119 protein-coding genes, 1 pseudogene and 4 riboswitches (1 of these 124 cut by a window edge) are annotated in these 115,343 nt (G+C 42.2%); of the genes and pseudogenes, 32 read left to right on the top strand and 88 right to left on the bottom strand.

The window, feature by feature from the left end:
• Both FB592_RS08585 and def read left to right on the top strand, forming a co-directional pair.
• A protein-coding gene (locus tag FB592_RS08585) for a YjcZ family sporulation protein (protein ID WP_014476697.1) crosses the window boundary here: on the top strand, positions 1-141 show its 3' portion. Its footprint begins 18 nt before the window's first position; 141 of the gene's 159 nt are visible here — the last part of the coding sequence; its start codon lies beyond the left edge, outside the window; it ends in the stop codon at positions 139-141.
• A 109-nt stretch (positions 142-250) separates the two neighbouring features.
• Positions 251-805 carry a peptide deformylase gene (gene def / locus FB592_RS08580; RefSeq protein WP_003245474.1) on the top strand — a complete coding sequence of 185 codons (555 nt, stop codon included), beginning with the start codon at positions 251-253 and terminating at the stop codon, positions 803-805.
• A 35-nt stretch (positions 806-840) separates the two neighbouring features.
• Here the strand turns inward: def and FB592_RS08575 are convergent, their stop codons facing one another.
• Positions 841-1,614 (bottom strand): Cof-type HAD-IIB family hydrolase, encoded by a 774-nt coding sequence (locus FB592_RS08575; RefSeq protein WP_015252170.1) that lies wholly within the window; start codon positions 1,612-1,614, stop codon positions 841-843.
• 385 nt (positions 1,615-1,999) lie between these two features.
• Between FB592_RS08575 and rnpZA the strand changes: the two genes are divergently transcribed.
• Positions 2,000-2,209, top strand: a complete 210-nt coding sequence (gene rnpZA / locus FB592_RS08570) for an RNA polymerase subunit omega 1 (protein WP_003222303.1) — start codon at positions 2,000-2,002, stop codon at positions 2,207-2,209.
• 5 nt (positions 2,210-2,214) lie between these two features.
• Positions 2,215-3,882: a ribonuclease J1 gene (rnjA, locus tag FB592_RS08565; RefSeq protein ID WP_003245660.1), complete on the top strand. Its 1,668-nt coding sequence runs from the start codon at positions 2,215-2,217 to the stop codon at positions 3,880-3,882.
• A 33-nt stretch (positions 3,883-3,915) separates the two neighbouring features.
• Here rnjA and ade read toward each other — a convergent pair whose 3' ends face one another.
• From ade to abhA, 5 genes are all read right to left on the bottom strand, one after another.
• Positions 3,916-5,649: an adenine deaminase gene (ade, locus tag FB592_RS08560; protein ID WP_103803448.1), complete on the bottom strand. Its 1,734-nt coding sequence runs from the start codon at positions 5,647-5,649 to the stop codon at positions 3,916-3,918.
• A 155-nt stretch (positions 5,650-5,804) separates the two neighbouring features.
• Positions 5,805-6,470, bottom strand: a complete 666-nt coding sequence (ktrC, locus tag FB592_RS08555) for a Ktr system potassium transporter KtrC (protein WP_003222311.1) — start codon at positions 6,468-6,470, stop codon at positions 5,805-5,807.
• Between the two features lie 62 nt (positions 6,471-6,532).
• Positions 6,533-7,360: a gamma-glutamylcyclotransferase family protein gene (locus tag FB592_RS08550; RefSeq protein ID WP_038829604.1), complete on the bottom strand. Its 828-nt coding sequence runs from the start codon at positions 7,358-7,360 to the stop codon at positions 6,533-6,535.
• 15 nt (positions 7,361-7,375) lie between these two features.
• Complete coding sequence (kinC, locus tag FB592_RS08545) at positions 7,376-8,662, bottom strand: two-component sensor histidine kinase KinC (protein WP_003232333.1); 1,287 nt, start codon at positions 8,660-8,662, stop codon at positions 7,376-7,378.
• Between the two features lie 189 nt (positions 8,663-8,851).
• The gene (abhA, locus tag FB592_RS08540) at positions 8,852-9,130 is read right to left on the bottom strand and encodes a transcriptional regulator AbhA (protein WP_003244728.1); all 279 of its coding nucleotides are present in this window, start codon (positions 9,128-9,130) and stop codon (positions 8,852-8,854) included.
• Positions 9,131-9,413: 283 nt separating this feature from the next.
• On the opposite strand from abhA, the gene mreBH reads away from it, so the two are divergent.
• The 3 genes from mreBH (at position 9,414) to FB592_RS08525 (ending at position 11,997) form a co-directional block, all read left to right on the top strand.
• Positions 9,414-10,421: a cell shape-determining protein MreBH gene (mreBH, locus tag FB592_RS08535; RefSeq protein ID WP_003245743.1), complete on the top strand. Its 1,008-nt coding sequence runs from the start codon at positions 9,414-9,416 to the stop codon at positions 10,419-10,421.
• Positions 10,422-10,521: 100 nt separating this feature from the next.
• Positions 10,522-10,656, top strand: a complete 135-nt coding sequence (locus FB592_RS08530; protein ID WP_003238865.1) for a protein YkpC — start codon at positions 10,522-10,524, stop codon at positions 10,654-10,656.
• A 108-nt stretch (positions 10,657-10,764) separates the two neighbouring features.
• Entirely contained in the window at positions 10,765-11,997 is a 1,233-nt protein-coding gene (locus FB592_RS08525; RefSeq protein ID WP_003232341.1) for an aminopeptidase, read from the top strand.
• Positions 11,998-12,030: 33 nt separating this feature from the next.
• Here FB592_RS08525 and FB592_RS08520 read toward each other — a convergent pair whose 3' ends face one another.
• Together FB592_RS08520 and FB592_RS08515 are read right to left on the bottom strand one after the other, a co-directional pair.
• The gene (locus FB592_RS08520) at positions 12,031-12,942 is read right to left on the bottom strand and encodes a ketopantoate reductase family protein (protein WP_103803558.1); all 912 of its coding nucleotides are present in this window, start codon (positions 12,940-12,942) and stop codon (positions 12,031-12,033) included.
• A 57-nt stretch (positions 12,943-12,999) separates the two neighbouring features.
• Positions 13,000-14,622 carry an ABC-F family ATP-binding cassette domain-containing protein gene (locus FB592_RS08515; protein ID WP_003232344.1) on the bottom strand — a complete coding sequence of 541 codons (1,623 nt, stop codon included), beginning with the start codon at positions 14,620-14,622 and terminating at the stop codon, positions 13,000-13,002.
• 180 nt (positions 14,623-14,802) lie between these two features.
• On the opposite strand from FB592_RS08515, the gene FB592_RS08510 reads away from it, so the two are divergent.
• Positions 14,803-15,072: a hypothetical protein gene (locus FB592_RS08510; protein ID WP_003232345.1), complete on the top strand. Its 270-nt coding sequence runs from the start codon at positions 14,803-14,805 to the stop codon at positions 15,070-15,072.
• Positions 15,073-15,105: 33 nt separating this feature from the next.
• On the opposite strand, the gene sipT is transcribed toward FB592_RS08510, so the two are convergent.
• The 16 genes from sipT to FB592_RS08430 form a co-directional block, all read right to left on the bottom strand.
• Positions 15,106-15,687 carry a signal peptidase I sipT gene (gene sipT, locus FB592_RS08505; protein ID WP_003232348.1) on the bottom strand — a complete coding sequence of 194 codons (582 nt, stop codon included), beginning with the start codon at positions 15,685-15,687 and terminating at the stop codon, positions 15,106-15,108.
• 144 nt (positions 15,688-15,831) lie between these two features.
• Positions 15,832-17,739 (bottom strand): PTS fructose transporter subunit IIABC, encoded by a 1,908-nt coding sequence (locus FB592_RS08500; RefSeq protein WP_038829599.1) that lies wholly within the window; start codon positions 17,737-17,739, stop codon positions 15,832-15,834.
• A 14-nt stretch (positions 17,740-17,753) separates the two neighbouring features.
• The gene (pfkB, locus tag FB592_RS08495; protein WP_003244923.1) at positions 17,754-18,665 is read right to left on the bottom strand and encodes a 1-phosphofructokinase; all 912 of its coding nucleotides are present in this window, start codon (positions 18,663-18,665) and stop codon (positions 17,754-17,756) included.
• On the bottom strand, positions 18,662-19,417 hold the full coding sequence (locus FB592_RS08490) for a DeoR/GlpR family DNA-binding transcription regulator (protein WP_014476685.1): 756 nt from the start codon (positions 19,415-19,417) through the stop codon (positions 18,662-18,664). The genes pfkB and FB592_RS08490 overlap by 4 nt, the downstream gene beginning before the upstream one ends.
• A 279-nt stretch (positions 19,418-19,696) precedes the next feature.
• Positions 19,697-20,890: a sporulation-delaying-protein transporter subunit SkiZ gene (gene skiZ / locus FB592_RS08485; RefSeq protein ID WP_015252177.1), complete on the bottom strand. Its 1,194-nt coding sequence runs from the start codon at positions 20,888-20,890 to the stop codon at positions 19,697-19,699.
• A complete protein-coding gene (yknY, locus tag FB592_RS08480) occupies positions 20,887-21,579 on the bottom strand; it encodes an ABC transporter ATP-binding protein YknY (protein WP_103803559.1) in 693 nt (230 codons plus the stop codon). The genes skiZ and yknY overlap by 4 nt, the downstream gene beginning before the upstream one ends.
• Positions 21,580-22,713, bottom strand: coding sequence for an efflux RND transporter periplasmic adaptor subunit (locus FB592_RS08475; RefSeq protein WP_085186124.1), 1,134 nt, complete (start codon positions 22,711-22,713; stop codon positions 21,580-21,582).
• Positions 22,714-22,717: 4 nt separating this feature from the next.
• Positions 22,718-23,413 carry a YknW family membrane protein gene (gene yknW / locus FB592_RS08470; RefSeq protein ID WP_038829596.1) on the bottom strand — a complete coding sequence of 232 codons (696 nt, stop codon included), beginning with the start codon at positions 23,411-23,413 and terminating at the stop codon, positions 22,718-22,720.
• A gap of 109 nt (positions 23,414-23,522) precedes the next feature.
• Positions 23,523-25,337: an ABC transporter ATP-binding protein gene (locus FB592_RS08465; protein WP_103803560.1), complete on the bottom strand. Its 1,815-nt coding sequence runs from the start codon at positions 25,335-25,337 to the stop codon at positions 23,523-23,525.
• Between the two features lie 11 nt (positions 25,338-25,348).
• Positions 25,349-27,106 carry an ABC transporter ATP-binding protein gene (locus FB592_RS08460; protein WP_103803561.1) on the bottom strand — a complete coding sequence of 586 codons (1,758 nt, stop codon included), beginning with the start codon at positions 27,104-27,106 and terminating at the stop codon, positions 25,349-25,351.
• 223 nt (positions 27,107-27,329) lie between these two features.
• On the bottom strand, positions 27,330-27,563 hold the full coding sequence (moaD, locus tag FB592_RS08455) for a molybdopterin converting factor subunit 1 (protein ID WP_014476678.1): 234 nt from the start codon (positions 27,561-27,563) through the stop codon (positions 27,330-27,332).
• Positions 27,556-28,029: a molybdenum cofactor biosynthesis protein MoaE gene (locus tag FB592_RS08450; protein WP_103803795.1), complete on the bottom strand. Its 474-nt coding sequence runs from the start codon at positions 28,027-28,029 to the stop codon at positions 27,556-27,558. Before FB592_RS08450 ends, moaD begins: the two co-directional genes overlap by 8 nt.
• Positions 28,029-28,550, bottom strand: coding sequence for a molybdopterin-guanine dinucleotide biosynthesis protein B (gene mobB, locus FB592_RS08445; RefSeq protein ID WP_049139878.1), 522 nt, complete (start codon positions 28,548-28,550; stop codon positions 28,029-28,031). Before mobB ends, FB592_RS08450 begins: the two co-directional genes overlap by 1 nt.
• On the bottom strand, positions 28,511-29,803 hold the full coding sequence (locus tag FB592_RS08440) for a molybdopterin molybdotransferase MoeA (protein ID WP_103803796.1): 1,293 nt from the start codon (positions 29,801-29,803) through the stop codon (positions 28,511-28,513). Before FB592_RS08440 ends, mobB begins: the two co-directional genes overlap by 40 nt.
• Before the next feature lie 17 nt (positions 29,804-29,820).
• Positions 29,821-30,840, bottom strand: a complete 1,020-nt coding sequence (locus tag FB592_RS08435; RefSeq protein WP_014479671.1) for a molybdopterin-synthase adenylyltransferase MoeB — start codon at positions 30,838-30,840, stop codon at positions 29,821-29,823.
• Positions 30,841-30,890: 50 nt separating this feature from the next.
• Positions 30,891-31,490: a molybdenum cofactor guanylyltransferase gene (locus tag FB592_RS08430; protein WP_038829588.1), complete on the bottom strand. Its 600-nt coding sequence runs from the start codon at positions 31,488-31,490 to the stop codon at positions 30,891-30,893.
• A 136-nt stretch (positions 31,491-31,626) separates the two neighbouring features.
• On the opposite strand from FB592_RS08430, the gene cse15 reads away from it, so the two are divergent.
• Positions 31,627-32,592, top strand: coding sequence for a spore protein Cse15 (gene cse15 / locus FB592_RS08425; RefSeq protein ID WP_021479381.1), 966 nt, complete (start codon positions 31,627-31,629; stop codon positions 32,590-32,592).
• Between the two features lie 40 nt (positions 32,593-32,632).
• On the opposite strand, the gene rok is transcribed toward cse15, so the two are convergent.
• From rok to ahpA, 3 genes are all read right to left on the bottom strand, one after another.
• Positions 32,633-33,217 carry a transcriptional regulator Rok gene (gene rok / locus FB592_RS08420; RefSeq protein ID WP_014113628.1) on the bottom strand — a complete coding sequence of 195 codons (585 nt, stop codon included), beginning with the start codon at positions 33,215-33,217 and terminating at the stop codon, positions 32,633-32,635.
• A 465-nt stretch (positions 33,218-33,682) separates the two neighbouring features.
• On the bottom strand, positions 33,683-34,129 hold the full coding sequence (gene ykuV / locus FB592_RS08415) for a thiol-disulfide oxidoreductase YkuV (protein ID WP_032725606.1): 447 nt from the start codon (positions 34,127-34,129) through the stop codon (positions 33,683-33,685).
• A gap of 70 nt (positions 34,130-34,199) precedes the next feature.
• Positions 34,200-34,742, bottom strand: coding sequence for a biofilm-specific peroxidase AhpA (gene ahpA / locus FB592_RS08410; protein WP_003245371.1), 543 nt, complete (start codon positions 34,740-34,742; stop codon positions 34,200-34,202).
• Positions 34,743-34,978: 236 nt separating this feature from the next.
• Between ahpA and mscT the strand changes: the two genes are divergently transcribed.
• Positions 34,979-35,782 carry a small-conductance mechanosensitive channel protein MscT gene (gene mscT, locus FB592_RS08405; protein WP_003244994.1) on the top strand — a complete coding sequence of 268 codons (804 nt, stop codon included), beginning with the start codon at positions 34,979-34,981 and terminating at the stop codon, positions 35,780-35,782.
• A gap of 36 nt (positions 35,783-35,818) precedes the next feature.
• Here the strand turns inward: mscT and FB592_RS08400 are convergent, their stop codons facing one another.
• The 13 genes from FB592_RS08400 to fadH form a co-directional block, all read right to left on the bottom strand.
• Positions 35,819-36,064, bottom strand: a complete 246-nt coding sequence (locus tag FB592_RS08400) for a YkuS family protein (protein WP_003232382.1) — start codon at positions 36,062-36,064, stop codon at positions 35,819-35,821.
• A gap of 61 nt (positions 36,065-36,125) precedes the next feature.
• On the bottom strand, positions 36,126-37,250 hold the full coding sequence (locus FB592_RS08395) for an N-acetyldiaminopimelate deacetylase (protein WP_014476668.1): 1,125 nt from the start codon (positions 37,248-37,250) through the stop codon (positions 36,126-36,128).
• Between the two features lie 69 nt (positions 37,251-37,319).
• Positions 37,320-38,030, bottom strand: a complete 711-nt coding sequence (gene dapD, locus FB592_RS08390; protein ID WP_003218680.1) for a 2,3,4,5-tetrahydropyridine-2,6-dicarboxylate N-acetyltransferase — start codon at positions 38,028-38,030, stop codon at positions 37,320-37,322.
• Positions 38,031-38,134: 104 nt separating this feature from the next.
• On the bottom strand, positions 38,135-38,590 hold the full coding sequence (locus FB592_RS08385) for a flavodoxin (protein ID WP_032721472.1): 456 nt from the start codon (positions 38,588-38,590) through the stop codon (positions 38,135-38,137).
• Between the two features lie 15 nt (positions 38,591-38,605).
• A complete protein-coding gene (locus tag FB592_RS08380) occupies positions 38,606-39,499 on the bottom strand; it encodes a WD40/YVTN/BNR-like repeat-containing protein (RefSeq protein WP_141949441.1) in 894 nt (297 codons plus the stop codon).
• Positions 39,489-39,965 (bottom strand): flavodoxin, encoded by a 477-nt coding sequence (locus FB592_RS08375; RefSeq protein WP_041850883.1) that lies wholly within the window; start codon positions 39,963-39,965, stop codon positions 39,489-39,491. Before FB592_RS08375 ends, FB592_RS08380 begins: the two co-directional genes overlap by 11 nt.
• Positions 39,966-40,075: 110 nt before the next feature.
• Positions 40,076-40,957 (bottom strand): transcriptional regulator CcpC, encoded by an 882-nt coding sequence (gene ccpC, locus FB592_RS08370; protein WP_003232387.1) that lies wholly within the window; start codon positions 40,955-40,957, stop codon positions 40,076-40,078.
• Between the two features lie 146 nt (positions 40,958-41,103).
• A complete protein-coding gene (gene cbpB / locus FB592_RS08365) occupies positions 41,104-41,547 on the bottom strand; it encodes a cyclic-di-AMP-binding protein CbpB (protein ID WP_003218674.1) in 444 nt (147 codons plus the stop codon).
• Positions 41,548-41,684: 137 nt separating this feature from the next.
• Entirely contained in the window at positions 41,685-41,882 is a 198-nt protein-coding gene (abbA, locus tag FB592_RS08360; protein WP_010886502.1) for an AbrB antirepressor AbbA, read from the bottom strand.
• Between the two features lie 133 nt (positions 41,883-42,015).
• Positions 42,016-42,534 carry a ribonuclease H-like YkuK family protein gene (locus FB592_RS08355; protein ID WP_003232389.1) on the bottom strand — a complete coding sequence of 173 codons (519 nt, stop codon included), beginning with the start codon at positions 42,532-42,534 and terminating at the stop codon, positions 42,016-42,018.
• Positions 42,535-42,643: 109 nt separating this feature from the next.
• Entirely contained in the window at positions 42,644-42,883 is a 240-nt protein-coding gene (locus FB592_RS08350) for a YkuJ family protein (RefSeq protein ID WP_003218671.1), read from the bottom strand.
• 616 nt (positions 42,884-43,499) lie between these two features.
• Entirely contained in the window at positions 43,500-44,723 is a 1,224-nt protein-coding gene (locus FB592_RS08345) for an EAL domain-containing protein (RefSeq protein ID WP_021479390.1), read from the bottom strand.
• A 63-nt stretch (positions 44,724-44,786) separates the two neighbouring features.
• Positions 44,787-45,551 carry a 2,4-dienoyl-CoA reductase gene (gene fadH, locus FB592_RS08340; protein WP_015383534.1) on the bottom strand — a complete coding sequence of 255 codons (765 nt, stop codon included), beginning with the start codon at positions 45,549-45,551 and terminating at the stop codon, positions 44,787-44,789.
• A gap of 142 nt (positions 45,552-45,693) precedes the next feature.
• Here fadH and FB592_RS08335 point away from each other — a divergent pair, with 142 nt between their 5' ends.
• The 4 genes from FB592_RS08335 to FB592_RS08320 all read left to right on the top strand — a co-directional run bounded on the left by FB592_RS08335 (position 45,694) and on the right by FB592_RS08320 (position 49,063).
• Complete coding sequence (locus tag FB592_RS08335; protein WP_003232400.1) at positions 45,694-46,554, top strand: metallophosphoesterase; 861 nt, start codon at positions 45,694-45,696, stop codon at positions 46,552-46,554.
• Positions 46,555-46,610: 56 nt separating this feature from the next.
• On the top strand, positions 46,611-47,105 hold the full coding sequence (locus FB592_RS08330; RefSeq protein WP_010886500.1) for a L,D-transpeptidase family protein: 495 nt from the start codon (positions 46,611-46,613) through the stop codon (positions 47,103-47,105).
• 75 nt (positions 47,106-47,180) lie between these two features.
• The gene (locus tag FB592_RS08325; protein ID WP_014479656.1) at positions 47,181-48,473 is read left to right on the top strand and encodes an MFS transporter; all 1,293 of its coding nucleotides are present in this window, start codon (positions 47,181-47,183) and stop codon (positions 48,471-48,473) included.
• A gap of 125 nt (positions 48,474-48,598) precedes the next feature.
• Entirely contained in the window at positions 48,599-49,063 is a 465-nt protein-coding gene (locus FB592_RS08320) for a YkyB family protein (protein ID WP_003232406.1), read from the top strand.
• A 43-nt stretch (positions 49,064-49,106) separates the two neighbouring features.
• Here FB592_RS08320 and cheV read toward each other — a convergent pair whose 3' ends face one another.
• Positions 49,107-50,018 carry a chemotaxis protein CheV gene (gene cheV, locus FB592_RS08315; RefSeq protein WP_014476655.1) on the bottom strand — a complete coding sequence of 304 codons (912 nt, stop codon included), beginning with the start codon at positions 50,016-50,018 and terminating at the stop codon, positions 49,107-49,109.
• Positions 50,019-50,221: 203 nt separating this feature from the next.
• Here cheV and FB592_RS08310 point away from each other — a divergent pair, with 203 nt between their 5' ends.
• The gene (locus FB592_RS08310) at positions 50,222-50,383 is read left to right on the top strand and encodes a hypothetical protein (protein ID WP_014476654.1); all 162 of its coding nucleotides are present in this window, start codon (positions 50,222-50,224) and stop codon (positions 50,381-50,383) included.
• Positions 50,384-50,584: 201 nt separating this feature from the next.
• Positions 50,585-51,766, top strand: a complete 1,182-nt coding sequence (locus FB592_RS08305) for an aminotransferase A (protein WP_049139858.1) — start codon at positions 50,585-50,587, stop codon at positions 51,764-51,766.
• A gap of 9 nt (positions 51,767-51,775) precedes the next feature.
• Here the strand turns inward: FB592_RS08305 and kinA are convergent, their stop codons facing one another.
• Both kinA and FB592_RS08295 read right to left on the bottom strand, forming a co-directional pair.
• Positions 51,776-53,596 carry a sporulation histidine kinase KinA gene (gene kinA / locus FB592_RS08300; RefSeq protein ID WP_015252197.1) on the bottom strand — a complete coding sequence of 607 codons (1,821 nt, stop codon included), beginning with the start codon at positions 53,594-53,596 and terminating at the stop codon, positions 51,776-51,778.
• Positions 53,597-53,759: 163 nt separating this feature from the next.
• Positions 53,760-55,880: a peptidoglycan D,D-transpeptidase FtsI family protein gene (locus FB592_RS08295; protein ID WP_141949440.1), complete on the bottom strand. Its 2,121-nt coding sequence runs from the start codon at positions 55,878-55,880 to the stop codon at positions 53,760-53,762.
• A gap of 336 nt (positions 55,881-56,216) precedes the next feature.
• Between FB592_RS08295 and FB592_RS08290 the strand changes: the two genes are divergently transcribed.
• Positions 56,217-56,990 (top strand): CAP domain-containing protein, encoded by a 774-nt coding sequence (locus tag FB592_RS08290; RefSeq protein WP_041850889.1) that lies wholly within the window; start codon positions 56,217-56,219, stop codon positions 56,988-56,990.
• A 336-nt stretch (positions 56,991-57,326) separates the two neighbouring features.
• Here FB592_RS08290 and FB592_RS08285 read toward each other — a convergent pair.
• The 3 genes and pseudogenes from FB592_RS08285 to mcpC form a co-directional block, all read right to left on the bottom strand.
• A pseudogene (locus FB592_RS08285) lies at positions 57,327-58,218 on the bottom strand (Vgb family protein).
• A 393-nt stretch (positions 58,219-58,611) separates the two neighbouring features.
• Positions 58,612-59,478, bottom strand: coding sequence for an NAD(P)-dependent oxidoreductase (locus FB592_RS08280; RefSeq protein ID WP_015715802.1), 867 nt, complete (start codon positions 59,476-59,478; stop codon positions 58,612-58,614).
• A 137-nt stretch (positions 59,479-59,615) separates the two neighbouring features.
• Positions 59,616-61,583 carry a methyl-accepting chemotaxis protein McpC gene (gene mcpC / locus FB592_RS08275; protein WP_014479648.1) on the bottom strand — a complete coding sequence of 656 codons (1,968 nt, stop codon included), beginning with the start codon at positions 61,581-61,583 and terminating at the stop codon, positions 59,616-59,618.
• Positions 61,584-61,717: 134 nt separating this feature from the next.
• On the opposite strand from mcpC, the gene FB592_RS08270 reads away from it, so the two are divergent.
• Positions 61,718-62,419: a GNAT family N-acetyltransferase gene (locus FB592_RS08270; protein WP_046160338.1), complete on the top strand. Its 702-nt coding sequence runs from the start codon at positions 61,718-61,720 to the stop codon at positions 62,417-62,419.
• Here the strand turns inward: FB592_RS08270 and splB are convergent.
• The 8 genes from splB to papB all read right to left on the bottom strand — a co-directional run bounded on the left by splB (position 62,412) and on the right by papB (position 71,523).
• Positions 62,412-63,440 (bottom strand): spore photoproduct lyase, encoded by a 1,029-nt coding sequence (splB, locus tag FB592_RS08265; RefSeq protein WP_003232425.1) that lies wholly within the window; start codon positions 63,438-63,440, stop codon positions 62,412-62,414. The genes FB592_RS08270 and splB overlap by 8 nt on opposite strands.
• Positions 63,441-63,517: 77 nt before the next feature.
• A complete protein-coding gene (splA, locus tag FB592_RS08260; RefSeq protein WP_072174297.1) occupies positions 63,518-63,757 on the bottom strand; it encodes a splAB operon transcriptional regulator SplA in 240 nt (79 codons plus the stop codon).
• Between the two features lie 90 nt (positions 63,758-63,847).
• A complete protein-coding gene (gene ptsP, locus FB592_RS08255) occupies positions 63,848-65,560 on the bottom strand; it encodes a phosphoenolpyruvate--protein phosphotransferase (protein WP_003218638.1) in 1,713 nt (570 codons plus the stop codon).
• Positions 65,560-65,826: a phosphocarrier protein HPr gene (locus tag FB592_RS08250; protein WP_003154654.1), complete on the bottom strand. Its 267-nt coding sequence runs from the start codon at positions 65,824-65,826 to the stop codon at positions 65,560-65,562. The genes ptsP and FB592_RS08250 overlap by 1 nt, the downstream gene beginning before the upstream one ends.
• 97 nt (positions 65,827-65,923) lie before the next feature.
• Entirely contained in the window at positions 65,924-68,023 is a 2,100-nt protein-coding gene (ptsG, locus tag FB592_RS08245) for a PTS glucose transporter subunit IIABC (RefSeq protein ID WP_003244661.1), read from the bottom strand.
• Positions 68,024-68,251: 228 nt separating this feature from the next.
• On the bottom strand, positions 68,252-69,118 hold the full coding sequence (gene glcT / locus FB592_RS08240; RefSeq protein ID WP_003218635.1) for a glucose PTS transporter transcription antiterminator GlcT: 867 nt from the start codon (positions 69,116-69,118) through the stop codon (positions 68,252-68,254).
• Positions 69,119-69,180: 62 nt separating this feature from the next.
• Complete coding sequence (locus FB592_RS08235) at positions 69,181-70,146, bottom strand: LacI family DNA-binding transcriptional regulator (protein WP_141949439.1); 966 nt, start codon at positions 70,144-70,146, stop codon at positions 69,181-69,183.
• A gap of 282 nt (positions 70,147-70,428) precedes the next feature.
• Positions 70,429-71,523, bottom strand: a complete 1,095-nt coding sequence (gene papB / locus FB592_RS08230; RefSeq protein ID WP_015252203.1) for a di/tri-peptidase — start codon at positions 71,521-71,523, stop codon at positions 70,429-70,431.
• Between the two features lie 165 nt (positions 71,524-71,688).
• On the opposite strand from papB, the gene FB592_RS08225 reads away from it, so the two are divergent.
• A complete protein-coding gene (locus tag FB592_RS08225; RefSeq protein ID WP_014476643.1) occupies positions 71,689-71,892 on the top strand; it encodes a hypothetical protein in 204 nt (67 codons plus the stop codon).
• 38 nt (positions 71,893-71,930) lie between these two features.
• Here the strand turns inward: FB592_RS08225 and pfeT are convergent, their stop codons facing one another.
• From pfeT to FB592_RS08200, 5 genes are all read right to left on the bottom strand, one after another.
• The gene (gene pfeT, locus FB592_RS08220) at positions 71,931-73,844 is read right to left on the bottom strand and encodes a metal-transporting ATPase PfeT (protein ID WP_141949438.1); all 1,914 of its coding nucleotides are present in this window, start codon (positions 73,842-73,844) and stop codon (positions 71,931-71,933) included.
• Between the two features lie 235 nt (positions 73,845-74,079).
• On the bottom strand, positions 74,080-74,577 hold the full coding sequence (gene stoA / locus FB592_RS08215) for a sporulation thiol-disulfide oxidoreductase StoA (RefSeq protein WP_141949437.1): 498 nt from the start codon (positions 74,575-74,577) through the stop codon (positions 74,080-74,082).
• 50 nt (positions 74,578-74,627) lie between these two features.
• A complete protein-coding gene (gene ykvU / locus FB592_RS08210) occupies positions 74,628-75,965 on the bottom strand; it encodes a sporulation protein YkvU (protein WP_014476640.1) in 1,338 nt (445 codons plus the stop codon).
• Positions 75,966-76,082: 117 nt separating this feature from the next.
• Positions 76,083-76,709 (bottom strand): cell wall hydrolase, encoded by a 627-nt coding sequence (locus FB592_RS08205; RefSeq protein WP_003232442.1) that lies wholly within the window; start codon positions 76,707-76,709, stop codon positions 76,083-76,085.
• Between the two features lie 298 nt (positions 76,710-77,007).
• The gene (locus tag FB592_RS08200; protein WP_003218622.1) at positions 77,008-77,202 is read right to left on the bottom strand and encodes a hypothetical protein; all 195 of its coding nucleotides are present in this window, start codon (positions 77,200-77,202) and stop codon (positions 77,008-77,010) included.
• 165 nt (positions 77,203-77,367) lie between these two features.
• Here FB592_RS08200 and FB592_RS08195 point away from each other — a divergent pair, with 165 nt between their 5' ends.
• The gene (locus tag FB592_RS08195) at positions 77,368-77,553 is read left to right on the top strand and encodes a YkvS family protein (protein WP_003232446.1); all 186 of its coding nucleotides are present in this window, start codon (positions 77,368-77,370) and stop codon (positions 77,551-77,553) included.
• A gap of 119 nt (positions 77,554-77,672) precedes the next feature.
• Here FB592_RS08195 and FB592_RS08190 read toward each other — a convergent pair whose 3' ends face one another.
• From FB592_RS08190 to FB592_RS08170, 5 genes are all read right to left on the bottom strand, one after another.
• Entirely contained in the window at positions 77,673-77,963 is a 291-nt protein-coding gene (locus FB592_RS08190; protein ID WP_069703526.1) for a YkvR family protein, read from the bottom strand.
• A gap of 725 nt (positions 77,964-78,688) precedes the next feature.
• Positions 78,689-79,624, bottom strand: a complete 936-nt coding sequence (locus FB592_RS08185; protein WP_049139829.1) for a glycosyl hydrolase family 18 protein — start codon at positions 79,622-79,624, stop codon at positions 78,689-78,691.
• 96 nt (positions 79,625-79,720) lie between these two features.
• Positions 79,721-79,948, bottom strand: coding sequence for a LysM peptidoglycan-binding domain-containing protein (locus tag FB592_RS08180; RefSeq protein ID WP_017695061.1), 228 nt, complete (start codon positions 79,946-79,948; stop codon positions 79,721-79,723).
• Between the two features lie 15 nt (positions 79,949-79,963).
• Positions 79,964-81,163, bottom strand: coding sequence for a spore protein YkvP (ykvP, locus tag FB592_RS08175; protein ID WP_141949436.1), 1,200 nt, complete (start codon positions 81,161-81,163; stop codon positions 79,964-79,966).
• Between the two features lie 479 nt (positions 81,164-81,642).
• Positions 81,643-82,389, bottom strand: a complete 747-nt coding sequence (locus tag FB592_RS08170; RefSeq protein ID WP_003245309.1) for an SDR family NAD(P)-dependent oxidoreductase — start codon at positions 82,387-82,389, stop codon at positions 81,643-81,645.
• A gap of 168 nt (positions 82,390-82,557) precedes the next feature.
• Here FB592_RS08170 and FB592_RS08165 point away from each other — a divergent pair, with 168 nt between their 5' ends.
• Positions 82,558-82,917, top strand: a complete 360-nt coding sequence (locus FB592_RS08165; RefSeq protein ID WP_038829004.1) for a winged helix-turn-helix transcriptional regulator — start codon at positions 82,558-82,560, stop codon at positions 82,915-82,917.
• Between the two features lie 479 nt (positions 82,918-83,396).
• Here FB592_RS08165 and queF read toward each other — a convergent pair whose 3' ends face one another.
• The 5 genes from queF to FB592_RS08140 form a co-directional block, all read right to left on the bottom strand.
• Positions 83,397-83,894, bottom strand: coding sequence for a preQ(1) synthase (gene queF / locus FB592_RS08160; protein ID WP_003218613.1), 498 nt, complete (start codon positions 83,892-83,894; stop codon positions 83,397-83,399).
• A gap of 17 nt (positions 83,895-83,911) precedes the next feature.
• On the bottom strand, positions 83,912-84,643 hold the full coding sequence (gene queE, locus FB592_RS08155) for a 7-carboxy-7-deazaguanine synthase QueE (protein WP_003232460.1): 732 nt from the start codon (positions 84,641-84,643) through the stop codon (positions 83,912-83,914).
• Positions 84,636-85,085, bottom strand: coding sequence for a 6-carboxytetrahydropterin synthase QueD (gene queD, locus FB592_RS08150; protein WP_128740296.1), 450 nt, complete (start codon positions 85,083-85,085; stop codon positions 84,636-84,638). The genes queE and queD overlap by 8 nt, the downstream gene beginning before the upstream one ends.
• On the bottom strand, positions 85,078-85,737 hold the full coding sequence (gene queC / locus FB592_RS08145) for a 7-cyano-7-deazaguanine synthase QueC (protein ID WP_141949435.1): 660 nt from the start codon (positions 85,735-85,737) through the stop codon (positions 85,078-85,080). Before queC ends, queD begins: the two co-directional genes overlap by 8 nt.
• 129 nt (positions 85,738-85,866) lie before the next feature.
• Positions 85,867-85,911, bottom strand: a riboswitch (PreQ1 riboswitch).
• 136 nt (positions 85,912-86,047) lie between these two features.
• The gene (locus FB592_RS08140) at positions 86,048-87,091 is read right to left on the bottom strand and encodes a YkvI family membrane protein (protein ID WP_024572589.1); all 1,044 of its coding nucleotides are present in this window, start codon (positions 87,089-87,091) and stop codon (positions 86,048-86,050) included.
• Between the two features lie 365 nt (positions 87,092-87,456).
• Between FB592_RS08140 and clpE the strand changes: the two genes are divergently transcribed.
• The 3 genes from clpE (at position 87,457) to motB (ending at position 91,506) form a co-directional block, all read left to right on the top strand.
• Positions 87,457-89,556 carry an ATP-dependent protease ATP-binding subunit ClpE gene (clpE, locus tag FB592_RS08135; RefSeq protein WP_029317717.1) on the top strand — a complete coding sequence of 700 codons (2,100 nt, stop codon included), beginning with the start codon at positions 87,457-87,459 and terminating at the stop codon, positions 89,554-89,556.
• Positions 89,557-89,936: 380 nt separating this feature from the next.
• The gene (gene motA / locus FB592_RS08130; RefSeq protein WP_003244739.1) at positions 89,937-90,749 is read left to right on the top strand and encodes a flagellar motor stator protein MotA; all 813 of its coding nucleotides are present in this window, start codon (positions 89,937-89,939) and stop codon (positions 90,747-90,749) included.
• Positions 90,721-91,506, top strand: coding sequence for a flagellar motor protein MotB (motB, locus tag FB592_RS08125; RefSeq protein ID WP_003232473.1), 786 nt, complete (start codon positions 90,721-90,723; stop codon positions 91,504-91,506). Before motA ends, motB begins: the two co-directional genes overlap by 29 nt.
• Before the next feature lie 39 nt (positions 91,507-91,545).
• Here motB and mhqR read toward each other — a convergent pair whose 3' ends face one another.
• Positions 91,546-91,983: a MarR family transcriptional regulator MhqR gene (mhqR, locus tag FB592_RS08120; RefSeq protein ID WP_003232475.1), complete on the bottom strand. Its 438-nt coding sequence runs from the start codon at positions 91,981-91,983 to the stop codon at positions 91,546-91,548.
• A 192-nt stretch (positions 91,984-92,175) separates the two neighbouring features.
• Here mhqR and FB592_RS08115 point away from each other — a divergent pair, with 192 nt between their 5' ends.
• Entirely contained in the window at positions 92,176-93,696 is a 1,521-nt protein-coding gene (locus FB592_RS08115; RefSeq protein WP_072557174.1) for a sporulation kinase KinD, read from the top strand.
• A gap of 27 nt (positions 93,697-93,723) precedes the next feature.
• On the opposite strand, the gene FB592_RS08110 is transcribed toward FB592_RS08115, so the two are convergent.
• A complete protein-coding gene (locus FB592_RS08110; protein WP_003245685.1) occupies positions 93,724-94,155 on the bottom strand; it encodes a hypothetical protein in 432 nt (143 codons plus the stop codon).
• Positions 94,156-94,240: 85 nt separating this feature from the next.
• Complete coding sequence (gene spo0E, locus FB592_RS08105) at positions 94,241-94,498, bottom strand: aspartyl-phosphate phosphatase Spo0E (protein ID WP_003218598.1); 258 nt, start codon at positions 94,496-94,498, stop codon at positions 94,241-94,243.
• Between the two features lie 202 nt (positions 94,499-94,700).
• Here spo0E and FB592_RS08100 point away from each other — a divergent pair, with 202 nt between their 5' ends.
• Positions 94,701-95,021: a YkvA family protein gene (locus FB592_RS08100; protein ID WP_003232481.1), complete on the top strand. Its 321-nt coding sequence runs from the start codon at positions 94,701-94,703 to the stop codon at positions 95,019-95,021.
• A 40-nt stretch (positions 95,022-95,061) separates the two neighbouring features.
• Here FB592_RS08100 and mtnD read toward each other — a convergent pair whose 3' ends face one another.
• The 5 genes from mtnD to mtnE all read right to left on the bottom strand — a co-directional run bounded on the left by mtnD (position 95,062) and on the right by mtnE (position 99,541).
• Entirely contained in the window at positions 95,062-95,598 is a 537-nt protein-coding gene (gene mtnD / locus FB592_RS08095) for an acireductone dioxygenase (RefSeq protein ID WP_003232483.1), read from the bottom strand.
• Between the two features lie 14 nt (positions 95,599-95,612).
• Positions 95,613-96,242, bottom strand: a complete 630-nt coding sequence (locus FB592_RS08090; RefSeq protein WP_032725591.1) for a methylthioribulose 1-phosphate dehydratase — start codon at positions 96,240-96,242, stop codon at positions 95,613-95,615.
• A complete protein-coding gene (mtnX, locus tag FB592_RS08085) occupies positions 96,200-96,907 on the bottom strand; it encodes a 2-hydroxy-3-keto-5-methylthiopentenyl-1-phosphate phosphatase (protein ID WP_103803699.1) in 708 nt (235 codons plus the stop codon). The genes FB592_RS08090 and mtnX overlap by 43 nt, the downstream gene beginning before the upstream one ends.
• Positions 96,904-98,121 (bottom strand): 2,3-diketo-5-methylthiopentyl-1-phosphate enolase, encoded by a 1,218-nt coding sequence (gene mtnW / locus FB592_RS08080; protein WP_015483161.1) that lies wholly within the window; start codon positions 98,119-98,121, stop codon positions 96,904-96,906. Before mtnW ends, mtnX begins: the two co-directional genes overlap by 4 nt.
• Positions 98,122-98,205: 84 nt before the next feature.
• Positions 98,206-98,306: riboswitch (SAM riboswitch) on the bottom strand.
• Between the two features lie 38 nt (positions 98,307-98,344).
• A complete protein-coding gene (mtnE, locus tag FB592_RS08075; protein ID WP_003244774.1) occupies positions 98,345-99,541 on the bottom strand; it encodes a methionine-glutamine aminotransferase in 1,197 nt (398 codons plus the stop codon).
• A gap of 94 nt (positions 99,542-99,635) precedes the next feature.
• Here mtnE and FB592_RS08070 point away from each other — a divergent pair, with 94 nt between their 5' ends.
• From FB592_RS08070 to mtnA, 3 genes are all read left to right on the top strand, one after another.
• Positions 99,636-100,415 (top strand): carbon-nitrogen family hydrolase, encoded by a 780-nt coding sequence (locus FB592_RS08070; RefSeq protein ID WP_141949434.1) that lies wholly within the window; start codon positions 99,636-99,638, stop codon positions 100,413-100,415.
• An 83-nt stretch (positions 100,416-100,498) separates the two neighbouring features.
• A riboswitch (SAM riboswitch) is annotated at positions 100,499-100,655 on the top strand.
• Between the two features lie 92 nt (positions 100,656-100,747).
• The gene (mtnK, locus tag FB592_RS08065) at positions 100,748-101,941 is read left to right on the top strand and encodes an S-methyl-5-thioribose kinase (RefSeq protein WP_128740294.1); all 1,194 of its coding nucleotides are present in this window, start codon (positions 100,748-100,750) and stop codon (positions 101,939-101,941) included.
• Positions 101,942-101,948: 7 nt separating this feature from the next.
• On the top strand, positions 101,949-103,010 hold the full coding sequence (gene mtnA / locus FB592_RS08060; RefSeq protein ID WP_070548879.1) for an S-methyl-5-thioribose-1-phosphate isomerase: 1,062 nt from the start codon (positions 101,949-101,951) through the stop codon (positions 103,008-103,010).
• A gap of 33 nt (positions 103,011-103,043) precedes the next feature.
• On the opposite strand, the gene FB592_RS08055 is transcribed toward mtnA, so the two are convergent.
• The 3 genes from FB592_RS08055 to kinE form a co-directional block, all read right to left on the bottom strand.
• Positions 103,044-103,169 carry a hypothetical protein gene (locus tag FB592_RS08055; RefSeq protein ID WP_003232500.1) on the bottom strand — a complete coding sequence of 42 codons (126 nt, stop codon included), beginning with the start codon at positions 103,167-103,169 and terminating at the stop codon, positions 103,044-103,046.
• An 89-nt stretch (positions 103,170-103,258) separates the two neighbouring features.
• Positions 103,259-103,756, bottom strand: a complete 498-nt coding sequence (gene ogt / locus FB592_RS08050; RefSeq protein WP_070548878.1) for a methylated-DNA--protein-cysteine methyltransferase — start codon at positions 103,754-103,756, stop codon at positions 103,259-103,261.
• Positions 103,753-105,969 (bottom strand): sporulation two-component system sensor histidine kinase KinE, encoded by a 2,217-nt coding sequence (gene kinE / locus FB592_RS08045; protein ID WP_003232504.1) that lies wholly within the window; start codon positions 105,967-105,969, stop codon positions 103,753-103,755. The genes ogt and kinE overlap by 4 nt, the downstream gene beginning before the upstream one ends.
• Before the next feature lie 252 nt (positions 105,970-106,221).
• Here kinE and FB592_RS08040 point away from each other — a divergent pair, with 252 nt between their 5' ends.
• Positions 106,222-107,244 (top strand): acyltransferase family protein, encoded by a 1,023-nt coding sequence (locus tag FB592_RS08040; RefSeq protein ID WP_141949433.1) that lies wholly within the window; start codon positions 106,222-106,224, stop codon positions 107,242-107,244.
• 41 nt (positions 107,245-107,285) lie between these two features.
• Here FB592_RS08040 and FB592_RS08035 read toward each other — a convergent pair whose 3' ends face one another.
• From FB592_RS08035 to htpX, 4 genes are all read right to left on the bottom strand, one after another.
• The gene (locus tag FB592_RS08035; protein WP_015715779.1) at positions 107,286-107,468 is read right to left on the bottom strand and encodes a hypothetical protein; all 183 of its coding nucleotides are present in this window, start codon (positions 107,466-107,468) and stop codon (positions 107,286-107,288) included.
• Between the two features lie 2 nt (positions 107,469-107,470).
• Complete coding sequence (locus FB592_RS08030) at positions 107,471-107,626, bottom strand: hypothetical protein (protein WP_003232510.1); 156 nt, start codon at positions 107,624-107,626, stop codon at positions 107,471-107,473.
• Between the two features lie 144 nt (positions 107,627-107,770).
• Positions 107,771-109,120 (bottom strand): Ktr system potassium transporter KtrD, encoded by a 1,350-nt coding sequence (ktrD, locus tag FB592_RS08025; protein WP_032725587.1) that lies wholly within the window; start codon positions 109,118-109,120, stop codon positions 107,771-107,773.
• A gap of 173 nt (positions 109,121-109,293) precedes the next feature.
• Positions 109,294-110,190 (bottom strand): protease HtpX, encoded by an 897-nt coding sequence (gene htpX / locus FB592_RS08020; protein ID WP_003232513.1) that lies wholly within the window; start codon positions 110,188-110,190, stop codon positions 109,294-109,296.
• Positions 110,191-110,360: 170 nt separating this feature from the next.
• Between htpX and htpK the strand changes: the two genes are divergently transcribed.
• A complete protein-coding gene (htpK, locus tag FB592_RS08015) occupies positions 110,361-111,062 on the top strand; it encodes a transcriptional regulator HtpK (RefSeq protein ID WP_021479421.1) in 702 nt (233 codons plus the stop codon).
• A 130-nt stretch (positions 111,063-111,192) separates the two neighbouring features.
• Positions 111,193-111,387 (top strand): acid-soluble spore protein SspD, encoded by a 195-nt coding sequence (gene sspD, locus FB592_RS08010; protein WP_003218568.1) that lies wholly within the window; start codon positions 111,193-111,195, stop codon positions 111,385-111,387.
• A 10-nt stretch (positions 111,388-111,397) separates the two neighbouring features.
• Here sspD and rsgI read toward each other — a convergent pair whose 3' ends face one another.
• From rsgI to FB592_RS07990, 4 genes are all read right to left on the bottom strand, one after another.
• Positions 111,398-112,543, bottom strand: a complete 1,146-nt coding sequence (rsgI, locus tag FB592_RS08005) for an anti-sigma-I factor RsgI (RefSeq protein WP_077670677.1) — start codon at positions 112,541-112,543, stop codon at positions 111,398-111,400.
• Positions 112,540-113,295, bottom strand: coding sequence for an RNA polymerase sigma factor SigI (gene sigI / locus FB592_RS08000; protein ID WP_003245855.1), 756 nt, complete (start codon positions 113,293-113,295; stop codon positions 112,540-112,542). Before sigI ends, rsgI begins: the two co-directional genes overlap by 4 nt.
• A 263-nt stretch (positions 113,296-113,558) precedes the next feature.
• On the bottom strand, positions 113,559-114,353 hold the full coding sequence (locus tag FB592_RS07995; RefSeq protein WP_003245669.1) for a TerC family protein: 795 nt from the start codon (positions 114,351-114,353) through the stop codon (positions 113,559-113,561).
• 105 nt (positions 114,354-114,458) lie between these two features.
• Positions 114,459-114,562, bottom strand: a riboswitch (yybP-ykoY riboswitch).
• Between the two features lie 47 nt (positions 114,563-114,609).
• Positions 114,610-115,275 (bottom strand): DedA family protein, encoded by a 666-nt coding sequence (locus tag FB592_RS07990; RefSeq protein WP_026113618.1) that lies wholly within the window; start codon positions 115,273-115,275, stop codon positions 114,610-114,612.
• Positions 115,276-115,343: the final 68 nt, after the last annotated feature.

Here is a 115,343-nt window from a genome sequence, read left to right as displayed (position 1 = left end):
GGCGGAGGCTGCTGCAGTTATGGTGGTTACGGATATGGTGGCTACGGATATGGCTACGGCCGCACCTTTGCGCTAATCGTTGTTTTATTCATTCTGTTAATCATTGTCGGAGCTGCTTATTTAGGCGGAGGCTGTTGCTAACCACACAGCATGAAATTGACCAGCCATATACGGCTGGTCATTCGTTTCGTTGCACCTTTGTGAAGAAATCCGATATAATTTACATATTAAGCTTTAGGAGTGAAGTTTCTTGATTACTATGGAAAACATCGTACGTGACGGCCATCCAGCCCTCAGAGAGACTGCCGAACCTGTTGAGCTGCCTCCAACTGATGCAGAAAAACAGCAGCTGGCCGACATGATCGAATTTGTTAAAAACAGCCAAAATCCGGAATTAGCCGAAAAATACAAGCTGCGCCCTGGCGTAGGGCTCGCAGCTCCTCAAATTAATATCAAAAAACGAATGATCGCCGTTCATGCGGAAGATGCTTCCGGTAAATTATACAGCTATGCTCTGTTTAATCCTAAAATCGTCAGCCATTCAGTTGAAAAAAGCTACTTAACAAGCGGCGAGGGCTGCCTCTCTGTAGATGAAGCGATTCCCGGTTATGTTCCCCGCTATGCTCGCATCAGAGTAAAAGGAACAACACTAGAAGGCGAAAATATTGATATTCGTTTAAAAGGATTTCCGGCTATTGTGTTTCAGCATGAGATCGATCATTTGAACGGCGTTATGTTCTATGATCATATTGATAAGGAAAATCCTTTCAAAGAACCTGAAAATGCAATCGCAATTGAGCGCTAAAAGAAAAAACGGCTGGCACAATGCCAGCCGTTTCTTTATTTTAAAAGGCCCAATTCTTTGACAGCGTATGCAATTCCATCTTCGTCCACCGGCTTTGTTACAAAGTCCGCGATTTCTTTCAGTTCGGGAACAGCATTTCCCATAGCAACGCCTGTCCCTACATATTCAATCATTTGCAGATCATTTAATCCGTCGCCGAAAGCATATGTATCGCCGATATCAAACGGAAGACGCTCAATCACTTTTTTGATTCCTTCTGCCTTCGAACCTCCGTGCGGCAGAACATCAGTCGATAGCTCATGCCAGCGAACTAGATCAAACTCAGGAAAAGCGGCATAAGCTTTTTCTTCTTCATCCTGACAAAATAAAAGAAGCTGAAAAATTTCTTTTCCTTCATAAAAAAGGTCATCGGTCTCTGGGTAATCGGTTTTAAGGCTGCCGATTCCCTCGAGAACATGAGGGTGATCCGCAACAGTCGCTTTCATCGTGTCCTCGGCCATAAACACAACAGGATGCTTGCCTTCATCCGCCTGCTTTAATAATCGTCTGATTGCATCTTCAGGCAGCGGATTTTTATAAATCACTTGATTTTCAAAGACAACAAACTGTCCATTGTAGGAAATAAATGAGTGGATGCCCAGCTCCTCCAAAATCGGCTTAACCAAAAATGGAGACCGGCCGCTGGCAATAAACACATGATGCCCTTGGCGTTGCAGCTCCGCCACGGTTTTTCTTGTACTTTCCGGTATATTCTTATCATGATCATATATTGTGCCGTCAATATCAAAAAAGATTAATTTAGAATCCATCGCAACTTCCCCTTTATCGTCTTGGTCTGCAATTCCCACCCTCATCATACAAAAAGATTGTCATTCAGCAAACAATTTCGTTCAAAAATCATATTAAATTCCATTAATAACCACGAAAAGTCTTCCTCAATCTCCGTATACTATTTGTATAAAAGAACTCTGGGACAAATTTTTCATTAAAGGAGGGACTGGCTAATGCTGCGTAAATTAAGAAAGAAACTCAGAAGACAATGGAACGGAATGCTCCGTAAGAAAGCAATTGCCTGACAAGGGATCTTTCACTTTTTGAGAGATCCTTATTTTGCTCAAGGCTTTCCTTATATTCTGTTTTCGAATATAATAGAATGAGCGAGTCTAACATACGGCATTTAAGGAGAGATTTGGAATGATTTATAAGGTATTTTATCAAGAGAAGGCTGACGAAGTACCTGTTCGGGAAAAGACAGATTCACTTTATATTGAAGGCGTATCTGAGCGTGACGTCAGAACAAAGCTGAAAGAAAAGAAATTTAATATTGAGTTTATTACACCTGTTGATGGTGCATTCTTAGAATATGAACAACAGAGCGAAAATTTTAAAGTATTGGAGTTATGAGCGGTATGAAATTTGTAAAAAATGATCAGACTGCTGTTTTCGCCCTCGGAGGTTTGGGCGAAATCGGTAAAAATACGTACGCGGTGCAATTCCAGGATGAAATTGTGCTGATTGATGCGGGGATCAAGTTTCCCGAGGACGAACTGCTCGGAATTGACTACGTCATCCCTGATTATACGTATTTAGTCAAAAACGAAGATAAAATTAAAGGGCTTTTTATCACCCACGGGCACGAAGACCACATCGGCGGTATTCCATACCTGCTCAGACAAGTGAATATTCCTGTATACGGCGGAAAACTCGCGATCGGCTTACTTCGGAATAAACTTGAAGAGCATGGATTATTAAGACAGACGAAACTGAACATTATCGGCGAGGATGATATTGTAAAGTTCCGCAAAACGGCTGTGTCATTCTTCAGAACAACACACAGTATTCCGGATTCCTACGGCATTGTTGTAAAAACGCCGCCCGGAAACATCGTACATACTGGGGATTTTAAATTCGACTTTACTCCAGTCGGCGAGCCGGCAAACTTAACGAAAATGGCCGAAATCGGTAAAGAAGGCGTTTTGTGCCTTCTTTCAGACAGCACAAACAGTGAAAATCCGGAGTTTACCATGTCTGAGCGCCGTGTAGGAGAAAGCATTCATGACATTTTCCGCAAGGTGGACGGCCGAATTATCTTCGCTACATTTGCGTCGAATATTCACCGCTTGCAGCAGGTAATTGAAGCTGCTGTACAAAATGGAAGAAAAGTTGCCGTATTTGGACGCAGTATGGAATCGGCTATCGAAATAGGACAGACACTCGGTTATATTAACTGTCCTAAAAATACGTTTATTGAGCATAACGAAATCAATCGTATGCCTGCTAATAAAGTAACAATTTTATGTACAGGAAGCCAAGGGGAACCAATGGCGGCGTTATCAAGAATTGCAAACGGCACACACCGCCAAATTTCAATCAATCCTGGGGATACAGTCGTATTTTCTTCATCCCCTATCCCAGGCAACACAATCAGCGTGAGTCGAACAATCAACCAGCTGTATCGTGCGGGTGCTGAGGTTATTCACGGCCCTCTTAACGATATCCATACATCCGGTCACGGCGGACAGGAAGAACAGAAGCTGATGCTTCGTTTAATCAAGCCTAAATTCTTCATGCCGATTCACGGTGAGTACAGAATGCAAAAGATGCATGTCAAACTTGCAACAGATTGTGGCATCCCAGAGGAAAACTGCTTTATCATGGATAATGGTGAAGTATTAGCGCTTAAAGGCGACGAGGCTTCAGTTGCAGGAAAAATCCCGTCCGGTTCAGTGTACATTGACGGAAGCGGTATCGGTGATATTGGCAATATCGTACTTCGTGATCGCAGAATTCTCTCTGAAGAAGGACTTGTCATCGTTGTTGTCAGCATTGACATGGACGACTTCAAGATTTCAGCGGGCCCAGATTTGATTTCCAGAGGATTTGTGTACATGAGAGAATCTGGCGACTTGATCAACGACGCTCAAGAGCTCATTTCAAATCACTTACAAAAAGTAATGGAACGAAAAACGACTCAATGGTCTGAAATCAAAAACGAGATTACAGACACGCTTGCACCTTTCTTGTACGAAAAAACAAAGCGCCGTCCAATGATCCTGCCGATCATTATGGAGGTTTAAAAAAAGAGGCACTCCCTAAGGGAGTGCCTCTTTTTATTGCAGTGATATGTGTTGAAATGATTTTACATCGAATAAGCCCGTAGTCGTCATTTTAATATCAGGAATGACAGGCAACGCTAAAAACGACAATGTCAAAAATGGATTAAATCCGCCTGTGAAACCGATTAACGGCAATTTATCATGCAGCGTCAGCAAGCTTTGATTCACTTGCTCCGCAGAATGCTCGGATAATAACCCTGCAATCGGCAGCGGTACTGAATGGAGCTCTTCCCCATTTTTTATAATCGTTAATCCTCCGCCAATTTCCTGCAGCTTATTAACTGCCGCCGCGATATCCTCATCATTCGTTCCGACAGCAATAATATTATGGGAGTCGTGTGAAATGGTTGTGGCAATCGCTCCGCTCTTGAATCCAAAACCTTTCACAACACCAAGTCCGGTTTCTTTTAATCCTTTATGCCGCTCAACAACTGCAATCTTTAACAAATCAAGCTCAGTGTCAGGCTCAAATTCGCGGGCAACAGGAGCCGGAACTTGTACTAATCTTGTTTCAAGCTGATTTGGTATGATTTGAATGACATTGATCTGCTGCTCTGAATCGATTGGCATATGAAAATCCTGTTTGTTAAGAGGATCAGCAAGCTTAACAGAATCAAGCAGTGCCTGATCTGGTGCTGCAGTTGAAGCATAATCATGATAGACCGCTTTGCTGTCTTCAGCAACAGTCTGCCCTTTTACCATCGTCATTGTGACAGTGACATTTTCCAGATCAGATACAAAGAGCAAATCAGCGTCAAAACCCGGGGCAATCGCTCCCTTTGTATCTAATCCGTAGCATTCGGCCGCATTGAGGCTTCCTAATTGATAGGCTAAAAACGGATCAAGTCCGGCTTGAATCGCCATTTTCACCTGATGGTTTACACTTCCCTCTGACAATAAATCATCCACATGCTTATCATCCGTACAAAAAAAGAACCGGCGTGCGTTCTTTTCATTCACCGCCGGCAGCACATTGAGCGTGTTTTTGGCGACTGATCCTTCACGCATCATGACATACATGCCCCTTCTGATACGATCAAGGGCTTCTTCCTTCGATGTTACTTCATGGTCATTTAAGACAAATGCGGTTCTGTAAATGTTAATGAGGTCTGTTGATAAACCAGCTAAATGACCGTCTATCCGTTTTCCTGCAACACGGGCATCGAGCAGTTTCTGAACCATGTCTTCTTCAGCCTGCTGAACCGACACATAATCCATAACTTCAGCCAGTCCTAATACTTCTTCTTCTTCATAAAAAGGCTTGAGATCTGCAGCTTTAAGAATTGCGCCTGATCGCTCAAAACTTGCGGCAGGCACACTGGAAGGAAGCATAAAATGGATATTCAGCGGTGTATGCCGAGCTTGTTCAAGCATAAACACAATCCCTTTTTCACCAGACACATTCGCGATCTCATGCGGATCTGTAACAACCGTCGTCACGCCATGAGGCAACACTGCTTTAGCGAACTCAATCGGTGTAACCATTGACGACTCAATATGTACATGTCCATCAATAAAACCCGGAACAATCATTTGTCCCTCTGCATCAATGGTATTTTCACCTTCATACTCACCGAGGCCTACAATAACTCCATCTGTAATCGCAATATCTTCATATATCCATTCTTGATTATATACGTCCATGATTTTTCCGTTCTTAATGACGATATCAGCTTTTTGTCTTTGGGCTGAAGCATTCAGCCTATTGACTAGCGCTTCTTTATTCAAATAGGCCCCTCCTCTTTTTTATTATATGGTACAATATGCTATCGGAACGCCTGTGCTTAGTCAATGAAATTTTAAGAAATTGGCGCTCAGTTCATTAAAGTTGTTATATTCTGATAATACGAAAAACCGCCCTTTGAGGACGGCTTATTTGACTGCTATTTAGTATGAAGAACTCTTTTTTCAAAACGGGAGATGTCTGTAACTGATCCAATAACAATGAGTATATCTTCTTGGTGGATGACTTCGGTTGCAAGCGGTGATACGATGACTTCCTTGCCCCTTTTTATGGCTACGATATTAATACCGTATTTTGCGCGAATATCTAAATCGAGAAGTGTATTTCCAGCCAGGCGGCTGTTAGCTACGATTTCAACAAGACTATGCTCTTCAGACAGCTCCAAATAGTCAAGTACATTGTTGGACACGATATTATGCGCAATTCGTTTTGCCATATCGCGTTCTGGGTGGACGATGTGATCCGCGCCAATTTTAGACAGCACTTTTTCGTGATAATCGTTCTGCGCTTTAACTGTAATCGTATGGACGCCAAGTTCTTTCAGAATGAGTGTCGTTAAAATACTCGCTTGAATATTTTCCCCGATTGCTACAATAACGTGGTCAAAATTTCGCAGGCCTAAATTTTTCAGGACAGATTCGTCTGTCGAATCACCGATAACTGCGTGAGATGCAATCTTGGCATACTCGTTGACTTTATCTTCATCGATATCCATTGCCATAACCTCGACGCCTTCTTCGCTTAATGCTTTGCAAATACTGCCACCAAAACGGCCCAGCCCAATTACCGCAAATTCTTTTTTCATCGTGGTGCTCCTTTATATGACATGATATTGATCAAATTTTATCATATTCTTTTGTTACAGTGTTATCCTTTTGGCAGCGAATTCATATGCCGCTTGAGCTTTTCAGTAAACTCAGGCGACAAATACAGCTCCGCTCCGCGTTCGATTTCAATCTGATAGTGCCGAGGCGGGGCAATTTCCGCTTCTTTTTGGAGGACGAGAAAGGTTAAGCAGTCTTTGTAGTGCCTTCCGCCAGCTTCAACGTCTACAAATGCTGGCCGATACGTAAGAGATTCGACGCCCTCCCTTTTAAATAGATAGGAGAGAGCAGAATAAGGGATACGGTATAAAACGCCTTCTGTTGTTCCTCCGTCTTCCAACATGTCCGCTCTTGAACCGTCTTCCCTTTTTAGCGTGAAGCGGGTTGTGTATCCTTTTAAAACAGCTCTTCCTACTGGATCTTGAAAATAGTGATCGACTCCCGCTTTTTGAAAGCGGGCATTATCCATGCATGATCCATAGGCAAAATAATAAATGGGATTTTTCGATTTGCTGATCATCTGATGTTCTTTCCAGTCGCCGCTGCTTATTTTCGTAAAACCTGCACACCCTTCTTTGTTCATAAAATAAATAAGCGCATTTTTAATCCCGACATCCGTTTCTACAAACACCGTTTGTTTATGATATCCTTGAAAAAATTGATCGAGCTTATGTATACACAATTCATCTGCTTCATATACTTCGCCGTATATATAGCCTTCACCATTTAAAACAGCTGTGGGCCCCTCTTTTGCAGCAAACAAACTTCCCTTTGTTCTCGCCTGCTCATTAATACATGCCGATTGTGCCAGCAAATGATGGTTTTTTTCATGCTTTCTTAATGTCCCGTATACAAACAGAAGCGAGTTCACTTTATTTTTCTCCTCTCAGCTGTCTGATTTTAAAGGCAAAACCACTTGAAAGACGCTGCCTTTTCCAGCTTCACTTTCGATTTTCAATTCCCCGTCATGTTCCTTCAGGATTCTCAAACAAATGGGAAGTCCCAGTCCAGTGCCCTTTTCTTTTGTTGAATAAAAAGGTTTGCCAATCTGCTTCAGCTTTTCCTGCGGCATGCCGTTTCCTTCATCCTTTACGCTTATCACTGCATGAGAGGCGGTTTTAGCAGTTGAAATGGTTACGACACCGCCCTTTGGCATTGCCTCAATTCCGTTTTTAATGATGTTGATAAAGACCTGCTTCAGCTGATTTTCGTCTCCATTAATCATACAGCCATCTGTCTCTTTAAAATTTTTCTCTATGACGATATTGGACAGAATTGCATTGGTATCAAGCAATGTCGTGACTTGTTTCAAGATCTCATTAAGCTGGTGTGTTTTAAATGTGATTGCCTGCGGTTTTGCAAGCAGCAGCAGCTCGCTGAGCACTAAATCAATTCTTTTAATCTCTGAAAAGATGATGTCAAAATAGTCTTTTCTGTCCGGATATTGTGTTTTCATAATCTGGAGGAAACCGCTGACAGATGTTAAAGGGTTTCTGACCTCATGAGCAATACCTGCGGCAAGTTCACTTGTGATTGATAGTTTCTGGGATTCTCTCGCCAGCCGTTCATTAATCTCAATGAGCTCATCTTCAGCCTCTTTCCGCTCAGTGATATCTGACATTGTACCCAGGCTGCCTGTAAATTGGTCATCCCGGTCATAGTAAAGTTTATAATGAACTTCTCCCCAAAAAATCGTGCCGTTTTTTGTCACGTATTTTGCCGTAAACATGCCAGAAGACGCTTTGTTTTGAATTTGGGTGTTAATGTGGTCGGCTACGTGCTTTTCTTTTATGAAGTAATCATTATACATCGTTCCCATACATTCACTGATTGAAAAGCCGGTTATTGATGCCCACGCTTGGTTTAAATATGTAATTTCGCCTTTTGCATTCGTTTGAAATACGATTTCCTGCAAATTATCCATGATGCGGTTTTTTTCTTCTGAAAGCTGTTTATACTTCCATTCGTTATCCTTCATTTTCTTAACCAGCTGCTGTTTCTCATCAATATAATAAGCCAGCATCCAGACACTTACCAGCGTGACTGCAGTATACACAATATCAACAGGCCAATTAATCGGGTTTTTGCCTATAAAATAAAATAAATAATCCCAAAACATTATAAAAATCATTGCCAAAATGATGGAAATGATACGCGCTTGATATTTTCTCATATGACCACCTGCCGCTTGTGTTTCTCTACTTATTGTACCATTCTTCGACAAATAATTGAGTAAAATATGTAAAGTATCCCAAATCATTCATTACCAAATATCTTGATGTCTTATCTTAGGCGGCGGTAATCAAAAATTGGCACGCAAAAAAGGCGGAGATGATATCACTCCGCCTTTTTTAGCATAATTTTATTCTTTTAAAGCGGCTTGAATTTCTTCGAGAAGCAGCTGTGCACCCTCAGGGCTTAGCGTAATTTTACCGTTGCCGTATTCTTTATTTTCTGAAGTGATTTCTCCAGTCATTAAACAAACGCCATGAGGTTTGTACTTTTTCAAGATAATTTTATCTCCGTCAACAAAAAACTCAATGCTGTCTTTTATGGCAATATCCAATGCCCGTCTCAACTCAATCGGCATGACAATGCGGCCTAATTCATCTACTTTTCTCACAACACCTATTGATTTCATAAAAACCCTTCTTCCTTTAAATGTTTCTTTTCTCATGTAATGTTTTAAGGATGTACCTCAATATATCGTAGACGAATGAAACTTTGAAAAAGTTTCCCGCTTTCTATAAGAATTACAAGATATTTTTTCCATAAAACCGAAAAATGTATTACTTCTGTTACACAGTTCCTTGATTTTTTACAAAAACATTTCTTTACCGACGCACACCCCCAAAAATCGCAGTATTTCTGAGAAACTTTAAATGTAGAATCATATTAAATTAGGATAGAGATTGGGTGAAAACATGTTTCAATCAACTGAAATCGGGATTGACTTAGGAACAGCTAATATACTTGTTTACAGCAAAAATAAAGGGATTATCCTAAATGAACCATCTGTTGTCGCAGTGGATACGACGACAAAAGCAGTGCTTGCAATCGGAGCTGATGCGAAAAACATGATCGGTAAAACACCGGGAAAAATTGTCGCTGTCAGACCGATGAAAGATGGCGTGATCGCAGACTATGATATGACAACTGACCTGCTAAAGCACATTATGAAAAAAGCCGCAAAAAGCATCGGCATGTCGTTCAGAAAACCGAACGTAGTCGTTTGCACACCATCAGGCTCAACAGCAGTAGAACGCCGCGCCATCAGTGATGCGGTGAAAAATTGCGGCGCGAAAAACGTTCATTTAATCGAAGAGCCAGTTGCAGCCGCCATCGGAGCGGATTTACCAGTTGATGAGCCGGTTGCCAATGTGGTAGTAGATATCGGCGGAGGGACGACAGAGGTCGCTATTATTTCCTTCGGTGGCGTTGTTTCCTGCCATTCTATCAGGATCGGCGGAGACCAGCTTGATGAGGATATCGTTTCTTTCGTCCGTAAAAAATACAATTTGCTGATCGGCGAACGCACAGCTGAGCAGGTAAAAATGGAAATTGGCCATGCTCTGATTGAACATATACCAGAGGCAATGGAAATTCGGGGACGCGACCTCGTGACAGGTCTTCCAAAAACCATTATGCTTCAATCCAACGAAATTCAAGATGCAATGCGTGAATCCCTCCTGCATATTCTTGAAGCCATCAGAGCGACACTTGAGGACTGTCCGCCTGAATTGAGCGGAGATATTGTTGATCGCGGCGTTATTTTAACAGGCGGCGGCGCGCTCCTTAATGGAATTAAAGAATGGCTCACAGAAGAGATTGTCGTGCCTGTACACGTGGCGCAAAACCCGCTTGAATCTGTAGCAATCGGCACAGGCCGTTCTTTAGAAGTGATTGATAAGCTGCAAAAGGCAATTAAATAGTCTTTACCCGCAAAATTCTCACACGCGGCAAATTTCTTGCTTCTTTTTTCCTCACTTCCTTCATATTGTGGGAAATGGAGAAACGTTAAGGAGGAAACAGATGCTAAGAGATTTAGGAAGAAGAGTAGCGATCGCAGCCATTTTAAGCGGAATTATTCTTGGAGGCATGAGCATTTCTTTGGCAAATATGCCTCATTCGCCTGCAGGCGGCACTGTAAAACTGAATCATCCATAATATTGAAAAACCCAAGACGTGTCGTTTTGGGTTTTTCACTTTGGGCTCCTTCTTTCCTTTATAGGATCATATTTGATATGATGAGAAAAAAGCTTGGAGGAATGATTCATGGATTCATTTTCACAGAAATTAAATACATATGCACAGCTGGCGGTAGAAGTCGGCGTTAATGTTCAAAAAGGCCAGTATGTAGTCGTAAATGCTTCAACAGACGTTCGGGATTTTGTCCGTTTAATTGTAAAACACGCATATGAAAAGGGCGCAAAAAACGTCACCGTGAATTGGCAGGATGACGAAGTCGCCAAATTAAAATACGAACTTGCGCCGTTTGAAGCATTTGAAGAATATCCTGAATGGGAAGCAAAAGGCAGAGAAGAGCTTGCCAAAAATGGAGCTGCTTTCATTTCTGTTGTGTCGTCAAACCCAGACTTGCTAAAAGGTATAGATTCCAAACGGATTGCGGCATTCCAAAAAGCAGCAGGCAAAGCATTACATACATACAGACAATATATTCAATCAGACAAAGTCAGCTGGACTGTCGTAGGTGCGGCATCAGCAGGCTGGGCTCACAAGGTGTTTCCTGGCAAATCAGAGGAGGAAGCGATCCACCTTCTGTGGGAAGAAATTTTTAAAGCGACGCGCGTAAATGAAGACAACCCGGTTCAGGCGTGGATCAATCATGACCAAAATCTTCATGAAAAAGTTGACCATTTGAACGAGAGACATTACGCTGCCTTACATTATCAAGCTGAAGGAACTGATTTAACAATTAAGCTGCCTAGGAAGCATGTTTGGGCAGGTGCGGGAAGCGTGAATGAAAGCGGCCATGAGTTTATGGCCAATATGCCGACAGAAGAAGTGTTCACGCTGCCGCAAAAAGACGGGGTTGACGGTGTGGTATCAAGCACAAAACCATTAAGCTACGGCGGAAATATTATTGAAAATTTCACCCTGACGTTTGAAAATGGCCGTATAGTCGACATTAAAGCTGAAAAAGGTGAGGATATTTTAAAAGAACTGGTGGAAACAGATGAAGGTTCTCACTATTTAGGTGAAGTGGCACTTGTTCCTTACGATTCGCCTATATCACAATCAAACATTCTTTTCTATAACACGCTGTTTGATGAAAACGCGTCAAATCATTTGGCGATCGGAAGCGCCTATGCCTTTAATATTGAAGGCGGAAAGCAGATGTCTCGTGAAGAGCTTGTCAAAGAAGGCCTAAATGAGAGCATTACACACGTGGACTTTATGATCGGTTCTAAGGATATGAATATTGACGGAATTACGGCAGACGGGAAAAGAGAGCCTATCTTCAGAAACGGAAATTGGGCTTTTTAAGTAAATAAAAGGAGGCTTTTCCGCCTCCTTTTTTTATTTTTCTGCTTCATACATTTGCAGATTCGCATAAACTGTTTCTAATACTGGTGCAGCGAGAGATAAACGTTTAGCTTTTTCAAGCAAAAATCCATGCAGGTGGTCGCCTTCTGTCGTTTGGCCGTTTTCCATATCCCGAAGCATGGAGGACTTCATATGATAAGACATGCTGGTCATCGTACGAAAGCTCTCTTCCTCAAGATCCGGATCAGCCGGAACACCTTCTTTTCGTAAAACAGCGCAAATTTCCCCAATAAGAGTTTGGGCCGTGTGACGTCCGGCTTCTGTGGCGAGGATTGGGCCAAGCGGTCGTTGAAATAACGTTGTGATCCCCGCTTGCGCTGCAATAAAGAGATACTTTTTCCAAATGTCCTTCTCGATATGCCCGCTAATGATGACTTCAGCCTTCACACCTGAAAATGCCTCTTCAAGCGCTCTTATCCGCTCCGTACGCTCGCCGTTCCATTCTCCAAATACAAAACGATGCGATGTGCTCGTATGATGAATTTCTCCTTTGTTGTCTAAAGCACTTTCTATAAAACACAGGCCGCCCAGCACCTGTTCTTTTGAAAATGCCGCAAATAGCTGCTCATAGTGGCGGTACCCATTTAAAAAAGGGATAATGACAGATTCCTGATGGATAAATGGTTTGACATCGTCTATCACTTGGCCAAGCGAGTATGCTTTAGAAGCAATGATAACGACATCAAATTGCCCTGTTTCTCCGGCACTGATTAGTTCGGGCTGAAATGATACATTCCCTTTTTCACTATGGATGACAAGCCCGGTTTTTTTCAGCTGCTCAGCTCGTTTTTGGCGCACGAGAAATGTCACATCATTTCCTTTCTCCGAAAGCCGTCCGCCAATATACCCACCTACTCCACCTGCTCCGACAACTAAAAATTTCATGTTGTGATCTCCTTTCATATTTAGGTATCAAAAAAAGCAGAGAAATCTCTGCTTTTTTTATTCCGCGTATAGTTCAGTCAATTTTTTCTGCACATCAGCATTTTCAAGGAACTCGTCATAGCTCATTTGCTTATCGACGATGCCGTTAGGTGTAATTTCTATAATTCTGTTGGCAATGGTCTGCACAAACTGATGGTCATGGGAAGTAAACAGCATAGCGCCTTTAAAGCTGATTAAGCCGTTATTGAGCGCTGTAATGGACTCTAGGTCTAAATGGTTAGTTGGCTCATCCAAAATTAAAATATTGGCGCCAGAAAGCATCGCTTTCGACAGCATACAGCGGACCTTTTCTCCCCCGGAGAGTACGTTTGCTTTTTTGTGGACTTCCTCTCCAGAGAACAGCATGCGTCCTAAGAAGCCGCGTAAAAAGCTCTCACTTTGGTCGTGCGGAGAATATTGGCGAAGCCAGTCTACAAGGTTCAGATCACTGCCTTCGAAATATTCGCTGTTGTCTTTTGGAAAATACGCCTGAGATGTGGTAACACCCCATTTAAACGTTCCGCTGTCAGCTTCCATTTCCCCGGAAATGATTTTAAACAGCGTAGTAACAGCAAGTTCGTTTCGGCCAGTGAAAGCAATTTTATCTTCTCGATTCATAATAAAGCTGACATTGTCAAGCACCTTTACGCCATCAATTGTTTTTGTTAAGCCTTCCACGCGAAGAACATCATTTCCGATTTCCCGTTCCGGCGTGAAGTTAACATAAGGATAGCGGCGGGAAGACGGTTTAATATCATCCAGCGTGATTTTTTCGAGAAGTTTCTTTCTTGATGTAGCCTGCTTAGATTTAGACGCATTGGCGCTGAATCTAGCGACAAACTCTTGAAGCTGTTTAATCTGCTCTTCTTTTTTCTTGTTCGCTTCTTGAGAAAGCTTTAACGCCAGTTGGCTTGACTCGTACCAGAAATCATAGTTTCCGACATAGATTTGAATTTTGTTAAAATCAAGGTCGGCAATGTGCGTGCATACTTTATTTAAGAAGTGGCGGTCATGGGATACGACAATAACTGTGTTTTCAAAGTTAATCAGAAACTCTTCAAGCCACTGGATTGCCTGAAGGTCCAAGTGGTTCGTCGGCTCATCGAGGAGCAGAACATCCGGCTTGCCGAATAATGCCTGTGCCAAGAGAACTTTTACCTTCTCCGAACCGCCGAGGTCTGCCATCTTTTTTGTGTGCAGATCTTCTGAGATACCAAGGCCTTTTAACAGGATCGCAGCTTCACTTTCCGCTTCCCAACCGTTCAGTTCCGCAAATTCACCTTCTAGCTCAGCAGCACGAATCCCATCCTCATCTGAGAAATCAGGCTTCATGTAAATAGCGTCTTTCTCCTGCATGACTTCATACAGGCGTTTGTGGCCCATAATGACCACTTTCAGCACTTCATACTCTTCGTACTCAAAATGGTTCTGCTTCAAGACGGCAAGACGCTCGCCAGGACTCATATGCACGTCGCCTGTCTGAGGCTCGATTTCGCCTGACAGCACCTTTAGAAACGTTGATTTACCGGCACCGTTTGCACCAATTAACCCATAGCAGTTGCCTGGGGTAAATTTAATATTAACATCTTCAAATAACTTGCGATCCGCAAACCGCAAGCTTACATTATTTACAGCAATCATTTATTATCCTCCATCATGTCTATCATCAATAAAAGTATACCATGAATGCAGGGCAAGAGAAATGATTCCCTGATAAAACAGAGAGAAAACACTTATACACCCAAACCAGCCAGCTGTGTTACAATTAAAGAGAGAGAATGCATCCGCTCGGAAAATTACACACTCTCATGGAGGAACACGTTGAGGCTTTTAACACTTACTGAATATTGCTTACTGATCTTTTTTACGGGCTTTTACCTTGCCGTAACAGGCTTTACCGCCAAAGATATCGGCTTATATATAGGCATAGCCCTTATTTACATATTTTCACACATTTTTTCTAAACGGCTTTTAGAAAAGCGCGGAAAAGAGAACAAACAGGTTCACCTTTTCTTCAGTGTGCTAGCTATTATCGGTTCAGTGTTCATCACGGTTTTATGCATTGCATTGGTCGCTTCTTTTTCAAAATAAAAACGCCTGCTGTCCTAGGCCAGCAAGGCGTTTTTATTTTGTTTGACGCATTTCGTTAAACGGGAAAAAGACAAACTTCGATGTGCCGACAATTCGATCTTCCGCGATCAGTCCCAGCCCGTTTCGGCTGTCCATAGAATTCAGCCGGTTATCTCCCATGACAAAGTATTTGCCTTTCGGAACCTTAACCGGTCCAAAGTCTCCTGTCAGACTGACACCAAGTTTTTCTGCTTCCTTCTTGTTTTTAGACAAGTAAGGCTCGGCTACTTTTTTACCGTTTATATAAAGCGTGTCATCCTTCATTTGAACGGTTTCTCCAGGCTTTCCGATCAATCTTTTTACATAATGGATTTTAGAAGTTTCACCGTTGATAATAACGATATCTCCGCGCTTCAGCTCGCCGATATAGTTGACTGTTTTATTCACAAACAGCCTTTCTCCGTCATGTAATGTGGGATACATAGATGAACCTTCAACTAAATACGGTTCAAACAAAAAGTGACGGATCAGGAGAGCCAGCAGAACAGCGATGACAATCGCTTTACCCCATTCCAGGTACGTATTGGTTTTTTTCTTCGCCGTTTTCTCAGTATTCGTATTTTTTTCCTCGGTCAAAGTGTTTCCTCCTAGACAATTGCTATGTCAGTTGTTTCTCTTCTTTTACTTTATCATAAAAAAGAATAAAATACATAACTTAACCGCGCTCCCTGCCGGCCGGATAAGAAAAAGCGTCCTTTCGAACCAAGGACGCTTTTTTTCTTATTTTTCTGTAACAGGTTTTTTGACGATACCGAGGATAATTGCCATCACGACAGCACCGATCACGATACTTAAAAGGTAAAGCATCGGATGGTTTGTAATGAAAGCTACGAATACTCCTCCATGAGGCGCCGGAAGCGTTACTCGGAAGAATTCAGTTAATCCGCCGGCAACAGCTGCACCGACTACAGCAGCTGGTATGACGCGAAGCGGATCAGCCGCAGCAAATGGGATCGCTCCCTCTGTTACAAAAGCAGCTCCCATGAAATAGCATGTAATACCAGCTTCACGGTCACGCTGAGTGAATTTGTTTCTGAAAATGGTTGTTGCAAGTGCGATACCAAGCGGAGGAACCATACCGCCGGCCATGATTGCTGCATGAGGCGCATAGTTGCCTGCATCGATCATGGCGATACCGAACGTAAAGGCTGCTTTATTAAGCGGGCCACCCATATCGATCGCCATCATGCCGCCCAAGATAATACCCATTAACACAAGGTTTCCAGTACCAAGGCTTTCAAGCCAGTTTGTTAAGAAATTCATAAATGCCGCTACAGGTGTATTGACGACAAATTGCATTAATACGCCAGTGATAAAAATACCGAACAGCGGGTAAATCAAAACAGGTTTTAATCCATCAAGTGACTGAGGGATAAACGTAAATACTTTTTTCAGTAAAATCACAACATAACCGGCAAGGAATCCGGCAATTAAGCCGCCTAAGAATCCAGCATTCGCTTGAGTAGCCATAAAACCGCCGACCATACCAGGCGCAAAACCAGGACGATCTGCAATACTCATCGCAATGAAACCGGCCAGAACTGCAACAATCAGTTTTAATGCATTGTCGCCGCCGATAAAGTTTAATGCTGCTGCAAACGTGTTGTAGCTAGGATCATTCGGATCAGCAGAGTGAATTCCCCAGAAGAATGAAATCGCAACGAGAATACCGCCGCCGACTACGAACGGAAGCATGTTGCTGACACCGCTCATCAGGTGCTTATAAAACGCGTTTCCGATACCGCTTCCAGACTTGCCTCTCGCTTCTTCATCGTCGTTTGAAGCTGCTGAACCGCCGCCGCTGCCTTGATAAATCGGCGCATCTTGATTCATCGCTTTTTCGATAAGCTCTTGCGGACGTCTGATACCCGCCGTTACAGGAACTTGAAGTACGCGCTTGCCTTTAAAACGTTCCATTTCAACCTGCTTGTCCGCTGCGACAATGATTGCAGGGGCATCTTCGATTTCTTGGGCAGTGAGCTTGTGCTTAATGCCGCTTGACCCATTTGTTTCGACCTTAATTTCCACTCCAAGCTCTTTCGCTTTTTCTTTAAGGGCATCCGCAGCCATGAATGTATGGGCAATACCTGTCGGACATGCAGTAACCGCTAAAATTTTTCCTTTTCCGGCAGGTGCTGGTGCCGCTTCTTCTTCTTCTTCCTCTTCGTCATCATCTTTATCGTGCTGATTAATAATGTCGATGATGGCATCTTCAGACTCAGCTTCAAGGAGCTGCTTACGGATTTCTTCACGCATTAACAGCGTTGAAAGTCTTGACAATGCTTCAAGGTGAGTGTTGTTTGCGCCTTCAGTCGCCGCGATCATGAACACTAAGTGAGCCGGCTGGCCGTCTAATGATTCATAATCGACGCCGTCTTTTGAACGTCCGAACGCGATCGCCGGGTTGATAACGCTTGCCGTTTTCGCATGGGGGATAGCGATTCCTTCACCGATACCCGTGGAGCTTTGGCTTTCGCGATTTAAAATGGCTTCTTTATAGGCTTGTCGGTCATTTAACTTTCCAGCCTTATCAAGAACAGTGACCATTTCGTCAATAACATTTTCTTTTTCTTTGCTCTCAATATTAAGCTTTATCGTATGCTTCGTTAAAAGCTCAGTTATTTTCACTTGTGTTTCCTCCTCTATAGACGTGTGACCTTAACTTCAGGAAGAAGCTGCTGGACAAATTCTTCTGTTCCAAGTTCTTCAGAGAACGCGGTAGCACTGCCTGAAGTAACTCCTAAGCGGAATGCTTCTTCAAGCGGCAGCTGTTTGGAAATTCCGGCAAGGAAACCTGCAACAACGGAATCCCCTGCTCCGACTGAGTTTACCAATTTCCCCTTTGGCACGTTAGCAAAATAAACAGCTTCGTTCGTAAACAGAAGCGCTCCGTCTCCGGCCATTGATACAATTACATGTTCAGCGCCTTGTTCTACAAGCTTTTTCCCATAAGGAACAGCTTCCTCAACAGATGTAATGGCCGTGCCGAACATTTCTCCAAGCTCATGATGATTTGGCTTCATCAAAAATGGTTTCATTTCTGTTGCTTTCAAAAGAGCCTCGCCTGAGATATCCAGAACAACTCGTGCGTTCTGCTGTTTGCAGGCCTCTGCGATTTTTTCATAAGTATCGTGAGGGAGTGAAGATGGAATGCTTCCTGCAAGAACGACGATATCTCCCTCTTGCAAAGATTGGAACTGTTCTAAAAAGGCTTTGAAATCTTCATCCGAAATTGTCGGTCCCTGCCCGTTAATTTCAGTTTCATCACCAGTTTTCAGCTTTACATTGATACGGGTATCCCCTTTTACTTCAGAAAAAGCTGTTTCCAGGTTTTCTTCCCGTAAAAATGTTTTGATATATTCTCCGGTAAATCCGCCGACGAATCCGAGCGCTTTAGACGCCACATGGTGTCTTTTCAGCAGTCTCGATACGTTGATGCCTTTGCCCCCTGGATACTTGGTATCATACGAAGAACGGTTCAGGCCTCCTACAGTAAAATCTTCAACGTGAACAATATAATCGACAGATGGATTAAGTGTTACAGTGTAAATCATGGTTTCACTACCTTTACGACAGTTTTTTCTTGGTAATTATCGAATGTAAGCTCTTCAGCGTCAGTCGTAATGATTGTTGCGTCGCCTATTCCGGCGAATGCCGAAAATGAAATTTCTCCGAACTTCGAAGGGTCTGCTAAGACGTAAGCGTGTTTTGCCTGTTTGATCGCTTTCTGTTTTAAAAGGGCCTCATCAGGGTCCGGCGTTGTAAATCCAGCCTCTGTATGGACACCGTTTGTCCCCAGAAAACTCTTGTCAAATCTGTACTGGTCCATGGCAATCAGTGAAGCGCCTCCAATAATCGCGCCCGTTCTGTGCTTTACGTATCCTCCAAGCAGATAAAAAGAAATTTCTTTCCTTATTAATGCATCGATATGCATCACCCCGTTTGTGACAACGACAATATCTTTGGTTTTATCCATAAAATCAATCATGTGCAATGTCGTCGTGCCTGCATCAAGGTAAATGCAATCCCCTTCTTCTAAAAGAGAAGCTGCTTTTTCAGCAATTTTCAATTTATCGTGAAGGTTTTTGGATGATTTTTCAAGCATATCGGGTTCAAGTCTGATATCGGAAAGCTTGGCCGCTCCACCATGAACGCGCTTTAAAAAACCGCGTTCTTCAAGGGTCGATAAATCTCTTCTGATTGTTGATTCAGAAGCATTAGTCAGATTTATAAGCTCTTGAATCTTTACCACATCATGCTTTTCTATTTGATCAATAATCAATTGATGCCGTTCAGGAGTTAGCATGCTTCACCTCCTAATGAAAACGTATTCATTTTGAATACAATTTCATTGTAAACGCTATTTTCGGTTTAGGCAACTAAAATCATTCAAATTCATTCAATAACTATCAAAATCTTTCACGTTTCTCCATATTAACGTATGTCTATAGGGTTTGTAAACTGTAAATTCGACAAAAATAAGGACAATTGTACGACATTTTCTTCTTATTTTAATGAAAAAAGTCTTTTATATTCATAGTAGAAATCACTAAACATAAAAAAACCTCATGCATGTTGCATGAGGCTACTCATAACGCAGCGCTTCAATGGGATCAAGCTTTGCAGCTTTATTTGCAGGAAGCATGCCGAAAATAACACCAATGAGCATACTGAACAGCACGCCCCCGCATACAACCTGCCAGGATATGAGTGACGGCCAGCCCGCAATGGCTGAAACAAGCGCGGCCCCTCCGTATCCAATACCAATCCCGACCAGACCGCCAATCAGCGTCAATACGACTGACTCAATTAAAAACTGAGTCAGAATCTGTCCCCTCGTCGCACCGAGGGATTTTCTGATTCCAATTTCCCGTGTCCGTTCTGTGACTGATACGAGCATGATATTCATGACACCGATTCCGCCGACCAAAAGGGAAATACCTGCAATTGAGCCGATAATCGTCGTCATAATTGCCGTTACCTTGCCAATTCCGGCCGCAATCTCCTCCATGTTCATCACTTGATACGAATCCTCTGTGCCATGATTGTCGTTTACCAGCTGTGCTGCTTCTTTTCCTGCCGATTTTATGTCGTCTGCTGATTCGACCTGCAATGATACGTTACTGAAATCACTTGTGCCAAAAGAGGATTTCATCATATTAAATGGCACATACATTTCACTTAAACCGAAAGAAAGCAAGCCTGTTTCTTTTTTCAGCACACCGATAATTTCAACGGGCTGTCCGTTTATCCAGACAACTTCACCTAAAGGGGAGGTTTTATCGAACAGTTCTTCAGCCATCTTTTGAGAGATGATTCCGGCTCTATTCCCCGCGAGAAAGTCATTGTCGGTAAATGTTCTGCCGCTTTCGATTTCTAAAGAATTGACATTCATGTATCCATCATTTATTCCGTTAACCGTAGCATCGGTTTCTTCTTCGTGATAACGCGCTTTCATACTTTCAGAAGTCGAAGCAACGACTTGTTTAATGCCTTCTATTCCTTTTAAACCTTTAATATCGTTTTCTGTAAACGTAGATTCAGCTGCGGCGTTCGGGTTGCTTGCCAGCTCCTCGTCGCTAGGCATATAGTACAGCTCCACAGTATTTCCCGGGCCGCTGATCGACTGCTTCAGCATTTGCTCGCCGCCCTGTCCTACCGCAACGACAACAATGACAGAGCCTACACCAATGATAATGCCGAGCATCGTTAAGATCGAACGCATTTTATGGGCAAGGACAGAGCTTAGAGCCATTCTGATGTTTTCTAACAGGCTCATTCTCCCACACTCCTTTGTCCGGAGCTGGCAGGAACAATGTTTCCGTCACGCACCATGACGATCCGATTCGTGCAATCTGCTACTTCAGGCTCGTGAGTAACCAGAACGATTGTCGTTCCCTCGACATTTAATGCTGTAAACTGATCCATAATCGCCTCGCTTGTTTTCGTATCCAGCGCGCCGGTCGGTTCATCAGCTAAAATCAATTTCGGCTCATTCACGATCGCCCTCGCAATCGCCACCCGCTGCTTCTGCCCGCCCGACAGCTCGTTGGGCATGTGGAGCATTCGATCTGCTAACCCGACCTTTTCCAATGCTCTCTCAGCCCGCTCTTGACGTTCCTTTTTGCCTATCCCGGAATAAATCATCGGCAGCTCGACATTTTTTTTTGCGTTCAGCCGCGGAAGAAGCTGAAATTGCTGAAATACAAAACCGATGGACCGGTTACGGACTGCCGCCAGTTCTTTATCTTTATATGAAGAAATGTCTTCGCCGTCCAATTGATATGTACCGGAAGTCGGCCGATCAAGACAGCCGATAATATTCATGATCGTCGATTTTCCTGATCCTGACGGTCCCATAATCGAGACATATTCACCTTGATGAATGTCCAAATCAATAGAATGGAGAACATCAAACGTTTCCTTTCCGATCTGGTAGCTTTTTCGCACATTAGAAAGCTGAATCATTTAAGATTTCACTTCCATTCCGTCAGTCACCTGATCAGATGGATTCAAAATGACTTGATCATCTTGGGTAAGCCCCTCTTTAATTTCTGTCAGGTCATCTGTCACTTCGCCGATTTTGACATCAACTCGCTTTGCTTTTCCGTCTTTTACTGTATACACATAATATTGGTCATCTTCTTTTTTGACTGCCTTTGAAGGAAGCGTATTTGCTTTCCGTTTATCTGTTTCAATATTCATGATAAATTTAAAGCCTGGCTTTCCTTCTGGAAGATTTCCTTTTATTTTCACTTGAAGCGGGTATTGGACCGCCTGTTCTGTTCCTTGTGCCGCAGCGGTCTCCTGCTGATCCGGAACAAGCCCGACTGCGGAAACCGTACCTTTCCATGTTTTACCCTGTATTACATCTGAAGTGAGTGTGACCTTCTGGCCTTTTTTGACTTTCAATGTATCGTATTCAGACAATTTCCCTGAGACGACAAGGTCTTTTGGGTTGCCGATATGTATGACAGGCTCTTGAATATCTGACTTTTTGGATGCCGCTTCTTGGTTGACAGAAATAACGGTGCCTTCAATTTCGCTTTTCACTTCTAAATCTGACACCCGGTTGGCAAGTGACTGCCGCTGAAGCTCGGTTTGTTTTAATTCGATCTCCGCTGTTTTTTTCTGCATTTGAAGCTCTGTCCGTTCAGATTCGATTTGTTTTTCTGCTTCTTTCTTTCCTACCTGTTTTTCCAGTTCTCTTTCTTTGCTGTCTAAGGCTTTTAACTTTTCTTGAATTTGGTCAATTTGAAGCCGGTTGGATTCAGACGTTAACTGGTTCTGTTCTTTTTCCAGGCTCAGCTGCTCATTTGTATAGGTGACTAAAGGCGTGCCCTTTTTAACTTTATCGCCTTCCTTAACTTTAATGTCTTCTAATGTCCCTTTATCCGCTTCATAAAAGACATACTGTTCATTTGAAAATTTTAGCGTGCCAGGAACCATAACCGTTGATGAGATTTCATTTTCTTCAACGCTCCCCGTCTGTATCTCCTTGCCGGCGCTGCCGCTTGTTGGAGCGGCAGACCGGTATATATTGATTCCAACAAAAAGAGCGACTATAACTGCGATTCCAATTCCGATCCAGACTTTTTTCATGAGCTTATGCACCCGCCACAGAATTGATTAAACCTGAAAAGAATGAAAATACAACTAAAATTCCGAATAGAATGATTGCTGAAATCCACCCGGCTTTTTTGGAGATGCCTCCCGTTTTGTGAAGTCCGATTGCTAATAATACAAAGCTCCAGATGCTGAAAATTTCAAAGGTATTTAACACGCTGGCAAGAGCCCCGTCAGATGGGATAATCCCTGCCAGTGACGTCGTGCTGTAAAGAGGATTCACGTCAGTCGTAAAAGCAACGATTCCATTAACCAATAATCCGAGACTGCTAATCAAAGAGACAAACAGGCCGAGAGAAAGCATTTTTTTATATGTCGTAACACCGCCTGATACTTTTACACAGAGCCAATAAATAAGAGGGGCAATAAATAATGCTGCGATACCGCCGATAATAGCGCCTACCATTCCGCCAACTTTGGTTATTGTTGCGACAGTTTCCATTTGTTCAGCAGATAGCCCTTGCGTATCCTGGCTTTTCAAAAGCTCACTATAATCCGTACCGAGTGATTGCAGCACGGCACCGACGATGATAATTGCTGCAACAATCAAAAGCGGTCCCCACACAGCCGGCCTTTCTCTTATTCTTTCAAATTGAACGGACGGACTTGTGATTACTCCTAAAAGTGAAGGCTTTTCAGTCGCCGTTCCGCTGTTTTTTTCTACATTCGTTTCCATTTCAAAACCTCCTTGAGAATATCTAACAAATAGTACGGGAAGGATATCAAAAAGTTTCATGTTTTTCTAATAAATTTCCAAAAGCCTTCAATATTGAAGGCTTTTCATATTATTCTATCGCTGTGCTGTATTGCGCTTTCACAAGCCCGGCATAAATGCCTCCTTTAGCAAGCAGCTGATCATGGTTCCCTTCTTCTATTTTCCTGCCGTGATCAAGAACAATGATGCGGTCGGCGTCGCGGATCGTAGACAATCTGTGAGCGATCATCACTGCTGTACGCCCTTTCAGAAGCGTTTTTAACGCTTGCTGAACTTTTACTTCTGTCTCTGTATCAATGCTTGCCGTTGCTTCGTCAAGGATGATAATAGCCGGATCGGCGAGCAATGCTCTTGCAAAGGAAATGAGCTGACGCTGACCGGCAGACAGTACGCTGCCCCTTTCCTCCACCTCTGTTGCGTATCCTTCCGCTAAATCGGAAATAAACTCATCCGCTCCGACCGCTTGGGACGCTTTCATCACCTCTTCATCCGAAGCATTTGGCCTTCCAAAACGAATATTTTCCATGATGGTCCCAGAGAAAATAAATGTATCTTGCAGGACAATGCTGATTTGAGAGCGCAGACTGGCAAGGGAAAGATCCTTAATCGGTATACCGTCTATTTTAATGGTGCCTCCGGTCGCATCATAAAAACGGCTGATTAAATTGGCAATCGTCGTCTTCCCGCTCCCTGTATGCCCGACAAGCGCAAGCGTTGAGCCCGCCGGAATAGAGAAAGAAACGGCGTGAAGGGCTTTTCGTTTTTCATCATACGAAAATTCAACCTCTTCAAAACTGATCTCCCCATTTATCTTTTCATTATGAATGGCATTCGGCTTCTCCTTGACATTTGGCTTTTCGTCCAGAAACTCAAAAATCCGTTCTGATGATGCCATCCCCATTAACAGCTGATTATAGACCTGACCCAGTCTCGAAATAGGTTCCCAAAACATTCCCAGATAGAAAGCAAAAGAAACGAAGACGCCAATCGTAATGGTTTCATTCATGATGAGTGTGGCTCCATACCAAATCAAGACAGCCGTCCCAATCGCATTCGTCATTTCTACAAGCGGACGGAACATGGCATTTTTTCTAGTTGCTTCCCGCCATGATTCGTAGTTCTCCTGATTGACACCATCAAAATACGCCATGTTTTCTTCTTCCTGCGTAAATGCCTGTGTGACCCGGATGCCCTGAATGCTTTCGTTTAGATGAGAGTTGAGCTTCGATTGCTTTAGCCGTACCGTTTGCCAGGATCGGCGTATTTTTTTTCTGAGACTTGTTGAAATAAAAAACATAATCGGCAATGTCACCATGATGGCAATAGTCAGCTCAGGGCTCAGCGTAAACAAAATGATAATCACGCCGGCCAGAAGCAGCAAGTCGGTCAACAAATTGATGACTCCGCTTGTAAAGAGCTCCTGAAGAGAGTTAATATCATTCATGATCCTGACTAAGATCGATCCCGCCGACCGCTGATCAAAAAATCGATGGGATAAGCGCTGCACATGGGTAAATAAATGCTGTCGCAAATCGTAAATGACATGCTGGCCAAGCTGATTCATCCACCTGATTCTTAACACATTGGCGGCGTAATTGAGGACATATAAACCGCTAATAATAAAAATGAGCTGAATCAGCAGCTCCGAGTTTCTTCCTGTAATCGCTTGATCAAGAACATAAACGCCGATCAAAATGGGGATCACAAGCTTCACAGCAGTGCCAATTAATACGGTGAGAAAAGAAAGCGGCAAAATTGTTTTTCGATATGGTTTGACATAGCTCAGCAGCCGCCACATTTGAGCCCAGTTAAACGGCTTTTCAATGATTTCATCTGAAGAGTAATAGAAACGCTCTAAAATCCCCTGTTTTTTCGCTTGTTTCATTTGGCCCCTCCCTATCCGACCTCATGCGGCTCATTAATCATTTTGACATCACGGTATTGCAAATCGTAAATCTTTTTATAGTAGCCGCCTTTTTCAAGAAGCTCATGATGTGTTCCCCTTTCACGAATGCGTCCTTTATTAAAAACGAGAATTTCATCGGCGTGTTTCAGTGAAGAAATGCGGTGAGCGACGATAAAGGTTGTGCGGTTTTTCATGACTTCTTTTAAGGCAAGCTGTATGCTGTGCTCCGTTTGCATATCTACTGCACTTGTGGCATCATCCAATATTAAAATGCTCGGGTTCAAGCAGATGGCTCTCGCAATGGCAATACGCTGTTTCTGCCCGCCGGAAAGCCCCATTCCCCTCTCTCCCAGCATGGTGTCATACCCATCAGGAAGCTCCATAATAAAGCTATGAGCCTGCGCCCTTTTTGCCGCTTCGATGACGTCTTCCATTGAGGCATCCGGCCGCCCATACGAAATATTTGATCTAATCGTAGATGAAAACAGGAAGGATTCTTGAAGTACGACACCGATATTGGAGCGAAGGGTTTTTAACGAATAATCTGTGATTGGTTTGTGATCAATGGTAATCATTCCGCCAACAGGACTGTAAAATCTGGTGAGAAGCTGTGTCACTGAGCTTTTGCCTGAACCTGTCGGGCCCAACAGTCCGATTACCTTCCCGCTGTTTGCCTCAAAGCTTACATTGCACAGCGCGTTTGTTTGTTCTTTCCCGTATGCAAGAGAAACATTTTTGAAATGGACATCTCCGGTTAATTTTTGTTTATACAAAGCATGAGGATGATCTGTAATGTCTTCTTCTTTTTCCAGAATGTCGAGCAGGCGTTCCCCTGACGCTTTTGCTTGAGAGAACATATTGATGACAAAACCTAAGTTCATAATCGGCCACATCATATAATTGACAAGGCTGAAGAAAGCAACAAGCTCGCCGGGATTGAGCTGATTTTGCATAACCAAGTAACCGCCGTATGAGAGGAGAGCTACAATACAAATGTTACCAATGAACTCCATTAAAGGGAAATACGCAGACCAGATGGATGATGTTTGTAAATACTGCGCCCTGTATTCTGCATTGGCTTTATTGAAAGTGCTGATCTGAAAATCTTCCCTTGAAAGAGATTTAACCGTATTAATGCCGCTGATATTTTCCTGGACTTTTGTATTGAGTTTCGCAAACGATTTGCGGATGCCTCTGAAGGCGGGATGGACTCTTTTGTCAAACCGGTATACCGCAACCGCGAGAAATGGCAGAACAGCTATTGTCACAAGCGTGAGAGGAACAGAATAGTAAAACATAACCGACAGGCTGATGGCTACCAGCAGGCCGAATCGAATGAGCTCAGCGAGACCGTATGATAAGAAAAAACGAAGCCCTTCAACATCAGCAGTCAGCCTGGACATCAAATCTCCTGTTTTCGCGTTATCATAGTAAGAAAAAGAAAGCCGCTGCAGTTTTTCATACAGACCATTTCTCAGCCGATAAACGGATTTGATCCCGAACATATCACCTAAATACTGATGAAAAAAGGTAGCCATTCCTTTCAAAACCATTACCGCAATAAATCCTAAGCTGACCCACGCCGCAAGCTGATACTGCCGTCCCAGTACGATCTCATCAATCGTAATTTGCAGGATAATCGGATAAACGACAGTAATTGCTGTCATCAAAAGCATGGCTAGAAGCGACCACGTAAACACTTTTCTGTACGGCCAATAATACATTTTTAATCTTTTAAATGTCTCCATATCCAGCACCTTTCCAACATTTATCATCTTCACTATATCGATACCCGAAATAAATTTCTATTATTTTTCAAAATTTCAGTCTAATTATGGAGTGAGTCTCTTACTTTATAGGGAGTAACATATGTAGAATAAACGCTTACAGAAAATCATTGTATGCTGAGGATACTTGGGGATATGCCAATGAAATACAGAAAAACCGGACGGCTGAAATGCCGTCCGGTTTTCATCCCCCGCTGACCGGCGGTATGATGGCTACCGTGTCACCCGAAGATACAGAGGTATTTTCTTTTACATAGCTTTCGTTAACGGCAATCATAGCCGTATCAATAGATTCGAGACCGTATTGTTCTTTTAGACTCGCTTTTATTTCATCTGTGGTTGCTTGTTCCACATCTATTTCTATTGCTTGTGTACCGGCCTGTTCAGCCAGTCCTGCAAATAAAAGAATTTTAATCATGCTGCTCTCCCTCGCTTAGGTCTGGTTTTCCGTTCGGATAAGCTGTTGTTTCTAGCTGGTTGCCGATCCATTGCTCACCGTCTTCCCAAATTTCTTTTTTCCAAATCGGCACAATCTGTTTAATGCGTTCAATCGCATACTCATTGGCTTCATATGAGGCTTTTCGATGGGGAGAAGATACAGCAATCACTACCGCTGCTTCACCGATATCGAGCACACCTATACGGTGCGTGATCGCAGCTGAGGCACCTTCCCATTTTTCTTCGATTTCAGCGCCGATTTGAGCAAGCATTTGCACGGCCATCGGTTCATATGCCTCATATTCAAGCCGAACCGTTCTTTTTCCGTTTGTCCATTCCCGAACCGTACCGATAAATGTCGTAATTGCCCCTGCTTCCCGTTTCTCCACTTTTTTAATGATGTCTTCAGTATTAATGGGTGTTTTCGTAATCTCAAACCGTTCCATTATGCAGATTCCCCCTTCAGCTGTGAAAGCACAAAATCCACGGCAACCGGATCATCCGCATGAAAAACGGGTAATCCCTGATGCTCTGTCATTTGCTCTTTTTTTCTATAGATGATGGCGATTATATTTACTGCTTGCAGCGCTTCCAGATCTTCCTTTTCACTTAGGATAACCACTTTAGGATAAGGGGCTTTTTTAAAGCCTTCAATCAGAAGACAGTCTGTTTCGAGAAATTGGTATAACTCAATCAGCCGTGCCAAATCCCAATTGCGGCGGGCAGTCAGCTGTAACACACCAGCACCTTCTACCGCTGTTACATCAGCACCTGCCGCCTTGTAACGGTCCGTGTCTTTTCCTTCCGTGAGCGTTTGCGGTTCACCGCCGTGACCATGATGCTTCAGGCAGCCCAAATGGACTCCCTGTTCAGAGGCTTTTTCAAGAATGCGCTCAATAAACGTTGTTTTCCCGCTGTTTTGAAATCCTACAACTTGGACGATCGGGAAAGGACGGACCAAGGCCATTCACTTCCATTCTCTTCTCTGATGAGCAGTACTTGAACCGTTCTGCCAGATTCGTAGCCTCGCGTGCCGCCCGGCAGGATAATAAATGCATTGGCATCTGCAAGTGATGTGACAGAGCTCGACTTATCTAAGCCAACGGGTGTCGCCAACAGCTTCCCTTCCTGATGGTGCACGAGCGCACGAACAAATCGGGTAAATGGGTTCGGCTTCGGAAAATCCTTGGTCAAAACAGCTTCCGCACAAATTGAATGCGGTGTTTCATTGAGCAGCCATGTCTGGATTATCGGTTTGACAAACAGTTCAAAACCAACATAGCATGCCGACGGATTACCTGAAAGGCCAAACAGCAGCATATCGTTTGCATGCGCCACCGTTGTCACGCTGCCCGGGCGCATGGCAACTTTATTAAACAGCACGTCCGCTCCGAGTTTTTCATAGATCGCAGGCAAAAAGTCAAAGTCACCGACTGACACACCGCCAGTTGTGATCAGGAAGTCCACCTTTTTCATCGCTTCTTTAACTGCAGCAAAGCTTTTATCCAGTTCATCAGAGATTTTCCCTAAATAAAGCGGTGTTGCGCCTGCTTCTATCGCTTGCGCATATACCATACTCGCATTGCTGTTGCGGATTTTTCCCGGTTCCAGCGGATCACTGACATTCAGCAATTCGGTACCGGTTGCGATAATCCCGACTACAGGCTTTCTCACGACAGGCACAGATGAGTATCCGAATGTTGCCAAAAGAGCCGTCACTCCTGGTGTCACCCGGGTACCCTTTCTCAGTAAAACACTCCCTTTTTGAGCGTCCTCACCTGTTTTTGAAATATTATCCCCCGTCTGAAAGCGGCGTTTTAAAGACATAAATGACTTCCCATTCTCCTCAAAGGTTTGAGTCAGTTCAATCATGACGACTGCATCTGCCCCTTCAGGGATTTGCGCGCCAGTCATAATCCGCACAGCCTGAAACGGGCCAAGTTCTTTTTCAGATACTGCTCCCGCTCCAATATGGTCAATAACTTCAAACCGAACTGGGTTTTCACGTGAAGCTTCTGCCGTATCGCACGCTCTGACAGCAAAACCATCGTATGGCGAACGATCAAATGCAGGTACGTGGTGATCCGCAGTTATATCTTCGGCTAAAAACCGATGAAGGCTGTCTTCAAGCGCCACCCATTCTGTTTCACCTTGTTTTTGAAAATGGCAGACACGCCGAACTGCCTTGTCTACCGGTATCGCTGTTCTTTTCTCCAGCATTCTGACCCCTCCTGTTGTTACAGTCCAATCACTCTTGCCAACACGGAGTTGGCTTCTTTCACATCATTTGTTCCATGCACCAGTGCCCGTCCGTCACTGAAAATGACAATTCTGAAATCCTCGTAAAAAATATGCAGCAAAAACGCATTAGCCTCGACCTTGCCGATTGTTTTCAGCCGCTTAATGAGCTCCTGTTTCGGGATTCTTTTTAATGATTCTGACCTTACCTGCACTGTGTCACGGCCGCATAGTACAGCAGCTTTTGGTGTGTTCCAATCCTGAAGATAAGGATATACCGCATTTGCTCCGCAAGATGGGCATTCCTCACGGCGTACATGATTAACGTTAATCTTCATATGCGAATTGTTCCAGACATCAAATGTCACAAAACCCCGCTGTATTGCTTCTTTTTGGCCGGTTAACAGCTTTAATGCCTCAGCCTGCTGATATGCTGAAACGATATGCACAGCAGGCGGAATAATGCCGGCAGTATCACACGTCGCCCCGCCGACAGGAATTTGCTCAAACAAACAAGACAGACAAGGGGTTTCTCCGGGAATGACAGTCATGAACATTCCCTGGCTGCTTACACAGGCGCCATAGACCCAAGGTGTCTTTGTTTTCTGGGCAAGATCGTTTATCAGCATGCGGGTTTCAAAATTATCTGTCGCGTCGATCACGACATCTGCTTTTTCAATCAGCGGCTCAAGCGTTTCGGCTGTTCCTTCGGTAACATACGCCTCAATATGTATCTCACTGTTAATCGCTGATAGATGCTCTTTGGCAGCCATGGCTTTCGGCATGCGGAGTTTGGCATCGCTTTCTGTATAAAGCTGCTGCCTTTGAAGATTGCTCCACTCCACATAGTCACGGTCAATAATGGTAATAGTACCGACTCCCGCTCTCGAAAGCCCTTCAGCTCCTGCAGTGCCGAGCGCTCCCGCTCCGACAATCAGCACATGGCTGTCTGCCAGTCTTTTCTGGCCCTCTTCCCCAATTTGCTTAAATCTGATTTGCCGTGAATAACGTTCCTCCATCAAACCTGTTCTCCTTATCTTTTATGTCATCTTATCATGTTATTGCCCCGTCAGTCCCGCTTGAGGGAGTTCGATTTTTCTTCCAAACAGCTAAAATCATCACGTGTATTAATGTTGATAAACTCTGCCGGGTTTGCTCCGATATTTTCAGCCTGTACGTAACAAACCGAAATTCTGCCTAATAAATCTGATATTCTCAACCTCTTCTCAGAAAGCTGATCGTATAGAACTGGCATGATACGTTTGTGGTAAATCGCAATCAATGGCTGCACTTGTCCGTCTGAAATTGGGACTGCCGCGTCCGAACCGGCAGTCATCAGACGTTTGAGCTCCAGTATCGTCCTTCTTTGTATCAGCGGTGTGTCACAGGAAAGAACAGTATAAAGATCACCGTCTGTCTTTTTAAAAGCGGTATATATACCAGCCAATGGCCCCATGCCTTGAAATGGCTCAGCATCTTGATACACTTCATTTTCACCATTTTCTTGAAATCTATCAATAAATTCGGGACGGCTGATGATAACCGTTTGTTCTCCAAGTGCCTCTTTAGCGCATTCGTAAAGCATCCTGCCCTTCCATTTGACAAACGCCTTCGGTTCTCCAAATCGCCGCGAGGCTCCCCCTGCCAGCAGTACGTTTACATGCTTCATATCATCTCACCTCTAGTTTCGTTAAAAGCATAGCAAAAGCAAAGGCTCAACGCTACTGCTTGTCTGTTTATTAAAGAGGAATAGCTGTTCAGTATTTGCATATTGTAGTGTTAACATCATGAGGGAGATGGTTCGAATGAAAAGATCAGGTCCTTTTTTCCACGACGTGTCTCAGGAGAACCTTTATTTAAAATCCGAGCTTTCAAGGTGCCATAAGCTGATTTCTGAACTTGAAGCAAGCTACTTTCATCAGAAAAATAACAAATTGCTCAAAGAAAATACCGATATGAAAGAAAAACTCCAGCAGCTGTCTGCCGAATTAACACATATGTCAACAAAAGAAAAACATGCCTCCCACACCAGCCAAACCCTGCACCAAATAAGAGCTGAACTGCTTGATAAAATCGTTGTTTTGCAGGAGCTTCTATCTGCTGAAACCTATAAACGCAGAGCCGAAATCGAAGAAAAACATAAACTTCATATTGCTAAAGTCAAAATCGAAGAAGAAAATAAAAATCTTCATAAACGGATCAGCGAACTTCAAGCCTCAATTGAGCAAGAACAAAATGCACTGCTTCAGGCAAAACAGCAAGCCGAATTGATAAAAGCCGAAAATGGGCGTCTAAAAGAGCAAATGGTAGAAAAAGAATATCAGCTAAAACATATTAAAATAGAAGTTGATCATATGAAAGATCGAATCATAGAAACGAAAGAAAGACTGCTAGACATAGAAAAAACGAAAGAAAAATTATTTCACGAAACTATTATATCGTATAAACGGCAGCTTGATGAAAGCGATGCCTGGATTGCTTCTCATTTTGCCGATATTGATGGCGGCACAAAACAAAAAGAAAAAACGGAAGAAGAAGCTCCAGCGGCCTACGCGCAGCCATATCATGTAGAGACCATCCTTGAAGATGTCACCAAACAGATACATGTGCTCCAAAAACAGCTTGCCCGCGCCCAATCATCAGACCAGGCCAAGAGCCATACAATCGAAGAGCTGAAAAACAGAGCCGCTGAAGAAAAGCCTTATCAAAAGTGGGTGTATAAGCTTAATCTTGAAAAAGAAAACAAACCTTCACAGAAAAAACCTCAATAAAAAAACTGCTTGAGCGATGCCAAGCAGTTTTTCTTTATATTTATTCATTAGCTGATTCAGCTGATTCTGCAGATTCGATTTCACCCTCTAAAATGTACTGCCCGCGATATGGTTTTTTCACTTCCGGGTACATTTTAATTAAGCTTTGCATAAACGTTGTCATATTAGGGATTTCAAGACCGCTTTCTTTTTCAATCTCTTTTTGAAGCTCGGAGCTCTTAATCGCCGCGTTGTGGCGTTTTAATGTTTTAATAGCAGCTTCACGCAGCTTCGCTGCTTTTGATCCCGGTCTTGCCGTTCCTCTTCTTCTTCGTGTTGTTCCGTCTGGTATACCGGCAGGAAGAGAGGAAATAGATTGAAGCTGAGGCTGGACAGACTGCTGCTGTGATTGCGGCTGATAGCTTCTGATTTCCTGAGCCGCAAGCTCAGCGAGAACCGGCAGAGAGTCAGGTTTTTTTTCAGAACGGAAATCCTTTTTGATTTCGGAAGGGCTTCCATTTCTGTCCAGCTCTCTTAATTTTGCGTATATTTTATCACGTTCAATTTGATATTCACGAATGACTTTCACTTCAGCTTCATTTAATTGTTCTAACCGCAAGCGCAAAGCTTCTCTTTCATTAAACATTCCTCAATGTACCCCCTATCAAAATTAACATCTTTAATTAAGATATTAGATTACAAAAGTAATTTTATCAACTATTATTTTAGCATTTTACTATTATATTTACTCTATGAAAAATTCCTTATTTTCTGAAAATGTTTTATTTTTCAAAAGAGTCCTTTATTCTCAAGGGATTAAGGGGCTTTCTAGTTTATTTGGTATAATGTTGAAAATATATATTTTACTTACTTCTTTAAAGAAATTTAGTGTAATATCTACAATTTTCGAGTTATGAGATATGAGATTTATCTAAAATTGAGGAAAAACATCAAAAATTAGCTGTGTTTTCTAGCGTATCAATCAAACAAACCATCAATTCCTATACCCAAATTTGGAAAAATAAGCTTCTTACTCTTCTTCCATTGCTTTTTGCACAAATAAAAAACCTGATGTGATCAGGTTTTTAGGAAATACTATTTAGTCAGATACCTATTCCGTTTCAGTTAGAACGCGGTTCACACGTTTTTCAAGCATTTTCATACCGCTCCCGCCGGCTTGGAAGTGACGGAGCTGTCCTGTTTTATCAAACACATAATACGCAGGTACGTATTCATTTTCAAATGCATCGGTTAAAGCATGGTCACTGTCAACAAAAATCGGCTGAGTGATATCGTGTTCAGCAGCTGTTTCTTTAATTTTACCAAGGTCAAGATCATCTTCGGAACGGGGCATATGCACAGCTACAACATTCAGCTGATCTTTATATTTATCACGAAATTCATTCACTTGCGGCATCGCTTCTTTGCACAAGTGGCAGCTGATGGACCAGAAATGAATAAGCGTCGGCTTTTCCCCAATCAATTGCTCTCTCGTCACTTCACCATTTAACCAAGCTTTTTCTCCCGTCAATTCCGGCATGGGCTGACGTAATTTCATTGCTTTTTCCCTCCTATTTAACATAGTGGCCTAACGAATATGCTAGACCGCTTTTCGTTCTTGGAAAGAATTAAAGTGTTTTTTGGCCTGGTTTCCAGTTAGCCGGACAAAGTCCGCCAGTTTGCAGCGCCTGGAGAACACGAAGCGTTTCATCAACATCACGCCCAATATTGTTATGGAAAACAGTTTGATATTGAAGCTCCCCTTCAGGATTAATAATAAACAATCCGCGCAAAGCCACACCTTCTTCTTCGATTAAAACGCCATATTCCCGGGATACCTCATGGTTTGTATCAGCAGCAAGCGGGTATTTCAGCTGGCCAAGACCGTTTTCTTTGCGGTCTGTATTGATCCAAGCTAAATGAGTATGGATGGTATCAGTTGAAACCCCGATGACTTCTGCATCAAGATCTTCGAACTCGTCATAGCGGTCAGACATTGCTGTAATTTCTGTCGGACAAACAAAAGTGAAATCCATTGGATAGAAGAACAGCACTGTCCATTTGTCGTTTTTCATGTTTTCCTCAAGACTTACTTTACCGAATTCTTTGCTTGCAAGGACTGCTTCCATTTCAAAACGAGGAGCTTGTTTACCTACCATACGTTCTGCCATATGTATCCCTCCAATTTATTGTTTGGCTTAAAGGTCAAAATCGCATGAAAATAAAGGGTGATTAACCATTTTTAGTTATATTGCAATGCCATTATATAAAAGCAGATTTCCCGAGTCAATTTTTAACAAATCATGTATGTCTTTGGCTTCGACATTTTTGAATAAAACGTTTAACATGGTCATGTACAGGGTAACTAGTCTCAATGTGCAGCAATCAATTAGAAAAGGAGCTCAACATGGACTTTATTAAACAATATGATTGGGCGGGACTGATTACAAATGCCGGTGTTCTGCTCATTAAACTCGCCATTATGATATTGCTCTATTTTATCGTTCGATCATTAGGCATGAAAATCATTAAACATCTGTTTGCAAAATTCGAGGAGCAGAATAGCTTGTCTATCGGACGTGCACATACGCTCCGAAGCCTGACTCTTAACATATTTGCTTATACATTGATTTTCATATTTTTCGTCATGGTTCTAGATTTGTTTCATTATGATCCAAGCGCTCTTTTAGCGGGGGCAGGAATCGTCGGCCTGGCTGTCGGATTTGGCGCCCAAGGGCTTGTCAGTGATATCGTGACAGGTTTTTTTATTTTGCTTGAGAAACAATTGGATGTCGGAGATTATATTACCGTTTCCACCTTTGACGGAATTGTCGAGCAGGTTGGCTTAAGAACAACTCAAATCCGCAGCTTTGACGGAACACTGCATTACATCCCCAACAGAAACATCACAAACGTGAGCAATCATTCTCGTGGTACCATGCAGGCTCTTGTTGACATTAAAGTGCCGGCTGAAAGAAATATTGATGAAATGATTCATATTTTACAGCAGGTTTGTGATGAAACGGCAGCGGCTCTTCCACAAATAAAAGAAGGCCCAAATGTCATCGGGATTCAAGAACTGGGGACTTCTGAAATTGTAATCAGGGTCATTGCCAAAACAGAAAATATGGAACAGTGGCGAGTCGAACGAGTGTTGAGAAAAGAAATAAAGAACGCGTTCGACCGCGCTTTCCCTAAAGAAACAGAATAAATAAAAGAACCGAAGCTTTTTGCTTCGGTTTTTTTATTACTGAATTCTGCTCTCAACTTCGCTACAAATTTCTTCAGCCGTCATCCCGGAAGCTGTAATGACAGGTGCTTGTGTTACCGTATCGGCTATCCCTTGCACATTATTATCAAGACCTGTTACGACACAGCAGTCACAGCCTTGAGCATCAGCAGGGCTTTTCATCATTACAACGTCATATCCTTTTTCTTTTAAAGCAGCTTCTACATCTGATAACGATTGTTCAATTCCAATTTTTTTAGCCATTTTTGAACACCTCCGTTTACTAGAGTGCTCATTTTATGGAATTTTATTCTTTCATTTGTACTTAATTGGCATAAACAGAAAAATAACCTGTCATGACATTAACCGCTGTTTCTATCGCATTTTCATCGGGATTCAGCTTAGCATGATGAAGCCCATGTTCAGAATCAGCGCCGAGCCAGAACATGAAGCCGGGATATTTTTTCAGCATGTAGCCAAAATCCTCCCCAGTCATTGCTTCTTTTGCTTCAATTACTGTCGCCAGTTGATGTTCAGCAACAAAAGACATAAATTCTTCTGTTAATCCGCTCGTATTGTAAACTTGGTGATATACAGACGGATATGTCACTTTTCCTTTGCAGCGGAATCCGATTTCGATTCCTTTCACTACATCTTCAATCCGTTCCTTTACCTGTTTCATCGATTCTTCAGAAAGCGTGCGGATCGTGCCTTCCAGGTGGGCCGTTTCCGCAATGATATTTTGTGCCGAGCCTCCGGTAATGGTACCAACTGTAATAACAGCACTGTCTAGCGGATCTGTGTTTCTAGAGATAATCGTTTGCAGCTGGGTGACAAGTGTACTTGCTGCTACAACCATATCCTCAGCCAAATGCGGATATGCCGCATGTCCCCCTTTGCCTTCCAGATCGATGACTAGCTCTGATGTATTCGCAAATAGAAGGCCGCTTTTTGTCGCAATGGTGCCTACCGGAAGCTCTGGAGCAATATGAAGCGCAGTGATGAAATCAGGCTGCCACTTTTTTAATACATCGCTCTCAAGCATTGGTTCCGCACCACCAGGCCCTTCCTCTGCCGGCTGAAACAGAAAAAGCAAATCATGTTTGACTGGGTGGTGAACAAAATGATCAATAATGCCGAGTGCAATCGTCATATGCAAATCGTGACCGCAGGCGTGCATGTTGCCGTGATGCTCTGATGCGAAAGGAAGACCAGTTTGCTCTTCTATAGAAAGCGCATCGATATCCGCTCTGTACGCCAGCATTTTTTCCGGCGCCGTCCCGTTCACTTTTACAAAAAGCCCTGTTCGCCATTTTTCAATTTCAATTCTGTCTTGCGGATATTGTTCCAAGACATGTAATAAATACTGCTGGGTTTTGAACTCCTGAAATCCAAGCTCCGGTATACGATGCAGATCTCTGCGAATTGCGATGAGCTCCTCTTTCTTCATTTCTATTCCTCCTGCCTATACGAATAAGGCGTGGATATATTATCCACGCCTTTTTTATCAAACTTTTCCTTACAGCTGGCGTAATTCCTGCTTGATTTCAGTTTTGCCTTTTGTTTTTTCATCAATGTCTTTGATTTTTTTAGCTGGTGTGCCTGCAACGACAGTGTATGGCTCAACGTCGTTTACCACGATCGCTCCCGCAGCAACAACAGCTCCTTTACCTACTGTTACACCTTCAAGCACAACAGCATTTGCGCCGATTACGACGTCGTCTTCAATCACAACCGGTTTAGCGGATGGCGGCTCAATAACGCCCGCAAGTACAGAACCCGCGCCGATATGGCAGTTTTTTCCGACAGTAGCTCGTCCGCCAAGCACAACATTCATATCAATCATTGTGCCTTCGCCGATGACTGAACCGATATTAATAGAAGCACCCATCATGATGACTGCGTTATCACCGATTTCAACTTGGTCGCGGATGATCGCGCCCGGCTCGATACGCGCTTTGATGTTTTTAAGATCAAGCATTGGGATCGCAGAATTGCGGCGGTCATTTTCAACCACATAGTCTTCGATTTTGCTTTGGTTTTCTTCGATTGCTGTTTGGATTTCGCTCCACTCACCGAAAACGACACCAGTGTTTCCATTGATAAAAGCTTTCGCAGATTCGCCGAAATTGATTCCTTCCAGCTCACCTTTCACGTAAACCTTTACAGGTGTTGATTTTGTACTATTTTGAATAAATGAAATAATTTCATTTGCATCCATCATTTTCATATGTATAGTCCTCCTCCTGATTTTCTACCTCATTACTGTATCAAAGGAAAGATACAAAGACAAGAAAAAAAGGAACAGCCGTTTTAGCAGTTCCCAGTGAGTGATCAGACAGCGCATCCGCTTTTCTTTGCGAATTGTCTCCCAAAGTTTATTAATTCTTCCTCTTCTTCACCTTCTGGATTATTTTCGATTTTTACCGAAGGCAGCACAATGTCTCCACCGCGTTCTTTTATTTTTGCCTCTAGCGTATCAACCGCTCCGCAGAAAAATTCATATGCTGTATCACCGGAACCGAATACAGCGCATGTTTTGCCGGAAAAATCAATCTCATCCATGTCTTCAGCCAGATCTAAAAATTCATCAGGCAGATCTCCGTCTCCCCATGTATAGGTTCCCATTATGATATGGTCATAATCGGTAAACAGCTGGGCATCATCAATATCCATTGCTTCGAAACGGTCTACTTCTGCTTCCGCCTCCTGAAGCCCCTTTTCAATCAAATCTGCCATAGCTTCAGTGTTGCCTGACATTGTTGCATAAACGAGCAAAATCTTCGCCAATTCCTTGTTCCTCCTCTAATGAATCATTGCTGAAACTTCGTACGGCTGGACAAATTTACATTCATACAAGCCTGCGCAAAAGAAATTCTCTTTCTGATTGGCCACTCTCCATCCATGTCCCTTAATGGTATCGAACCATTTTAACGACCGGGCTTCGAGATCAGCCTGGTAAATTCTCGAAAAACCGTTTTCATCTTGTGTTGTAGTGACATATATAATGCCATCATCCTCTGAAAGATCAAGAAATGACTCTTCTTTTCTGATCATACTGGATTGAATGATGAATTCTTCACCATTCAAAAGATTCCGTACAGTGACAGCACCGTGCTTTCCTTTCACAGAACCCATCGCCGCCACCAGCCAATTTTCATTGAACACGAGCATGGATGCCGTCATCCGGTTTTTTTCTTTTTTGACAACTTGGACAGTGTCACGCTTAATGTCGTAAGCCCAAATGCCGCCAAAATATTCGTGTATTTGCGTGCCGATAAAAAGATTGCCCCCGTGAAGGCATAGCGACCGGATAACAGGGGGATTATGAAATTCGGCAAAAGGTTTGGCTACGCGCCATGAGACACCAAAATCATCCGATACATAAATACAATGCTTACCGTGGGCGCAGACAAACCCGTTGTTTCTGCCGGTAATCGCCCACACTGTTGCATTTGTCGGATAGCTCGACATCGTCCAGGTTTTCCCTTCATCAGCCGAACGAATGACTGTTCCCTTTTCACCAACGCCAAATAAGTAAGGCCCTATGTAGCTGATACAGTGTATCTTACTTTTCAAACGAAAAAGCTTTCTCCAGCCCTGCTCCAAAGAATAATGAAAAATGCCTTCTCTTTGTACCGCCACAAAATATCCAGAAAACGCCGATGCCGTAACAGCAGTTGCTCCTTTATGAAACATGGCTTTTTTCCTTGTTCATATAATCTGCCCATGCAAGAAAACCTCTCGCAAACGCTCGGCAGCTTTCCACATCTTCATCTGTTTCAGGCGCTAATTCAATTTTTAGTGTTTCCTGGTAAACAGCAGCTCCCGCCTCTTGCAGCATGACATTGAACAAATTCACCGCTTCGCAAAACTTTGGATAAGAATAATCGCCAGACCCGAAGCAGGCTGTTTTTAAACCATTAAGCTGAAGCTGTTTGACCTCTTCGAAAAAATCCTCCGCTTCGTAGGGCAAATCGCCGTCCCCCCATGTATAGGTGCCAATCAGTACATAATCATAGGAGGTTAAACAAGACACATCCACATCATCTATCTCGACACAATCGATATCCAACTCATATTCCTGAAGCGTATCTTTTATTATGAAGGCAATGTCTTCTGTATTTCCTGACATGCTGGCATATGTAATCAAGGCTTTAGCCATGTTATCACCCCATTAATTGATAATGATTTTCAATATCATATGTATCACTTTAAATGATAATGATTTTCATTGTCAACATATAAATAAAAAAAGACAGCACCTCGCTGTCTTTAAAATGGATTTTCCTGATCCAGCATATCCTTTATCACTTGTACAAAAGCTTGGACTTGTTTCAGTTCAAAGGCAGGCTCATAGCCTAATAACCATGTATCCCGACCGATCGGATGCCCTTTCATGTCTAAAAGAGGCATTTTATTCACTTTATCTTCATTTTGAAGGGTAACAGACGGCAAAATGGCATACCCGATTCCGTGCAGCGCCATCTGTTTGCACGTTTCAATCTGATCAACCAATATCGTCTGTTTCGGTGACGTTTTAAATTTTTGATGCCACCAGTGCTGAATTTCCTGAAAATAAGTGCTGTCACTTTTAAACTGAATAAACGGCCGTTCTGTATGGGCAATATCTTCGATGCAGGAAATTTCAGTATCCACTAAATACAGATGATCTGTCATTAAGTAATCTTTGCGCCCCTTCCACTCAGGGTTGCCTCTTATAATGCCGATATGAACCTGATCCTCATACAAGCTTTTCAGCATTTCGCTGCTCCACCCGGTTATGAGCGAGATCTTTGCATTCGGATACTTTTCCACATACGTCTTCAGGACTTTAGGGAGCCAATGCTGACCGATTATGGAGGCGACGGCAAGCTTCAATGTGCCGTGAATTTCACCTTCAAGCTCGTCAATATTTTCTCTTATTCTTTCCTGCTCTAATGTCACATCATTCGCAAACTGAATGATTTTCTCACCGGCGGGCGTTACCGTTAATCCTTTTTGGGATCTTAAAAAGATTTTTGTTCCCCACGCCTTTTCAATGGTTTGTAAGCGCTGAGATAAAGCCGGCTGAGATACAAAAAGCCGTTCTGCCGCCTTTCTCATATTTAATTCCTCAGCTAAAACTACGAGCATATGAAGCTCTTGAAGCTGCATGTCGTCCTCCTTTTTGTTATCAATAAGTTTTTCTTATCTCCCATTCTAATAAAATCTTAGTTTCTTATTCAAGCCCTATTCTCATTTAAATTATGTATGCGCTTTCTTTTTCACTCTGGCTATATAATAAAAATAGGCCGTACAGCCTACTTATTCAACGAGCGTATATGCTTATTCAATTCCTTTAAAACGACTCTTCTCGTAAAAATCCCTTCAAATACCTGCTCGTCATTTTCAACACAGACAAATCCGTTATTAATGACCATGCCGAATCCCTTCATAATCGGATCATTGATATGAAGGCGCGGAATGTCGGTCAGCATGACTTCCTCAACAGTGATTTGGTCAAGCTTTTCAAACTCAATTCGCTCAAGTCCAAAAATACTGTTCATGATCATATTTGTCCCGATTAAGCCATGTAAACGGTAGGAAGGATCCAGAACCGGGATGGCTGTGTATCCGGTTTTTGTCAATACTAATAATGCGTGCTCAAGGTTATTTCCGACTTGCACGTGCGCTACTTTGTCCGCCTCAATCATAAATTGTCCGACTGTTGCCTCAAGAAGTTGATCTGATTGTAAGCTTATCATGTTTTCGACCCCTTTTCATTTTCATCATCAATACATTCCCTATATTGCAATAATATAAACTTTATCAGTATTTGTCGAAAAGTTTCCTTTCAATAAAAAAGATACTCTTTGTGGAGTATCAATTATAGGGTGTCCCATTAATTTTCAAATCGAAATCGGTCGTATAGCGTTACAAGTTTTTTGTAGGTGGTTCCATCAACGTTTTTGGTCCCTGTCTCTATATCGTTGATCTCACTGCTTAATAGCTCGATGGCATACTCATGGTTGATCAGGATATTCAGCAGAAGTTTTTGTTCTTCTTCTGTAAATCGTTCACCGATAAGACTCATTCGCAATCAGGCCCCCTGTTTTATACTGAATACCTCTGAAAGCAAGACAACTTACTTTCAGCTCTACCGCTAGAATAAGTAATCAGATAACAAACGTCAACCGCATAATTCGACATTTACCTTGGCTTTTTCAGTCAAATTATTTTGTGAAACGATTTGCATAGCTGAAGGCAGTGTATGAATCCGGCTTTATTTTGGCCTCAATCCCCATGGAGGTAATACGTCCAGTCATTTCTTGGATCAGATCTTTTGTAAGCCCTTTTTTCCCAATATCCAAGTGAACTTCAAAGGTAAGATCCGCCCCCTCACCGGTAAAGGGCAGGAGCAGATCGGTAATATCCATTAAGTGTCCATCAAGAATATGAGCGGCCGTTTCTTGGCTGTACGCCGTTTCTAACGAAATCTTCTCCCGAAGGCTATGTATGGGTCTGTCGACTGTATGATTTTTCAAGCAGCCCCAAGCTCCCTTGCCTGTACGATGCAAATGCAATGCGGTAATAAACTTTGTGTAATCGCGGTAAACCTGTGAATCGGTTCCGATCGATAACACATAAGAAGAACGGGGGTCCTTTTGAACAAAGGCTTTAAGCCGTTCCATCACATCTTGAAAGGTCATCTGTGCTTCTGAAAGATTATAAAACAGAAAAGAATCAGCCATCACGACACTCCTTTTCAAGGATTTACAACCATGAAACAAGTATGTTCCTTACCGTTTATTTCGATTACTTTTGCAAAGGCGGAAGCTTGTTCCCCCTATTTCAGGAATCTTACTGAAGAAGTTCAAAGATTTCGATGGAAACCATGTCGATATTATCAAACGGATATGTGTTAGGTTTTTCACCTTTTTGGAAAACCGTCAGTTCAAACGTTTGATTTTTTTCGAAATATTTAACACTGCATATTTTCTCACCATTCACTTCGAAATAACGCTGCATTGGCTCGTTAGCCGCTTCCGCTGTTTCTTGCAGACTTTGCAGCCGTGTGATGATACCCATTAATTGTGACATTCTAAAAAAAGACTCCTTTCAAAAAGCAACTTCAAATCAACAAGTATTTATTATAATACAAGTTCTATTGAGCATCATACCATAAAGTCGGACAGGATGGCATTTTCACTGCTGAATTTAAGCAAAGAAAAAAAGTGAAAAAAACTATTTTTCTTTAGTTTGAGGCTTTTTTTGAATGTCATGCACACAATTATAATTTTTTTCGAATCTTTGGCAGCATTAAGAATGCCTTTTTGCAACTTTGTCAAAACCTTCTTTTGAATGTTATGGTGAAGTTCCGCGTGGCCATAATCAATGGGAGTCATGCTGGATAGAGGTAAACAACGGAACTGAACACCCGTGCAGCAGTGTCAGGGGTGTTCGGCACTCAATGTTTCTCCCTGTGTTAAACGTTTACCACTAGTTAGGTTTATTGTTTCATTGGATTGTCCTATGCTTTGACAAATAAAAAACTTGGCGGGGGTAGCGCCAAGTTTTTTCGGATCTTGATCTGATAGAGGGGTTGGGGAACAGAGAGTAGCTTCTCTCTATAATTAAATGATAATGATTCTCAGTATCAATGTCAATCGTTTTTTGATATTTTTTTCATTTCATAAAAAAAACGGCCTTTCAGCCGTTAAATCAGTCCGTCCTGCTCATATAAATAAGAATAAGGCAAGTCTATAAATAAATACATTTGATCATCCATCGGATATGAAAACGTTCTGATCATTTCACCTGTTTCCAAATCACTGTACAGATCACTGAAAAAACCTTTTCTGAGATTTCTCATTCGCATAATGTTCTCCAGAAAATAAGGACGCCAGCTCCAGTTCTTTTCCGCATATTCCGGCTGATAAATCCATTCCCCATCCTGCTTAAACACATTTCCCGTCAGCTGATCGCCTTCTTCATCACACATGTAAATCCTGAAGCTGCAATCTGTCAGCTCTTCCGCCAGCTTTTTAATAAAGTCATCATCAGAAGACAGATTGTTTTTTCTCAAAGAGGTCACAGCCTGATGCACTCGTTTGTAAAACTGTTCAGAGTGCTCATAGACGGTTTCCAGTTTCTTTTTCTCATGTGTGATAAATTGGTGAAATTCAGTTTTTAGTCTATGTTTCAATACATCTCTCTCTAGAAACGTTTCAGATGGAGACACTAAGTAATAGCCCTGAAAATAGCGGCCTCCGTTTCTCCAGGCGTACTGAAGCTGGAAGTTCGCCTCAATGTCTTCATACAGCAGCGCCGCACCGATTTTTCTTGCTAATAAAGATATGCTGTACAGCACATGCTCATATGACGGTGACGGCTGTGACACTTTCAGCGCCTGCAAATCGATTTTTAACAGATCTGGTGAGAGCAGCGCGATTCTGTCCAAGTTGCTGCTTTCTTTTCCGATGTTGTCAACTGCGATTTTAATTCCGTATGTACGATAGTATGCAAGCATATGGTAGAGCTGCTCAATATCCCCTTCAAAATTGTGCTCTGTAATTTCAAGCACAAAACGGTGGAGTTCGATTCCCTTCGCTTCATATTCTTTCAGAAGCTCCAGAAAGCTTTCACCATGATCCAGCATCAGCAGATTGGCATCCTGATTCATAAAAATCAGCAGATCAGAATCCGCCTCTAAAAAGCGGTCAAGAGCCTGGCGGATAATTCTGTTATCAACCTCTAATTTATATTCTTCGGGTATCCCCGCATCTAAAAAGAAGGGCCCGAGACTTTGGATTTCTGAATCTGCCAAAATTCGTCCAAGCACCTCATATCCGACAACCTTCTGTTCCTCGGCACTGAAAATCGCCTGGTAATATGGAAGGACATCATCAATGTTCGTTAAAATATCAAGTGGATCCAACATGTTATCACCTGCTTCTCTATCTTTGTCTGATTATACCACATTGAATCCAAAGATTAATATTCTTTAAAACGGATAAGGATTCAGCCATTGCCCTCCGTCCATTGTGATACAATCCCCGTTTATATAGGATGCTTCATCAGAAAGCAAAAACGCTGCCAAAGCGGCGATTTCCTCCGGTGTGCCCAATCGGCCGAGCGGCACACTGTTCATCGTGCGGGCCATCGCTTTTTCCGATTCAAATAGCTTCTCCGCACCGCCTGTTCGTTCAATCGGTCCGGGGGCTATAGCGTTTGTACGAATGCCGTATTTGCTCCCCCATTCAACGGCCAGCGTTCTTGTCAATGACAATACCCCCGCTTTGGCTGCAGCGGAATGAACGACCCCCGCTCCCGCTCCCCAAGCGTACGTGGCTGCCATATTTAAAATGACACCCTGCTGCTTCTGGTCAATCCAATGCCTTGCCGCTGCTTGGCTGCAAAAAAATGTGCCGTTTAAAACAATCTCAATAACGGCTTTCCATCCATTGGGCGTCAGCTTTTCTGCCGGACAAATAAAGTTTCCGGCCGCGTTGTTAATCAGCGCGTCAAGCCGGCCAAAGGCTTTTATCGCTTCTTTTATCATGTCTGAAGCAGCGGAATCGGAACGGACATCCATTTGAAAACAAGCGACCTGCCCCTCAAAGGTCTGAATTTCTTTTTTTGTTTCCTCAAGTGCTTCATGGTTCCTCCCTGTCACCATAACGTGCCACCCTAATTCAGCCTGTTTTTTTGCCATCGCTTTTCCCATGCCGCTTGACCCGCCGGTAATAATTACCGCCTTTTTTTCCATGTTTATCCCTCCAATTGTGAATGAGTATTCATTCAATAATATTCTATCATTATATCCCTACCTCTGTCAGCACATGCTCATATGAGATTTTTATCAGATACAGATGATATAATAGAAAAACTCTATTAAAGGTTGGTTTGAAATGAAAAAGATGTCCAGAAGACAATTTCTAAAAGGAATGTTCGGCGCTCTTGCTGCCGGGGCTTTAACGGCCGGCGGGGGATATGGCTATGCCAGGTATCTCGAGCCGCATATGATCGAGACAACCGAACACACAATAAAAAGCTCTCTCATCCCGCACGGATTTGACGGTTTTAAAATCGTGCAGTTCAGCGATGCACACTTGAGTGATTACTTTACTCTCGAAGATTTAAAAACTGTCATTCTTACAATTAATGAATCTAAACCTGATCTCATTGTTTTTACAGGTGATATTATCGATAATCCTGATACGTACCAGCACCACCAGGCAGTCATTCCATTATTGAGAAAGCTTAATGCTCCCTTCGGCAAGCTTTGTATTTACGGCAATCATGATCACGGAGGCTATGGAACTGCCGTTTACAAAAGCCTGATGACAGCCGGAGGTTTCACGGTATATCGCAATGGCTATCAAACATTGTCACTCGCAGATGGCAGCAAAATCGAAATTGCTTCGCTTGATGACTTAATGCTGGGAAACCCAGATTATGAAGGCACCCTTTCAAGGCTGAGCGACAGACTTTTTTCCATTCTTCTCGTCCATGAACCTGATGCGGCCTTGAAAACAACAGATTATCCCGTGAACCTTCAGCTTTCCGGCCATACACACGGCGGCCAGATTCAGCTGCCTTTTTACGGACCGATTATTACGCCTCCATATGGAAAAGTCTACACAGAGGGAATGTATCAAACGGGCAGCACTCATATTTACGTAAACCGAGGCCTCGGGATGACCAGGCTGCCTTTGCGGTTTCTGGCCAAGCCTGAAATCACTGTCTTCACCTTAAAAAGCACAAATTAATGTAGCAGGATGGGCTCCTCATCAATACTTATAAGTAAAAAAGGAGGATGAGGAAACTGCTTACGTACCAGGTGAAGCAAGGTGATACACTGAACAGCATCGCGGCTGATTTCAGAATCAGCACGGCTGCATTACTCCAGGCTAATCCGTCACTGCAGGCAGGGCTCACCGCGGGACAGTCCATAGTCATCCCCGGACTGCCGGACCCTTATACAATTCCGTATCATATCGCAGTCTCAATCGGAGCGAAGACCCTTACGCTGTCCCTAAATAATCGGGTAATGAAAACCTATCCCATCGCCGTTGGTAAAATACTAACGCAAACGCCTACTGGCGAGTTTTACATTATTAACCGCCAGCGCAATCCCGGCGGCCCATTTGGCGCTTATTGGCTGAGCCTTTCAAAGCAGCACTACGGAATACATGGGACGAATAATCCCGCTTCGATTGGTAAGGCTGTTTCTAAAGGCTGCATTCGCATGCATAACAAAGACGTGATTGAACTTGCTTCAATTGTGCCAAACGGAACAAGAGTCACGATTAACCGGTAATGTTTTCTTATTTGTTTCAAAAACAGGCGGTTTATAATATGATAAAGTGGGACCTTTAGGGTAAGGAGCGTTTTTATGGATATATTTAAAAATCGTAATTTTGTTCGTCTATTTTTCGCAGCACTCGCTTCTCAAATGGGCACGACAGTAGGCAACATGGCCTTTGCATTTTTTTTGCTGGACCGATTCAGCAGCCAGCCTTCATATACGACCTTGGCGGAGCTGATGTATTCTCTTCCGACCATATTTGTATTTCTGATCGTGGGAGTCGTCGCGGACCGGTTTGACAGAAAAAAGGTGGCAGAAAATTGTGATTGGATCAGAGCAGGCCTGACTGTCGTGCTTTTTTTCACTTTATTTACCGGCAATATTCCTCTTGTTTTTTGTATCTTATTTATCAGAAGCGCTGTAACAAAGTTTTTCTTTCCGGCAGAAAACAGTTTGGTACAAGCCATTCTGCCGAAGGAGCATTATGCGAAAGCGGCAGGGCTTAATCAGATGCTTTTTAGCATTTTTATGGTGTTTGGAGTCGGTATAGGCGCGTTTATGTACAACACCATCGGTATTGAAGGCGCCATTATTCTTGATTTTGTCAGCTTTATCATTTCCGGGCTGCTGATCCGCAGCTGCCGGATTCCAAAAGAAGCCCGACAGCCAAACGGTGCATTCAGCTGGAGAAAGACTTCTGTTAAGGATTCAATAAATGACTTTAGAGAAGGCATCCTCTATATTTTAAAAAACAAATTGCTGGCATCTCTTATTTTTGGCTTTTTCATTTTTGGATTTGTCAACGGAGGATTCGCTGTATTGCCGATGTTTACAATGAAATATGGATTGGCGCCTGACCGTTATGAGTGGCATACGTCTGTATTTACGATCGCACTCGGGTTTGGGCTGCTGGCAGGCAGCGTAATCGGCACGATCATCTCTAAAAAAGTGAAGCCGCACTTTTTAATGTCGATACCGATTTTCATTGCAGGTTTGCTGATCTTCGTCCTCGGCTACACCAATATTTTATGGGTGTATTACGCGGCAGCTTTTGCACTGGGAATGTGCATCGGACCGATCAACATTGCAATCGGAGGGTGGATGCCCAAAATTGTTCATCCAAAACTGATGGGACGTGTAAGCGGCATGCAGGACCCTTTTATGATGTTTGCACAGTCTTTGACACTTGGCTTAGTCGCACTGTTATTCCCTAAGTTTGTTTCAAACATTGATTATCTTTATTACGGCATGGGTGTTATTATCCTGCTCGTTTTTATTTTTTATTTTATTGCACTGCCAAAATACAGTGCTCAGGCTGTGGAAGTGAATGTTCAGGAAGCATTTCAAGAACAGCCGAAAAAGAAGGCAAGATCTGTATAATGCAGGTTAAAAATGCGCTTTTTTTCTTAGAAAAAAGCGCATTTTTACATTCAATATTTGCATTTCAACTTTAAAAAAGTATAATCTAAACATATAGAAATTGATAAGAGCAAAGGAGAGAAATAATGGACGACCATGCATATACGAAAGATCTGCAGCCAACCGTAGAAAATCTTTCAAAAGCAGTTTACACTGTGAACCGCCATGCAAAAACCGCCCCCAACCCTAAATACCTATATCTGCTGAAAAAACGAGCTTTGCAAAAGCTTGTCAAAGAAGGTAAAGGAAAGAAAATAGGGCTTCATTTTTCAAAAAATCCAAGGTTCAGCCAACAGCAATCGGACGTGCTTATCTCAATCGGAGACTACTATTTTCACATGCCTCCAACTAAAGAAGACTTCGAACATCTTCCGCATTTAGGTACACTTAATCAATCGTACCGAAATCCTAAAGCTCAAATGTCTTTAACAAAAGCGAAACACCTATTGCAAGAATATGTCGGCATGAAAGAAAAGCCGCTAGTGCCAAATCGCCAGCAGCCAGCTTACCATAAACCGGTCTTTAAAAAACTTGGCGAGAGTTACTTTTAAAATAAAAACAGCCGTGCCTCTTTCTGGCAACGGCTGTTTTTATTTATTCAATAACATACGTATCCACTTTTTTAATCAAATCACTGATCTCAGGCTTGCTGATTTGCTCATCTGCGCCTACAACTTCGCCGCGGTGACGCAGATCATCCGTAATTAACGATGAGAAAATCATAACCGGCACATCTGAGCTTTTCGGATTTTCCTTCAGCAGCTTTGTGAGCCTGTGTCCGTCCATTTTTGGCATTTCAATATCAGTGATGATCATATCAATCTGTTCTGATAAATCAGTTTCGTTTTCAGCAAGGTTCATAATGTATTCATATGCCTCTTTTCCATTTTCAAACGAAGCGATATTGTTGTACCCTGCTTCTTTTAATTCATCCTGCAAGAGGCGCATCAAAAGCGGTGAGTCCTCTACAATGATAAGCTTTTTATCAGTTCTTCTTTCATCGAAGCCCTCGGTATGCATATTATACGTGTCAACACCTGAATCTGATTCAATGTCATAAATAATTTTTTCATAGTCAGGCAAAAAGATCATCAGGTCTTCGAGCTTAATAATCCCGGTAAGGTGCCGCTCCATTCCTTGATTTAACGATGTCGGCTTTTCAATCGCTTCCCAGGATACTCTGTGAATTTGAGAAACAGAGCCGACATGAAAAACAATTTTCCGTTTATTAAATTCAGTCACGATATATTTCTCATCTTTTGATCCTTCAGGCTCTACTCCAAAAAATGAGAAGAGACTGATCACAGGGAGAATTTCTCCTCTGAGTTTAATCATTCCTTCTACATGCTGGTGGGAGTGAGGCACTGATGTCACCTCGACAGGCTGAATAATTTCTCTTACCTTCATGACGTTAATTCCGAAAGCATTTTCACCCACGCCAAACTTCACAATTTCTAATTCATTTGTACCAGAATCCAATAAAATTTCGTATTGTTGTAACGACAATTCAATCCCTCGCTATTCGCATTCAGTATTGTACTGTATATATCGGCGTAATTTGTAAAAAGTGAATGGCAGCTCTTCAAAATCGAATTCCGAAGGCAACAAGCCGCGTTCCTCAAAAAAGAAACTTTTTTCCTAATAACCATTGACTTTCCAACTAACAGTGATAAAATAGTCAAGGATTTTTCCAAAGAAGGGTGTAAATAATGGGTACCTTAGTAATATTTAAAGAAAACGAAATGACTGTTTTAGAGGATATCAGTGAAGAAACTTACCTGAATATGAAGAAAGAATCAGCTGACCTTCGAGAAGAGCATCCTCCGTATCTGATTTGGCACGAAGACCTTCATTTTGATTATGGCTATTAATGAAATTGGCACATATAAACAATAATAGAACATGATACAATAAAGACAATCAAATCGCTGGTTGTCTTCTTTTTTTCTGAAAAGAAAGGTATGTTTAGAAAAAAGGCGCATACAATCGAAATATATCAGTTAAAAAGGTGACAAATGATCAGCTAGTGGTAAAATAGGATAAACTCATTATATTTGTTAAGGTGATGAATTATGGAACATTTGCTGAATCCGAAAGCAAGAGAGATCGAAATTTCAGGAATACGCAAATTCTCGAATCTTGTAGCCCAACACGAAGACGTCATTTCACTTACAATCGGCCAGCCTGATTTTTTCACACCGCATCATGTGAAAGCTGCCGCAAAAAAAGCCATTGATGAAAACGTGACGTCATATACTCCGAATGCCGGCTACCTGGAGCTGAGACAAGCTGTGCAGCTTTATATGAAGAAAAAAGCGGATTTCAACTATGATGCTGAATCTGAAATTATCATCACAACAGGCGCAAGCCAAGCCATTGATGCTGCATTCCGGACGATTTTATCTCCCGGTGATGAAGTCATTATGCCAGGGCCTATTTATCCGGGCTATGAACCTATTATCAATTTGTGCGGGGCCAAGCCTGTCATTGTTGATACTACATCACACGGCTTTAAGCTTACCGCCCGGCTGATTGAAGATGCTCTGACACCCAACACCAAGTGTGTAGTGCTTCCTTATCCGTCAAATCCTACCGGCGTGACTTTATCTGAAGAAGAACTGAAAAGCATCGCAGCCCTTTTAAAAGGCAGAAATGTCTTCGTATTGTCCGATGAAATATACAGTGAATTAACATATGACAGATCGCATTACTCCATCGCAAACCATTTGCGGGATCAAACAATTGTCATTAACGGCTTGTCAAAATCACACAGCATGACTGGTTGGAGAATTGGATTTTTATTCGCACCGAAAGACATTGCAAAGCACATTTTAAAGGTTCATCAATACAATGTATCATGTGCCTCATCCATTTCTCAAAAAGCCGCGCTTGAAGCTGTCACAAATGGCTTTGACGATGCCCTAATTATGAGAGAACAATACAAAAAACGTCTCGACTATGTTTATGACCGTCTTGTTTCCATGGGAATTGATGTTGTTAAACCATCCGGTGCGTTTTATATCTTCCCTTCTATTAAATCATTTGGAATGACTTCATTTGATTTTAGTATGGCTCTTTTGGAAGACGCTGGCGTGGCACTCGTGCCGGGCAGCTCGTTCTCAACATATGGTGAAGGATATGTAAGGCTGTCTTTTGCATGCTCAATGGACACGCTGAGAGAAGGCCTGGACCGTTTAGAATTATTTGTATTAAAAAAACGTGAAGCAATGCAGACGATAAACAACGGCGTTTAAGCCGTTGTTTTATTTTTTTGGAAATGAAATTTTAAACGCTGTGCCTTTTTCAGGATGGCTGTCCACATGTATAACTCCCTGATGGTTTTCAATGATATTAAATGTCACCATTAATCCAAGCCCCGTACCTTTTTCTTTTGTTGTTAAAAATGGCTCTCCAATCCGGTTTAGTACCTTTTCAGGTATACCTTCCCCTTCGTCTTTGACAGTAACATGAACAGAATGCTCATCTTCGGTTATGATAATGTCTACTGTTCCCCCATCAGGCATTGATTCAACTGCATTTTTGATTAAATTAATGAATACCTGCTTTAATTGGTTTTGATCCCCGTTTATATAAATGCTGTCTTTTTCATAACTTGTTCTGATAAAAATGCCATTTAAATTCGCCTGCGTTTCTAACAGGGCTGAAACCTCACCAATTAATTTTTTCAAGTTCAAATATTCTTTGACAGCATTTTGCTGAGGTTTCGCCAGCATGAGCAATTCACTGAGTATTAATTCGATACGGCTGAGTTCAGAAAACACAATATCAAAGTAATGTTCGTTTCCTTCCATTGTCGGTTTCATCAGCTGTAAAAATCCTTTGATCGCTGTAAGAGGGTTGCGGATCTCATGGGCGATTCCCGCCGCGAGCTGCCCTGCGATTGATAATTTTTCCGATTTCAGCATCAATTCTTCTGTTTGTTTTCTCTCTGAAATGTCCCGAAGAATGACCTGGACGGCCGCTTCACCAAAAAAGGTCGTCGGAATGCAGACCATCTCCGTATAAATGACCCTGTTCTGAAAGGTGAACCAGGATTGCTTGACAATTTCAGATTCTGTTTTTTGCTCGGCGATGTTTTGGATTCTCTCTTTTACATCCTCGTGATCGCAAGGATGCAGCTGATCGTATATGTTTTTGCCAATTAAATCCTCATATGTAGCCGCTTCAAACAGGGAAATTCCCGATTCATTCATAAACACCCATTTTCCATTGTGAATCACCGCAATGGTATCAATGGAATTTTGAATCAGCAGCTGATATCGTTCACGGCTTTTTTGCAGGATGGTTTGGAATTTTTTCCTTGAAGAGATATCGATCAGCAGCAGCAGCTCAGCCTGCTGGTTTTTGTAGACGGTCGGGGATGCTTTCACTTCTAAATGAACAGGTGTGCCATCAAGCCTTTTCCACGTCTGTTCAATCATTCCGACTTCCATTCCTTTTTGCATTCGTATAATCCTGTTTTTCACGATATCATGATATTCTTCTTCAATAAATTCATAGGACCATTTACCAATAATAGCATCCTTGCTTTTGGCTCCCAGCATTGAAAGCATCGCGCTGTTTACATAGACGATCTTGCCTTTGACACTGATGCATAGCGGACTCGGGAGATTTTCAACCAACCGTTCATAATCATCCGTTATATATGTAGTCGATTCCGGGCTTGCAGGTTCGATTTCATGTTTTTCGCAGTTTAGGGATTGATGGCCTGTTTCTTCTTCAAGAACCTTCATTTTCAAAATGATTTCCCGTTCTGTCCGCTCAGCTCTTGTCGTAACAATTTCTACCGCAGCCTCCACCCACACAATCGTATGATCTTTTTTAATAAAACGAAAGGTGCACGGCATCAGATGATGTTCATTATAAAAATAGCTTTCAACCAAAAATTGGTCTTCCTCATGCAGAAACGTTTTGAGGAATGATCCGATCATCTCTCCTTGGAGATAGCCCAAATGCAGTTTGGAGTTGGCAGATATATAAATGATGCGTCCATTAGAGGCCAAGACTGCATGAATATCGGTTTTTGTTTGAAGTGGTTTAACATGCTGCGTATCCTGTTCCACAGAATCCCTCCTTTGCATGATCATCGTGTTTCGACATATACAGATTGACTTTTACCTAGTATGATTCGCTAGAAAATGAGTATTCTCCTTCTATTCTTATGGTGAACGTCAATTTTTGAATAAAAGAAAGGGCACACAATCTTTTAGTTGTGCACCCTGTTTTTTATTTTTTACTGTGTTTTTTTTCGAGCTCTGCGTAGGCGTGTATGGCTCTTTTGGCGATTAACTTATTGATCGGATCGTGATCGTTTGCTACTGAAGGTACAACCACACTAAATGCAACTTTTGGATTTTTCGATGGGTAATAGCCGACAAATGTTAGATTGTATGTCCTTTTTCCCCACCAATTTTGATTTGTGCCGTAGTAAAATGTTTCAGCTGTTCCCGTTTTTCCAGACACGTCTTCTGTAAAAGTATTTTTAGCGGTCCCCGAAGTTGTAACTAATTTCATTCCAGTTTTTACTTGCTGAATATCACTTTCCGTATTATTGATTTTATTCAGGATGTTAGGCTTTCTTTGCTCAATTGTTTTTCCAAGCTCCTCTTTACTGCTGGGTTTATGGATACTTGTGACGATTCTAGGCTGTATGCGGTATCCGCCATTTGCGATTGCCGAAATGTACTGTGCCATCTGAAGCGGTGTATATGTATCATATTGACCAATGGCCAAGTCTAAAATTAGTCCCCCTACGGCATCAGGTGTCGTTTGCATTCCTGCAGATTCCTGCGGCAGGTCAACACCAGTCTTGACTCCAAGGCCAAACTGGCTGTAGTAATTTCTCATTTTGAGCAGATCCTTCTGATCAGCAGGAAGCGGTCCATGCGGCTTATACGTTACCCCAGCTATATGCATAGCAACATTAAACATATATACGTTTGAACTTTTTTGCAAAGCCGTTAATTCATTGATGGTTCCCATGTTCATATAGGATTTCTTAGGCCTATTATTTCCTGCAAAATACAGAGGTGTATCAACGAAATATTTATAATGCGGGATACCATCTTGATAGCCGGCGAGAACGGTTGCACCCTTTACTGCTGATCCCATTTCATATTGGGTTGTAAAAGCACCGATCGCATAATCTTGAATCTTATTTGTTTCTAAATCTATCTTTTTTCCTGCCATCGACAAAATATCGCCGTTATTCGGATCCATCATCACGGCAAAGGCTCTGTCAAGCATATAGTTTCCGCGCGCGCGGCTATTTCTCACTTCTTCTTCAACAATCTTTTCTACCTTTGCCTGAAGCTCCATGTCAAAAGAAAGCTGAAGATCGTATCCCCTGCTGCCTTTATCAATGGTTTTTTGGCTGACGACATTTCCTTTATTATCTTCTACGTATTCCACTTTTTCTTTATGCGAATTTAAATATTCTTCATATTGATACTCTAAATAACTTTTTCCCACCCTGTCATTATTCGCATAGCCTCTTGTTAAGTAGAAATCTTTCCGGTCGCTCAGCAGGCCCTGATCAGGTGTCGTAACGCCCCCGAAAACAGAATAAAGGGTTTTGTCATAAGGATATTTTCGTGTCCAATCGTTTACGATATCGATTCCCGGAAGTTCTTCTAAATGCTCAGAAACAATGGAAATTTCATCATATGTTAAGTCATTTTTTGGTCTTTGCGAGGAGTTTTTCTTCTCATCAAGCAGCGCTCCGTTTTTTCCATTGCTATTGCTCTTATTTGGATTCATTGCCTTTACGATTTGAGGTTCGTAAGCATTTCCGCTTGAAAACCTTGTATATATCGCAGCAGTTTCCATTTCTTCGTCATCTTGCTGAATAGCCTTTAATTCTTGATCCGGAACACGCTCTATTTGAAGCTTGTAAGCCTGGTCTCCTTTCAGATTGCTTTCTGATTCCTTAAGCAGAGCGGCGGCTTTTTTCGGATGAGCTGCGATCCAGTAATCACGAAGATCCCTTTCCTTCAAAAATTCGGTATCAATATGAATGAAAGAAGCAAGCCGCTTCGCTGTTTTGATTTTATCTTCTGTTTTTGTGCTAGATGTTGATACATACACAATTTCTGGAACGCTCTGGTTATCGACAGCAACTTTCTGATTTCTGTCGTACATCTTCCCGCGAGGCGCAGGATAGTAAGCTGTTTTTGCATTTGATTTCTCAGCGTCTTCTTCATGCTGTTCGCCTTCAACAATTTGAACAACCCCGAGCTTAAAAATTAATGCAGTGAATAGAACAAAGACAGCTAGGAAAAAAAGGTTCATTCTGATTGCTCTGTTTCCTTTGCTCTTTTTCTTTGGTTCACGTCCTATTTCAGTCACTTCTGGTTACCCCTCTCAAATCATTCAATAAATTTACATATACTGAGATTAATTGTAACACCTTTGTAATAGTTGTTACAGCGAAAAGGAGTAAAAAAAGCTGTCAATATAAAAACACATTAAAATATAACTAACGGTTCAAAAAAAAGGAAGCTATGTAACGGTACGATAAAATCATATATACCGCTGATTCCCTTATTCTTAGTGATTCAACGCATTTACTTTACGAAAATGACAATCTCTATTTGTCAAAGGAAAGTGCTGGAATCTTTATGACAAAAAAGCTATGTTATGATTTTTCTGTAGAAACAAACAACTCTAGGAGGTTACGAACTAATGAAGAAAGCATTTATTTTATCTGCTGCCGCTGCGGTTGGATTATTCACATTCGGGGGCGTACAGCAAGCATCAGCGAAAGAACTCTCCTGCCAGCCTGTGGTTACAGTAAAAACGGGGAACACAGTACAAAACATGTCACTTAACGATGCAGTGAAAAAACTGCATATTAACACAAATATCAAAACGTTAAACGCTGCAAACGAAAAAGAGATTAAGCAGTTTCTTCAAAAACATGCGAAGCAATCTAACGTGAAAGTTCAGGATGTTCAAAAGACAGAAACGGCAAAACCTGCACAAAAGACTACTGAAAAAGCAGCTGCTGATCAAAGCACTGCTTCTAAAGCACCCGCAACTGCTGAAAAAACAAACACAACAACATCTGCACCTTCATCTGTAAGTGCATATGAGAAAAAAGTTGTTGAACTTACAAATGCAGAAAGACAAAAACAAGGCTTAAAACCGCTTCAAATTGATGAAACGTTAAGCAAATCTGCACGAGCAAAATCTCAGGATATGAAGGACAAAAACTACTTTGATCACCAAAGCCCAACATACGGCTCACCGTTTGATATGATGAAATCTTTCGGAATCAGCTACAAAACAGCAGGTGAAAACATTGCGAAGGGCCAAAAGACACCAGAAGAAGTAGTAAAAGCTTGGATGAACAGTGAAGGACACAGAAAAAACATTCTAAACCCTAACTTTACTCACATCGGTGTTGGCTACGTTGAGTCTGGAAGCATCTGGACACAACAATTCATCGGAAAATAATAAAAAAAATTCCCTGTACGATACAGGTAATCTTCAGCTTGTAGAGAAAACCATGTTTTTTCTACAAGCTTTTTTTGTATTCATCTAAATGTATGGAGAAACAGAAAAAAGCCGCCAGACCCCCAGCCAAGCAAGGTCAAGTTACGGCAGTCTTCTTCATCCGGCTGCGAAGGGAACTTATTCACTACAATCCGTTTTTCTTTCACCTTCAATAGCAAAGCTGCTGCAACAGATTTATGCCATTGATAGATTTGACTTTTTATAATAAAGGAGAAATGTTTGGGTCAGGTTGAGCAACATAGGTTTCGCATGAGATGCAAAGGATCCTCTTTTCCTTTATTTAGTTAATTTTAATTTCCCTATTTTGTTACATTCTAATGCAAACCATACTGTGCCATCATTATCGCATCCTATTCCATGAGGCTCAGCATGAGGTGTGTTGATTGTATATTCTTCAATTGTTCGATCACTTGTCAGCCTTCCGATTTTATTCCCCCCCCCATTCGGTAAACCATAAATCAGATTTTACACCTGCAGCGATAGCGTGAGGCCGTGCATTTGGTGTAGGGATATCATATTCAGTTATGTCACCGGAAACCGTAATCTTACCTATCTTATTACCCACTATCTCTACAAACCAAAGTGCATCATCATGCCCTTTTGTAATGCCTACCGGTCCTGCTGCTGGTGTAGGAATCGGAAACTCCGTTAACTCACCTGATTCAGTTATTTTGCCGATAGCATTATTCTGGTTTTCAGTGAACCAAAGTGAGTGATCTGAACCCAACGTAATAAAAGAAGGGTACGATCCTTCATTAGGCAGTTCGTATTCATGAATTTTGCCCTCTGATGTCAATTTACCTATACGATTTCCATTCATCTCAGTAAACCAGATATCTCCGTCTGGACCTTCCGTAATCCCATATGGGGCTGAATGTTGATGCGGCAATAGATATTCTATAAATTGCCGTTTTGCTGTCAGTTTCCCTATCTTATTAGCCCTATTTTCTGTAAACCAAATATCACCTTCTGAAGACACCGTTAAACACATGACTCCAGCATCAGGTGTCGGAACAATATACTCTTGAATTTGGCCCGTTCTATCAAGACAGCTGATCTTGTTAGCTTTATGTTGAGTAAACCATACCTTTCCTTCGGGTGAAATGGCTATCCCGTATGGACCAGAATCAGAATGTAAAATATTTATTTCTTGCTGTTCAAGCTTCATATCAATACCCCCATCAATAATAATCTACAAAAAAAGCCTCCTATACTCACTTTTCTGAGATAGGAGGCAATGCTAAATCGACTTCACTCCAAAGCCGCTTTAGTAATAAGAATATTACCCCATAATCCTATCTCAGAGAATAAATCAATAAACAAAACAAATAAGCATTTAGATCATCAGAAAAATAGTCACTGATGTTGAATGTATAGGTTAAGCTATTGATTCTTTCTTAAAGCTAGAATTATAGAATCATGTTCTTATTTTCACCCTTCCGTTTTGTCAATTAATTAAAACAAGTGGTATTTTTCTCTTTTACGCACTTATAGTCCAAAAAAAGGCTATCGAGATTTTCACGACAGCCTGATGGTTGCCTGCAGGATACAAGCAGTCTTTTTATTTCACCCAAAGCTTATATATACTCTGTGTTCCGCTGTTTTCTTCACCTTGAGCAGCTAGCTTGTCATATAAGGATTTTGCGAGCGACAAGCCTGGCATTTCTTCCCCCATTAATTCTGCTTCCTCTAGTGCAATTCCCATATCCTTAATAAAATGCTTCACATAAAATCCCGGTTCAAAGTTGCCTTGCAGCATACGGGGAGCAAGATTTGACAATGACCAGCTTCCGGCTGCGCCCGTTGTGATGCTTTTCAGAACATTTTCCGGCTCTAGGCCTGATTTTTGGGCATAAGCCATCGCTTCAGCAACACCGATCATACCGGCTGCAATTGCAATCTGATTGCACATCTTGGTATGCTGTCCGCTTCCAGCCGGTCCTTGATACTGAATATTCTCTCCCATTAAAGAGAAAATCGGCATGCAGGCTTCAAAAGCTTCTTTTTCTCCACCGACCATAATCGCGAGTGTTCCGTTTTGTGCACCGACGTCTCCACCGGAAACAGGAGCGTCTAAAGCGAACAATGCTTTTTCTTTGGCCGCTTCAGCAATCTTCTTCGCAAGCGAAGGCTTAGATGTCGTCATATCAATAAGATATGCGCCTTCTTTTGCGTTTTCAATAATTCCATTGCTTCCGAAATACACTTCTTCAACATCACTGGGATAGCCGACCATTGTAATGATGACATCCGCTTCTTTCGAAAGATCTTTGACCGTATCTTTCCAGATCGCGCCTTTTTGAAGTATGCTTTCTGCTTTTTCTTTTGTCCGGGTGTACACCAAAACAGGGTGGCCGTCATTCAGAATATGTGATGCCATGCTCTTTCCCATCACTCCAAGACCGATAAAACCAATTGTTTTTTTCAAGGTCATTCCTCCCTGATGTTTCGTTTTGATTTTAGTTAAAATTTATCATTTTTCCTTCATTTTTTAGACTACCATATCTATTCATCTTATAACATAAAAAATCCCCAAAACAAATGATGTTTGGGGATGTAATTGGATTACAATGTGAATTTTGCAATTGTGTTCATAAGTTCTTGGCTTGCATGTTTTAGTGTTTCCGTTGAGTGTTTGACTTTATCAAGGGTGACAAGCTGTTCATCGGTTGATGCGTTCACTTCCTCTGCTGCGGCAGCTGATTCCTGTGATATGGCTGAAATGCTTTGAATAGCTTCAGAAATCGCAAGCTGTTCTTCACTCATTCTTTGAATTTCCGCGTAAATGTGATCAATACCTTGTACCAGTGACTGCATTTCTGCAGTTATCGTATTTAATACCTCTCCAGTTTCGTGAATGGCACTGTTTTGTTCATCATTCATTCTGCTTGCCTCAACCATCGCGTGAGAGGCCTCTTTTGTCTCAAGCTGGATAAGCTTCACAGTCTCGCTGATATGCTTTGTAGAAAGGGCTGATTGCTCAGCTAACTTCCGCACTTCATCGGCTACGACGGCAAAACCGCGCCCGCTTTCTCCGGCTCTGGCTGCCTCAATACTGGCATTTAAGGCAAGCAAGTTGGTTTGATCAGATATGTTTGAAATCGCTGTAACGACTTCTTCAATATTCTTAGTTTGATTTTCCAAATCCAGCAGCATCGTTTCAACCTTTTTCGTTTCCATATTGGCTTCGTTTGATTTCATCAGCAGCTGGCCGAGCGCGTCAAGTCCTTTATAGCTTGCATCCTCGGACGATTTTGAACGTTCTTTAATTCCGCCTGCCTCCTCAGCGATTTGCCTGATTTTCGTTGACAGGCTTTCCGATTTTTCATTAATGGTTTCAACTTCAGAAGCCTGTTCCGATGCTCCTGCGGCTACTTCTTCAATCGCTTTTGCAATTTGTCCGCTTGTTTCATTAGTTTCGGCAGAGACAGCCGTTAGTTGTTCAGAGGTGTCAGATACTTTCCCTGAAGAGAGTCTCACTTGCTCAACCATTTCCTTCATATTTTCAACCATCAGATTGAAATCTCTTGTTAAAATACCGACTTCATCCTTAGATTTTGATTCCGCGCGCACTGTTAAATCGCCTGCGGAAACAGCTTTCGTTTTTGCGATCAGCTGCTGTATCGGACCGGTTATCGTTTTGGCCAGGAAGTAGCTGAGAATAATTGTTATGATAAGCGCAAGCAATGATATCCAAAGATTTGCCCGATTCATTTTATCTGAAATCCACATTAATTGATCGGTATCAAATTGCGTTCCGACCTTCCAGCCCGTTTCGCCAATCGTTTGGTACACAACCATTTTTCCATTCACATCTTGTATCCCTTTTTTCTCGGATGCGATGGTTTGCAGTGTTTGATCCTTTGATATATTTTTTCCTTGATTTGACGGATGGGCTAAAAGATTGCCGCTCGTATCAGCTAAAAAGGCAAATCCATTGTAAGGCACCTTTTGTTTATTGACCATACTCTGGATAGCAGAGAGTTTCAAGTCATAGCTGGCAACCCCTATCACTTTTTGCCCGTCTAAGATCGCTTTCGATGCAGTAACAATCATGTCTCCTGTCACGACATCTTTATAAGGTTCCGTCCAAACAACTTGATCCGGGGTTTCAGCTGCAAGCTTATACCATGGTCTTGATGCTGGATCATAATCCTCAGCGAAATCCGCTTTTGGATATGTAAACATTTCTTTTTTTGCGGTGCCTATGTAAGCCATCGCAACATAATCATCGTTATCTTTGATTTGCTTAATGTCATCGTGAAACAGCCGAGCAACTTCTTTACTTGGTTTCGTTACAAATGTATGCGTTAATTCCCCATTAGCCAATCTTGATAACGAAATGGCATAACTCTTTAATTGCAATTCAATATTTTGTTCAAGTGACTGCGTCACGTTTTGAGTTGTATTTTTCCCATCCTCTGTAATCATCGGTTTTAGCGTCAAATAAGAAGACAGCATTAAAAGAACAACTGTGACGATTAACATAATCGAAACAAAAACAGCAATCTTCATGTGAAGTTTTTTAAACAAACCAATCCCCTCCTAATTTCTATATCGGCCCTTTCGTTTGAAAAATGAATAATCAAAAAATAAATTATAAGAAAATCGGAATATATTTACTGAAAATTCAATCTTCGTTATAATGAAACAACATAAGGAGAGTGATGATCATACTAAAACAAATGTATGTGCGCGACAGCAGAAAATTTGAGGCTCTGACCATCAGAAACTACACTGAGACTGACATCGAGAGGCTGATTTCTCTTCAAGAAGAATGTTTCCCTCCTCCGTTTCCCCAGGAATTGCTGTGGTCAGAGGACCAGCTTGTCAGCCATATCAAAACCTTTCCGGAAGGCGCTTTATGCGCGCTCATCAATGGCAGAATTATCGGTTCCATGACTGCTCTTATTGTACAATTTGAGCCTGAATCTCCTGATCATACTTGGGCACAAGCAACAGACAACGGATCGATTAAAAATCATGAACCTCATGGAAATACTTTATATGTAGTGGATATTTCTGTTTCTCCTCATTATCGAAAGCTTGGAATCGGAAAATGGCTGATGAATACGATGTATGAGCTGACTGTTGATAAGAGACTGGAGCGCCTTCTCGGCGGCGGCCGCATTCCTTTATATCATAAATACGCACACGAGATCAGCGCTGTTCAGTACGTTGAAGATGTGATGGAAGGCAGGAAAAACGACCCTGTACTGTCCTTTCTCCTCCGTTGCGGGCGTTCACCTATTCGTGTAGTAAGCAATTATGTAGAGGATAAAGAATCATTGAATTACGGCGTTTTGATGGAATGGAAAAATCCTTTTTATAAAAAGAGAGCTGTTGATCACAACAGCCCGTTTAAGTGAAATATTCAATTTTCGCGTTAGGGAAAAAGGTATCAATATAGGATTCAAGTGCTTCTCGAAGTGCATGCTCTTCATCTTTCTGATAAATATATTTTCCGATCCCGTAGCGTCCCCATTTATAACGGCGCTTTTCTTCATCTAATTCGAGCTTCGTCTTCGGATAATTTTTCTCTATCACTCGTTTGGCCGGTTTTGTAAAACGGTGTTGAATTAATTCAAACGTTATGTCATGTCTAACGTCCTGCGGCAAAGCAGCATCAAGCTTTTCAAACAGATGTCTGTATCCTTCTTCCCAGCCTTCATGAATATAAATCGGAGCAACAATAAAGCCTAGCGGGTAGCCTGCTTTTGCAACTTTTACTGCCGCCTCTATCCGCTTATCAAGAGGTGAAGTTCCCGGCTCAAAGTTTTTAATCACATAGTCGGCATTAATACTGAATCTGAATCTCGTTTTCCCGTTATGCTTTGCGTCTAATAGGTGATCGACATGATGAAATTTCGTTACAAATCGGAGCTTTCCGAGATCACTTTGGCCAAAATGTTCAATGGCGCGCTTCAGCGTGTGTGTCAGATGATCAATTCCTACAATGTCTGACGTACATGATGCTTCGAACCTTGTGAACTCTGGTGCGCGCTCCTTCATATACTTATCTGCCTGATCCAAAATCTCTTCGACGTTTACATAAGTTCTGATATACGGCTTTGATCCCATGGTTGTTTGCAGGTAGCAGTAATGACAATGCCCCATACAGCCTGTTGCAAACGGAATGGCATATTCAGCCGAGGGTTTGGATGAATCAAACTTTAATGTTTTCCGGACACCGATAACTAAAGTTGATTTCGCATTGCGATATTGCTGAAGATGATTTTTCCCAGGAATATTACGCACCTGATTGTGGGATGTTGTTTCTCTGATTTCAATGCCCATATTCTCAAATTTTTCTTGTAATTCTTGGCCTAGCGGGTATTCCAGTGCCCTCGGTTCTATATATACAAGCTGCGGAACAAATGGGTTCTGCATGATGCCACATCCTTTTCCTTTACTAACGTTACTTTTCTCACTAGGCGGAAAGGATATGAGTTGTAATGATTTCCTTGTTACTCATACGGATCAATATCAAAGAGTTCTTTGTAAAGCGATTTAGCTTCTTCATAGCTTGCAAACACAGCATCGTCCTCTGCGAACGGATGATAGGTTTCATAAATAAACAGGGAAAGCTCGCCTTCATGGTATGGATGGTGCACAATTTTGGCTTCCTTTATGTGGGCTACATTGGCGGCGTGCGGATTTCTGTAGATCACATAAACAGTATCTCCTGCGTTAAATTGGTTTGACATACTATCCCTCCTAGCCATGTTATTGTGTCCTTCTATACCCTTACTTATGAAAAAAACCAGACAGGCCGGAGGCCGTCTGGTTTTTGTACATTACTTGAAGGTTTCTTTTACGAACGCGACAACTTCTTCTGTCGTGCTCATAGATAAGATTTTCTCTTTGAATGACTCAGCTTCTTGTTTAGACAATTTGCTGATCTGTGTTCTTGCCGGAAGAATAGACGTTGCGCTCATTGAGAACTCATCTAAGCCTAAGCCGAGAAGGATTGGAATCGCAATCTCGTCTCCTGCCATTTCTCCACACATGCCAACCCATTTTCCTTCTTTGTGTGCTGCTTCAATTACCAGTGTAATTAAGCGAAGGATTGCCGGGTTGTATGGCTGATACAGGTAAGATACACGTTCATTCATACGGTCAGCTGCCATTGTGTATTGGATCAAGTCGTTTGTTCCGATACTGAAGAAATCAACCTCTTTAGCAAACTGATCAGCGATGACTGCAGTTGACGGAATCTCAACCATCATTCCGACTTCAATATCGTCAGATACAGCCTGTCCCGCTTTTACGAGCTTTTCTTTCTCTTCAAGAAGGATCGCTTTTGCTTCTTTGAATTCGTTAACTGTCGCAATCATAGGGAACATGATTTTCAAGTTTCCGTATGTACTTGCACGAAGCAGCGCGCGAAGCTGTGTTCTGAAGATTTCTTGCTCTTCAAGGCAAAGACGAATCGCTCTATATCCCAGGAACGGGTTCATTTCTTTAGGAAGCTGCAGGTAAGGAAGCTCTTTGTCTCCGCCGATATCAAGTGTACGCACGACGACTGATTTTCCTTCCATACGCTCAAGAACCGTTTTGTAAGCATCAAACTGCTCATCTTCTGTAGGCAGCTGATCTCTTCCCATGTAAAGGAATTCTGTACGGTAAAGGCCAACTGCTTCTCCGCCGTTTTCAAGAACACCTTTTACATCATCAGGAGTACCGATGTTCGCTGCAAGCTCTACATGATGTCCGTCTTTTGAGACAGTCGGTTCATTGACAAGCTTCGCCCACTCAGCTTTTTGAGCCAAATAAGCATTATGTTTTTCTTCATACTCTTTTACAGTTTCCGCAGATGGGTCAATAATGACATCGCCATTGATACCGTCAACGATAACAGTCACGCCGTTTTGGATCGTGCCTGTAGCCGCTTTCGTTCCAACAACTGCTGGAATCTCAAGAGAACGTGCCATGATGGCAGAGTGAGATGTGCGTCCGCCGATATCAGTAGTGAATCCTTTTACGAACTCACGGTTTAATTGGGCTGTGTCAGACGGTGTTAAGTCTTCAGCGACAATAATAACCTCTTCTGAGATCATGCTTGGGTTTGGAATTTCGACGCCAAGCAGGTGGCCGGTTACGCGTTTTGTTACATCGCGGATATCTGCCGCACGCTCTTTCATATATTCGTTGTCCATAGATTCAAACATGGTAACGAACATAGAAGACGTTTCTTTTAAAGCGAATTCAGCGTTCACTGAATCAGTGCTGATTTTTTCTTTCACAGGGTTCAGAAGCTCAGGGTCACTGAGAACTAAAAGGTGAGCAGAAAAAATATCAGCTTTATCCTGACCCAGTTCTTTCAAAGCGTGCTCTTTGATTTTTTCGAGCTCTTCTTTTGAACGTGCAATCGCTTCATCAAAACGGCTTACTTCCGCTTCAGAATCAGAGATGTTTTTCTTTTCAACCGTTAAATCTGGCTCTTCAAGCCGGTATGCTTTTGCAATCGCGATGCCGGCTGAAGCACCAATCCCTTTTAATTCTTGCATTACTCGCCGAGTCCTTCGCTTTTCATTGTTTCTTCTAAAGCGTTAAGAGCATCGTTTTCGTCAGCTCCGGAAGCAGAGATTGTGATCTCAGCGCCTTTAGCGATACCTAAAGACATAACACCCATAATAGATTTAAGGTTAACTGTTTTGCCGTTATATTCTAAATTAACGTCAGCGTCGTATTTGCTAGCAGTTTGTACAAGAACTGTCGCAGGACGAGCATGGATTCCAGAATCTGCAGTTACTTTAAATGTTTTTTGTGCCATTTTTATCATTCTCCTTTTAACTTAAAGCTTTATTACTTCACAATATTATATCATACAACCGTACTTGTCATCTGACAAGCACGGCGTACTAACACCCTTATTTTTCAATCTTCACAATATCTTCTTGTTCTCTGTTGACTGAACCGCTTGCTTTAATGCTGACTGTTTCTCCTTCAGCAAGGTTTGTAAATACAATCGGTGTCATGAGAGATGGTACATTCGGTTTGACTGCATCCAGATCAACTTCAAGAAGTTTTTGTCCAGGCTCAACGCGGTCTCCTTCTGATACGAAAGACGTAAATCCTTCGCCCTTCAGGCTGACGGTATCAATACCAAAGTGGATTAAAATTTCTCTTCCGCCGTCGGATTGCAGGCCGATCGCATGTTTCGTCGGGAACACATTGAGAATTTTTCCACGAACCGGTGATACGACAATTCCTTCAGAAGGGAGAATCGCAAAACCGTCACCCATCATTTTCCCTGAGAAGACTTGGTCAGGAACATCCGTAATCGGGTGAATTTCCCCGGTAATCGGAGAAACGAAAACTTCCTCGCCGATTTCATTTTGCAGCGGTTCTGCAATCACTTCCTCAACCTGCTGGCCTACTTCCTCTTGAGCAGATGTTTTCGGCTCAGGTCTAGGCTTGCGTCCCGCAATAATGTCTTGCATTTGCGTTTTTAACCCGTCAGAACGCGGTCCGAAAATAGCCTGAATGTTGTTGCCGACTTCCAGCACTCCGGAAGCGCCAAGCTGTTTCAGACGGTCTTTATCAACCTTTTTCTGATCGTTTACAGTCACACGCAGACGAGTGATACAAGCATCAAGGTGTTTGATGTTTTCCTGGTCACCCATTGCCTGCAGAATCTCATAAGGAAGATCCCCTGCTTCACCAGTTTTCCCAGGTGCTGCTGTTTCTTCCGCAGCATCCTCGCGTCCAGGTGTTTTCAGATTAAATTTGCGGATGGCAAATCGGAATCCGAAGTAGTAAATGACCGCTAACCCTAAGCCGACAGGGATGACTAGCCACCATGCCGTCCGGTTCGGTAAAATACCGAATAGGAAGTAGTCAATTAAACCGCCGGAAAATGTCATACCAATCTTAACATTCAACAGCTGCATGACCATGAATGAAAGTCCCGCAAACAAACAGTGAATCGCAAACAGGACTGGAGCAACGAATAAGAAAGAAAATTCCAATGGCTCTGTGATCCCCGTTAAGAAGGATGTCAAGGCCGCTGAACCCATAATACCTGCAACAAGTTTTTTGTTTTGCGGTTTTGCTTCATGATAAATGGCAAGCGCCGCAGCAGGCAGACCGAACATCATAAATGGATATTTACCTGTCATGAACGTACCTGCCGTTAACTGTACACCGTCTTTAATCTGCGCCATAAAGATACGCTGATCCCCGCGGATGATTTCTCCTGCTGCACTCTTATAGCTGAAGAATTCATACCAGAACGGCGAATAGAAAATGTGGTGCAATCCGAATGGGATAAGCGAACGTTCAATCACCCCGAAGATAAATGCAGCAAGGGTTGGATTCGCTTCCACTAATCCTGTTGAAAAGGCATTCAATCCATGCTGGATCGGAGGCCAGATCACTAACATAATAAGACCCAGAATCAGTGCAGAAATTGACGTTACAATTGGAACGAAACGTTTACCCGCAAAGAAACCAAGGTATTGCGGCAGTTCAATTGTGTAAAATCTGTTAAACAATAATGCAGCTAACACACCGACGATAATACCGCCGAACACCCCTGTCGCCAAGGTAGGTATACCAAGCATGTTTACATATGCAGGATGGTTTTCCGTAAAGAACTTGGCTCTTTCAACTGAATCCGAAGGAATGGTTCCGTTTGCAAGAAGAACCGCACTCATGGATACATTCATTACAAGATAACCGATAATTGCTGCAATCCCTGCAACTCCATCACCGTTGGCAAGCCCGATGGCTACACCTACTGCGAAAAGAAGCGGAAGGTTATCGAAAACAATCTGCCCAGCGCTTTCCATCACACCTGCTACAAGCTGAACATTGTCATTGCTCAAGAAATGCAGGACCTGAATCATGTCCTTATTTTGCATCGCATTCCCGATCGCAAGCAAAATACCCGCAGCCGGAAGGATCGCAACTGGAAGCATAAGCGCACGCCCAATTTTTTGAAGAACGCCGAATAATGCTTTAAACATAAGAATTGACCTCCTCTTTTTACTAGTCTGACCTTACAGCTAAAAATCATGACAACGAATTCACAGGCGTAAGTCTTCCAGTTTAACCGTTTACATTTGCCCTTTTACACAACAAAAAGGCATGAGCAAAATTGGGTGCGCAAAAGAACGAGAATGAACTTCCCGTTTTTTTCCCTCAATCACTCATGCCTGATCGAATCAGTAACACGTTATAAGGATAAACTGAATTTATGAAATTTTATTGGTTAATCGGTACAGATGAAGCGTCAGATAAACCGCTTCCGCCTCATGAACTGGTTTCTTCAATGTTTGCTGCAAGATTTTAATCAATTTCCAAGCTGTATTGTAGCATAGCGGATATTCATTTTTCAATAACAACATTAATTTTTCTGGTTCTTTAGTCGGTTCTTCTTTTTTAATTCTTTCTATTGTAAATCTGATATGCCTGATCAGCCGCAAATAGTTGACACTTTCCTTATTTACTTTCATTTGAAATGAGTCTTCAATCACCTCGACAAGCTGCGCCATGAGCTGAGAGTGCTGATTGACCTCGGACAGCGGACGGTTTGTCAACGCTGAATGGATATGCAGAGCGATAAAACCAATCTCCCCTTCCGGAAGGCAGATTCCCGCTTTTTCATTGATCATATCTATGACTTCTTTGGCAATTTGGTACTCCTCAGGATATAGTGACTGAGTCTCCATTAGAAATGGATTTTTCATATCAAATCCCTGCTGCTGCCTTTTGATCGCAAATGCGATATGGTCTGTCAACGCAATGTGAATATGTTCATTTAATGAGTGATTAGTCCTATTGCTTATGTGATAGATGACATCGTTTGAAATATCAACGAGCTTTTCATCAACATAGTCAAGGAGCTTTTTAAACTGCTTTTGTTCCTTCTCGTCTTTTAAAATGAACATTTTATCGTAGCCTTTATCTTCAATGACATCATCTTGTTTTTTTCCGAAACCAATACCTTTTCCGATTAAAACGACTTCGCTGTATTTATGATGAGAAGCAATTAATACATTATTATTCAGTACCTTTTTCACTGTGAAGGACCCATTCACGATCCTCAGCTCCTTTGTCATTCAATACCTCATATCGTACATAACGAACGGAATGCACGTCAAACCTTTTTTCAATGCATTCACTAAACAGTCGATCTTTCGATGAGACGGTAATCCAGAACTTTCCTTTCAATCGGCTGTCCTTGAATTCTTTTTTCCAGTATGGCAAATGCCTGCTTTCCCATTTCCCTTGTCTGAATATCGATCGTTGTGATTCCAAGCGCTTGGCTGATTTCGTGGTTATCAACGCTTAAGATTGCAAGCTCATCCGGTACTGACACCCGCTGGTTCTTTGCTTCAAGAAAAAGCCCTGCTGAGACTTGGTCATTGGCAACAAAAATAGCCGTCGGCTTTTCCTTCCACGTATTCCATTTATGAAAAAGCGCCTTCCCATCATTGATTGTAATCGCTTTCTCAATTACCCAGTCTTCACGAAATGCCTCACCGATCTCTTCCAATGCCTCTTTGTAGGCTTTGATTCGAAAATGACTGTTCATGCCTTTTTTTCTTGCCAAACAGATGGCTATTTTTTTGTGCCCTTTGGCAATTAAATAGTCCAAGCCGTTCCGAAATGCTTCTCGATGAGGAATGCTGATGGTTGGGAAGCGGGCATTATCTGAATTCTGGCAAAGCAAAATCGGGCCCTCCCATTCCATGAGTTTCTCATCAGCAAGCGCCTTTGAGCAAAAAATCAGGCCGTCAACCTGGCGCTGCTTTAATTGGGACAGCGCAAAGATTTCTTTTTGTACCTCATAGTTTGTTTGGAATAAAGAGAGGTGAACCCCGGATTCCGCGGCTGCGTCGGCTATTCCTGCAATCAGCTCTGCAAAATATGGCAGATTAACCGTCGGCAAGACAACACCAATCATGTTTGAAAATCCTTTCGACAAATGTACAGCGTGAATATTTCTCGTGTACTCCAATGATTCCATTGCCTCAAACACTCTTTTTCGTTTGTCTTCACTGACGTATGGATGATTGTTTATGACTCGGGAAACCGTTGTAACAGAGACACCGGCTTTCTCTGCAATGTCTTTAATATTAGCCATAGATTCCCTTCTTTCTAAATCCCCTTGATCTGGAATGCGTTTCATACAATATGATATGGACGTACCAGATATCTTTTTGTGTTTTTAGCTGAAAGGAGAAGATCACATGGGTTTCTTCATTTTAATTGGGTTATGTCTCACTGTTCTCGGTGGCAGCTGTCTTGCTGTAAAACCTCTCAACCAAAAACATGAAATTAAACCCTTTCGAACATTTGATGATTTTTTTATTTAATGCAGATAAAAAAGGACGATGTCGAGAACAAAGTCCTTTTTTATTTCTTATTACGGCAGTATGATTAATTCCTTTGGATATTGGGTCAGAGCAACTGCCCCGTCCTTTGTTACGTGAACGTCATCCTCAATGCGCACGCCGCCGATTTCAGGCACATAAATCCCCGGTTCGATCGTGTAGACCATGCCTTCCTGCAGCAGTGTATCGTTGGCCTGGCTCATTGATGGATACTCATGGACAGAAATTCCGAGTCCATGCCCAAGCCGGTGAGGAAAATAGTCACCGTATCCCGCTTTTTCAATGATTCCGCGGGCGGTTAAGTCCAGATCTCCGATTCTCACACCGGGTTTGCTTGCCTCAATCGCGGCTTTTTCCGCTTGAAGTACAGTCTCGTAAATGGCCTCCTGCTTCGGATTGATGGTTTTGTAAGCAAACGTTCTTGTAATATCAGAGCAATAGCCGTCAAGAATAACACCGAGATCAAATAATACAAAATCACCTTTCTTCAACGTGGCTGTACCAGGATTTCCATGTGGCTGGCCTGATTTTTCTCCGAATAAAACCATTGTAGAGAAAGACATGCCCTGAATTCCTTTTTTCTTCAGCTCATACTCAATTTGAGCGAGCACTTCCACTTCACTGATGCCTTCACGCAAAGCGGCTGTGCCGACTTCAACACCGTAATCCGCAAGCTTTGCCGCCTCTTTCAGCAAACGAATCTCATTGTCTTCTTTAATCAGGCGAAATTGATTGAGTGTTTCTTCTGCTGAAACAAATTGAGCCCCGCCAGTCGCATGCTTCAGCTGTTCTGCACGTGATAGCGAGATTGAATCCTTTTCTACCGCAAGCGTATGTATGCTGATATTTCGCTTTTTCAAGGCCTTCTCTATCAGCTCCCACGGATTTTCGTGATCCGCATAGCCAATGATTTCATGATTCCAGCCTGCGTTGCGGGCCTGTCCTGCTTCCATTCCTGGACAAACAAAGAAAGGCTCCTCTTCTTGAAAAACAAATAACCCCATTAATCTTTCATGCGGCTCTGTGTAAAAACCGGTTAAGTAAAAAACATTTTCTTTTGTATGAATAAATGCGGCAGTATGCCCCGCTTCCTTCAGCCATGAAGAGACGCGTTGTATTCTATTCACTTCTTGTTCCTCCCTGCCATTTGCAATGCATTGTTCTGTCTTCCATTGTAACAGGTTTTACCGGTGTTTGCCTTTCACGACGCCTTCATTTTCTAATGCATTTTATTTCCTGCTCCTCTTCCTGTATACTGACAGTAACGTTCAATCGCAGGGGGGTTGTTCCGTTTGCTGATGAATTTTTTCAGACGAAAAGCAGTTATGCTCTTAACGGTTTTGGGAATTTCCGCTCCTTTTATCGGGATGAAGATGGTGGGCTTTTATTATTACAGCTCTATCATAGGCTGTGCAGCGGGTTTCCTTTGCTGCATCCTCGCTCTCATCCTGGTTATGAAAAGATCTGATAAAGACAAAAATGAAGGGAAAGCTTGATACATAAAAAGCCAGCAGCCTGATTAGGGCTGCTGGTTTTATTTTAGGAGTCTTAAACCGTTTAGTATGACCAAAATCGTGCTGCCCTCATGACCAATCACGCCAAATGGCAATTCCATCACCTGCAAAAAGTTTGCACAAATCAGCAGGCAGATTACAGCTAGAGAAAACACGATATTTTGTTTGATGATCCTGTTCATTTTCCGAGACAAGCGGCACATGTTTACGAGCTTTTTCAAATCGTTTTTCATGAGGACCATATCAGCGGTCTCAAGTGCTACATCTGTTCCGCCGCCCATCGCAATGCCGACATCCGCCGCTTTGAGTGCCGGCGCATCATTGATTCCGTCACCCACCATTGCAATCGTTCCGAATTCTTCTTTTAACCGTTTGATTTCATTCACTTTTTGGTCAGGCAGGCATTCTGCTACGACAGTTGTCATGCCGGCTTCCTTGGCAATCGCTTGAGCCGTGTCTTCGTGATCTCCTGTCAGCATGGCCGTTTTAATCCCAAGTCGGTTCAGTTCTTCCATGACCTCTTTTGCTTCAGGCCTGATTTGGTCCTTCAGTGCGATACAGCCTGCTATTTGATCATCCTTTTTCACAAATACAATTGTATGACCGCTTTGAATGACATCTGATGCTGTTTGTTTCAAAAATTGTGCTGCCATTTCCTCGCCGATAAAACCTGCTTTACCGACCTTCCATTTCGCACCCGACACTTCTGCCATAACGCCAAACCCTGAGGTTTCTTCTATAGATATGTAGCCAGACTGATTCACGCCGCGGCTTTCAGCGTACGCCGTTATGGCTTGGGCGAGCGGATGGCTTGATTGCATTTCGATGGCATAGACAGCCTCAAGAACTTCCGCTTCACTGAATCCTTCTGCTATTCTAATCGTCTCTACGGCAGGCTGGCCTTTTGTTACAGTGCCGGTTTTATCAAAGGCGATCATTTGCACTGAGCCCAGCTGTTCAAGAAAGACGCTTCCTTTCACAAGCATGCCGTTGCGGGCGCCATTTGAAATCAGGGACAGCGCCGCCGGCATAATAGAGGCGACAAGCGCACAAGGTGACGCGACAACCATAAACACCATTGCGCGGTAGAAGGTTTCACTCCAGCTCCAGCCCAGCGCAAAGTGCGGGACGAATAAAAGGAGCGCCACCGCAATTAGCACACCTTTCACATAAGCATTTTCAAATCGTTCGATGAAAGCCTGCGCGGGTGAAACACTATTTTGCGCTGATTCAACCAGTTTGATAATTTTTCTGAATAACGAATCTTCATTTGCTTTCGTGACACGGACAGTCAAGGAGCCATTGCGATTCACCGTTCCTGTGAATACAGTGTCGCCTGTGTTTTTTTCTACAGGCATTGATTCACCTGTTAAAGCCGACTCGTCAAGACTTGTCGAGCCCGATTCAATGATACCGTCTGCCGCTACGCGTTCTCCAGGTTTGATCACGATCATATCACCGGCCTGCAAGTCTGAAACCGGAACTCTTTTGGTTTCACCATTGACCATCAATGTCGCTTCTTCAGGCTCAAGCTGCATTAAAGACGTTAAATCTCTGCTGCTTTTATTCATCGTGTATGTTTCTAAAGCTCCGCTTAAGGAAAAAATAAATATTAAAATAGCACCCTCTGCCCAGTATCCGATCAAGGCGGAACCAACGGCAGCGAAAATCATTAAAAGTTCTACATTCAGCGTTTTGGATTCGAGTGTTTCTTCGATTCCTTCCTTTGCTTTAGCAAATCCGCCGATCACAAAAGCCAGCAAGAAAAGTATTATGGATAATACCTGATATCCGGATAAGAGCCAGCCTGCCAAAATAAGAGCGCCTGATACAAGTGCTGCAATAAGCTCCGCGTGCTGTGCCCAGTTTTTTTCCCTCTTGTCTGTTTTCAATGGCTCGTGCGAGTCGCGTTGAACGATAACTTGTTCATTCATATCGAATTCTCCTCTCTAATTGAGAACGTAAATCATCTTCATTTCTCTTATAAAAACAAAATCGCTGCCCAAAAGGCAGCTTTATCGTCAGTTATTTCTTGATGTCTTCCTTTATTATAGCACGCACGAAGAGAATTTCAATTATAATTATTTTAATTTCTTTTTGATAATAATTATCATTAATGTTTATTCGCTTCTTCTCTATATGAAAAAAGCTGAGAGTCTATGCTCTCAGCTATTCTTCCGTCCATCCCTTCAGTTGTTCCGCTGTCATCGGGCCAATTTTTGTTTTTTCAATTTCTCCCTTTTCATTCAGCAAAAATGATGTTGGGATCGTAATGATATGATACTCCTTCATCAATTCCCCTTTTGAGTCAAGGACAATCGGGAACGTCAGCTTGTTTGCTTTAATAAAATCTTCAACGACTTGCTGATTTTGTTCCGAATTCACTAAATTCACCGTTACCAGCTTTACACTGTCGGATGGATGGGCATCATAAAACGATTGAAACTGGGGAAGCTCCTTTTTGCAGGGCGGACACCATGACGTCCAAAAATGGAGAATTGTTTTTTGCCCTTTATTCGGAATCGAGATGTCCTCCCCTTCTATCGTTTTCATAAGAAAAACAGCGGGAACAGCAGGCTGTTTTTCCTCAGCTTGTGCCGCACATGGAAACCATGCAATCAACCCTAATAACATAATGTATATAGTAAGCAAGCGCTTCGTCAACATGGAATCTTCCTTTCATGCTTTTCAATTAGCTTGCCCCTGCTGTTCCTTTATCATCCTTCAATTCGCGGCGTTCTGGTCCCACCCGTAAGAAATACGGATACCTTCAATGCTTTGCAGATCGTGGCATAGTGCAAGCTCGTCAAAAGAATCATGCCAGTGTTCATTCCAAGGATAATCCCGAGCATTTGCAGATTCTCCATTGATCCCAGTACATACATCATACTTAGCGCAACGATATGGCTCCATACATTGTGATAAAAAGCCTCTTTCACAAAACCCATCCCGATTAAGCACGCCTGCAGCGGCATGACAAACAGATGAAAGAGAAAGTAAGGCCACAACAGCTGCAGGTAATACTGCGCTTCAGGAGAGTGAAAAAACAAATGCGTGAGAGGTCCCGCAAACTGGAACATGACCCAGACGGCAGGTATACCGTAACCTAATGTAATGAAAATCGACTGCTTCAGTCTTTTTAACACGATGTCATACTGAGAAAGCGCATAAGCTTCCGAAATACTCGGTATCATGACGACCATTAACGAATGGGCAATAAAAGCAGGGAACGACCCTATCGTCACAGCCACTCCTGCCAGCATTCCGTATTGATCGATCGCCGCTGTCCCGGCAACGCCCGCAGCCAAAAGAGCTCCTTTTACTAAAAAGGGTTCAATTGCATTGACAACCGCATGAAAAATACGCAGTCCTGTTGTAGGAATTGAAACAGCAAGCAGTCTTTTCCTTACATCCTTTCCGCGCAAATGAATGTGCTGCTGGCCGGATAACGCCCGCCTTGCCATGATAAATTGTGAATATAAGTAAACAAGCACGACCACATCACTCACGACTAGAACAAACAAGGAAATCAGCACAGCCATGTCCAATTCAAATGAGTACCATTGAAAAAAGAGGAATAAGCACAAGAGCTGGATGATTTTTTTCAGCACATTGGCAATTGCGATCTTCCCCATTTTCTGCACACCCATAAAGTAGCCCCTGGCGATTGAAGTAAAGGCGACAACAGGAATTAAGCCGATGACAATCCCTTTAATAAACGGGTGGTATGTATCAAATACCGGAATAAACGGAAGCGCAATACTAGCGGCGACAGTAGAAAAAGCAGTAAAAATGGCTGTCATTCTGAAAGCGTGCCTCAGCATGCTTTCATGAAGCTTAGGATTTGACTCGGCAATGAATTTAGAAATGGATATCGGCAGTTCCAGGCTCGCGATGACAATAATTAAAAAGATCGTGGGCAAAATACTCATGTAAAGCCCCATCCCATGCTCGCCAAGCTCCCGCGCCAAAATCATATTGACGACAAATTCAAGGCATTCAGCGAAAAAGGCGGCAATGGATAAAAGAATGATCCCTTTCACAAATCGATTCATGATGTCTCTCCTTGTCTCTTGTACTACCAACATCATATGAGACAAGTTCAAAAATTATTTTATTTTTACTCTTTATATGAAAAAAAGCACAGCTGAGACAAATTGTCTCTTCTATGCTTAGACGGCAAAAACGTGTCTGCCGATTTTTTCTACGATTTTTCTTGAACGAATCCAATTATCTGACGCTGTTTTCGGATTATAAAAGAATATGGCATCTGTTTCTCTATTTTTTGAGGACAGCGCTTCTTCGGCAGCTTCAATCGATTCTTTATCAGGCTTTTGGTTAATGCTCCCGTTTGCGACCGGTTCAAAGGCGTTTTTCTGATAAATAACTCCTCTTATCGTATCAGGAAAACCTTTTTTCTCCGTTCTGTTCAGTACAACGCTTGCTACAGCGACCTTGCCTTTATATGATTCTCCTTTGGCCTCTGCGTGAACGAGACGGGACAGCAACTCTTTTTCAGACTGTGTATATGTTTCTTTCTCATCATTTGTTTTGTCCGGTTTATCTTTCTCTTTCTTTTCAGTGTGTGCTGATAGCTTAATCGGTTTTATTTTCTTGTCCTTATCAGCAGACAGTGAAGGGAAAGATTCATTCGTATTTCGATCTATATGTGTAAGCCATTTCGCTTCTTCATGTTTTGTCTTCTTTGCGCTCAGTAGTGAAGCTTGTGTATGCTCAATTTTGGCTGCAGGCATGAAACAAAGAAGAAAAACAGCCAGAGCAGTGAATTTCGTGGTCATACAGTTTCCTCCTTAAAGTGCTCCAAAAAACACTTCATAACCTTAACAAGAGATCCATTCATTTTCACGGAAAAAGATTTTCCAACTCTCCCAAGGAGGTATCAAGATGGAATAAAGAGGATGACTCACTGCTTAATGGCAAAAAAACAGTCTGAAATTCTATAAATATTGTCAAATTAAAACATGTTTATCCATCTTTGACACTTTACATTTTATTTACGCCTGTTACAGACAGCTGTAATAAAAGGCTTGTATTCTGTCATATATGATAAAAAGGCTTCTCACGTATGAGAAACCTTCAGCTTCTTGGCTGTTCTAAGTATTGAAAGATAACATCTCCGCCTTGCTGGGCAATTCCTCGGAAATGTTTAAAATCATCTTGTTTAGATAACACGGCCCTGAAATCAAGAAAATGCTCTTTCTGGACTCTCAGTTCGTTTATGGCGCCGGTGCGCAGCTGTTCAATCATTTCTGTTATTTCTTCGGGACGCAACGAAAATTCCCCCCTTTTCTTTCTATTGACGAAAATCAATATATCATCTTTATAGCGACAGAACAATTCATAAGGGAGATAAAACTCCTTATCGCTTTACTTCTCAATGAAAATACTGCAAAATACTTTCAAAAGGCATTATTATGTTTAAAGGAGAGGAAGCTTGTGAAAATCGCTAAGGTTGGGAATGTCATTGAATTTAAAAACGGATTAACCGGTGTTGTTGAAAAAGTAAATGAGAATTCTGTTATCGTTGATGTGACGATCATGGATAACTATCGGGATCTTGAGTTAGATTCATTGACAGTTGTTAATCATAAAAATTATAAGATCATCAGAGACTCCTATTAAAACCTCCTTATTTCCACATTTATTCAAAAACTGCAAGACGGACAATTTAACACCTTACATATGAAATTCGCTTTCTCAAAAGCTGCCGGCCGGCAGCTTTTTTACATAAAAAACACCGATCATGAATCGGCGTTTTTGTCTATTTCCGTTATTTCTATATAGAACTCGCTGACGGCCCCTGGTTCGTACAGGTTGGTCAATGATGTTGAATAATTTGTCATTTCCCCCCGGAAGGCAAGACCGCGTTCCGGAACCTCGACATTAAACGTTTTTTCATACAACAGGACAGCGATATCATGGTAAGTCTCACTCGTAACGTTTAAGGTAAATGCAATTTTTCGCTTCGGCTCGCTCTCCTCTTGATATGCAGTCATTTCTAACGTTACATTGTTTAACCGCAATGTCTTCACTTCATATCACTCCTTTATAGTCCATGCATCTTAGCATACCTTAGCGTATGTTTACAATGAATCTGTTCTTAACGGTTATATGAACCAATTCATTCGAAAAGATACCTTTACAAACATACGTTCGTTAAATTATAATAAAACAGACGAGCTGTCATCCAGCATCCCGTCTTTTCATTAGAAAGCGGCGAGTGGAATTCCCCCCGGATTCGCTCGTCTTTTTTATGTAAAAACCCCCTCATTTCTAAGGAGAAACTATATGGTCGATTATCAACAAGTCATGTTTCACCATGCGTACCTTGGCACCTTGAATTTCCCCATCCTTTAATGAGAGCGGTCAATCAATTCTCATCATGTTTTTTTAGATAAACCAGCATCCATTCAGGAAGTATATGAGTGTATGTTTTTAAAGTTCTAGTTATTCGTGCGCTTCCATATCGATCCTGAACAATTCTGAATGAAATGCTATAATCCTGCTATCAAGTAGCATGTGTATGACTTAAATCATGGAAGCAGAATAAATTCAACATATCCGTAAAATGCGTACTATAACATAAGTTTGAATGTGAATTTCAAGCCCAATGTAATGCCTCGTATAGAACATTTCGGGAGAAGGGCCTATGGAATGCCCTCACTGTTTTACCCGCACCCGTAATAAACTCCTTTCAGTATGTCCATTTAGAGATTCATTGCCATTATCTTCGAATTTTTTTCTGAACTATAAATCATTATATATTTTTAAACACTGTATTCCAGACTGACACATCTTCTTGTCCAAGACTCCAACTGCCAAGACCTTTCAGATTATATTTTTGAGCGAGTTTTATTTTTGCTCTGAGTGACTGTTCATTTTCAAACCATAATGTATATGTTCCCGAAGGCAACGGCCCCTTGTTATTGTGATTGACAGTAAAAATAGCTTTTGGAGATTGACTCTTGGTGTCAAAAATAATTGTCCCGCTATGCCTTTTTACTAAGGAGTCAACAAGGTAAAGGGGAATGGCTTGAGAGGCAGATTGGCCTTCCATCCAGCAGCGGCCATAGAATGGCAATCCTAAAACTAGTTTTTGAGGAGAGATTTTTTGGGTCAGAACATATTGAATGGACTTTTCCACCCATCCTACACTTGCGGTAGGCCCAGCAAGGCGGCTTTCATCATAGGCCATAACCATAAGATAATCTGCATATTTAGCTAAATACTCGTAATCATATGATCCGTGCCAGCCCTTCGTCCAGCCAAAAGGATTTGCCGCCACTGCAACTGATACTTCTTTATGTCTAGGAATACTTTTCCTTACTAATCTAATAAAATCTGTAAATAGATTCCGATCTTTTTCTGTAAGGTTTTCTATATCGATATTAACTCCGTCCAAATCCAGTTCTTCTATTGCATGAGAAATTTGTTTAGCTAAAAGAACTCGGTTCATTAATGCAAATCGTCCCAATTCCTGATCCCAATGATTGCTTAGAAAAGGAACTACTTTTAATTTTCTTCTATGAAGAGCTTTAATCACATCGGGATTAGCTGAACGGAGAAGTAATGATCCATCTTTTCTGATATAGAAAAAATCAGGAGACACAACATTTAATACTCCGTTCGTTTGATCAACGTGTTGAATAAAATCCCATCCTAATCCAGAATAGAAATAGCTCATTTGAAACATCTCATAACCCCTTCATCCCCAAAAATATCAAGTTCCCCACAAATAAAAAAATGAGGATTGTCATTTCAATTTGATTCGTTTCCGAAACCTCAAAGATTACCTTTCTCTTATCTTTATAATTTGTCCAGGATAAATTCTGTCTGAAGAAAGCTTATTAAGATTCATAAGTTGTTGTACCGGAATTTTAAAGGATTTGGCAATCGTCCATAATGTATCGCCGGATTCCACATGATACACTTCGTATGTTACGGGAAATTCCATATAACGAGGCGTTCTTTTTACTTTATTCGCTTGATTTCTTATTTTAGGTATTTTCCCCTTCATTCATATTACTCTCCTTTAGAATAATTTGTTATTAATATTTCTAAACAGTTTCTCTCTAATCTTAATGATTTGTCCAGCATATATTTGATCTGATTTGAAATGATTAAGCTCCATGAGTTGCTGCAGGGAAACATTATACTTCCTGGAAATTATTGATAATGTTTCACCGGGAGTAACATGATGGATCACGTATTTTTCTTTAAGAACATCTACATAATGAATGGTTTCCCCTAAGTTTCTTATAATTCCTCTGCTTTTTAGCACCTCAAGCATTCTCTCGGCTCTATGCCGATAGGAATCATTCTTTACAGCCTTTTTACCGTTTATCTGAATCTTTTTTCTCTCGCTATCATGATTCAAATAGTATTTAACCTTTTCCAATGTTTCTTTTGGGGAGGAAGAAACGATGAGATCGCGGCCAGGTTTGAATTTACCTCGAACTGCTGGTGTATCCGATGTCAATAAAAACCCCCCGGAACCAAGAATCTCATAGGTGCGTTGCGTAAGTTGGCTTTCACAGTTTTGCAAACCGATAACGACTTTTGCTGAACTGTAAACTTTATATGCTTCAGTATAATCAAGGTATCCATGGATCCAATTGGGGGGAATTTCTCTTCCTATATATTTACTCATTTTTTCCCAGTTTCTCCCCCAAAAATCAATGCGAATACCCTTCCGTATAAGAGGACGAATAAGCGTTTTTAAAGAGGACGAACGGAACACTTCCGGATGTTCTTCAAGAAAATTAGGGTAAGCATTAGCCACCACTGCTATATCACAACTGTATTTTGCTAATGGTTTAATCTGGTGATGTATACTTTCGTGAAATGCAAAGTCTAAGTGAGCTGCTTTAATCCCCATGCTTTCATAAGTTTTACACAGAGAAGGCGTAACCGTGAAAACAAAATCCGGTTTCATCTTTTTAATTAACGGGATAGTAAAGTTTTGAGTGTGTAGCGGGTCTTCAGTTGCCCAATAAACGAGAGGGATATTCACCTTTTTAGTAGCGTTGCGAATCCAGGCCTGCTTTTCCCTTGAATGCTCTGGTGTCCATCCCATAGATACTATTAGATCTGGTTTAAATTCGTCTATCATTTCAGTGATATTTTCCCGACTTACAGGACCGGAAATCATTACGGTATGTCCTGCTTCCCTAAACCCATTCGGTAAACCATAGAGCCACATGGGATGACTCTCAAGGAAAAGAATTTTCACACATTTCCATCCTCTCTTTCACTTTTTAATGTCTACTTTATTGGTATGTATATGTAATATAACTTGTCGCGGTACTAGTCTATAAAAAACGTTCAGGTGTGAGATCACGAGATAGCTTGTGTGGGATGCCCCACAAAAAAAGAAAGCAACCTACAACATATTTTCCTATGTGGTTATTCAGGACATAAGGATTCCTTTAAATATTTTTAAAAGTATTAGAATACAAGGACAGGGATATTATTTTTTATTAAAAGTCAAGAGCCCCCGTTACTTTAAGTACATTTATTCACAAAGTAATCTTTTTTACAGGTCATTTAGTGGTAGCCCAGGAAAATGCGAATTTACAATGTTAAGCAAATTCAAACATAAAAAAGTCGAATTCCCTGTCCTTTAAGGAAAACGACTTTTTTATACGACTTCTTCAAGTAAATCCCCATCAACCTTTTTTGGGGACTATTTGTAATCTCTGCGCAGGGAAATTATACCTGTGCTAGCCCGCCATCTACGAACAATTCAACACCCGTCAAGTAACTGCTTTCGTCTGAAGCAAGGAAAGATACAGCGTTTGCTACTTCTTCAGGTGTCCCAACTTTTCCAGCTGGAACAGTATTTCTGCTATTTTCCAGTACCTCTTCAAGTGCATCACCAAAAAGCTCATCGTAGGCAGGTGTAAGAATACCTCCTGGACTAACCACATTTACACGGATTTCAGTACCTTTTAGGTCAAGAATCCAGTTGCGAACTAGTGCTCTTAATGCTGCTTTAGATGCTCCATATACACTAAACGCTGGGTTGCCAATTGATCCAGCAGTAGAGCCCGTTACAATAATAGAACCTACTTTGTCTGGGAATAGTGATAATGCTTTTTGAACAGTAAAGATGGTTCCTTTAACGTTAATGTCGAACGTTCTATCAACCTGCTCTTCAGTAATTTCACCTAATGGAAGGAAGTTGCCGATGCCTGCATTAGCAAAAAGAATGTCCAACTTACCTTTTTCCTGCTTTATAATGTCATATAGTTTGTCTAAGTCTTCAAGCTTAGAAATATCACCTTGAACACCGGTTACGTTCTTGCCAATTTGGTTAACAGCTTTATCAAGTTCGTTTTGTCTACGTCCCGTGATATAAACATATGCACCTTCGTTTACAAATTTTTGTGCTGTAGCAAGACCAATCCCACTTGTTCCACCCGTTACAAGCGCTATTTTACCTTCAAATTTACCCATACTTAACACTCCTTTAGAATTAATTTTATTTTATGTCTAGTACCTTTAAGTACTTGAAGAACAACTTACAAGATATAGTATCCTTCAGTAAGCACATTATCGGAAGTACCCACTTTTTTGTGATATAGTAACTAAAAAGTAATAAATGTGGAATGGAGAGCTTTAGACATGAAAAAAAAATTTAGTTGTGGGTTTGAAGTGACAAAGGAAGTTATTGGCGGAAAATGGAAAGGCCTTGTATTATACTTTTTAATGAATGGACCAAAGAGAACGAGTGAATTAAACCGCATTATCCCAAATATAACTCAGAAAATGCTGATTCAAACACTTAGAGAGCTTGAAGCCAGTGGACTTGTGAGCAGAAAGATGTATAACCAAGTACCGCCGAAGGTTGAATATTCATCCACTGAACTTGGAGAATCTCTTAAACCTATCTTGCAGGAGCTCTGTCAATGGGGAGGCTATTATGCGGAGCAAGAGTATGCAGAAGGTGAATATGAAATTGTACAACCAGAACAACTAAGTTAGGATTGATGTAGCTGCTGAAGTAAATGCTAAACAACTTCAATACCATCACCTAACAGATGAAGAACAGTCAGAAATAAATGAGATATTCAATTTTGAAAGTGAAGTTCTAATAAGAAGTGTCATGGATTATATTCAGGAGAACTTTGATGAAATTCAAAAAAGAGCTGTTTCAAATGTTAAAGAGAAGATTCAGAAACTTAGCCAAAAAATAATGAAGATATTGATAATAATATTTAATGCCTATGATCTCTAGATAGGCATTTTTTCTTTCAGATAAAAAAGAAAAGACGTACAAATTGTACGCCTTAATCTGCTTCTGTACTATCAATTTTTCACTGCATAAAAGTCACAGTTCAGGTTGCACCTCAGGTCACACTCCGGTCACTTCGGGTCACATTTCCGCTGAAAATTAACGCTGCATGTTCGGATTTTACTGTGACTCCACTTCGTTTCACACTCCGTATCACACAACGGAATAATTAACGGTTATCAATCGTCTCCGGATACAAATCATGATTCATCATGCGGTATTCGGCCATTTTCTCATACTTCGTGCCAGGTTTTCCGTAGTTTGTGTACGGGTCAATGGAAATTCCGCCTCTTGGCGTGAATTTGCCCCATACTTCAATGTAGCGCGGGTCCATTAATTCGATCAAGTCATTCATGATGATGTTCATGCAGTCCTCGTGAAAGTCACCATGGTTTCTGAAGCTGAATAGATACAGCTTTAATGATTTGCTTTCAACCATTTTTTCATCAGGAATGTAGCTGATGTAGATTGTCGCAAAGTCAGGCTGCCCTGTTTTAGGACATAAAGATGTGAATTCCGGACAATTGAATTTTACAAAGTAGTCACGGTTTACATGTTTGTTAGGGAAGGATTCCAGCACGTCCGGTGCATATTCGAACAAATAATTTGTACCTTGGTTGCCTAGCAATGTTACACCTTCTAATTCTGATTCTTTTCTTGTCGTCATGTTCATCTTCCTTTCTATTATACTCCGCGTTTGTTACCCCATAACAGGGTGTGCAGCTGCGGGAGCACTCTGACGAGATTCAGCTCCGCATCGACAGCTACCTTATCAACAAGCGCTTCATATTTCCCAAGCAAATGTGCAATCAGTGACTGATCATCTGTCGTATGCACGTCATCATTTCCGACTTGTAAATAAAACGGGATTCCCGGATACCGCTTGTGCACAGTTTTGGCAAATTCCAGATCTTCATCATTAAAGATGACAACCTTCAAGCTGACAGCATGCTGTCTATCATTCTCTTGAAGTGAAGTTAAAATGTGGTCAAGCTTTTGAAAGTTCGTTACCATTTTTGAGCTTGGCGGTTTTGGAGAAATTGTCAGGTCATCAATCAGCGTAAACCAATCCTGATAAACGGTCCCTTGAGTTTCAAGCGCTGCACGGATGTTATTTTCCTTCAGCAGTTCAATAAAAGCATCCAGCTGTTTTAACAGAGCCGGGTTACCGCCTGAGATCGTCACATGAGAAAACGCGTCTCCCCCAATGTCCTTAAGCTCCGCAAAAATCTCCTCCGCCGTCATCCAGCGAATATCTTTTTTAGCAGACCCGTCCCAAGTGAAAGCGGAGTCACACCAGCTGCAGGAATAATCGCAGCCGGCTGTCCGGACGAACATCGTTTTCTGTCCGATCACCATGCCTTCTCCTTGAATCGTCGGGCCGAAAATTTCTAATACAGGAATTCCTTTAGCCATTCAAACCACCCTTTTTCGGACGGTAGACACAGTAGCTTGTCGGTGTTTCACGGACAAACACCTGTACACAGGTCGGCTTATTCTCCAAAGAGTCTAAATAAGCCTGTACGTTATCATAAATCGTTTTCGCCACGACTTCAGTTGTCGGCAGCGAATACCGGTCGTCCTGAGAAAAATCTTCATGATCATTTAATAGCGTGTGATCATAGTTTCCGTGCACCAGTTTTTTGAGTACGCTGAAATTGACAAGAAAGCCTGAATCGTCAAGTTCGTCGCCGGCAACGGTTATATTTACGGTATACGTATGTCCGTGAACCCTGCTGCACGCTCCCGCACTTTCCCGAGGGATAAAATGAGCGGCTGAGATATGCATGTCCTTATTTAGTTCAAACGAATAAGGATGCTGGGCCTGCGGATAAATTTGAGATAACAATTTATGCACGCTCTCCTTTCATCATCATATATTCTTCATAACCTTTTGAACGAAGGTGACATGCCGGACATTCGCCGCAGCCGTCTGCGATGATGCCGTTATAGCATGTCAGTGTGTTGTTTTTCACAAAATCCAGCGCGCCAAGCTCATCTGCAAGCTTCCACGTTTCCGCCTTATTGAGCCACATGAGAGGCGTGTGGATCACAAACGGCTTCTCCATTGCCAGATTTACCGTGACATTGCAAGATTTCACGAATTCGTCACGACAGTCAGGATAACCACTGAAGTCTGTCTCGCAAACTCCTGTAATAATGTGGCGCGCGCCAATTTGGTAAGCCAGGATAGACGCAAAGGATAAGAATACCAAATTGCGGCCTGGAACGAATGTGGATGGCAGTGCGCCGTCTTTTACTTCTATCTCAATATCATTTCTAGTCAGGGCATTCGGTGCAAGCTGATTTAAAAGTGACATATCAAGCAAATGATTTTTCACACCAAGCTTTTCCGCAATGGATTTTGCCACTTCAATTTCCTGAGAATGTCGCTGATTATAATGAAAAGTCACCGTTTCGACTTCTTCGAATTCTTTTAAGGCCCACAGTAAGCATGTTGTGCTGTCTTGGCCGCCGCTAAATACGACAATTGCTTTTTCTTTTTTCATGATTCCTCTCCTTCTCCGCAATAAAAACGCCGGCGAGAGACATCGCTACAGCTAATTCACGCAAAAAAACACCTTTTTTCGGAAGGTGCTCTAGAAAAACATAAAAAAGGCCGTATCCAAGGATACAGCTCGTCCTTAGTTTTTTATAGAGGGTGTAGCTAGAACCTCTCCCGCATATCGCACGGATTTTCTTCAATTTTTTCACTTCTGCTATCTTACCATAATGATGTTTTTCTTGACAATAAAAAAGTCAGTCCCCGGTTCCTAGATCAATTATCGCTCTATAGTGACGGTTCGTTTCATTATATATTTATAAACTGCGCCGCCGAGGAGCTTTTTTGCATAGCAAAGCGCCTATGAAGGCCAGGCTCACATAGCCAAACAAGGGATAAATCGTTGAAATAAGCTTGCCATACCCTATTTGGCTCGTAATATAAGCCGTGATCATAATGGCCGCAAAGATATATTTGCTTTTCACTGGAAGAAAGCTTTGCACTTGTTTTTCTAATCCATATAGATTACCGATAACTGATGTGAACACTTCTCCGAAAATAATGAGTAAATAAATCAAATGGACAGAACGTGCAAAGAGATAAACCACTTGCGCCATCGGTATATCATATAAAAATACATCCGGAAGAGTCGACAAAGACAGAAAACTCGCGGACAGCACAATCGTCAGCATCGTCCCTCCGATTAAAGCGCCTTTTTTGATCACTTTCTCCGAGGACATTTCATTCGCCAGCGGAACCAAAACTGCTTGGGCAAGCGATAAATTCAAAGCCCCGTAAGAAACAGCTGATAACAGCCAATCCCAGCGATGCGGCCAGACCCACTGAGCTGCGTTTCGTGATTCGCTGAATATAAAAGAGTCGGCCACCACAATCATTGAAAAGATGATTAAAAGGGGAACAACAAACACATTGACACCGAAAATGCCTTTTACTCCTCTAGTCATCACAATTAAGCTCAGACCGATTGTAATGAGCATCCCAATCTGAGCGGACATCCCCAGCTGTTCCTCAAAAAGCGCCCCTGCCCCTGAAAGCATAACAGATGTAACTCCAAGGAGAACAAACAGCATAAATACATTGATAATCCGCCCAGCCGTCGCCCCGAATAAAAATATGTTCATTTCTTGATATGACTTGGCATTGATTCGCTTTGAAATGATCATCAGCTTGGCCCCCAGTAACGTAAACATTCCGCCGCTGACGAGAATGCCGAATAAACCGAACCAGCCGAACTTCAGAAAAAACTCAACAATTTCCCTCCCAGTCGCAAATCCAGCTCCGACTACTGTGCCGACATACACAAAAGCAAGCTGACTTGCAGACCCTTTTGATTGTTCCATTTCTTCCCTCCGAACGAACCGCAGTTTTGTCCATATATGCCTTTTTATAACCTATGAGACAAGTTCCTTGAAAAGACGAAGAAAACATGTTTTACTTTGTAACAAATCAAAAATTTTTTGTGCATAAGACTTGAAAGTCAAAGATGGTCAGAGTATACTATTAATCAAAGTTGGTCAAACAAACCGGCCTTTTTTAAAAATCAATTGGTCAAATATAGTCAAATATTCAGTCTGCTTTGAGCATATTGGTTTGAATGCCGTTAAGTTTGCCGTATACTAATAGTCAAAGAAGGTCAAATCCAATAGACCTTTTTATTCACTTTCATTGGTCAAAGAAGATCAAATTATTAAGGAGGTTTTGGCAAATGCGTTGTCAACATTGTCATCAAAACGAGGCGACGATTCGCCTTAACATGCAAATAAATTCCGTTCATAAACAGATGGTTCTTTGTGAAACTTGCTATAACGAACTGACCCGTAAACCTTCAATGAGTATGGGTCCTCAATCTTTCGGATTTCCGTTTGAACAGGCATTCCAGCCGAAAGAAAAGAGCGCAGCAAAACAAAGCGGAAAAAAAGGGTTGCTTGATGAGCTGGCTCAAAATATTACAAACGGTGCAAAAGCCGGTCTCATTGACCCCGTCATCGGCCGTGATGATGAAGTGGCGCGAGTGATCGAAATTCTAAACCGCCGGAACAAAAACAATCCGGTTCTTATTGGTGAGCCGGGTGTAGGGAAAACTGCCATCGCTGAAGGGCTCGCTTTAAAAATTGCTGAAGGTGATGTTCCAAACAAACTGAAAAACAAAGAGCTATATTTGCTTGATGTTGCATCCCTTGTTGCAAACACAGGGATCAGAGGCCAATTTGAGGAGAGAATGAAACAGCTGATCACTGAGCTGAAGGAACGAAAAAATGTCATTCTGTTCATTGATGAAATTCACCTTCTCGTCGGCGCAGGCTCTGCAGAAGGATCAATGGACGCCGGCAACATTCTCAAACCGGCCCTAGCCAGAGGCGAACTGCAAGTCATTGGCGCGACAACACTGAAAGAATATCGTCAAATCGAAAAAGATGCCGCGCTGGAAAGACGTTTTCAGCCTGTCATGGTGCAGGAGCCTTCAATTGAACAGGCTATCCTCATTCTGCAAGGGATTAAAGACAAATACGAGGCGTACCATGGCGTAACATTCAGTGATGAAGCAATCAAAGCGTGTGTCACTTTATCATCCCGCTACATTCAGGACAGACACCTGCCGGATAAAGCAATTGATTTATTAGATGAAGCAGGTTCAAAAGCCAACCTGTTAATTGATGAACTGAATGATGAGGATGCCGCTGAACGCTTAACTGCAATTGAAGCCGAAAAAACAAAAGCCCTGGAAGAAGAAAATTACGAACTGGCGGCAAAACTCCGTGATGAAGAACTCGCATTGGAGAAAAAACTGAACAGCTCCTCCGCTCATACCGCTGTCACTGTGGAAGCTGAGCACATTCAGGAAATTGTTGAACAAAAAACAGGCATCCCTGTCGGCAAACTGCAGGCAGACGAACAAACGAAAATGAAAGAGCTTGAAGCAAAACTTCATGAACGCGTGATTGGACAAGAAGCCGCTGTTCAAAAAGTGGCAAAGGCGGTAAGACGAAGCCGCGCCGGTTTAAAATCCAAAAACAGACCAGTCGGCTCCTTCCTCTTCGTCGGTCCTACCGGCGTAGGGAAAACAGAGCTTTCTAAAACACTGGCAGATGAATTATTCGGCACAAAAGACGCTATTATCCGACTCGATATGAGCGAATACATGGAGAAACACGCCGTATCTAAAATTATCGGTTCACCGCCTGGATATGTCGGCCATGAGGAAGCTGGACAATTAACTGAGAAAGTGCGCCGCAATCCTTACAGCATTGTGTTGCTGGATGAGATTGAAAAAGCACACCCAGACGTTCAGCATATGTTCCTGCAAATTATGGAAGATGGCCGTCTGACAGACAGCCAAGGCAGAACTGTAAGCTTCAAAGACACAGTGATCATCATGACAAGTAATGCGGGTGCTGGTGAGAAACAAACGAAAGTCGGTTTCCAATCAGATGACAGTGTCATCGAAGAACAAACATTGATTGATTCACTGAGCATGTTCTTTAAACCTGAGTTCCTCAACCGTTTTGACAGCATTATTGAGTTCCGCTCATTGGAAAAAGAACATCTTGTCAAAATCGTCAGCCTTCTTCTTGGAGAACTTGAAGAAACATTGGCTGAACGGGGCATTAGCTTGAATGTGACAGATGAAGCGAAAGAAAAAATCGCTGAGCTGGGCTACCACCCTTCATTCGGTGCACGTCCGCTTAGAAGAACCATCCAAGAATGGGTTGAGGATGAAATGACCGATCTGCTGCTTGATAATGGCGAGATCACAAGTTTTCACGTGATTTTAGAAGATGATAAAATCAAAGTGCGAGCAAAATAACAATCAGCGGTTTCCTTTTAGGAAGCCGCTTTTTTTTATACTTTCATACTCTTGACTTAGAAATTACCGTCCCTTCTCCTGAAGCGCTACTTCCCTTCATCCTTTACACTTTTTTTAAGGAGGGATGGAACATGTTTATATACAGTGAATATGTATTTCTACTATTATATGAATACCATCTGCACAGCTTGCAAGCAAGCTGCTAATTTCAGTAGACCCCCGGGCTTTTCAATTTTGGAGAGCCCGTTTTTGTTTATTTCTCCCTTCTATGCCTCTTCCTTGAATATTTCATGAACAAATTCACAATGTCCCTAAAGTTCCGGGCACCAAAACCGATATTAACCATAGACAAGCTAGTAAAAAAGGATTTGGTGAAAACTATGGATAAAACTTCGTTAATCGGTATTATTCTTGCTTTTGTGGCATTGAGCGTCGGGATGGTTCTGAAAGGCGTCAGTTTCAGCGCCCTTGCAAACCCCGCTGCCATTTTAATTATTATCGCCGGGACAATATCAGCAGTCGTTATTGCGTTCCCAACAAAAGAAATTAAAAAAGTGCCTACGCTGTTTCGAGTGTTATTTAAGGAAAATAAACAGCTCACAATAGAGGAACTCATTCCTATGTTCTCTGAATGGGCTCAGCTTGCACGCCGCGAAGGTCTGCTTGCTTTAGAAGCAAGCATTGAGGATGTAGATGATGCTTTCTTGAAAAACGGGCTCAGCATGGCTGTTGACGGGCAAAGCGCGGAATTTATAAGAGATATTATGACAGAGGAAGTCGAAGCAATGGAGGACAGGCACCAAGCCGGAGCCGCTATTTTTACACAAGCAGGAACGTACGCTCCGACACTTGGAGTACTCGGCGCTGTAATCGGGCTGATTGCCGCTCTCTCTCATATGGATAACACAGATGAGCTTGGACACGCCATCAGTGCCGCCTTTGTTGCCACACTTCTCGGTATCTTTACAGGGTATGTGTTATGGCATCCTTTCGCAAATAAATTAAAACGAAAATCAAAACAGGAAGTAAAACTGCGTGAGGTCATGATTGAAGGTGTTTTATCCGTTTTAGAAGGACAAGCACCGAAAGTCATCGAACAAAAGCTTTTAATGTATCTTCCTGCGAAGGACCGCTTGAAATTTGCAGAACAAGGAGAGGCGCAAAATGGCGAGAAAAAAGAAGAAGAAGCATGAGGACGAGCACGTTGATGAATCATGGCTCGTTCCTTACGCCGACATCCTTACTCTTCTCCTGGCATTGTTTATTGTGCTGTACGCGAGCAGCTCGATTGACGCAGCTAAGTTTCAAATGCTCTCAAAATCATTTAATGAAGTTTTTACAGGCGGAACCGGTGTACTGGACTACTCCAGTGTCACTCCTCCTGAAAACGAGTCAGACGGCATCGATGAAGTGAAAAAGGAAAAAGAAGAGAAAGAGAAAAACAAGAAAGAAAAAGAAAAAGCAGCTGATCAAGAAGAACTTGAAAATGTGAAGAGCCAGGTGGAAAAGTTCATCAAAGATAAAAAGCTGGAACATCAGCTGGAGACGAAGATGACTAGTGAAGGCCTTCTGATTACGATTAAAGACAGCATCTTCTTTGATTCTGGAAAAGCGACCATCCGTAAGGAAGATGTGCCGCTTGCAAAAGAGATTTCAAATCTTCTTGTGATTAACCCGCCAAGAAATATCATTATCAGCGGACATACTGATAATATGCCAATTAAAAATTCTGAATTCCAATCAAACTGGCATTTAAGCGTCATGAGAGCGGTAAACTTTATGGGGCTCCTGATTGAAAACCCCAAGCTCGATGCAAAAGTGTTCAGCGCCAAGGGTTATGGCGAGTATAAACCGGTGGCTTCCAATAAAACTGCGGAAGGCCGAAGCAAAAACCGGCGGGTTGAAGTTCTCATTTTGCCAAGAGGCGCAGCGGAAACAAATGAAAAATAGCAAAAAAGGAAGCCTTGTGACATATCAGGCTTCCTTTTTTTACTTATTATGAAACTGTTTTGCGTTTAATCCTACTCTTTTTAACATTTCGGTGCACATCTCTACCTCTTCTTCGCTTAATACGCTGATCATTTCATCAATTTCAGCAGCGTGATCAGGGAAAATATCGTTCAAAAGACCGATGCCTTTTTCAGTAATTTGCGCAAATGTCACTCGTCTGTCTGTAGGAGACGCTTTCCGAATGAGAAGTTCTTTTTGCTCCAGCTTATCTACAACGTATGTGATGCTCCCGCTAGCCAAGAGAATTTTATCTCCTATCTGCTGCAGCGGCTGATCACCTTTATGGTACAAAAGCTCTAGCACAGCAAATTCAGTCGGATTCAGCCCATGCTTATGAATATGCTTATTCATATGATCGTTAATAGACCGATACGCGCGCGACAGCACGATAAATAACTTCAGTGATTTTTCTGTCATGTCTCAATCATCCTTTTAGAAACCGTTACAGAGAAACATTAATAAACAAAGACCAAAATGTCAATAAAAATCTTTCCAATATTTCTCTTCTTTTTTAAAATGTAAGCTTGCCAACACCTTTTTCTAATTTTTTTGGTTATTTTTTCTTATTAAAGAAGAAGAAACAATGATATAATACCTCTAATCAGGTGTATGTTGGAGCGATGCAAATTGAAAATACTAAAAGGCGCCTGCGGGAGAGTCAAACTTTATATCATACTGGTCGTGATTCCGGCAATCGTCATCAGCTTTTTCGTATATGAAAAAGAAAAAGATACAATAGCTGCAGAACATAAACAAGAAGCAAGTGTCCTGCTAAACCTTCACCGCAACAAAATCAATTATTTAATCGGAGAAACAATGGCGAGAATGACCTCCTTGTCCATCGCCATCGACAGACCGGTTGATATAAAGAAAATGCAGTCAATTTTGGAAAAGACCTTTGATTCAGAGCCGAGATTTTCCGGTCTCTATTTTCTCAATGCCAAAGGAGACGTCACCGCAAGCACAACCGAATTAAAAACGAAAGTAAACCTGGCCGACAGATCTTTTTTTACAAAAGCAAAGGAAACTAAAAAGACAGTCATTTCAGATAGTTATTCTAGCAGAATTACTGGTCAGCCAATTTTCACAATTTGTGTGCCTGTTTTGGACTCAAAACGTAATGTGACAGATTATCTTGTCGCAGCAATTCAAATTGATTATTTGAAAAATCTCATTAACTTACTAAGCCCTGATGTTTATATTGAAGTTGTGAACCAAGACGGGAAAATGATTTTTGCGAGCGGACAAGCCTCTCATGCAGAGGATCAGAAACCTGTCAGCGGATATCTGGATGATATCAGCTGGAATATGAAAGTCTATCCGAACCCGGTCACAATAGAAGAACTGACGAAAAGCCTAGTGCTTCCGCTTTCATGTATTATTGTTCTGCTGAATATCCTTTTTATTCTCGTGCTGTATTATTTGCTGAAGCGGCAGACCCAGCTGGAGCGCTCAGAAAATGAGGCGCAAAAATTAGAGCTGATCGGGACGCTTGCTGCCAGCACAGCCCATGAAATCCGTAACCCCCTCACCGGGATAAGCGGCTTTATTCAGCTGTTGCAAAAGAAATATAAAGGTGAGGAAGATCAGCTTTACTTCTCCATTATCGAACAGGAGATAAAGCGCATCAATCAAATAGTGAGTGAGTTTCTCGTTCTCGGCAAGCCGACAGCTGAAAAATGGGAGCTGAACTCACTTCAGGACATTATCGGAGAAATTATGCCGATCATTTATTCTGAGGGCAATCTATACAATGTTGAAGTCGAATTACAGTATTTAACCGAGCAGCCCTTACTCGTAAAATGTACAAAAGATCATATTAAACAAGTGATTTTAAATGTAGCAAAAAATGGCCTCGAGTCAATGCCTGAAGGAGGCAAACTGACGATCTCCCTAGGAGCTTTAGATAAAAAAGCCATAATCAAAGTTGTGGATAACGGTGAAGGGATTTCTCAGGAAATGCTGGATCACATCTTCCTTCCCTTTGTTACTTCTAAAGAAAAAGGAACCGGTCTCGGCCTTGTTGTTTGTAAACGGATCGTGCTGATGTACGGAGGCTCTATTCATATTGAAAGTGAAGTGCGAAGAGGCACAGAGGTGACGATCACCCTCCCCGTATCCGCATCATAGCCCCCCTGACCATGTCAGGAGGGTTTTTTATCTTCGTGATCGGGCATTGCCATTCGATTTGCTTGCTGGTCTTCCAGAAAAAAGGATTTTGATGAAACGCAACAGCATTTTCAAAAGCAAAAAAAACATAAAAAATACTAAAAAACCCTTTATACCTTCCGTGGCATCTAAAAACTCCATATTCCCTCTCCCCGTCACCTTTTGCTGAATCTCAATCGCAAATACGATGACAATGATGACTGTAACGGTATAGATAAAGGACAAGGCTGTCATACTCCATTTAGAAAGCCATGTAAACACAGCGTGAGTGACGCCGAAAAAGAATATGCCAAAAATGCCGATCACCCAAAAATGCATTTCTTTGTCAGTTAAATGAATGCCAAATATTCCGCATAAGGAAATAAAAGCATCATGAAATTGATTGACCATTTCGGTAATGAGAATCGCCAGTTCCTTCATTAGTTCCCTCTTTTATATGAATTTTTTCCAGAAAAAAAGAGCGCTTCCGAAAAGCTCTCTCTTTATATATGCATCTGATAGGCCGCTATTTATTTGCATCATATGCTGGCATAACATCTCTGCGGGGCCACAAGCCTAATTTCTTTACAAGGCCTTGAATCCCTTGGGAATGTTCGTTTTCTTGCATAAGCTGATGATATTCATTTATTAAACAATCCAGCTCCTGACTGTGCCTGATCGTGTCATGCCCTGTAAATCCCTGCTTTCTAGCGGCATCTATCATTAACTTTCTTTTTTCATCAATAGACACCAACAATCTTTCTTGTTCAGAAGAACCGCCCATTCACTTCACCCCTCGCCGCTAAGAAATAGGAAACAAGTTTGATTGGGTTATTGTGCATTATTACAGATTATACTTTATTTGTAAACATATTTTCATTAAATAAGTTAATTTTTCAGGTATAATAGATATATTGATAGGATTAGAAGAACAATACCCAGGTGAAGAATATCTTAAACACGCCGCCAGGCAGGAGGTATGCCCAATGAAGAAAAAGAAAGCAATAATGCTCGGAGCGGCAGGCGGAAAAGCGATTTTAAAGAGGAAAAACCGAAAAAAATGTATCCAGCACATTACTACTTTTTTTCAGATGCTTCGCGATTGGCGAAATGGCGACTACCCTCGTTCACAGGTTAAAACACTTTTGCTGTTAACTGCCGCAATCCTGTATATCGTCATGCCGCTCGATATCATTCCAGACGTAATCCTCGGTCTTGGATTCATTGACGATGCAGCTGTTTTAGGTTTGATTTGGACACTGATTAAAAAAGAACTGTCACAGTATGAAAAGTGGCGTTTGCAATAAATATAAAAAGCCCCGTTCGATGAACGGGGCTATCTCATGCTTATTGATTCACGCTGTCTTTTTCATAAATCGGAACCCAGCCTTCAGTTGTGACAAAAATTCTCACCGCGACAACTTTGCGGTCCTCCTGAAGCGTGAAGTAATGGCGGATATTCTCAGGCACGGAGATTAAATCTCCAGGGTTTAAACGGACATCAAAAAACGTGCCGTCCTTGCCTTGAATGACAAAAATACCGTGTCCGCTTACAATAAAACGAACCTCATCGTCTGTATGGTGATGCTCTCTTTTAAAGTTTTCAAGCAGTTCATCAAGTTTCGGATTGCTGTCTGACAATGAAATAACATCCTGTGCTTTATAGCCGCGGCGGGTTGAGATATCTTTAATTTCAGTTTCGAAGGTATCAAGAATTTGCTGTTTTTCTTCTTCTGTCAGGTCATATTTCTCTGAGAGATGTTCCGGAAGCTTCGTGATATCCCATTGCTCATAAATAACCTCTTGACTGTCCAAAAAGCTTGCCACTTCCTCTTGATTTTCAATCGTTGTATTTGCCTCATCATGAATTCGAATTGTAGCCATTTCAATTCCTCCTTTTATTTAACCAGCTGAGGCTGGAGTGTTTTCAATTTCAAATGGTAGCTGAACAAAAATTCATACGCTTCAAGCACTCTTTTTGCCTCAAATGCTGTTTTCCCCCAAGCCGTAATACCATGATTTCGGATCAGAACAGCTCCTGAATCTTCTGAAATCTCTTCCGCAAACAGTGCCGCAAGCGTCGGGATATGTGCCGGATTTTCTATAATCGGAACGGTCACTTCTGCGTTCTCTTCCCACAAGCCGAGTGCTTTTATAATTTCCTGGCCTTTGAATGTGATTTTCTTTTGGTCTCCGTATAACTCTGAAATCACATTATTGTTTACCGTATGGACATGCAGGCAGCATCCGGCATTGGTTTTATTGTACAAATGTGTATGCAAAAGCGTTTCTGCTGACGGTTTCAGAGAATGCCCGCTTTCAGCAGGCTCTCCGTTTTGATCGACCAGCAGAAAATCTTCAACCGTCTCTTTGCGTTTATCTTTTCCGCTTGCAGTGACGAGAAATGTTAAAGGCTCATCTGTAACCTTAATTGACAGATTACCGCTAGTAGCCGGAAACCAATCTCTCTCTGCCAATTCCCGTTTTACTTCAGCGAGCTCTCGCCAGCGTTCTTGTTTTGCAGCCATTCCTGTACCTCCTTTACATTCTCAATTTTCTTTCTGATCTCATAAAAATCTTGATACGGAAGATGATTGAGGTTTTGCTCCCGGCATTCGTTTAATAAATAATCCCTTGCAAAGCATAGGTCAGACAGCTTTGCTGCCTCCACATCTGTAACCGAATCACCGATCATGATGATATATTGGTTCGGTTCAGAAAGTTCATGGATGACCGACGGCTTACAGCACCCGCATTGATTGCTGCATGTACCCTTGCAGGAATGAGGCCAGTCAATATGGATATAGTCATTGTCAAATGAAGCATGATTGCAATAAATGCGGTCTTTCTCCACAATGCCTTCAAGCAAAGGATATACAAAAAAGTCCATTCCACCGCTTATGACATAAAACGGAATCTCGTGCTCATTGATAAATGCTACAAATTCCCGAAAGCCTTCCCTGATTTTTGCATCTTCCAATACAAAACTTGTAATCTCTTCTTTTAAACGGCTGGGCAGAAGGCCGAACATCCGCCCGACACCTTCCTTGATCGACAGCGTTTTGGAAAGTACGCCGTCTTTTAATGCCACCCACTCTGGGGGAGCAAATGTTTTCATGATATTTATAATGTTGTCGTTCATCGTGATTGTTCCGTCAAAATCACAAATAATAAAAGGTTTTCGAGTCGTCATACGGCTTCAACCTTTCCCCATTTATCTAGCGCAAGCTTAAGATCCTTGCATTGTTCGGCTTTTTCATCAATCGGCTGGGCCTCTAGGACCGCATCAATAATGGCTCTGAACGCTCGCCCCCCGCCTTGGGCACCGTTCGGATGTCCATGTACGCCTCCTCCGGCGTTAATAATGTGGTCTATGCCGAAATCACGCATTAATAGCGGAACCATGCCGGGATGAATGCCTGCTGACGGAACAGCAAATGTTTGGTTAAAAGCATCCTCTCTCACACATTCTTCATGAATCGCCAGTGCATCTGCTCTTGGAAGCGCAACCGAACCATATGGAGACGGAAAGAGGCTGAAGTCAGCACCGCAATATCGGTTTAATTTTCCGAGTAAAAGAGCGTGAGAAAAACCGTAAAACGGAGAAGACGTAAACGCTCCGCTGACTGCTGGATGCGCCATAATCGGAACTGGGATTTCAGGATCTTCTGCAAGGCCTTGCATAACGTCCAAGCCGTAAGCGAAGACATTAAACAAAAGCGCATCCGCTCCCAACTCGGCGGCGCGTCTCGCTTTGTCTTTCAGATCAGCCGTACGTCCGGTCAAATTCACCGCATACAGCGTTTTATGTCCAGTTTGTTCATACGTTTCTTTCAATATTTGCTTTCCTTCTGCAATTCTTGTTTCAAAAGGCGCTAGACCAGTCTCAAAGAAAATTTCATCGTCTTTAATCAAGTCAACTCCGCCAAGCGCCTGCTGCCGGAGCTGTTCTTTAATATCACTCAGGTCCCTTCCGATTACGCCTTTAAATATGCTCATTAACAGCGGTCTCTCAAACTCTCCCAGCAGCTTCCGGATGCCGTATACGCCAAACTTCGGTCCCGGCAGTGCACGCTTAAATGCTTCAGAGAAGTGAAGATCGATTAATTTGATTTTTCCGTCCAGGGACAGCTTGCCAAACACTGTTGTCAGCAAAGCCGGAATATCCTGAGAGAAATTGATTTCAGGATAGGCAATTGTGATGACCGCTTGTTTTTCTGATGCAGCAGTTCCCTCTCTCTCCTCAACTTTTATCACCCGCCCCTTGTGCTTTTGCATTTGCTCCTGTTTTACAAGGGGCAGATCAGTCCAGGAGCCTACTGTCAATCCTGTTGCGATTTGTTCTGCTTTCTTCTCTGTATCGGCTCCCGGTTCGGTCAGGAGATATGTCGCTAATAACTCACTCATGCCAGAGCTCCTTTCATTTTCATCCATATCAAAAAACCTCTTCAAACTGCAATCGCGTCTAAAGAGGTTTCGTTTCTCGTCCGAATCTTATCTCTCAGCCGCTAGCTGCAAGAATTAGCACCGTGCTTTATAAGTCGGTTGCCGGGCTTCATCGGGCTCGTCCCTCTGCCTGCTCTTGATAAGAAAATATAGATTTTATAAATTATTTTGAATTATCCCATCGTTATAAGGTCTTGTCAATGCTTTTTTGGGTAAACAGGTTCAGTTTGCCAATTCGATAAGCGGCTTCCTTAAGTCTTTCTTCACTTGTTAAAAGTCCGACTCTGACGTAGCCCTCGCCATATTCACCGAAGCCGTTTCCAGCCGCAACTGCCACATTCGCTTTTTCCAGCAAAAGATCTGAGAACTGCTCAGAAGTATAGCCTTCAGGCACAGGCAGCCATGCAAAAAAAGAACCTGCGGGAGCTGTTACATCCCAGCCGATTTCCCGGCATGCCGTGATCCAAGCGTTTCTCCTGCTCTCATACCTGGCATTTTGCTCTGCCACACACGTCTGATCGGCTAACAGTGCCTCTGCTGCAGCCTCCTGAGTCGCTCTGAAAAGACTGACAAACATATGGTCTTGATAAAGATTGATCGCTTCAATGACCGAAGCGTTTCCGACGGCAAAGCCAACCCGCCATCCTGCCATATTATACGTTTTTGACAGCGTGTAAATTTCAATTCCGATATCCTTCGCACCTTCAGTCTGCAAAAAGCTTAAAGGCTTGCAGCCGTCAAATCCGACAGCGCCGTAAGCAAAATCGTGAACGACGCAGATTCCGTTTTCAGCCGCAAAACGCACGGTATCTTCAAAGAACTCGGAAGTAGCAACAGCTCCAGTCGGATTATTCGGATAATTCAAATACATCAATTTCGCCTGTTCCCTTATTTCAGCGGTTATGCTGCTGTAATCAGGGAGAAACGCCCTGTCCTTTACGAGCGGCATCATTTCCATCTTTGCTTTTGCAAGTGTGACACCCGACCAGTAATCAGGATAACCCGGATCGGGAACTAAAATCGTATCACCGGGATTCAACAAGCATTGCGGGAGCTCGACTAAACCGGCTTTTCCGCCGAATAATACAGCGACTTCAGTTTCCGGATCCAGATCAATGCCGTATTCTCTTTTGTAAAATGCAGCAGCCGCTGACTTCAGACGGTATGAGCCGCGAAAAGACGAATATTTATGATTCTCAGGATCAGCGACAGCTCGTTTCATCTCCTCAACAATATGCTCAGGAGTCGGCTGATCTGGATTTCCCTGTCCTAGATTGATAACGTCATGTCCTTCTGCGAGCTTTCGGTTCACTTTCTGCACCAGAGAAGCGAAGAATTGTTTAGGCAATTCCTTCAATACATGAGACTGTTCAAATTTCATCTATTCTCACCTTCTAAAAAAATCTTGAAATGATAGTCCATCATCATATATGGTTAAATGAAAAAAGTAAAGAAAAATTTGGGGTGTTAAAAAGATGAAATGGACGATATCTTGTCTTCAATTTGATATTTCATACGGAAAACCTTCGGAAAATATAAAAAAGGCTGAATTTTTCATCGAAAAAGAAAGCAAACATGCTGATGTTCTTGTTCTGCCTGAATTATGGACGACCGGATATGATCTGGCCAATCTTGATGAACTCGCTGATGAAGACGGCCGCTCCGCTCAGAGCTGGCTGAAGAAAACGGCAAAAAAACATGGTGTTCATATTGTCGCCGGATCGGTCGCTGTCAGGAAGAATTCTGATGTTTATAATACAATGTACATCGCGGATAAGGAAGGGCAAATCATTAAAGAGTACAGAAAAGCCCATCTTTTTCAGCTGATGGATGAGCATCTGTATTTATCAGCCGGTTCCGAAGACGGATACTTTGAGCTTGACGGCGTCAAAAGCTCTGGATTGATCTGTTACGATATCCGTTTTCCGGAATGGATCAGAAAACATACGACAAAAGGCGCCAACGTGCTGTTTATTTCTGCGGAATGGCCTCTTCCCCGCCTTGATCATTGGAAAAGCCTGCTTATTGCGCGAGCCATTGAAAACCAATGCTTTGTCGCAGCCTGCAATTGTACCGGTTCAAATCCAGATAATGAATTTGCAGGACATAGCCTGATTATTGATCCATGGGGGCGTGTACTTGCTGAAGGCGGCCGGGAAGAAGGCATAGTCCGAGCGAAAATCGACCTTCAAGAAAGTGCAGAAGTTCGGGAGAGCATTCCTGTTTTCGATGATATCAGAAAAGATTTATATTAAAAAATATATTGACAACTAACTAAATTACCTGTTACCATGTTCATCAACTGATAAATTAGAATTGTCAAACAAGTGAATATATTCTCTTATCGAGAGTTGGGCGAGGGATTTGGCCTTTTGACCCCAACAGCAACCGACCGTAATTCCATTGTGAAATGGGGCGCATCTTTTTCGCGCCGAGACGCTGGTCTCTTAAGGCACGGTGCTAATTCCATTCAGATCTGATCTGAGAGATAAGAGAGGCGGACATAGATGTTAAGCCTCCTTCTCTCTGAGAAGGAGGCTTTTTTACGGCCACATATTAATTAATTACATAATTGGAGGTTATGATGATGGGAGTCACAAAAACACCTTTATACGAAACGTTAAATGAAAGCTCCGCTGTGGCGTTGGCGGTGAAGCTTGGCCTATTTCCAAGCAAAAGCACGCTGACATGCCAGGAGATCGGAGACGGCAACTTAAATTACGTTTTTCATATTTATGATCAAAAACATGACAGAGCATTGATCATTAAACAGGCGGTTCCGTATGCAAAAGTGGTGGGAGAAAGCTGGCCGCTGACAATCGACCGTGCAAGAATCGAAAGCAGCGCTCTCATCCGTCAGGGCGAGCATGTGCCTCACCTGGTTCCAAGAGTGTTTTATTCTGATACGGAAATGGCGGTTACCGTAATGGAGGATCTCTCTCACCTCAAGATCGCAAGAAAAGGACTCATTGAGGGTGAAAACTATCCTCATCTGTCGCAGCACATCGGTGAATTTTTAGGAAAAACACTTTTCTACTCATCAGATTACGCGCTTGAACCTAAGGTGAAAAAACAGCTTGTTAAACAGTTTACAAATCCAGAGCTATGCGACATTACGGAAAGACTTGTTTTTACAGATCCTTTCTTCGACCATGACACAAATGATTTTGAAGAAGAGCTTCGTCCTTTTGTCGAAAAGCTTTGGAATAATGACAGCGTTAAAATCGAAGCCGCTAAGCTGAAAAAGTCATTTTTAACGTCTGCAGAAACGTTGATTCATGGTGATTTGCATACAGGAAGCATTTTCGCAAGTGAGCACGAAACAAAGGTGATTGATCCTGAGTTTGCTTTTTACGGACCGATCGGCTTTGATGTAGGGCAATTTATCGCCAACTTATTTTTGAACGCACTCAGCCGTGACGAGGCTGACAGAGAGCCGTTATATGAACATGTCAACCAGGTCTGGGAAACGTTTAAGGAGACGTTTAGTGAAGCCTGGAAGAAGGACAGTCTGGATGTTTACGCCAACATCGACGGTTACCTCACTGATACGCTCAGCCATATTTTTGAAGAAGCAATCGGATTTGCGGGCTGTGAGCTGATACGACGCACGATCGGCCTTGCCCATGTAGCTGACCTGGATACGATCGTGCCGTTTGATAAACGAATCGGCAGAAAACGCTTGGCGCTCGAAACCGGCACAGCCTTTATCGAAAAACGTTCGGAATTCAAAACGATAACAGATGTTATTGAATTATTTAAGTTACTTGTAAAGGAATGATCTATTCATGACCCATTCATTTGCTGTTCCACGTTCTGTTGAATGGAAAGAAACAGCTATTACCATTTTAAATCAGCAAAAGCTTCCTGATGAGACGGAATATTTGGAGCTGACGACGAAAGAGGATGTATTTGATGCGATTGTCACGCTCAAAGTAAGGGGCGCTCCGGCGATCGGCATTACGGCTGCCTTCGGACTAGCGCTTGCTGCCAAAAACATTGAAACAGATAATGTCACGGAATTCCGCCGCAGACTGAAAGACATCAAACAATATTTAAACAGCTCACGGCCTACCGCCATTAATTTGTCATGGGCGCTTGAGAGACTGAGTCATTCGGTCGAAAACGCGATTTCCGTAAATGAAGCAAAAACAAACCTTGTCCATGAAGCCATTCAGATTCAGGTCGAGGATGAGGAAACTTGCCGGTTGATCGGCCAAAACGCCCTGCAGCTTTTCAAAAAAGGCGACAGGATCATGACGATCTGCAATGCCGGCTCAATCGCGACAAGCCGCTATGGAACGGCGCTAGCTCCGTTTTACTTGGCCAAACAAAAAGATTTGGGATTACACATTTATGCCTGTGAAACAAGGCCTGTCCTGCAAGGTTCACGCCTTACTGCTTGGGAGCTGATGCAGGGGGGCATTGATGTCACTCTGATCACAGACAGCATGGCCGCCCATACGATGAAGGAAAAACAAATTTCCGCTGTTATCGTCGGAGCCGACCGAATTGCAAAGAACGGTGATACGGCAAATAAAATCGGCACATACGGTCTTGCTATTTTAGCAAACGCCTTTGACATTCCGTTTTTTGTCGCCGCACCTTTATCTACATTTGATACAAAGGTCAAATGCGGCGCTGATATCCCGATAGAGGAACGAGATCCCGAGGAAGTCAGGCAGATTTCCGGAGTTCGGACCGCTCCATCCAATGTGCCTGTCTTTAATCCCGCTTTCGACATTACACCTCATGATCTCATTTCAGGAATCATCACAGAAAAAGGGATTATGACCGGAAACTATGAAGAAGAGATTGAACAGCTGTTTAGAGGAGAAAAGGTGCATTAAAAAACCGCTGGACTTTGCTCATTTGGAGCCGAGTCAGCGGTTTTTTTGTTTCTTTTTGTTAACATTGATGATTTCATCTTTTTGAGCGCTTGATAAGATATGCAGTTTCACAAACAGTTCGGCAAAAACGGCAAGTTTCTCAGAGCGGCTCGGCTTCAATTGCTTTGTCCTCCTTTTTCATCAGACCAACTTTTTTAACTTAATAAAATGATATGTCGGCCGTAAAAAAAGGGAACGTGCCATATGTTTTATTTTTCTTTATAGGAGATTCGCTCGATGTTTAGCAAAAATGCTTTGATCTCCGTTTTGCTTCCGGCGTATCCTGTTAACGCACTGTTTTTGCCGATCACTCTGTGGCACGGGACAAAAATCGGCAGGTCGTTACGTTTATTAGCTTGCCCGACAGCGCGCACCGCTTTCGGACTGCCGACCGCAGCGGCAATATCCGCATAGCTTCGGGATTCACCATATGGAATCCTCTCCAGCGCTTGCCACACTTTTTGCTGAAAAGGAGTGCCCTTTTGGCTGAGCGGCAGGGTGAATGTCTTCCTTTCGCCTGCGAAATATTCTTGAAGCTGTTGTTTCGCTTCTGCAAGATTAGGTGTTTCCATGTGCTCAGTATTCTGAACCGTTTCTTTCCAATCCACCCAATCTTCCTGACTGAGAAATAGACGAGTGATCCGGTCCTCCTCTTCGGCAATGATAAGTTCACCGAGCGGCGTTTCGGCTGTCGTATAGTAGTTCATTCATCATTCCTTCTTTCTTCAGCATTCTGTCTGACAGGAAGCGTAATATGGAAAACGGTGCCCTTCCCTTCTTCACTTTCTACCATAATCTCGCCTTGATGTTCTTCAATAATTTTATAGCTTACCATAAGCCCAAGTCCAGTTCCCCGTTCCTTTGTCGTATAAAACGGTTCACCAAGTCGCTTTAATTTATCTTCTGTCATTCCGATTCCCTCGTCTTTTAAGGAGATTAGAACATGATCTTGATCCAATGCCTTTATCGTTACAAAAATATTTCCGCCGTCAGGCATCACTTCGATGGCGTTTTTTAATATATTGATAAAAACCTGTTTCAGCTGATTCGGTTCACAGTAAATCGGGGGAATGTCGTCAATTAAATCAAGTTGCATTTGTACATTGCTGAGATTGGCTTGCGCATTTAGAAGGTCTATCGTGTCCCTCATAATTTGGGTAACATGTTTTTCCTCATACATAATGGCCTGGGGCTTGGCTAAAATCAAGAATTCGGTGATGATGGATTCGATGCGCTTTAGTTCTGAGGTGATCACGTTGAAGTAAAGGGCGTAGTCTCCCTCGACACTCCCTTTCAGAAGCTGAATGAAGCCTTTAAGAGCAGTCATCGGATTTCTGATTTCATGAGCAATGCCGGCTGCGAGTTCGCCGACAACATGAAGGGTATCTGATTTGCGCAGGCGCTCCTCCAATTCTTTTCGCTCTGTTACGTCTTTAAAGATAGCCAAGTTCATATTTTGAATAATATTCCGTTTAAATGAGAATTCGAGTTTTCTGTTATCACCGCTGCTCAGCAAAAATGGAATTTCGTTGTCCATTTCATCAAAATTAATCTGCCTTGCCGGTGATGCCAGATTTTCTATTTCATAAGCAGAAATAATATCTAACAGGCTATGCTGTTTGATCTCTTCATGTGACAGGCCCAAAATATGGCTTGCTAATGGGTTGGCGTCGATGATCCTGTATTGATTGTCAAACAATACATTGCCGTCCATTGAGCCGTTGAACACTTTTCTGAATTTCAGCTCGCTTTCCCGAAGCTCCTTTTCCATCCGCTTTCTGTCGCTTACATTTCTTAAGATCGTCAAATGCTGATTTTCAAGGATTGTCCGTTTTGAAGTAAATTCAAGCTCTTTGAATTGCCCGTTCCCCATTTGAAACAGCAGCTCTTCTCTGATCTCTCCGTATTTTGCGTATTTCCTCTTCGTTATGCTGTATTTCTGCTGCGAGTCAACGAGAAAATCACACAGCTTTCTTTTCAACAGCAAATTCATCGGCAGCTCAAAAATTTTACAGGCAGATTGATTCGCTTTTACGATTCTTCCGTCATTCGACCAGATGATGATGGCGTCCATTGCATTTTCAAAGATTTCTCTGAAGCGCTCCTCACTTTTAAAGAGCTGCAGCTCCATAGACCGCTTCTCTGTGATATCCCTCATAATGGACATATAAAAACCGCTGATGATGTTTGATGTAATCGTGAATTCAAATAGTTTTTGAACTCCTGAACGAAGCTTGACAGGCAGCTCCCCCTTCGCTTTTCCCTTGCGGTTGAGCGCCTTCCAGATATTGTCGAAATCTTTTCGTGAGCCGCTGTCTATGAACTCATACAAAGATAAATGAGACAGCTCATTATGATTGATTTCAAAGCTTTTACAAAAGGACAAATTGGCATCAATAAAACCGCCATCTTTATCAAACAGGACGATTCCGTCAACTGCTCTGTCAAACAAGTCCTTAAAAAGCTGTTCATTCATAGAGAATTCCCGCTCCAGAATCTTCTTAGAAGATATGTCCCTCATGACAACAAAAAAGAAATCCTCACCAATACCTCTTTTGGCCAGAAACTCTATGTATTTTGTTGCCCCGCAATCAAGCCTGATCGGAACCTCCTTCCACAGAAAGCCTTTTTTAAAAAACTTCTTTACGGAAAGATTCAGTTCATCCTTTGGAATTGAAAACAAAAAATCCAAAACAGAACGCTTTTTCAAATCTTCCGAGTCAACTTGAAGCATCCTTTCTGTTGCTTCATTTGCCTGAACAATCCGCATTTCGTTATCACAAATAAAAATAGCATCGAGCGTATTGTTGACAATCACTTGATGCTGATTCAATTCCTTTTTCAGTCGCGCGTTTTCTTCTTTGAGGCGATTCAGTTCCTCTCGCAGCTCCGAGTTTGTCTGGACACCAAGAGTTTCCATGCATGTACACTCCTTCTTCAAAACCTATCCCTCAATATTTCTACAAAATGCGGGAACTTCCTTCATTTGCCCTATAAATTTCAGAAAATTTCAGCGCCATTACATTACGAAGACATTTTCTACGATCCTTACCGTCACTTTACATCGACCTAACAATCAGCATTTTTTTAGATTCCTTTTTCATCTTTTATTTTAAAATATGTACCAGCAGGGAATAATCTCTTAGTGACTGATGAAAGAGAAGGTGATGCTATGAGTAAATCGCGGGACAGTTATTTCGATAACGCAAAATTTTTATTGATATTCCTTGTTGTATTCGGTCATATCCTTCGTTCCTTTATTAATGATAATCATTTTATGCTCTACCTCTACAAGTTCATTTACACATTCCATATGCCTGCATTTATTCTTGTATCCGGTTATTTCGCGAAAGGCTTTAAACGGGCGGGATATGTAAAAAAGCTGGCGGTCAAGCTGATTATTCCGTATTTGATTTTCCAAATCATTTATTCCGTCTTTTATTACATTATGCAAGATGAAAGCATGGCAAATGTGAACCCGATTGATCCGCAATGGTCTTTATGGTTTCTTGTAAGCTTATTCTTTTGGAACCTGCTCCTATATCCTTTTTCAAAGCTTTCAAAACAGTGGGCGCTGTTTGTCAGCTGCGGAATCGCCGTGCTGATCGGTTATCTGGACTTTGTCAGCAGCACGCTGAGCTTGTCACGGACATTCGTATTCTTACCGATGTTCCTTGTCGGTTTTTATTTAAATAAACATCATTTTGATTTATTGAGATCAAAACGCGGCAAACAAATTGCGCTCGGAGTGCTTGCCGCAGTATTCGTCATCTGCTGGGGCATCGATTTTGACTATTCTTTTCTGTTTGGTTCAAAACCGTATTCTTCATTTGGAGACGTTACCCTGGTAAGCGGACTATCCCGAATCGGCTGGTATGTACTCGCCTTTGGGGCAACCTTCAGCTTTTTAGCGCTTGTTCCGCAAAAAAGGTATTTCTTTACCAAATGGGGAACCCGGACATTTTACGTGTATCTGCTTCACGGGTTTATTATTAAAACATTACGGCAGGTCGGGCTTGAGGGTTGGCTTACTGACTATCAAAGCTTAGTGATCCTCTTGCTTTTAACAGCAGCCCTGACATCAGTCCTCTCCAGCAACTTTGTTAAGACAGTCGCTCAGCCCTTCATTGAGCTGAGGATGACCAGCTTATTGCAATTTGTCAGAGGAACGGGCAAAAATGCTTATTTAAAATAGAAAAAGCACCTCTTAAGCGGACGCCGCCTAAGAGGTCTTTTTTATTTTTGTTTTTTATTTTTGTTTTTTTCTTTTTTCTTTTCAGGCTTGGTGACTTCCAGCGTTTCGATGATCTTCCCGGCATTGTAATCCCCAAGTTCACTTGAGAACTCTTCCTCCAGCACCTTTTTATTCATAGGCTTTTTATGATTTTGCATGTCTCTGCTATGACGGTTTTTCTTCACAACTACATGCCTCCCTGCTGGCCCTGTTTGGAATTGCGGTTTGCCCCTCTAAAATTGGGGTCGTCATGATATTGTGTCTTATATGAATTGGGGTCCATGCTCTCGGTAGGTGTATTGTTATTTTTAATGGCTTCATTCACTTCAGCTTTACGCTTCATACGAATCCTCCTCGCCAGTTTTCAGACATTTTAAGATGCAGGAGCGTAAATTGCACCTGTCGAAGTTAGGTTCTCCAACTGAACAGGAGGCACACATCTTTTTTTTGGCAATCAAAAAACACCGCAAAGTATGCGGTGTTTTGCCTATCCGATAATCACTCTTTCTTTCGGATAGTGATAGTTCGCTTCAATTTCCTTTCTTCCGATCAGATACAGGAAGGTTAGAATGCCGATTCGCCCGATAAACATGACAATCATAATGACGCATTTTCCAACACTGCTCAAATCTGCCGTAATTCCAAGCGACAGGCCGGTTGTACCGAATGCCGAGCACACTTCAAACAAAAGCTCCAGCAGGGAATGCTTTTCTGTAATGGTCAGAATGAGTGTCGCGCCAAAAACGAGCAGGATCGCCATCATCGTGACAACAAGCGACTTCATCAAGTCAGCAGGGTGAAGCTCCCGTTTGAATACCTTTACGGCCTTATTGCCGCGGGCAAAATGAAACAGCGCAAGAAGGTTCAAAGCAAAAGTCGTTGTCCGTATGCCTCCCCCGACTGAGCTTGGCGACGCTCCAATAAACATCAGCGCACAAATAAAAAAGAGTGTGGAATCTGATAATTGGCTGATATCGATTGTTGCCAGCCCCCCGCTTCGGGTTGCCGTTGATTGAAACAGGGACAAAAACAAAACATCATGCCATGATTTTCCTGCGAACGCATGGTTTGCTTCCAGGGCAAAGATGCCAATGGCTCCAAACAAGACAAGTGAGCCGAACGTAATCGTCGTGATCTTTGTAAAAAGCGTAAATGGATAACGCCGATGCTTTGAAAACAGGAAATCCTTTACTTCAACAAGCACGGGAAATCCAATCGCTCCAAATATAATTAAAAGCATTGTAATAAACTGCACAAAGTAATCGTGGCGAAATGGAATCATCGAATTACCGGTAATATCAAATCCGCCGTTTGTCGTTGCACTGATACTGGCAAAAAATCCGTGTAAATAGGCTTCCTGATAGGAGTCATAGTAGGTTAAGAAATATGTGCCGAGTATCAGCCCGCCAAAAAATTCAATCCACAAGATCAGAAACAGTACCTGCTTCATCAGATTGACAATTCCTGAAAACTGGGATTGGTTTTGATCAACCATAATCAGCTTCCGTTCTTTCAGCCCGATTCGTTTTCCCATGATCAGCCAAATGAACGTTCCGAGCGTCATAATTCCGATTCCGCCAAATTGCAGAACAAATGCTAATATAAAAATCCCTATTGTGCTGAATGTATCAGCTGTATCAACAACTGTCAGCCCCGTTACACTGACTGAACTGACAGCTGTAAAAAGCGCATCAATAAACGTCCAATCTGCCCCCGGTTTATGGGCCGCCGGCAAACTCAGCAATATAACGGCCACAGTAACTGCAAGAAAATAATATAATGCGATCAGCTGGGCCGGTGACAAGGCCTGTATCAATTTTCCAAACTTTAATCTCATGTAAAATCCTTCTGCCTCTCTTTTTAAGTACGGTAATTATTCTAAAGATATTAGGTCCATTTTTAAAGGCTTTTACGAAACATTTTCTTAACTTGCTTATTTTTTTATGATTTTAGTCAATGGATAAAATAAAAAACCTCTGAGAATTCTCTCAGAGGAACAATGTGTTTGTATTATTTAGCTTCCAGCCGTCTGATTCGCTCATCTAAATCAGGGTGAGTAGAGAAAAGCGAAGAGCGCTTCTTGCCATTAATCTTTAACGTTTGGACAGCTGTCTGATCGTCTTCCATAATCCGGGAAGAATAGCTTTTAAGCGTCCGCAGCGCATGAATCATCTTGTCCTTGCCGGCAAGATCCGCTCCTCCCCTGTCAGCATGGAATTCACGATGGCGTGAATACGCAAACACAACCAGGCTGCCAAGTATCGAAAAGACAATCTGAAAAATAATCATTGCAATAAAATGAACGATCGGCGCTAGATCTTCTTTGACAAAACGGCTTGCTATCCAAGCGGCGATACGCGATAAAAAGACGACAAAGGTATTAACGATACCTTGTAAAAGCGTCATTGTTACCATATCACCATTTGTGATATGCGCGACCTCGTGGGCAAGCACACCTTCAACCGCTGCGTCATCCATCTGCTCCAGTAGCCCTGACGATACTGCGACAAGTGAACGGCGTTTTGACGGTCCAGTCGCAAATGCGTTTACTTCAGGTGAACGGTAAATCCCGACTTCCGGCATTTTCGTTAAACCGGCAGAGCGGCTTAATCTGTGAACACGATCAACCAATTGCTGTTCCTCATAGCTGAGCGAGTGTTTTTTCGGATTCAGCACTCTGACGCCCATCATCGTCTTTGCCATCCATCTGGACATCGCAAGAGACGTAAAGGAACCGACAAATCCAACGACTAAACTGAACACAAGAAGCGCCATTGGATCGATACCGCCATCAGCTGTAAAATACGTCCCGACTCCTGTAACAGAGCTTAAAACAGACAAAACGATCCCGATTGTTGTAAGCACCAAAATATTCGTTAGAATAAACAGAAAAATTCTTTTCGCCATAACAACCTCCGTTATTTTAAGTTCAAAAGAACCCGTATATTTAAATTATAAAACATCCATTTGAAAATGCAAGGAATTCGACGTATGATGTTAATGTAATTTGCTGACGCTTGAACTTTGAATATATACATAGACCTATATCCGCGTCAAATTGTTTAAAGAGGTGAACAATGAACATTTTTAAACTCTCTCGAACCGATATGGTGCGGCTGCTCTATTCCCTAAAAGGACAAGGAGAACATAGCCCGCTCGACATTCTCGTCCAATCAGCGAACATGTCAGCAGAAAAAGCAGCCAATCATCTAGAAATTCCTGAATTTCTTACAAGATACGAACGAAAAAAACAGAAAAAAGAATACGGTCTTTCTACAAATGAAATCGTAGAGCTTGGCAACTTATGCGAGCTGACTTCGTTAAAGTCAACCGCGATTCAAAACTGGGTAAAGCGTGATATCAAAGATCTGATCGGACACCCTGAGCTGGGCAAAAAATACTCAGTTGAACAGGCAGTTATTCTTTTAATTGTACGTGATTTAAAATCCATTTATGACTTTGAACACATACGGGCTATTTTAAAAGTGGCCTTTAACACAATCTCAGACAGATCTGATGATGTCATCAGCCCGATTGCTTATTATGAAAGCTGCGCATATGTGCTTGATGCCATCCATCACCAAGATACTCCTTCTATGAAAGAATCCAATCTACAGGAGATCGCCGAACAGGAGACAGAGCGTCTCCGTCACCGTTTTGAAGAACTGAATGACGGCCAATGGCTTAAAATCAGACAAATTATCGCCATTACAGTTCTCTCCATTTTGACGTTCCATATTCAGGCAACCGCACATAAAATGACAGCAGACATTCTATAGTCTGCGTCACCCCGGCTCAGAGGCCGGGGTTTTATTTTTCTCCACAACAATTGCCAGCATAAATAAACCCCGTATATTTCAAACTAAATACGCGTTAAGAATTTCTTTATCGAAAAAGGAGATGAAAAAGATGGCGAGCAGAAATAAACTCGTTGTTCCAGGGGTGGAGCAGGCACTAGACCAATTTAAACTCGAAGTGGCTCAAGAATTCGGTGTGAACCTTGGTTCTGATACAGTCGCACGCGCTAACGGCTCTGTAGGCGGAGAAATGACAAAGCGGCTGGTACAGCAAGCACAATCACAATTAAATGGCACAACTAAATAAATTCAGGTCTTTATTCGCCGGGGGCACTCGGCGAATCTTCATTTTGAGCTGAATTATTATCACTGCTGTAGCCGTTTGGATTACGTCGGTCTGAAGCGTTATCCCTTCTGGACGAAGAACGGTTCTTGCCTTGTTCACCATTGTTCCAGTCCCTGTGATATTGGCTTTGACCCTTGTCAGCGCCGTTATTTTCATTTCCTTTATCTTGAGGATCTTGTATTGGGGTTTGCTCATGGTCCCCATCTTTTTCGGTATTTGTATTTTCATCTGATTCCTTTATTTTTTTATCTTTGTCACTATCATCAATCTGGTCATCCGCTTTATCTTCTTTCTGGTCTCCGGAATCCGCATCATTCAGCTGTTCATTATCTCCTTGCTTGCTGTCCTGGGTGTCAGTTTGATCGTTGTTTTCATCCTCATTTTCATCACTCTTTTGATCCTCTTCCCCGGATGGTTTGCTGGAGTCATCTTTTAAATCTTTATTGTCATTCTTTTCATTTGATTTGATGTAGCTGCCTGTTGAGACGCCTTCTTTCTTCGCTTTTTCCCTCGTTTGCATATCTGACTCGAGAGATTCCATGCGGTATGTCGTTTTATATTTTTCAGTCACATCATTCAGCTGTTTTTTCACAGCCTTTTTATATGTATTGTCTTCTGTGTTTTCATAAACAGTGGAAATCAATATTTCTTTCGATTTCTTTACATACCCGTGTTCACTGCAGTCGGTTATAATATCGTCAATCACCTTTTTAAAATCAGTCTTCTCCCAATCATCTATATCATTCACGACTTTCTGTCCCTCATCGTTTAGAGGCGTCAGTTCAATCACTTCATAATCGCTGTTTAACGCCATTTCGACGCTTGGATTGATATCGATTGTCATATACGCATAGGCCTTATTATTAGAAAAAACGGGGAGAACTATAAAAATAAAGAGCATAATAGCAGTCATCGTAAAAATCCCCATTTTGAAAGGGCGCAGTTTAAAAAAATCAAAAAAGCTGGCCCTTCTGCCCATGCGTGTTTCACTCGGAAGCACGATTTCTTCTCCGATTTCATAGCTGTGTCGATCATTTTTGGCTTTTAAAAATTGTCCGTCAGGGGTCAGCAACGTGACGAATTTTTTATTTTTCTCTACTATAATCCCTCTTCTCATGAGTGCAGCACCCCTTTAAGATAATCTTTTAAATAAATATAATCACCCGTAATGATAATACACATCGCAATAATATATTTTCTGTTTCTCTCAATCGTTTTTCGGCTTACAGAGACAAGCTGTTCAAGCTGTTTGACCGGAAGCTGCTTCTTTGTATACAGGATAGCGGCCAATTCTTCATGTTCAACAAGCGTCATTGCCACCTTTATGGCGTTTTGCCTTGCATCCGTGTGCTTTGGAGAATTTTCAAGCAGTTCTTTAAACGATAAACCATAATCCTTGAGCTGCTTTTGAAAATAGAGGATTTCCTCCCGCCTCTGCTCCTGTTCAATCTGACGGCGGTATTCATCAATGGAAAGCTCGGCTTCAATCAGGCTTTGTGATGACTCCTGATCGTCTCCTTCCTGTAAATCGATATTTATATTTTGTGCGCTTCTGGCTTCTTTTCTAATGTAATCAATGACTTTTCTTTTTATAATAAGCTCAGCAAATGCGAGCAGAGAATTTCCTTTTTCAGGTGAATATTTTTCTATAGCTTCATTAAACGCGATCAGTCCAATACTGAACTCATCGTCTTTTTCATCTATATATCGTTTACAAACGGATGAAACCGTCTTTGCGATAAATGGCTTATATTGCTGTATTAATTCATTTTGCAGATCTTTATTGCCTTTTTGTATACTCTCAACAGCTTTTTCAAGTGTTTGCTTCTTTTTTCCCAATTTAAACAAAAGGCTAAGCACTGGTTTCACCTCAGTTCCTCCCTATAACTACTCATTAATGATAGCTAATTTGATAGGGATTCGCAAAGGAGAAAAAGAAATATTGATTTCCAATGTCTCAATTATGACAAACCATTCTGACGTCCTATACATGATTTCGTGCCTTTCTAAAGAATTAAGGGGGTTTTATGCGTGTTTTTTGTAACAAAGATGTTATAAAAATGTTATTTTATTTCGCTTATGAAAACGCTTCAAACACAAAAAGACTCTGCTTTTAAGCAGAGTCTTTCAGATTACGCCCGTTCACGGGTGCTGTTTTTTTGTTCGTTTTGTGCGCCCTCCGGCTGTTTTTTCCCACCTGACATAAACCAGCCGCAAACCGCGATTGCTGCTAAGACACCCCAGAATATCAGCTTCCATGTTCCAGAATGGATAAAGTGCTCAGAAACAACCGCTATGTCGCGATGGGCAAGCGTATATAAAGCAAGCTTCACTCCGACCCAGCCGACAATCACAAAGGCTGCTGTTTCTAGGCTTGGACGTTCCTTTAATAACTTCACAAACATGGAAGCCGCAAACCGCATGATCACCAGTCCGATGATACCGCCGGCCAAAATGACGAGAAATTGTCCTCCGTCAAGTCCGCCGATCTTCGGGAGTGATGTCCCAGGAAGTGTAACCGCCAGCGCTACTGCTGCTAAGATGGAATCAACAGCAAACGCGATATCTGCCAGTTCAACTTTTAAAACAGTCGGCCAAAAACCGCTTTGCTTCGTCTCTTTATGTGTGTCTTCTTTCTTAAATACATATCTTTTCAATAAGTGGCTTGCTGAGATATACAGCAAATAGATCGCGCCAATCGCTTGAACCTGCCATACGTTGACCAAAAATGAAATGGCGAATAAAGAGCCAAATCGCAGAACAAAAGCCCCTGCCAATCCATAAAATAACGCTTTTTTTCTTTTTTCCTCCGGCAAATGTTTTACCATTACCGCCATAACCAGCGCGTTATCAGCGGCTAAAATCCCTTCCAGCCCGATCAAGACGAGAAGAACCCAACCATACTCTAATAATAATGCTGCATCCATAAATGATACCCTCCCAAAAAAGTTGTTTTCTTTCTCTTCATCCGATCTTATGCCGGCCGGACCATGCAAAAAAGACCTTTGCCGACATAAGGCAAAGGTCTTGCTAGACATGAATTCAGGCATGCCAACAAAGCCGATGGATACAATCCATGAAATGACGACTTTGTTTCCGGAATACATTCCGGACGCTACTCCCCTTTGGGATTTCAAGAAATATGATTTTATACGTCAATGATATGCGCAGCGCAATGATTTGTCAACGTTTATTTTTCAAAAATACAGATAATTGTTCGGAGTGCGTGCGTTTCTTCCTCTTTTTCATCAGTAAGTAGAGCAGGAAAAGCGCCAAAATGGCTATCCCGATCGGAAGCATATATTGATCAAGAATAGAGCCGACTTCCTTCCAATTTTCACCGAGCTTCACACCGAGATAAACATATACAAATGTAATCGGAAGCATAGCAATGAATGTATAAAGCGAAAACACCCAAACATTCATTTTTGCAATTCCGCACGGTATGGAAATCAATGTCCTGATGCCAGGCAAGAAACGGCCGCTGAAGGCGACAAAGCCTCCATGTTTTTTGAAAAATTCATCTGACTTATCAAGCGCTTCAGGTTTAATAAAGAGATACTTCCCAAAACGTTCAAGAAACGGCCTTCCTCCGTACCGGCCTATCCAATACAGCGTAAGCGGACCGGCCACTCCCCCAAGCGATCCTGCCAAAACAACGCCGGCAAGTGTCATATCGCCTTTAGATACCCAATAGCCCGCAAGCGGCAAGACGACTTCGGCCGGGATAAACTCAATACTGAGCGCTAGAAATATTCCAAAATAAGATAAGCTTTTAAATGCTTCTATCCATGACATAACCAGCTCTTCGATAGCCACCAACTCCCTTGTTTCATGTTTATGTATCATACACTTTTGTTTTTTCGGAAAACGTCAAGATGATTTTAACACATTTTTCACGGTCAGTTGAACTAAAA

The organism is Bacillus sp. SJZ110, assembly GCF_006715455.1.
GTDB lineage: Bacteria > Bacillota > Bacilli > Bacillales > Bacillaceae > Bacillus > Bacillus subtilis.
This window is presented reverse-complemented; position numbering and strand designations above follow the sequence as displayed.

Excerpts from the sequence above, each read along its gene's own strand:
- FB592_RS08575 (WP_015252170.1), bottom strand. The coding sequence starts at position 1,614 with ATGGATTCTAAATTAATCTTTTTTGATATTGACGGCACAATATATGAT.
- rnpZA (WP_003222303.1), top strand. The coding sequence starts at position 2,000 with ATGATTTATAAGGTATTTTATCAAGAGAAGGCTGACGAAGTACCTGTT.
- rnjA (WP_003245660.1), top strand. The coding sequence starts at position 2,215 with ATGAAATTTGTAAAAAATGATCAGACTGCTGTTTTCGCCCTCGGAGGT.
- ktrC (WP_003222311.1), bottom strand. The coding sequence starts at position 6,470 with ATGAAAAAAGAATTTGCGGTAATTGGGCTGGGCCGTTTTGGTGGCAGT.
- kinC (WP_003232333.1), bottom strand. The coding sequence starts at position 8,662 with ATGAGAAAATATCAAGCGCGTATCATTTCCATCATTTTGGCAATGATT.
- abhA (WP_003244728.1), bottom strand. The coding sequence starts at position 9,130 with ATGAAATCAATAGGTGTTGTGAGAAAAGTAGATGAATTAGGCCGCATT.
- mreBH (WP_003245743.1), top strand. The coding sequence starts at position 9,414 with ATGTTTCAATCAACTGAAATCGGGATTGACTTAGGAACAGCTAATATA.
- FB592_RS08530 (WP_003238865.1), top strand. The coding sequence starts at position 10,522 with ATGCTAAGAGATTTAGGAAGAAGAGTAGCGATCGCAGCCATTTTAAGC.
- FB592_RS08525 (WP_003232341.1), top strand. The coding sequence starts at position 10,765 with ATGGATTCATTTTCACAGAAATTAAATACATATGCACAGCTGGCGGTA.
- FB592_RS08520 (WP_103803558.1), bottom strand. The coding sequence starts at position 12,942 with ATGAAATTTTTAGTTGTCGGAGCAGGTGGAGTAGGTGGGTATATTGGC.
- FB592_RS08515 (WP_003232344.1), bottom strand. The coding sequence starts at position 14,622 with ATGATTGCTGTAAATAATGTAAGCTTGCGGTTTGCGGATCGCAAGTTA.
- pfkB (WP_003244923.1), bottom strand. The coding sequence starts at position 18,665 with ATGATTTACACTGTAACACTTAATCCATCTGTCGATTATATTGTTCAC.
- FB592_RS08490 (WP_014476685.1), bottom strand. The coding sequence starts at position 19,417 with ATGCTAACTCCTGAACGGCATCAATTGATTATTGATCAAATAGAAAAG.
- skiZ (WP_015252177.1), bottom strand. The coding sequence starts at position 20,890 with ATGAGCCTGTTAGAAAACATCAGAATGGCTCTAAGCTCTGTCCTTGCC.
- yknY (WP_103803559.1), bottom strand. The coding sequence starts at position 21,579 with ATGATTCAGCTTTCTAATGTGCGAAAAAGCTACCAGATCGGAAAGGAA.
- FB592_RS08475 (WP_085186124.1), bottom strand. The coding sequence starts at position 22,713 with ATGAAAAAAGTCTGGATCGGAATTGGAATCGCAGTTATAGTCGCTCTT.
- yknW (WP_038829596.1), bottom strand. The coding sequence starts at position 23,413 with ATGGAAACGAATGTAGAAAAAAACAGCGGAACGGCGACTGAAAAGCCT.
- FB592_RS08465 (WP_103803560.1), bottom strand. The coding sequence starts at position 25,337 with ATGAAACAAGCGAAAAAACAGGGGATTTTAGAGCGTTTCTATTACTCT.
- FB592_RS08460 (WP_103803561.1), bottom strand. The coding sequence starts at position 27,106 with ATGGAGACATTTAAAAGATTAAAAATGTATTATTGGCCGTACAGAAAA.
- moaD (WP_014476678.1), bottom strand. The coding sequence starts at position 27,563 with ATGATTAAAATTCTTTTATTTGCAGGACTGGCTGAACAGGCCGGTACA.
- FB592_RS08450 (WP_103803795.1), bottom strand. The coding sequence starts at position 28,029 with ATGGAACGGTTTGAGATTACGAAAACACCCATTAATACTGAAGACATC.
- mobB (WP_049139878.1), bottom strand. The coding sequence starts at position 28,550 with ATGGCCTTGGTCCGTCCTTTCCCGATCGTCCAAGTTGTAGGATTTCAA.
- FB592_RS08440 (WP_103803796.1), bottom strand. The coding sequence starts at position 29,803 with ATGCTGGAGAAAAGAACAGCGATACCGGTAGACAAGGCAGTTCGGCGT.
- FB592_RS08435 (WP_014479671.1), bottom strand. The coding sequence starts at position 30,840 with ATGGAGGAACGTTATTCACGGCAAATCAGATTTAAGCAAATTGGGGAA.
- FB592_RS08430 (WP_038829588.1), bottom strand. The coding sequence starts at position 31,490 with ATGAAGCATGTAAACGTACTGCTGGCAGGGGGAGCCTCGCGGCGATTT.
- cse15 (WP_021479381.1), top strand. The coding sequence starts at position 31,627 with ATGAAAAGATCAGGTCCTTTTTTCCACGACGTGTCTCAGGAGAACCTT.
- rok (WP_014113628.1), bottom strand. The coding sequence starts at position 33,217 with ATGTTTAATGAAAGAGAAGCTTTGCGCTTGCGGTTAGAACAATTAAAT.
- ykuV (WP_032725606.1), bottom strand. The coding sequence starts at position 34,129 with ATGAAATTACGTCAGCCCATGCCGGAATTGACGGGAGAAAAAGCTTGG.
- ahpA (WP_003245371.1), bottom strand. The coding sequence starts at position 34,742 with ATGGCAGAACGTATGGTAGGTAAACAAGCTCCTCGTTTTGAAATGGAA.
- mscT (WP_003244994.1), top strand. The coding sequence starts at position 34,979 with ATGGACTTTATTAAACAATATGATTGGGCGGGACTGATTACAAATGCC.
- FB592_RS08400 (WP_003232382.1), bottom strand. The coding sequence starts at position 36,064 with ATGGCTAAAAAAATTGGAATTGAACAATCGTTATCAGATGTAGAAGCT.
- FB592_RS08395 (WP_014476668.1), bottom strand. The coding sequence starts at position 37,250 with ATGAAGAAAGAGGAGCTCATCGCAATTCGCAGAGATCTGCATCGTATA.
- dapD (WP_003218680.1), bottom strand. The coding sequence starts at position 38,030 with ATGAAAATGATGGATGCAAATGAAATTATTTCATTTATTCAAAATAGT.
- FB592_RS08380 (WP_141949441.1), bottom strand. The coding sequence starts at position 39,499 with ATGTTTCATAAAGGAGCAACTGCTGTTACGGCATCGGCGTTTTCTGGA.
- FB592_RS08375 (WP_041850883.1), bottom strand. The coding sequence starts at position 39,965 with ATGGCTAAAGCCTTGATTACATATGCCAGCATGTCAGGAAATACAGAA.
- ccpC (WP_003232387.1), bottom strand. The coding sequence starts at position 40,957 with ATGCAGCTTCAAGAGCTTCATATGCTCGTAGTTTTAGCTGAGGAATTA.
- cbpB (WP_003218674.1), bottom strand. The coding sequence starts at position 41,547 with ATGATAAGCTTACAATCAGATCAACTTCTTGAGGCAACAGTCGGACAA.
- FB592_RS08355 (WP_003232389.1), bottom strand. The coding sequence starts at position 42,534 with ATGGCTGATTCTTTTCTGTTTTATAATCTTTCAGAAGCACAGATGACC.
- FB592_RS08350 (WP_003218671.1), bottom strand. The coding sequence starts at position 42,883 with ATGTCACAATTAATGGGTATCATCACACGGCTGCAAAGTCTGCAAGAA.
- FB592_RS08345 (WP_021479390.1), bottom strand. The coding sequence starts at position 44,723 with ATGTTGGATCCACTTGATATTTTAACGAACATTGATGATGTCCTTCCA.
- fadH (WP_015383534.1), bottom strand. The coding sequence starts at position 45,551 with ATGGAAAAAAAGGCGGTAATTATTACCGGCGGGTCAAGCGGCATGGGA.
- FB592_RS08335 (WP_003232400.1), top strand. The coding sequence starts at position 45,694 with ATGAAAAAGATGTCCAGAAGACAATTTCTAAAAGGAATGTTCGGCGCT.
- FB592_RS08325 (WP_014479656.1), top strand. The coding sequence starts at position 47,181 with ATGGATATATTTAAAAATCGTAATTTTGTTCGTCTATTTTTCGCAGCA.
- FB592_RS08320 (WP_003232406.1), top strand. The coding sequence starts at position 48,599 with ATGGACGACCATGCATATACGAAAGATCTGCAGCCAACCGTAGAAAAT.
- FB592_RS08310 (WP_014476654.1), top strand. The coding sequence starts at position 50,222 with ATGGGTACCTTAGTAATATTTAAAGAAAACGAAATGACTGTTTTAGAG.
- FB592_RS08305 (WP_049139858.1), top strand. The coding sequence starts at position 50,585 with ATGGAACATTTGCTGAATCCGAAAGCAAGAGAGATCGAAATTTCAGGA.
- FB592_RS08290 (WP_041850889.1), top strand. The coding sequence starts at position 56,217 with ATGAAGAAAGCATTTATTTTATCTGCTGCCGCTGCGGTTGGATTATTC.
- FB592_RS08270 (WP_046160338.1), top strand. The coding sequence starts at position 61,718 with ATGATCATACTAAAACAAATGTATGTGCGCGACAGCAGAAAATTTGAG.
- splB (WP_003232425.1), bottom strand. The coding sequence starts at position 63,440 with ATGCAGAACCCATTTGTTCCGCAGCTTGTATATATAGAACCGAGGGCA.
- splA (WP_072174297.1), bottom strand. The coding sequence starts at position 63,757 with ATGTCAAACCAATTTAACGCAGGAGATACTGTTTATGTGATCTACAGA.
- ptsP (WP_003218638.1), bottom strand. The coding sequence starts at position 65,560 with ATGCAAGAATTAAAAGGGATTGGTGCTTCAGCCGGCATCGCGATTGCA.
- FB592_RS08250 (WP_003154654.1), bottom strand. The coding sequence starts at position 65,826 with ATGGCACAAAAAACATTTAAAGTAACTGCAGATTCTGGAATCCATGCT.
- ptsG (WP_003244661.1), bottom strand. The coding sequence starts at position 68,023 with ATGTTTAAAGCATTATTCGGCGTTCTTCAAAAAATTGGGCGTGCGCTT.
- glcT (WP_003218635.1), bottom strand. The coding sequence starts at position 69,118 with ATGACAAAGGAGCTGAGGATCGTGAATGGGTCCTTCACAGTGAAAAAG.
- FB592_RS08235 (WP_141949439.1), bottom strand. The coding sequence starts at position 70,146 with ATGGCTAATATTAAAGACATTGCAGAGAAAGCCGGTGTCTCTGTTACA.
- pfeT (WP_141949438.1), bottom strand. The coding sequence starts at position 73,844 with ATGAATGAACAAGTTATCGTTCAACGCGACTCGCACGAGCCATTGAAA.
- stoA (WP_141949437.1), bottom strand. The coding sequence starts at position 74,577 with ATGTTGACGAAGCGCTTGCTTACTATATACATTATGTTATTAGGGTTG.
- ykvU (WP_014476640.1), bottom strand. The coding sequence starts at position 75,965 with ATGAATCGATTTGTGAAAGGGATCATTCTTTTATCCATTGCCGCCTTT.
- FB592_RS08205 (WP_003232442.1), bottom strand. The coding sequence starts at position 76,709 with ATGACCACGAAATTCACTGCTCTGGCTGTTTTTCTTCTTTGTTTCATG.
- FB592_RS08185 (WP_049139829.1), bottom strand. The coding sequence starts at position 79,624 with ATGTTTCAAATGAGCTATTTCTATTCTGGATTAGGATGGGATTTTATT.
- FB592_RS08180 (WP_017695061.1), bottom strand. The coding sequence starts at position 79,948 with ATGAAGGGGAAAATACCTAAAATAAGAAATCAAGCGAATAAAGTAAAA.
- FB592_RS08170 (WP_003245309.1), bottom strand. The coding sequence starts at position 82,389 with ATGGGTAAATTTGAAGGTAAAATAGCGCTTGTAACGGGTGGAACAAGT.
- FB592_RS08165 (WP_038829004.1), top strand. The coding sequence starts at position 82,558 with ATGAAAAAAAAATTTAGTTGTGGGTTTGAAGTGACAAAGGAAGTTATT.
- queF (WP_003218613.1), bottom strand. The coding sequence starts at position 83,894 with ATGACGACAAGAAAAGAATCAGAATTAGAAGGTGTAACATTGCTAGGC.
- queE (WP_003232460.1), bottom strand. The coding sequence starts at position 84,643 with ATGGCTAAAGGAATTCCTGTATTAGAAATTTTCGGCCCGACGATTCAA.
- queC (WP_141949435.1), bottom strand. The coding sequence starts at position 85,737 with ATGAAAAAAGAAAAAGCAATTGTCGTATTTAGCGGCGGCCAAGACAGC.
- FB592_RS08140 (WP_024572589.1), bottom strand. The coding sequence starts at position 87,091 with ATGGAACAATCAAAAGGGTCTGCAAGTCAGCTTGCTTTTGTGTATGTC.
- clpE (WP_029317717.1), top strand. The coding sequence starts at position 87,457 with ATGCGTTGTCAACATTGTCATCAAAACGAGGCGACGATTCGCCTTAAC.
- motA (WP_003244739.1), top strand. The coding sequence starts at position 89,937 with ATGGATAAAACTTCGTTAATCGGTATTATTCTTGCTTTTGTGGCATTG.
- motB (WP_003232473.1), top strand. The coding sequence starts at position 90,721 with ATGGCGAGAAAAAAGAAGAAGAAGCATGAGGACGAGCACGTTGATGAA.
- mhqR (WP_003232475.1), bottom strand. The coding sequence starts at position 91,983 with ATGACAGAAAAATCACTGAAGTTATTTATCGTGCTGTCGCGCGCGTAT.
- FB592_RS08115 (WP_072557174.1), top strand. The coding sequence starts at position 92,176 with ATGTTGGAGCGATGCAAATTGAAAATACTAAAAGGCGCCTGCGGGAGA.
- FB592_RS08110 (WP_003245685.1), bottom strand. The coding sequence starts at position 94,155 with ATGAAGGAACTGGCGATTCTCATTACCGAAATGGTCAATCAATTTCAT.
- spo0E (WP_003218598.1), bottom strand. The coding sequence starts at position 94,498 with ATGGGCGGTTCTTCTGAACAAGAAAGATTGTTGGTGTCTATTGATGAA.
- FB592_RS08100 (WP_003232481.1), top strand. The coding sequence starts at position 94,701 with ATGAAGAAAAAGAAAGCAATAATGCTCGGAGCGGCAGGCGGAAAAGCG.
- mtnD (WP_003232483.1), bottom strand. The coding sequence starts at position 95,598 with ATGGCTACAATTCGAATTCATGATGAGGCAAATACAACGATTGAAAAT.
- FB592_RS08090 (WP_032725591.1), bottom strand. The coding sequence starts at position 96,242 with ATGGCTGCAAAACAAGAACGCTGGCGAGAGCTCGCTGAAGTAAAACGG.
- mtnX (WP_103803699.1), bottom strand. The coding sequence starts at position 96,907 with ATGACGACTCGAAAACCTTTTATTATTTGTGATTTTGACGGAACAATC.
- mtnW (WP_015483161.1), bottom strand. The coding sequence starts at position 98,121 with ATGAGTGAGTTATTAGCGACATATCTCCTGACCGAACCGGGAGCCGAT.
- mtnE (WP_003244774.1), bottom strand. The coding sequence starts at position 99,541 with ATGAAATTTGAACAGTCTCATGTATTGAAGGAATTGCCTAAACAATTC.
- FB592_RS08070 (WP_141949434.1), top strand. The coding sequence starts at position 99,636 with ATGAAATGGACGATATCTTGTCTTCAATTTGATATTTCATACGGAAAA.
- mtnK (WP_128740294.1), top strand. The coding sequence starts at position 100,748 with ATGGGAGTCACAAAAACACCTTTATACGAAACGTTAAATGAAAGCTCC.
- mtnA (WP_070548879.1), top strand. The coding sequence starts at position 101,949 with ATGACCCATTCATTTGCTGTTCCACGTTCTGTTGAATGGAAAGAAACA.
- ogt (WP_070548878.1), bottom strand. The coding sequence starts at position 103,756 with ATGAACTACTATACGACAGCCGAAACGCCGCTCGGTGAACTTATCATT.
- kinE (WP_003232504.1), bottom strand. The coding sequence starts at position 105,969 with ATGGAAACTCTTGGTGTCCAGACAAACTCGGAGCTGCGAGAGGAACTG.
- FB592_RS08040 (WP_141949433.1), top strand. The coding sequence starts at position 106,222 with ATGAGTAAATCGCGGGACAGTTATTTCGATAACGCAAAATTTTTATTG.
- FB592_RS08030 (WP_003232510.1), bottom strand. The coding sequence starts at position 107,626 with ATGAAGCGTAAAGCTGAAGTGAATGAAGCCATTAAAAATAACAATACA.
- ktrD (WP_032725587.1), bottom strand. The coding sequence starts at position 109,120 with ATGAGATTAAAGTTTGGAAAATTGATACAGGCCTTGTCACCGGCCCAG.
- htpX (WP_003232513.1), bottom strand. The coding sequence starts at position 110,190 with ATGGCGAAAAGAATTTTTCTGTTTATTCTAACGAATATTTTGGTGCTT.
- htpK (WP_021479421.1), top strand. The coding sequence starts at position 110,361 with ATGAACATTTTTAAACTCTCTCGAACCGATATGGTGCGGCTGCTCTAT.
- sspD (WP_003218568.1), top strand. The coding sequence starts at position 111,193 with ATGGCGAGCAGAAATAAACTCGTTGTTCCAGGGGTGGAGCAGGCACTA.
- rsgI (WP_077670677.1), bottom strand. The coding sequence starts at position 112,543 with ATGAGAAGAGGGATTATAGTAGAGAAAAATAAAAAATTCGTCACGTTG.
- FB592_RS07995 (WP_003245669.1), bottom strand. The coding sequence starts at position 114,353 with ATGGATGCAGCATTATTATTAGAGTATGGTTGGGTTCTTCTCGTCTTG.
- FB592_RS07990 (WP_026113618.1), bottom strand. The coding sequence starts at position 115,275 with ATGATACATAAACATGAAACAAGGGAGTTGGTGGCTATCGAAGAGCTG.